Raw genomic sequence first — 100,576 nt, 5'->3', positions numbered from 1 at the left:
AGACGATGACGTTGATAGGCTGCAGGTGTAAAGTCAGTGATGGCATAGCTGAGCAGTACTAATTGCCCAAAAACTTACGCTACGTTTGTTACAGTTTCTACCAAATATGTTAAAGACATAAGACATTAGACGAAAAGAAGTTAGACAAGAGAAGAGAGATCTTGATACTTGATACGAGCTACTGAAGTCTTCCAATTTAGGCGGCCTAGCGCAGGGGTCCCACCTCTTCCCATCCCGAACAGAGAAGTTAAGCCCTGCAGCGCCGATGGTACTGGGGTTACACCCGGGAGAGTAGGTCGCCGCCACATTATTCAAAAGCCTTTGGAGAAATCCGGAGGCTTTTTTGCGTTTAAACCCTCCATGTTTTGAAGGGAAGAAGCAGGAGCGAAACAGAAATACAAGCCTGCCAGAATTTAGATCGCTCGCATCACGTCAAACTCATCCAAGCTTGATCCGGTCCACTTCTTGGTTTAGGGATGCTTAACGCGCTCTGCTTTAATCAATTTCCTTCATATTATTCAAAAGAATTTGGTGACAATTGATTGTATCTGGATTTAGTTTTTTTGGTTTACTTAATGCTAGCTTTTCTAGTGGAGACGGCAATAAACTATTTTCCGGAATCTTTGAAATTTAAAATCCTGATTTTTATCATAATTCTTAACCACATAAGTCAGGCAACGCTGAAGAATCAAAATTTAGCTTTGGGTATAAATACAACCCATGGAACTAAAATCACCACAAGCCCTGAGATTTGGTTTGCCTGAGGAAATTGTAAAGGAATTTTTCTATGAAAAATTACCTCCGTCTTTTGCCCCGTCAATTCCTGAACTCGGGATTTATAGGCAAGAAGGTGATCCAACGCTGTTTGCCTTAGACTTATTCAAAACGCTTGAATGGTTGCATGATAAAGATTATCCTCGGCCCTTGGGGAATGAAGTATGTGCAATTCCTGTTATGCTTTCCGTTCCTGATTTTTCAACAGAGCATTTATTGTTTCATTTTGATGGATCACCAAACTCTGTGGAATTGATTCGGAAATTCATCGATCTCTTTGGGGATTTGATCAAGGAAAGTAAAGCTACTATCATATCACCCAATTTTATTCCCAAATCCAAAATTCGGGAAGAACGCGAAATTATTCAATTAGTCACTTCCAATACTAAGGAAACCAGTTTTATAAAATTCAACTTTTCCAGGATTGGAGATTTTTGGTCTTATGGAGTTAAGAATGATTGTACACTCCTTGTGACGACCAAAAATTACCAGGCAGAATTAGCCAAAGTACTTTTTCATTTCTACCAAGGAAAAATTTGGAGTAATAAGCTATCCTTTTATCTTTCGGTGTAAGTCATGGCTTTCAATGATTTTAGTCATGTTTTTTCAATCAGGGTCAGGGTAATTTTATAAAAATATTTCAGAATGCATCCAGTATTACCTTCAGAAATCCAATTCAAATGCTACCATTGTGGAGAGAGCTGTGAGCAGGAATTCATTTCAGTTGAAGATAAAAAATTCTGCTGTCAGGGATGTAAACTGGTGTATGAAGTTTTGTCTCAAAACGATCTCTGCGAATATTATGAACTTGAAGCAAATCCTGGAAAGAGTCAAAAAGATAATTCCAGTTTAAAAAATAGATTTGACTACTTAGATGATTTAGACGTTGGACAGAAATTATTGGATTTCAAAAACGACTTAGAAAGTCATATTACTTTTTATATCCCTTTAATTCACTGTGCATCTTGTATATGGCTTTTGGAAAATTTATTCCAAATCAATAAATCTATATTTAGTAGCCGAGTTGATTTTATTAAAAAGAAAGTTCAGGTCAAGTTTCTTCATGATCAAATCAGTTTAAAAGAGGTAGTAAGTCTCCTTTCTACTCTGGGATATGAACCTAAAATTAATCTTTCGGACTTAGATCATAAGTCCAAAAATCCTGTGGATCGCAAGACTCTGACCAAACTGGGAGTGGCAGGTTTTTGCTTTGGAAATATGATGCTATTCAGTATGCCTGAGTATTTTTCTGAAGCAGAACTGCTTGGCGAAGGGTTTAAAAGACTATTTGATTACCTCAATGTAGTCCTTTCGCTTCCGATTGTATTTTATTCAGCAAGTGATTACTACACGTCTGCTTGGAACGCTGTCCGTCAGCGTAAAATCAACATGGATGTCCCCATAGTATTGGGAATTATTGCCTTTTTTCTTTATTCCCTTTGGGAGATTTTTGTTCAGGGAAATGCCGGATACATGGACAGCCTTGGGGGTTTGCTTTTCTTTCTATTGTTAGGTAAAGTTTACCAGCAAAAGACTTTTGCTACGCTTGAATTTGACCGTGATTATAAATCCTATTTTCCAATCGCTGTAACTCGCCTTATACAAGATCGAGAAGAAGTGATTCCACTTTTTAAGCTTCAGGTAGGGGATGTCGTTTTGGTCCGGGATGAAGAATTGATCCCTGCGGATGCTCTGTTATTGAGTGGTCAAGCTGATATCGATTACAGCTTTGTGACAGGGGAAGAAGTACCGATTCCTAAGGGGAAAGGGCAGTTGATTTACGCAGGTGGAAGACAAAAAGGTGAACCCATTTTGTTGACTATTCAGAAATTGCCCTCTCAGGGCTACCTTACGGATTTGTGGAATAATGAATCTTTTGGGAAGTCCAACAAACGTCTTTTGGAGCCTTTGGCAAATCGAATCAGCGGAGTCTTTACCTGGACAGTGCTCAGTATTGCGCTTGTTGCATTTGTTTTCTGGATGGGCAAGGATCTTTCTATTGCGGTGAAAGCCTTTACCACCGTCCTAATTATAGCCTGCCCCTGCGCACTTTCCATGTCGACTCCATTTACCTTGGGCAATACCCTGAGAATATTCGGTAAAGGGAAATTTTACCTTAAAAATGCAGCCGTAGTCGAAAGACTTGCCCTTTTGGATACTGTTGTCTTTGACAAAACGGGAACCTTGACTGATCCTGCAAATGCTTCTATTGAATATTTTGGGGAGCCACTCTCATCTGAAACCAAGTCAATTATCAAAGCAATGGTAGCTCGATCTACACATCCGCTTAGTAATAGAATTAATCTTTTTTTAGGCAAAATTCATCCGGTTCATTTGGAAAAAGTTCAGGAATTGAAAGGGGCCGGATTTTTAGCTGTTTACAAAAACCAAGAATTCCGTCTGGGATCGAAAATCTTCACCGGTGTGAAGGGCGATCATTTTTCAGAAGGCGGAAATCATGTTTTCCTTAATGTGGAAGGAGTCAACTTGGGCTATTTTCATATTCAGTCCGGGTTGAGAAATGGCGCATCTAAGGTGGTAAAAGGACTGGCAGAGATCTATGAACTCCATGTGCTTTCGGGGGATCATGCACATGAAAGGGAGTCTTTGGCCCATCAACTTTCACATGAGCTTAAGTTCAACTTTGAGCAAAGTCCTACAGACAAACTTAACTATCTAAAAGCACTCAATATCAAGGGGAAGAACACATTGATGATAGGAGATGGGCTCAATGATGCGGGGGCACTTCAAGAAAGTCAGGTAGGGATAGCAATTACAGACCGCGTCAGTCATTTTTCTCCTGCAAGCGATGCAATACTCGATGCAGAATCTTTTGACAGAATTCCAAATTTCCTTGCCTTTGCCCGAAATAGCCGATTGATAATCAAAGCCAGTTTTGGACTGAGCTTTTTATATAATATTCTGGGGATCAGTCTTGCCGTTCAGGGACTACTCAGCCCTGTTCTCTGCGCTATTCTAATGCCTCTGAGCAGTATTTCAGTGGTGGTCTTTACGACATTGGCTACCAATTTCATGGGGGTTCGCAAGGGTCTCCTTCACCTAAACTATCGCTAATATGGAAGTCATTTTTATCCTAATTGCAATAAGCCTCATCCTCGCTGTCACGTTTTTATTCCTCTTTTTCAGAGCAATGAAAGACGGGCAGTTTGACGATAGTTACACTCCTTCTATCCGAATTTTATTTGAAAATCAGCCTAAAAAATCAAAAAAAGATCAACCAAAAAAAACCAAGTCCTATGAATGATTCTACTTTGGAACGGTTCCACTATGACAATAAAATTGTCAAGTACTTCAGTGCCGCTACGATTATCTGGGGTCTAGTTGGTATGTTAGTGGGGCTACTCGCCGCCACCCAGCTTTTCCTTCCTGAGGCCAATTTGGGTAATCCCTACACTACATTTGGAAGGATTCGCCCGCTGCATACCAATGCAGTCATCTTCGCTTTTGTGGGAAACGCAATTTTCGCGGGGATTTATTATTCCATGCCAAGGCTGCTCAAAACACCAATGTGGAACTCAATGCTAAGTTGGTTCCATTTTTGGGGCTGGCAATTGATTATTGTCGCCGCTGCCATTACACTGCCTTTGGGTTTGACTACTTCCAAAGAATATGCGGAGTTGGAGTGGCCTATTGATATCGCAATTGCCATTGTTTGGGTAGCATTCGGAGCGAATATGATCGGTACGCTGATCAAGCGTCGTGAGCGACACATGTATGTTGCGATTTGGTTTTACCTAGCTTCTTTTATTACAGTCGCAGTATTGCACATTTTCAACTCCTTCGAGCTGCCAGTTTCATTTATGAAGAGTTACTCCGGCTATGCTGGTGTGCAGGATGCTCTGGTACAGTGGTGGTATGGACACAATGCTGTCGCATTCTTTCTTACGACTCCATTTTTGGGATTGATGTATTACTTCTTGCCAAAAGCTGCGAATCGACCGGTTTATTCATATAAGTTATCAATTGTCCACTTTTGGTCGCTGATCTTCCTCTACATGTGGGCGGGTCCTCACCATTTGCTTTACACAGCGTTGCCAGAGTGGGCCCAGGTATTGGGTACAGTATTTTCAGTGATGCTTATTGCTCCTTCTTGGGGTGGTATGGTCAATGGACTTTTGACATTAAGAGGAGCTTGGGACAAAGTTAGAACCGAACCCGTTTTGAAATTTTTGGTGGTAGCTATTACAGCTTATGGTATGGCCACTTTTGAAGGGCCGATGTTGTCACTTAAAAATGTGAATGCTATAGCCCACTACACAGATTGGATAGTAGGGCACGTGCACATTGGTGGACTTGGCTGGAATGGCTTCCTGACTTTTGGAATGCTGTATTGGATGTGGCCAAGACTTTTCAAAACGACTTTGTACTCTACAAAACTTGCGAATACGCACTTTTGGCTCGGTACACTGGGGATTATTTTCTACGCACTTCCGCTTTATGTTTCAGGCTTGACTCAATTTTTGATGCTGAAAGAATTCAATGAAGCTGGACGATTGGCCTACCCTAACTTCTTGGAAACTGTGATCCAAATTGTGCCGATGTATATACTTCGTGCTTTTGGTGGAGTACTTTACTTAATTGGTGCCATTGTGATGATGTACAATATGTGGAAGACCGCGAAGCAGGGAGTTTTCCAAGAAACAGAAGAAGATCAAGCACCCGCCTTGGCTAAAGCTTATAATCCAAGTGGAGAGTTCTGGCACAGAGCATGGGAAAGAAAGCCAGTATTCTTTACCATTTTGGCTACAATCGCAATTGCCATTGGTGGTGCCATTGAAATCATTCCAACGATTTTGATTAAATCCAATGTGCCGACAATCAGTGCAGTAAAACCTTACACACCACTCGAATTGGAGGGAAGGGACCTTTATATAGCCAACGGTTGCGTGGGCTGCCACTCTCAGATGATCCGACCTTTCAGATCAGAGACCGAACGATACGGAGAATACTCCAAAGCCGGTGAATTCGTCTACGACCGTCCTTTCCTGTGGGGATCCAAGCGGACCGGCCCGGACCTTCATCGAATTGGCGGAAAGTATCCTGACAGCTGGCATTATTACCACATGATTGATCCGAGATCAATGTCCCCTGGTTCTTTGATGCCTCCTTATCCTTGGATGGCTACCAATGAACTGGATAATTCGGATTTACCTGCAAAAATCAGAACCCTTCAAAAACTGGGCGTTCCTTATCCCGAAGGATTTGATCAGGATGCGACTGCTGATTACGATGCCCAAGCAGCCAAAGTGGTGGCCAACCTTAAAGAGGCAGGTGTCGAGGTAGGGCCGAATACTGAAATTGTCGCCTTGATAGCTTATCTACAGCGAATGGGTACAGATATCAAACAATCCTCCGCATCCAACCAATAACCATTGAAGCCATGTATAAAGAAATTCTTAGATCAATCGACAACATAGCGATCTATCCGATCATTTCATTGATCATCTTCTTGCTGTTTTTTGTGGGGATGTTTATCTGGGTGGTGAGAACACCCAAAGACCATATTAAACACATGGAATCTCTCCCTTTTGAAGACCAAGAATCAACCATCAATCAGCCATGAAGAAGCTATTTTCATTACTCGCAATTTTGGGGCTTACGACTTTTCCAGTCTGGGCACAAGCTGAAGAATCAAATTGGTATACCAAATTACAAGCCATGGATTCTGGTCAACTGACGCTTTTGGTGATTTTAGGGATTGTACTAGGCGTTATCGTTCTCTTGTTGATTTTGATGGTTTATCTCATGTCTTTCATAGCGGCAGTGCTTCGCAAGGAAGATCCAAGTTTGGCAAATCAGCCTTCTTGGTGGGATTCCTTCAAGGAACGTTTTGTGACAGGACAAGTGGATGAAGTCGGAGGCAAAGAAGAAAAAGCCAAAATAATGGACGATCACTCCTACGATGGAATTACTGAATTGGATAATTTCATGCCTCCCTGGCTTCAGGGCGTATTTGTGGGGACGGTTATTTTCGCGGTTGTTTATTTCGTCAACTATTCAGTGTTGGGAATTGGACCTACAGGAGTAGAGGAATATGAGGAAGAGTTGCGTATCGAAGCAGTTGCTGCTGAAGTCCGAAAAGCCAATATGGTAGCAGGGATTGATGAGAATACGGTAGTATTTGATGAATCAGCGACAGCCTTGGCCTCAGGAAAGACCATTTTTGACACCAATTGTGCAGCATGTCATGCATCTGACGGTGGTGGTGGTGTTGGGCCAAACCTCACGGATGAGTATTGGATTCATGGTGGATCTATTGCTGATGTTTTCAAAATTATCAAATATGGTGTCGTAGAAAAAGGGATGATTCCTTGGCAAGATCAGCTGAGTCCTGAGCAAATGCAGCAAGTATCTTCTTATATTCTTGCAATGAAAGGCACCTCACCCGCTGTTCCTAAAGAACCTCAGGGCGAGCGATATGTCCCAACTTTTGAAGAGAAAGCACCTTTGACTGACAGCACAGTTGTCGCATCGATAGAGTAAATTTATTACTGCCGGGAGATTTTCTCTCGGCAGTATTTTGCCTAAACTATGGCTAAGAAGAACCAAAACCCACATTTGAACCCGGAAAGGTTCAGGGACGCACTCGCCACTGTCAAAGAAGACGGAAAGCGTTATTGGGTGTATCCCAAAAAGGTTTCCGGCTATTTTTATAGGTATCGGGCCTATCTGTCATGGGTTTTATTGGCGATTTTGTTTGCGGGTCCCTTTATTCAAGTTAACGGCAGGCCATACATGCTTTTCAATATTTTCGAACGAAAGTTCATCATCTTTGGAGCAGCGTTTTGGCCGCAGGATACGCATCTCTTGATCTTCCTACTGTTAATATTCTTTGTGTTCGTGATTTTGTTCACCGTGGTCTTTGGAAGGGTTTGGTGCGGTTGGGCATGCCCCCAAACACTTTTTATGGAGATGGTTTTTCGTAAAATCGAATACCTGATTGAAGGGGATGCCAATCAGCAGCGAACCTTAAATGAGTCACCTTGGAATGGAGAAAAAATAATAAAAAAGGGGCTGAAAATCAGTGTTTTCGCCTTGATATCCTTAATGATAGGGCATTTGGTAATGGCATATTTGATTGGAATTGATCAGGTGAAAGCAATTGTTTCCAAACCTCCCACTGAAAACATGGCCGGGTTTATCGGACTTGTTGCATTTTCAGGAATTTTCATGTTGGTATTTTCCTGGTTTAGGGAACAGGCTTGCTTGGTGGTGTGTCCTTATGGCCGTCTTCAGGGTGTTCTTTTAGATGACAACAGTATTAATGTCTTGTATGATTATGTGCGAGGAGAACCACGGACTCCAATCCGGAAAAATGAAGTGGCACCAGTGCCTAAGGGTGACTGTATCGATTGTGGTCTTTGTGTTCAAGTCTGTCCTACCGGTATTGATATCCGAAATGGAACCCAGATGGAATGTGTCAGTTGTACGGCATGCATCGATGCATGTGATGAGGTGATGATCAAAGTAGATAGACCGGTTGGACTGATTCGTTATGCTTCCGAAAACAGTATTAAACATGGCTTTCAAAAATTGCTAACCGGTAGAGTCAAAGGATATACCGTGGTTCTTTTTGCATTAGTGGCTGCATTTATTGCCCTCATTGCTACCAGAGAGGATTTGGAGGGGACGATAACACGTTTTCCCGGAATGACTTATCAGCAACGGGAAGCTGGTATGGTTTCCAATCTTTATAATATCACTTTGATCAACAAAACCTTTGAACCGAAGCGTGTGGAAATTAAGGCAATGGCTGAGGGGATGAAGGTTGAAATCGTCGGGGCTACGGAATGGGTTTTGGAGCCTCAAACAAAGTTTGAGGGCAGGCTCTTCTTGGTAAGGGATCAATCTTCGGTAAAAATACATCAGGAGAAGGTGATGCTTCAGCTCTTTAATGAAGGTCGGGAATTTGATGAGATTCAAACAAACTTTATGGCACCGGTAGGAGTCAAAAAATAACAGGAACTATGGATTGGGGAAAAGGAATTCTATTGACGATTATTGCCTTCGTTGGCTTCATTTTGACTTTGGTAGTCATTTCAGTAAGGCAGGATGATATCCATCTTGTCACTGAGAATTACTACGAAAAGGAGATCAAATATCAGGATCAGATAGATCGAGAGACTTCAGCTGCAGGATTGGATCGGGAAGTTTTGCATTTTGATTCCCAATCAAAAAGTATGGTTTTGGACCTTCCTGTGGGAGCGAAGGGAAATTTGCAGCTTTTCCGACCATCCGATGCCAGATTGGATCAGGAAATTTCTCTGGACATTCAGGAAGAAGGAAAGACTACTGTGTCTCTTGATAAATTAAAATCGGGATACTGGAAAGTTCAATTGACGTGGACTGAAAATGGCACAGACTTTTATCAGGAAAAGAAAATAAGTCTCTGATGCTTTGGACGGCTATGGTTTTGGGGTTTTTAGGATCATTTCATTGCATTGGAATGTGTGGCCCTATTGCCTTGGCTGTCGGGGGAAACAAGGCACAGACTTTCCTTTGGAACAAAATCATTTACAATTTGGGTCGAAGTTTGACCTACGCTTTTCTGGGTTTGATTATTGGGAGTTTAGGGTTTTCCCTGTCTTTGGCAGGAGTGCAGCAAGGAGTCTCAATCACAATGGGGGTTTTGGTTGTTTTGCTCTCTGTTAGTTATAAAAAAGCAGATCGATTTCTGACAATTCCGGCACTTTCGGGTGTAGTCACTTGGATCAAAAGTCACCTTGCCCGTAACCTCAAATCAGGAAGCAGGCTTGCTTTTTTTGCCACAGGAATAGTTAATGGGCTTTTGCCATGCGGGATGGTTTACATGGCTTTGGTGGTAGCGATGGGGATGCAAAGTCCGCTTTTAGGAGTCACTTACATGTTCTTTTTTGGTATTGGGACTATTCCCATGTTGCTTGGGTTGATGGTGTCCGGAAGTCTTTTACCTGCGATCCGTAGACAGCAAGTCCAAAAGGCTATCCCATATTTAGGGATTTTGATTGGAGTATTAATGGTCTTTCGCGGACTTGGACTCGGGATTCCAGGTTTCAGTCCTGAACTGGCCACTTTTGATTATGGGACACAGCAGGTTGAGATTACCATGTGTCACTAATTAGATAGACTTACTGAAGGAGGCTTTTTGAGCTTTAGAAGCGATCATTCTCATATCAAACTGCATACAAATATTCCTTACCACTGCCATCCCTTCAGCTGTAACCGAAATAGTGCCTTCATTTATCTTGACCAAGCCCTCCTCCTCCATTTCAAAGAGGGATTGCATGTTTTCGATCGGTAACTTCTCCCAAATTGAAAAAGGAACATTAGCCTTTCCTTGGCAGATCAAATCCAGTATCAATTTCCGGGTAACCTTATCTTCTTCTGTTTGAATGTGCCCCTTGATGATAGGGAGTTTGTTTTCCTTCAGAATTTGCTCATAGGATGAGCTGTTTTTTTCATTTTGGGCAAAGCCCAATCCAATATCACTGATACTACTTGATCCCAATCCAATCAGCATTTCTGAAGGAGAGGTGGTGTAGCCCATAAAATTACGGTGCAGGTTACCTGTTCTTTTTGCTATGCAAAGTGGATCATCCGGCAAAGCGAAGTGATCCATTCCCACCTCTTCATAGCCCATTTCGATCAGCATTTCTTTTCCAGCATCATATAGTGCTCTTTTTTCCCGCTCATTTGGAAGGAAGTCTTCAAAGCTTTTTTGGGCTGGAAATGCGGATGGCAAATGTGCATAGCTGTAAAAGGCGATTCGATCAGGCTTTAATTCATACACCCGATCAAAGGTTTCTTTTAGGGTTTCCAAAGTTTGGTGCGGTAATCCATAAATTAAATCGAAATTCACCGAGGTATAGCCGATTTTTCGGGCATTTTCAGTTGCTTCCCTGACTTTTTCAAAAGGTTGAATTCTGTGAATTGCTTTTTGAACAGTCAGATCAAAATCCTGAATCCCATAACTCACTCGTTTAAATCCTAATCGAGCTAATTCCTGCAGATGACCAAAAGTTGTGTTGTTTGGATGTCCTTCAAAGCTGAATTCGTGATCCGGTAAAACTTCGGCTGATTTTAAAATCTTTGAGATCAGAAAATTGAGATTTTGTGCCGAAAAAAAAGTTGGAGTACCTCCGCCCAAGTGAATTCCCGCGATCTTTGGCAAGCCTTCAAAGAGGCCCAAATAATGCGACCATTCTCTGAATACAGCCTTGAGGTATGGGTCTTCGACGTCATGATTCTTTGTGATTCGCTTAGTACATCCACAATAAGTACAAAGGCTTTCGCAAAATGGCAAATGGATATAGAGCGAAAGCCCCTCCTTGCTCCCTGTCATCTTGAAGGCTTTCCTCACCAGATTTTCCCACCCCGATGAACTTAGCTCCTCCTCCCAAAGCGGTACTGTGGGGTAGGAAGTATATCTTGGGACAGGCCGATTATATTTTTGGACAAGTATAGGAGACAATGCCATCGATCAGTATTTTAAGCAAAGGTGTACATAAGCTCTTGGCTTTAAAGTGACCTAAATAATATCTAAACCTGACTTTTATCAGGCTTTTTGAGCCGCCACTTCAGCTAAAATTTATTATCAAAATCCAGAAGATTCTTTTTAAATTTTGACCAAATCATTCGCTCTATGTACAGCGGTTTAAAAAAAATTGGCTTCTTCAGCGCATTGATCCTGCCGGCTTTACTAGTCTCAGGATATTATCTGGGAGGGTTCAATCTTTGGCTGATTCATGGGTTTGTTTTTGTGTTAGTCCCCTTGATGGATTATGTGATTAGTACCGATACTTCAAATGTTCCCAAGGAAGCGATAAGCCGCATGACTAAGGCCTATTTTTACAAACTTGTCACCTTTATTTGGGTCTATGTACAACTTTCAGTTTTGATTTGGGGGTTTTATGTGGTGAGCACAGCCGATTTTGTAGGGTGGGAGTGGTTGGCTTTTACTTCCGGTATGGCCTTGGTCACTGGTGGGATCGGGATTACGGTTGCCCATGAATTGGGGCATAAAGCTGAAAAAAGCGAGCAGATTTACGCACAAATTTTGCTGATGACGGTTTCTTATATGCACTTTTTTATAGAACATAATCGTGGACACCATGTCCGGGTGGCAACCGCAGAGGACCCTGCGACGAGCCGTTTTGGAGAGAATTTCTATTCGTTTTGGCTCAGGTCGGTGAAAGATGGATACCTCAGTGCGTGGGAATTAGAACGAGAGCGACTGTCAAAAAAGGGCTGTCCATTCTTTTCCTGGAGCAATCAAATGATCTGGTTTCAGGTTTTGCCAATTGCATTTGCAGGTTTGGGATTTCTTGTTTTTTCAATGTTACAGAACAGATGGGTATGGGAAGTTCCCGTATTCTTCTTTGCCCAAAGTCTCCTTGCCTTTTCCTTGTTGGAGGCGGTGAATTATCTGGAACATTATGGAATGGAAAGGAAAAAACTGGAAACTGGATTTTACGAAAAAGTGACTCCGCTTCATTCTTGGAATGCCAGCCAAAGAGTCAGTAATTTTCTTTTATTTCAGCTTCAGAGGCATTCTGACCACCATGCTTTTGCATTCAAGCGGTATCAGATCTTGAATCACTACGACGAAAGCCCACAGCTTCCGGCTGGATACTCGGCAATGATCTTGGTGGCTTTTTTTCCCCCACTTTGGTTTTCGTTAATGAATCCCCGCTTAGAAAAATGGAAAGAAATGCGGATTTCCTGATTAATCCAAAAGGAAATTATTGATGAATGTGCTCTTCAAAGCCAGCCAAATAAGGAAAAACAGCATTGCCCAAAAGAGATACACCCGATAATAATCTACAGTCTCTTTGTATCGATTTTCCTGAATCTCTGCTTTTTCCAAAACGTCAATTCGATCAAAAATCTGCTGAAGGGTGTTTCCGTCAGCCGCCCTATAGAATTCTCCGTTTCCGATTCTGGCGATTTCCCGAAGGGTGGTCTCGTCAAGATAACTCTCAACCATCTGAGGCCTTCCAAAAAAATCGGTTCCATAAGGGACCATTCCGTCTTTGCCTACTGCAATAGTGTAGATCTTGATATTGAAAGCGGAGGCGAGTTGGGCCGCAAACAGGGGGTCGACATTGCCCGCATTACTTTCCCCGTCAGAAAGGAGAATCATCACCTTTGAAGGTGTTTCGCTATCCTTCAGGCGATTGGTCCCTGCTGCGATGGCAGAACCAATGGCAGTACCCTTGGGCTCGATCATGTCAAAGGAAATATCCGCAATTAAGGCTGTCAACAGTTCGTAATCATTGGTCAATGGGGCCAAAGAATAGGCTTCTCCTGCGAATATCACCATGCCAATTCGATCTCCGAATCGACCATTTATAAAATCCACAGCTGTGCTTTTGGCTGCTTCAAGCCGATTGGGCCTAAAATCCTGCAAATCCATTGATTCAGAAATATCCAGTACCAAAAGAATATCTATTCCTTCGGTAAACTGCTCTACCCGCTCATTGCTTCGCTGCGGGCGTGCCAATGCGATGACTATGCCCAACAGTGCCAAAAAGAAAAATCCGGTAGGGACGAGTCGCAAATAGGTCCAAGGATTACCTCTGGCCACTCGTTTGGGGAGGGAAAGTTCCAAAACCGGATTTTTCAAAAACTTGATGCCTTTTCGCAAGAGAATCAGGAGTGGAATCATCCAAAGCAAATTCAACAGGATGGGGTTATCCCATTCATAGGTTTTGAAGGTCTCCGGAAGAAACCATGACCAATCAAAAAACTCAGCGACTTGCTTTCTCATTTCTGATTCGGTTTAATTTTTCCTGATACTTAGCTTTGGCCACCTCCAATAAATAATTTGTTGCTTCCCCTGTTTTCGCCTCCTTACCGGCATAAATGATCATATCGATTGACCGAAGTGCCTGGAATATTTCCTTATCGTCGAGGGCCTCTGCTATTTCACTTGAGGTCCATTCTTGAAAAGGGAGATCAGTAATGCTTTCAAGATATCCTTTCCAAAGTCCAACGACCTCATCAGCCAATTCCAAAGCTGGATTTTGAGCCAGTAATCCGGTTAGTTTTTTCCATTTACGCTCAAACTGAATCCACCTGAGTTTTTCGCGGTTTTTCTGGAATAAGGCTTTGATTCGCTTCGCAAAAAGTAAAGCAAGTCCACCAAGTAGGAGAAGTATTCCCGCTGTAATTACTGAAGCAAGTAGCCAGTTGAAAGTGGTTTCAATAGGTTGATAGACATTGTTTTCCTGAAAAACAGGCTGTTCAGGGATTGAGTCGAGCACTAATTTTAGCTTCAGTTCGGCTTCTGTGGAGAAATACGTGACGCTATCGTATCTGCTCAATTCATAGACAGGCAAGGAAAGAAAAATACTGGGATCCAGAGAAAAATTGGAAACATAGTAAATCGCGCTATCCAAGGTTTCACCTTCTCGAGTTTGAGACATGAAAGTTTTCTTTTCCAGTAATACTAAAGGAGAGAAATCAAAGGTGGAATCCGGGAAGATCAACTGAGCGGATTCGGGGTGACGGACTTTTAATACAAAACCTACACGCTCGCCAAGCCTGGCTGAATCCTGAGTGAAATAGCCATCCACTTGCACAGATTGTGCAAAGGATGATACACTTAAGCCCAGAAATAGAAGAAAAACACCGATTCTACCCACGTTTCATTCGTTTGTTTCGGTACTTAAAAAGGTCGATAAGTGGCCCTACGATATCCTGAGTGGTATCCATCGCAAGATAATTGATCTGATTTTTTTTACAGATATCCTTCAGATATTCTCGCTCGGTGGTAAAGGTTTCGGATATTCTTTTTGAAAAACTGCCGAACGCCGTATTTACCCATGTAGTTTTTCCTTTCTCTTTATCATAGATTGGAATTATACCAAGTGAAGGTAAGGCAGATTCTCTAGGGTCGGTAAGTTGAATTGCCACGACGTCATGACGTTCTGCCAAAGCTCGAAAAGGCCGCTCGTAGTCTTGATCTATGAAATCTGAAATGATGATGATGATGCTTCGTTTCTTTATAAGATTCAGGGCAAAGGTAAACATCCCGTGGAGGTTTGTCCTTAAACTATTATTTTGATGGTCAAATATTCCACGGATGATCTTGACCCCTTGCTTACTGCCTTTGGCCGGGAGAATTAGCTTTTCCTGCTCATCTGAATAGGAAATCAGTCCGATTTGGCTTCCTTCATAAACAGCTGCGAGTGTCAATACCCCTGCAATTAATTTTCCCTGATCAATTTTTTTATTTCCTTGCTGCCCGATGTCCTGACTGCCTGAGATATCCAAAAGAAAATAGACGGACTGTTCTTTTTCTTCACGGAAGGTCTTCACAAAGGTCCCGTGACCTTTTGCAGACACTTTCCATTCGATGGTCCTGATATCATCTCCGTACTGATATGGCCGCAAATCGTCAAATTCAAGACCAGATCCTTTGAAAAGAGATTGGTATTCCCCTTGGAGATGGTTGTTGGCCACCTTCCTGATCATTATTTCGTATTTTCTAAGCTTGTTGAACAGCTGATCCATGCCAGAGATTTGAACTGGCTAAGTTAAAGTCTTGAACTGAATTATAAAATTTGAGTTAGGTAATCGGTCAGGTCATTATCAGTTAAAAAAACCTAATTTTAAGCCGTGAAACGAATTCTTACCCTTTTGCTTTTTCTGACGCTCTTGAGTAGTTGTGATCGCTACACTACGCCCGTGGGCATTTTGTCTGAGAATGAGTTGGTCAATGTGCTGATAGATATCCAGTTGACCGAAGGAATTGTAAGTGCACTCCCCATCCCCTATGATTCTTCCCAGATCCTTTATTCGCTGATGGAGAAAGATGTTTTTATTAAACATGGCGTTGAGGATTCGGTTTTCACCAGAAGTCTGCTGTACTACCTGGAGGATGCCAAAAAAATGGACCGAATCTATGCCCGAGTGATCGATTCGCTTGTGGTAAGAGAATCTGTTCCGGAAAAAAAGGAGGATTTATTCTAATGCTTTACCCATCCAATCTCGATCAAAAGATCAATTTTGTCAAAATCAAAGACTTGCTCAAGGCGGAATGCACTTCTTCTTTGGGTCAGGACTATGTTGAAAAGGTTGCTTTTTCCTCAGATTATAACCTCGTCCAGCGGCTTTTAGACCAAACCGAAGAGTTTAGACAGATTCTCATAGCAGGTGAGGTTTTTCCAAACTCCAATTTCACCAATCTTCAGCCTTTTCTTGAAAAAGCCAAGCTGGAAGGAGCTTTTTTGGATCAGGAGGAATTCTACGAAGTAAAGCTTGCGCTTCAAACCCTAAAAGGCTGTGTTACTTTTTTCCAAAATCATGGAGAAAAATATCCAACCCTTAGCGCGCTTTTGGGACTTCTGCTCGATCTGGACATGAATCTCCTCAAAGCTATTGATCTGATCATCGATGAGAAAGGGAAGATTCGTAGCAATGCCAGCAAAGAATTGCAACTGATCAGAACTCAGCTTTTGTATGAGGAAGGAAGGCTGCGAAAAGTAATGGAGCGGATTTTCAAAGAAGCGCGTGCCAAAGGATTAACCCCTGATGATGCCTCCATGACCATACGAAGTGGCCGGATGGTGATTCCTGTGTCTGCTGAAAACAAGCGAAAGCTCAGAGGATTTATCCATGACGAATCGGCCACGGGTCAGACCGTATTCATGGAGCCTGAGGAAGCGCTCGACATCAATAATGAAATCCGTGACCTGGAATACATGGAGCGTCGGGAGATCATCCGGATTTTGACTCGACTCACAGATCAGCTTAGGCCTGCAATTCCAGCTTTGCGCAAGGCAACCAACTTCCTTGGGTTAATGGATTTTATCCGTGCCAAAGCAAAATTTGCCCAAAAGACAGACAGCTGCAGACCTGAATTGGTCAAAGAGCGAATATTGAGTTGGAATCGGGCAAGGCATCCAATCTTGGAGATGGTGCTCAAATCTCAGGGGAAAAAGATCGTTCCCATAGATATCAGGCTGGGTGGTCACGAGCGGCTATTGGTGATATCCGGGCCAAATGCAGGTGGGAAATCCGTCACCTTAAAGACTGTGGCACTGCTTCAATACATGCTGCAGTGTGGACTGTTGATACCGGTTCATCCGGATTCCAAGAGTTCGCTTTTCGATAATTTCTTTATTGATATCGGTGACGAGCAAAATCTGGAAAATGACCTGAGTACATACAGCTCGCACCTGATGAGCATGAAGCATTTTACCCAATTTGCCAATAAGAAAACCTTCCTTTTTATTGACGAATTTGGTACAGGCACAGAGCCCCAATTTGGAGGGGCGATTGCGGAATCAATTTTACTTTCCTTAAATAAACTTGGCGCCTTCGGTGTATTAACCACACACTATGGCAATCTGAAGCAGATTGCCAATAAAAATCAAGGATTAGTCAACGGTGCTATGCGCTACGATGTGGATCGCCTGGAGCCACTTTATCAATTGGAAATCGGAAAGCCAGGCTCTTCATTTGCATTGGAGATTGCTTCTAAAATCGGTCTATCCAAGGAGATTTTAGCCTATGCCAAAGCGAATATTGGAGAAGAGCGGGTGCGTTATGATCGGCTTTTGACCCAATTGGAAAATGAAAAGAACCAATATTCAGGTTTGGTGAAGGAGGTAAAGGAGAAAGATAAGTTGCTTCAGGTTAGGCTGAAAGAATACAATCAGCTGAAGGAAACCCTGGAATTGACTAAGAAGAAATACATCCAGGAGGCCAAGCAGGAGGCGAAATCTTTGTTGGATCAGACTAACAAAAAGATTGAAGCGACTATTAGGGAAATCCGTGAAGGAAATGCCGAAAAAGAAATAACCAAGCAGGTTCGTCAGGAATTGGAAGAATTCAAGCAGGAGGTTAAGCCTGAAAAATTGCTTGTCAAAGATCCTGAAATCGTGGTAATCGGTGGGAAAATCGAGTCAGGAGATTGGGTTAGATTGAAAGACAATGGCGCAGTAGCTCAGGTAGTTGGGATTCGAAACAAGGACGTTGATATCACTATCGGAGATTTGAAGTCCAATGTCAAGCTTTCCAGATTGGAGAAAATCTCAAAAACGGAGGTCAAAAAAGAGCAGAAGGCATTGGCACAGCGGGGGAATTACAATACCAATGCTAAGATGATGGACTACTCCCCAAATCTTGACCTGAGAGGCAAGCGGGGAGAGGAGATCCTATCCTTGATTCAGACATTCATCGATGAGGGGCATATGCTTGGTGTGAAACACTTACGGATCGTTCATGGAAAAGGAGACGGAATTCTGCGTGAAATCACCAGAAATCTACTCAGAGCCATGCCGCCGGTAGGTAAAATGGAAGACGAACACGCCGATCGTGGTGGTGCTGGAGTTACATTGGTGACCTTGAAATAAAAAAGGGAGCTTAGTGGACTCCCTTTCGATTTTTTAGAGTTTATTTTTATTTTTTCTGTATATCCGCTCTCTTACCAGTTGCCATAGGAAATAAGGCTAGAAGTCCGATGAGACGAGCTGTGGACTGTGGACGGTCGTCTGTCGACGATTATCCGCTCTTTTCAAGTTCAATTTTAGCATACTGGTAGAATTGCGGATAATCACATTATTTTTTAATCAAATCAAACACATAATCTCCCGCAATAGCAAACTGTCCGTTAATTCTTGCGCCGGGTGCCGGGATGGAAAATACCAGTTTTAGGTTAGTGCCGGTCTGGGTAAACGACATTTCTCTTGCAGCTGCAGGTTTGGTTCCAGTCAGAGTGATTTTATCAAAGTTGGTTCCTGCAAACGCCCAATTTCCATTGGCATCAAATAGATCATTACTATTTCTTGTGGTGTAGGTTTTGGAAGAACCAGAGTTGAGAATCAGCTCAAAAGTCGAATAGAGGTCTGTAACATTATTTCCTCTTCGGGTAACTCTACCTCCACCGGCAATTCCCCAAGTTTGGGCTCCAGTTCCCGTCAAAGCTTCAGTAGCGATTTGTTCAGGTGTTTTTGGGGGAGTTGGAGTAGGATCATCGCCGCCACAAGACTGTAAACTCACAAACAGTAAAGCCGCAAAGGCCACTTTCCACACGTTTAATTTCATCTGTTTATAATTTGTTTTTGAAAGGCCAAATGGAATCTCGCATGGAGAATAATCATCCCAGTGTGTGATCCCGTAAATACGGGATCATGCTCGATTTCATAAAAACTAAATTTTAATGCTGTAAAATTAAAGATATCAAGCAGAGTTCAAAGGTTAATTTTTTACTTAAAATCTTCCAAAGCAAGTTTTTGTAAACAAAACTCATATTCTCGGGGCTCATTGGAGCATATAACGAGAATTCTGTCATTTTGGAAATTTTTAATCAAGTCAGTGTACCAGGAAATCCCCTTTTTATCAAGATTGGAGGTCGGTTCATCCAACAAAACAAGCGGCACGTCTGAAAATAAAGCAATTCCCAATTTAAGTCGTTGCTTCATGCCTGAAGAAAATTGGGAAACAGGCTTTGTTGCATGCTGATCGAGGTAAAGTATCTCAATCAATTCTTTGGGTTGGACCTGTTTGAAAGGACGCTTGAATTTAAAATGAAAGTCAATTAGTTCGATGAGCCTGAACTCCTCAGGTAACTCCAGGTAAGGTGCTGAAATTGAGAGATAGTTATACCATTCTGATTCGGGAATAAGATTTCCCTCAGATTCAAAAGTGATATTTCCGGATGAAAAAGGGATTGCTCCGGAAAGGCATTTAAGCAAAGTTGACTTTCCCGATCCATTACCCCCGGTTATTGCAAGAGAATCTCCCTTCTTGAGTTGAAGGCTTAAATTTTTAAAAATCCATTCGTATTCAAAGCGCTTAGAAGCCTCATGCAACTGGATTTTCATAGGATTAACATTTGTTTTTTAAAGGCCAAACCTGCCTTAGGCAGGCAGGCTCGATTTCACCATATCAATTGATATAGCCTTTCATTACTCCTCGTTCTGAGGATCGGATAAAGTTTAGGATTTCATCTCGTTCCTTGGTTGCAGGCAGGTTGACTTCGATCTCTTCAAGAGCCCGGCTGTTGTTGAGACTATTGAGGAAAAGGTAGCGGTAGACTTCCTGGATGTGTGAGATGGTTTCGCTGGAAAACCCACGTCGTCTCATTCCCAAAGAATTGACCCCTGCATAAGAAAGAGGTTCCCGAGCAGCTTTGGTGAATGGCGGAACATCTTTTCTGACCAATGAACCTCCCGAGATCATGGCATGCATTCCAACTTTTACAAATTGGTGTACCGCGCTGGATCCTCCAATGATTGCCCAGTCGTCTATCGATACGTGCCCGGCGATTTGAACGGAGTTTGCAATGATCACATTACTTCCGATGACACAGTCGTGGGCTATGTGTACATAGGCCATCAAAAGACAATTATTCCCGATGATGGTGGTTTGTTTGTCCACAGTGCCACGACTGATGGTGACACACTCTCTAATGGTGGTGTTGTCTCCGATGACGACTGTAGAATCTTCCCCCTGAAACTTCAGATCCTGTGGGACACCTGCAATCACTGCTCCTGGGAAAACACGACAGTTTTTACCGATTCTAGCTCCCGGATAAATAGTTACATTAGAACCAATCCATGAATTTTCACCGATGATCACATCCTCATGGATCATAGTAAAGGGATCTACTTGAACATTCCCCCCAAGTGTTGCGCCGGGATGAATAGAAGACATGCTGCTGATCATGATTCTTTTCGAGTTATACTGGCAGTCATCACAGCTTCACAGACGAGTGTATTTCCAACGTAGGCTTCGCCTTTCATCTTTGCTATTCCTCTGCGGATTGGTGCCAAAAGTTCACATTTAAAAACTAAGGTATCGCCTGGCAATACCATTTTTCTGAATTTGCAATTTTCTATTCCAAGAAAGTAAGTCCAGTAATTTTCCGGATCATCGACTGTACTCAAGACCAAAATACCTCCGGTTTGAGCCATTGCCTCAACTTGGAGTACTCCCGGCATTACAGGATTGCCGGGAAAGTGTCCCATGAAAAATGGTTCGTTCATTGTTACATTTTTCACTCCGGCCACCACATTTTCATCCAGATAGATAATTTTATCAATTAATTGAAATGGGTACCGGTGTGGTAGGATATTGCTGATCTGATTGATATCCATTACCGGAGGGAGCTTTGGATCGTAATGTGGAATATGGGAGGCTCCGGCTTTTTCCATAGCTCTTTTTAGCTTTTTGGCAAAGGCCACATTCGCGGCATGCCCTGGGCGGGCAGCCAGAATTTGTGCTTTAAGCGGCCTTCCAACCAAGGCTAGATCCCCAACGACATCAAGTAATTTGTGACGGGCAGGCTCATTTCTGTATCTCAAGTCTACATTATTTAGAATCCCTTCCTTCTTGACCTCTACGGATTGCTTATTGAACATTTTGGCCAGATTGGCCAATTCATCCTTTTCTACGACCCGATCGACTACCACTATTGCGTTATTCAGATCTCCGCCTTTGATCAAGTTGGAGTTATACAGCATTTCAAGTTCATGAAGAAAGCAGAAGGTTCGGCAGGAGGCGATTTCGGATCTAAACTGGCTGATGTCTGTGATGGAGGCATGCTGACTTCCCAGTACGGGGGAATTGTAATCCACCATCACAGTCACGCGATAATTATCAGTGGGGAGAGCTACCATTTCCACTTCGCGAGCGACATCTTTATATTGGATACTTTCTTGAACTTCAAAAAATCTTCTGAGGGCATTCTGTTCTTCAAAACCGGCATCTTCCAAAACCTCAATAAACTGGATCGAGGATCCATCCATAATCGGAGGCTCTGGACCATCCAACTGGATCATCACGTTATCAATCTCAAGTCCTACCAATGCTGCCAAGACATGCTCCACGGTATAAACTCTTGCACCGTTTTGTTCTAAAGTAGTACCACGGGAAACATCCACAACCAAATCGCAATCTGCGTCCACTGTTGGTCTCCCTTCGAGGTCGATCCGCTGAAATTTGATGCCATGATTTGGGGGGGCGGGTTGGAAAGTCATGTTGGAAACTACCCCGGTGTGAAGTCCAACCCCGGAAAGTTCCACCTGTCTCTTAATGGTATGTTGTTTTACTTTCATATGATTATAATTTGCCCTTCAGAGGGCATATGGAATCTCGCACGGTTGACAATCATCCTAGTTAGTGACTTATTAGCGATGCTCGATTTCATGATTTTTTTTCCTTTCGGAATTTCAAAGCTTCAAAATTAGCCCTTTTTTTCCAGTTCTTTGATTCGCTTCTCCAGGCCGTCCAGATTTTTGAAAAGTGCATAGGATCTCAAAAAATCTTTTAGGTCCATGGACATATATCCAAAGAGTGTCTGACCAGATTTTTTAATGGACTTACTGATGCCTGTGTTGGCTCCTATAGTAGTATGATCTGCAATTTTAATGTGTCCTACAATTCCTGCTTTTCCTGCGATAACACAGTTTTTTCCGATTTCAGTTGAGCCGGAAATACCCGTTTGAGCTGCAATGACCGTATTTTCGCCGATGATCACGTTATGTGCTATATGTACTTGATTGTCTATTTTAACCCCTTTGCGGATAATAGTCGAGCCCATAGTGGCGCAATCGATGGTGGTGTTTGAGCCAATCCTTACATCGTCTTCCAATATTACGTTACCGATTTGAGGGATTGCTTTGAATGTGCCGTCTGGCTGTGGTGCAAAGCCGAATCCATCGGCTCCGATTACAGCTCCGGGTAGGATTTCACAATTGTTACCGATTTGCGTATCGGTATTGATTTTGACTCCGGAATGAATGATGCAATTATCACCCATTTTTACATTGTTACCGATGAATGCTTGGGGATGGATTTTTACGTTTTGGCCCAGTTGGCAATTTTTCCCGATGTAAGAAAATGCCCCCCGGTAACAATTTTCTCCGATTACACTGGAAGGATGGATGAAGCTGGGTTCTTCTACGCCCACTACCATGGCTTTGGTGAATTGTGTGTATGCTTCCAACAGCTTAGTAAATCCCGCATAGGCATCTTTTACCCGTATGAGTGTAGTTTTATATGATTTTGTGGGAATAAAATCCTCTGAGACAATGACTGCGGTTGAATCGGTCTCGTACAGAAAGTACTCGTATTTCTCATTGGCTAGAAAACTGATCCCTCCCGATTTGCCATCTTGGATTTTGTCAAGCCGGTTTACCGTTTGATTTTCATCTCCTTCTGCTTTTCCTTCTAAAAGTGCGGCAAGTTGGCCTACTGTGAATTCCATAACTAGCTAACGAGTTTATTTGGTTAAAATTAGGTTTTTAGCCTTACATATGTAGTGTTTCTCCACGATCTTACTCATTACTTTGATATTCGGTAAATCTGCTGCCAAAGCCACGTCCATTACCTTTCCTTTTTTGGTCAAAATATTAATTCGATCGGTAGCCAAATAGCCATAGTTGCTCACTTTTCCCGAACAAAAAAAGTAATCGATGTCGATCGCAGGTATCTGAAGCTTTTTGAGCGTTTTAACTTTCATTTCTTCAAGTTCAGCACTTGAAAATGGCTCGTTGACCAAATTAATCTTGAAAAGATTTCGAGTCAAAAACATCTGAGAAATATTGCGAAGCACGTAGTCTTCGTGGCTTTTCCAAAGTTTGATTGCACCCCAGATATCAAAATCATCCAAACTCAAAAAGCTTTCTAGGATTCTTCGGTCATTTCTGAAGTCTTGGAGTTCGAAGTTATTTTTGAGGAAAAATTCAAACTCCTCAGTCACAGTAAATTTTATTCCGGCTTGAGCGAGATTCTTTGCTCTTTGAATGAGATTGATAAGCATTTTTTCTGCACTGACAGTCGTTTTGTGAAGGTAGACCTGCCAATACATTAATCTACGGGCACTCAGGAAATTTTCAATGGAGTAAATCCCTTTTTCCTCGATTACCAACTGTCCGTCCTTGACAGCCATCATTTTGATGATTCGATCTGCCCCGATTGTACCTTCCGAAACTCCCGTAAAGAAACAATCGCGTTGAAGGTAGTCCAATCGATCAATATCCAATTGGCTGGACACCAATTGATTCAGGAATTTCCGATCATATTGATTCTTAAAAATTCGTAAAGCGAGCGCTAATTGACCTCCTAATTGTTCATTTAGGAGTTCAATAGTCATAAGCGATAGCGCTTCATGGGGAATTCCTTTGAGGAGACTGGATTCGAGCGCATGAGAAAACGGCCCGTGTCCGATATCATGAAGTAAAATTGCAATCAAGGCAGCTTCATATTCCTGATCGGATATTTCCGTGCCTTTAATTCGTAGATTGTCCAGCGTAATGCTCATCAGATGCATCGCGCCTATGGCATGGTGGAATCGTGTATGGAGCGCACCGGGATAGACAAAGTCTGTCAAACCCAACTGTCTGATCCGGCGTAATCTCTGGAAGTAAGGATGGTCAATGATTGTGAAAATTAACTCACTCGGGATGGTAATGAATCCATAAACTGGATCATTAATTATTTTCTGGCTTTTCAATCAGCACTCATTTGATTGACTCAAAAGTAATTATAATTTTAAAAGAAAGGGAAATACACATGTCTCAAAAATTCAATATCCTCTGGGCCGATGATGAAATCGATCTGCTTAAACCCCACATTCTTTTTTTGGAGCAAAAAGGCTATGCGATCACTACAGTGAATTCGGGTGTAGATGCGATAGAACAGGTTGAAGAGCGGAACTTTGATGTGATTTTTTTGGATGAAATGATGCCGGGAATGACGGGATTGGAAACCCTTCAGCAGATCAAGCAGATTAAGCCGCAGATTCCGGTGGTGATGATCACCAAAAGTGAAGAAGAGCACATCATGGACGACGCGATAGGCGGCAAAATTGCTGACTATCTGATCAAACCGCTCAATCCAAGTCAGATTTGGCTTTCGGTAAAGAAAATCCTTCAGAACAAACAACTGATCGACACCAAGACAACTCAGAATTATCAGCAGGAATTCATGCAAATCAGTATGGCTTTAGGAGATGCACAGGATCACAGAGACTGGGCTGACCTATACCGGAAGCTGATTTTTTGGGAATTACAGATTGATTCTACAGAAAACAAGAACATGCTGGAGGTCCTGGATAATCAAAAATCCGAGGCCAATACCTCTTTTGCCAGATTTGTCAAAGACAATTATTTGGATTGGATGGAGGAAAAAAACACCGATAAACCCCTGCTTTCCCACCGGGTTTTGAAGGAGAAAGTATTTCCGGTTTTGAAAGACAAAAAACCTTTGTTCCTCATCGTGATAGATAACCTCCGCTTGGATCAGTGGGAAGTTTTGGAGCATCTGCTGAATCCATATTTCAATGTCCAGGAAAAGGAGACTTATTACAGTATTTTACCCACCACCACTGCCTTTGCCAGAAATGCATTATTCAGTGGTATGATGCCATTGGATATGGCGCGATTTTATCCGTCGCTTTGGGAAGATGAAGATTCTGATGAAGGGAAAAATAAATTCGAAGAAGATTGGATTCGGATCAATCTGGACAAAAACCGTCTTCCGATAAAGTTTACCTACAACAAAATCATTCAGACCCAGCAGGGGAAGGCAGTTTTGGATCAATTCCACACCTTCCTACAGAATGATCTGAATATTCTGGTTTACAACTTTGTAGACATGGTGTCTCATGCCCGAACTGACATGAAAATGATCCGTGAACTGGCTCCGGATGAGTCGGCCTATCGCTCACTTACCCGAAGTTGGTTTGAGCATTCCTCACTATTCGATTTATTCAAAAAAATCCAAAGTGCGGGAGCGGATGTCATTGTCACTACTGACCACGGTACCAAAAAAGTAAACAAACCCTATCGAATCATCGGAGACAAAAATGTGACGACCAATCTCCGTTACAAGCAGGGGAAAAACCTGAATTTTGAGCACGGAAAGGTATTTGAAATTAAAAAACCTGAGGATGCAAAGTTGCCGCGATTGAATGTTTCTTCCTCGTATGTTTTTGCAGTGGAGGATTATTTTTTCGCCTATCCAAACAACTATAATTATTATGTCAATTATTATAAGGACACTTTTCAGCATGGTGGTATATCTTTGGAGGAAATGATTGTGCCAATTGTGCACCTGACAGCCAAACGATAAAATACCATTGATTACCGTCCAATACCGACTCGATCAGATTCAAGATGCTGCACGTCAAATTATTGCATTTGCGGGTAGTGAAAAGATCTGGGTTTTTCAGGGCCAAATGGGTGCTGGAAAGACGACCATGATCAAGGCGCTTTCAAAAGAAATGGGCGTGCACGATCAGGTAAGCAGCCCGACCTTTGGGATCGTCAACGAATATGATGCCTCCTCAGGAATCAAAATTTATCATTTTGATTTTTATAGATTGGATGATCCTACCGAGGCATTGGATATCGGAATAGAAGAGTATTTTTATAGTGGCGATTATTGCTGGATTGAATGGGCTGAAAAAATCGCCCAATTTCTCCCCAATGAATTTTTGCTCATTAGGATAATCTCGGATTCTGTACTAGACAGAACCATCACCCTTCAACATGCCCAAGATGTCAACTGAATTAAGCGAACTCACTTCTGTTAGTCTGATTGCTAAAGAATCACCTTTGCAGGTGAAAAAAGGTGCCAAGCCACTTCATGTAGGAATTCCCAAGGAAATTTCTTCACAGGAAAAGCGGGTTGTACTAACTCCGGAAGCTGTTGGATTGCTGAGTAATAATGATATTCAGGTAATAGTGGAGACCGGGGCAGGCCTAAGTGCCAAGTTTAAGGACCAGGATTATTCAGATGCAGGGGCAAAAATCGCTTATTCCCGTAAGGAAGTTCTGTCGGCAGATGTAGTCCTGAAAGTTGACCCTTTGAGTGTGGCGGAGATTGCTGAAATGTCTCCTGGCTGCTGTTTGATTTCTGCGTTACAATTGGAAAAGCATGATGCCGAGTTTATTAAAGCACTCAATGAAAAAAAGATTACTGCAGTAGCTTTTGAATATCTCGAAGACAAAGTTGGGGGAATGCCAGTAGTCAGAGCCATGGCAGAAATTGCCGGAAGTACCGTTATGCTCATTGCTTCAGAATACCTGTCCAGCGTTAATGAAGGTAAGGGAATGATTCTGGGAGGTGTGACGGGTGTTCCACCTACTCAGGTTGTCATTATTGGTGCGGGTACTGTAGCCGAATATGCTGCCCGAACTGCCATTGGTTTGGGAGCAAACATCAAAGTATTTGACAACCATATTTACAAGCTTAGACGAATCAAGCAGCTTTTGGGTCAGCAGATTTATACCTCTACTATTGATAATTTCAGTTTAGGTCAGGCACTCTCAGAAGCCGATGTAGTGATTGGTGCCTTACGCGCGGAAAAAGGAAGAAATAAGATTGTGGTTACCGAGGAAATGGTTGCCAATATGATTCATGGAAGTATAATCATCGATGTAGGAATTGACCAAGGGGGATGTATAGAGACAGCCCGAATGACCACTCATGATGATCCGGTTTACAAAATGCATGACGTTATCCACTACTGCGTACCCAACATCGCTTCCCGGGTGGCAAGAACGGCCTCTTATTCGCTGAGTAATATTTTCACTCCACTTATTCTACAAATGGCCGATTTGGGTGGGGCAGAAGAAATGATTTTCAACTACAAGTGGTTCCTGCGTGGAGTCTATACCTATCGAGGCAGTCTTACAAATGCGTTTTTAGCACGAAAGTTTGGATTAAATCACAAGGAACTACAGCTGCTGCTGGCTGCCAGATATTGATATCAGGAAAGTAAATTCTGGCGAAGAAGAAATTCCAGTTGCTCATTTGCCTTCAGCAATGCATTGGTTAGTCTTTGGTTTTCCCTTCTGAGCGAGTAGACTTCGAATGCGTTTTTGATCACGGTCCTAAGGTAATCTTCTTCCCAAGGTTTGGTAAGGTAGTGGTAGACTTGGCCTTTGTTGATAGCGTCGATTACGGCTTGAACGTCTGTGTATCCGGTAAGGAGAACACGGATTGGTTGTGGATAAAAAGGAATAATGCTTTCCAAAAATTCAACACCCGTTTTTTCGGGCATTCTTTGATCAGTGATTATGATGTCAATCTCCTCTTTTTCAAGTATTTCGGTGCCTTCCTTGGCGGAGATTGCAAGAAATATTTTGTAATCCCTTCTGAAAGTAGCCTTAAACGCCTGAAGATTATTTTCCTCATCGTCGACGTACAGAATTCTAATTTTTTCTTCTTGCTGCGTGCTCATCAAATCCAATATTGCGATAAATCAGGTTAAAATTACTCTTTTTTCCAACTAATGAAACAAACCGACTTTATGGCTTTCTCATTTTGGGGAAAAGTTGGAAACAATCCGGTAAATAAATTGACTACTAAAAAGTTTTACATATGCCTTAATAAATTATATTTACCGAGGTTCATCACCCCGAGTCAATATGCTTACTTATTCCAAATTTGATCTGGGAGATCAGGTTTACCCCGTATTATATAATCCTTCTGATCAATCAGATTTGGAGAAAATCCAAAATCTAAAGGCCAATTCGTTTATTTACGTGGTAGATGAAATTGACAGCCAAGTTTCAGATTTAATAAAATCTCAATCTCCCGAATACCAATTCAGTAAAGAAGAGCTTCGAGAGCGGGTTAGAGATTTTTTCAGGGATAAGGATAAAGAGCGATTTGGAAATTGGGTTTATTATCCTTGGAAATACACCCTTGTACACCTATTACCGGAAAAAGATTTTATTAGGGTTAGGACTGTACGTAATAATTTCAAAATTACTCCTTCTGAGCAACAGGAATTAGGCGATAAAAAAGTCGGAATAGTCGGTTTATCAGTAGGCCAAAGTATTGCTCTCGCAATGGCCTTAGAGCGTAGCTGTGGAGAAATGCGTTTAGCTGATTTTGATATACTGGAGTTGAGTAATCTTAATCGTTTAAAAGCTGGAGTTACTAGCCTAGGAATAGAAAAAGTAGTGATTGCTGCACGGGAAATTTCGGAAATAGATCCCTATTTGAAAGTTACGCTGTTTCGGGAGGGTATTAATGAAGATAATATTGGGGATTTTTTAACCGCAAATGGGAAGCTTGATTTGCTTGTGGATGAGTGTGATAGCCTAGATATTAAAGTATTAATTAGGGAAAGGGCCAAGTTAGAGCAAATTCCTGTGATGATGGATACCTCGGATCGTGGAATGCTGGATATTGAGCGATTTGATGTAGAACCAAAAAGGAAGATTTTCCATGGAATGTTGGAAGGGATTACAAAAGACGAATTGGCTAACCTTTCTAATAAAGAAAGAGTCGCCATAGTTTTAAAGATAACAGGTTTAGAAACGCTCTCCCTACGAATGAAAGCCTCGCTCCTAGAAATAGGTTCTTCAATTACTTCTTGGCCTCAATTGGCTTCAGGTGTTTTTTTAGGAGGTGCTTCCGTTGCCCATGTCGGCAGGAGGTTACTTTTGGGAGACAATGTGCCGTCCGGGAGATTTTATGTTGATTTTGATGAGATCATCAAAATTGATCAAGTTGAAGAAATTGAGGTCCAGCCAAAAAAATTAAGTGTTTCGACATTTTCAAAAAAGTTTTTGAAAATGCTCCCTGATAATATCCTGCAGTCTGGCTATATTCTTTCTTTAGAGGAACTCAAATTGATTCTTTCATTTGCGAACATGGCTCCTTCTGGTGGCAATATTCAACCATGGATTTGGGTATTTGATTCCAAAGGAATTCTTCATCTTTTTCATGACAAAGAAAGAAGTCATTCGATGCTTGATTTCAAGGGTTCCGGATCCTTGATAGCCTTTGGAGCAGCGTTGGAAAATTTGAGATTGATAACTGCAAAAGAAGGAATTGAAGTAGAATTTATTGATCAAATTCAGGAATTTGAGCAAGACTTGATTTGCTCTATTCGCTTTATTGCTAAATTCAAGTTCCCAATTTCAGTCCCATATTTGGAATTAGCAGACGGGATTTCCTTGCGATGTACCAATAGAAAAAATAACAGCAGACAACTACTTCCCTTGGAACAATTGGTGGAATTAGCGGCTTTCGCAGAAAATGAAGGGCTTTCAATTAAGTTTACAGAGGATAAAAATGATATAGAAAGTCTTTCTGAAATAGTTGGCGGAATGGATAGGATGCGGTTTTTCCATGAAGAGGGTTTGATGGATTTTATCAAAGAAGTCAGGTGGACTGAAAAAGATGCCATTCAAACAAAAGATGGAATTGATATTGAAACTTTGGAGCTATCCGGAACGGAAAAAGCAGCAATGGGTTTGCTTAAAGATCCCAGAACAGTTAAATTCTTTCGAAAATTTCTAATGGGATACGGACTCACCAAAATCTCTAAAGATACCATGTGTTCTTCTTCTTGTATAATGGTGCTACAGGGGGATGACTTTTCCTCTAAATCGTACTTAGAAGGGGGAAGGGTATTACAAAGAATTTGGATCAAAGCCAATATGTTAGGCATTAGCTTTCAGCCAGTCACGGCTATGTTGTTTATCTTTCATAGGGTTTCTCAAGAAGCTAACCATGGGTTTTCGAAGGAAGAAGAGAAAGAAATTATAAAATTGAAAACTAAATTCGATAACATATTTAAAAAAAATGCTGAAAAGCAGGATTTATTTATGTTTAGGTTAAATGTAGCAGGTGAACCAAGTGTTAGAGCTTACCGTCGAGATGTTGAAGACACCTTAATTCTAATTTAATAATGTTTAAGTTCAAGGCGTTTCGAGCGATAGATGAACCAGGGCGATGTGAGAAATTTGTTAAAGGACATGCGGATGTATTGAAGCAGTATGGTGTTACAAAAGTTACATCCTCTAATAATGATTGGATTTTAAATCCCTTTGTCTATGTCGTTACTGTTGAATTGGAAGATACAGGTGAAGTAGTGAGTGGTCTAAGGATTCATATTGCCCACCCAGATTACCCTCTGCCAATGGAAATGGCGGTATCACAGGTTGATCACAAAATTTTCGATCTTGTAAAAGGGTATTCTATTAAAGGGACGGGAGAAGTTTCTGGATTGTGGAATTCCAAATCGATATCAGGGTATGGTGTCGGCGCTGTCTTGTTGATCCGTGCAGGAATTGCTATAGTCACACAACTAAAATTAGGCTCTTTATTGGCCTTGGTAGCGGAATATACTTTAAAGCCTTCGCTTCAAAAAGGATTTGAGATAGAAGAGGGTATTGGTAATTCAGGAACATTTTTTTATCCAAAACTGGATTTGGTTGCTACTTCCATAGTTATGAAGGATCCAGATAGACTTCCGAATGCTGATCCAAATGAGCGTAAAATAATTCAAGATTTAAGAAATAATTTGCAATGTGTTAAAACAGAAGTAGGACCAAAGGGAGAGTTTTTAGTGGAGTATGATTTATTACTTTTAAATCCTGATTGGAGAAAAGATGTATAAAATTATAATTTTATTATTTGGGTTAATACTGTCCTTTTCAAAGGAATCCTTTGCTCAAGAGAATTTGTCTAAGCTTGATTGTTTCACCTACTTAATGGAGGAAAAAGAAATTGGGGTGGATAGAATTATTGATAGAGTAAACTTTTTTTCGAGTAATAATTGCTACAACTTTAATTTTGGTATAAACAACAAGGTGGTTTGGATTAAAATCGAGTCAAAGAAATTTGATTCTTATTCCAATCCTTTACTTGTATTGAACTCTTCCTCATTGGATTATGTCTATTTGTATCCTGTACAAAATGGTGAAGTAGGTAATTACCAAGTGAGTGGTAGGTTGACAGGGATTGAAAAAAGGCACTTTCAGTCTCATAAAATTGTGTTTCAATTAACTCCCCAAGAATTGGCGTCAGATTTTTTGCTTTTAAAAATTGATAATACAGATAAAAAGATTTTTCTAGCATATATAGTTGAAGATGAGGAATTTAAATCAATCATAGATTTTGAGAATATTTTCTTTGGGTTATTGACTGGGATTTTTATTGGTTTATTCTTCTATAACTTATTTTTATATTTTTCTGTTAGAGATAAGATTTATTTGGTCTATGTACTTCATACTGTTTTGGTTTGGTTTGCCCAAGCCTCCATTCTAGGCTTTACTCAAGTCTTAATTTGGCCTGAGTGGGATTGGATGAACATAAGATCAGTTGTTATATTTTCTTCCCTAGTAAGTATTGTTGGGATTTGGTTTTTACGAATTTTCTTACTTACCAAGCATTATGTGCCAAAATTGGATTTTGGTTTTAACATCATATATTTTGTTTACTTTTTCATTTTGGTTAATGCTTTTATTTTTTCCACCACGCTGAGTTATCAGGTTATTTTGGTCACGCAGTCAATTGTAGTATTATATGTGTTGTTTGTAGCATGGGCTACGCTTAGGTTAGGCTACCGCCCTGCCCGCTATTACCTTTTGGCTTGGTCTGTTTTTATGATTGGGATCTTCCTTTTTGTGTTTAGCGAAATGGGTATTATTCCTACCAATAATCTGACGGCTTACATTATGCCTTTTGGGTCTGCCCTTGAAGTAGTATTGCTTTCTTTTGCATTGGCTGATAAAATCAATATTCTTAAAAAAGAAAAAGAAGACGAGCAAGCTGAAAAACTTCAGATTCTCAATCAAAATGAACAGCTGATCCGGGAGCAAAATAATATGCTTGAACAAAAGGTGAGAATCAGGACAGATGAGTTAGAGCATGCGCTCCGTACGCTTCAAAATACCCAAAGCCAACTTGTAAACCAGGAAAAAATGGCATCTTTAGGCCAATTAACCGCAGGTATAGCTCACGAGATCAACAATCCGATAAATTTCGTCAGCTCTAACATTACTCCGCTTAGACGTGACATTAAAGATATCATGGAAATCGTCGAGTTTTATAGGAGCTCCGGTCAGCGGGAATTTACCGAAAACACCAAAAAAGAAGCCAAACAACTAGAAGAAGATCTTGAACTTGACTACGTCTTGGAAGAAGTGGAACAACTGCTCAAAGGCATGGATGACGGGGCCAAGCGGACTGTTGAAATTGTCAAGGGACTTCGGATTTTCTCACGAGTAGATGAGCAAGATGTGAAAAAAGTTGATCTTCATGACGGAATAAACAGTACAATAATTCTTTTGAATAGTACAATCCCAAGTAAAATCAGAATAATCAGAGAATTTGGCGAACTTCCACTGGTTGAATGCCTTGCCGGTAAGATCAATCAGGTGTTTATGAATATCCTCAACAATGCCGTCCATGCTTTGTCAGATAATTTGGATAATATTAGCGATCCAAAGATAACTGTTCGTACTAAGCCCTTCGCGGATCATGTAATTGTTGAAATTGAGGATAATGGTCCAGGGATGCCTGAAAAAGTGAAGCAACGAATTTTCGAACCTTTTTTTACAACAAAGGCTGTCGGGAAAGGTACAGGTTTGGGTCTTTCCATAGTTTATTCTATTATTGAAAATCACAAAGGAACTCTGGAGGTAGTGACCGAGGAAGGCCAGGGGACAACTTTTATTATTTCTCTTCCGATTTACCAAAATGTCCCAAAGAATGAATGATAAAATTCATGTGCTCTATATTGACGATGAGGATAATAATCTAAAGTCGTTCCGGGCTACCCTGCGTAAGGACTTCAAGATTTTTACAGCAATAGATGCTGAAGAGGGTCTTCGAATCGTCAAAGATGAAGAAATTCATGTAGTCATTGCTGATCAACGGATGCCTGGCTTGACTGGTACCGAGTTTTTTGAGCAGATGATCAAAATCAATCCTGATCCTATTCGGATACTCTTAACAGGCTATTCTGATATAGCGAGTGTCATCGATGCGATCAATAAAGGTGAGGTCTATCGATTTATTGACAAGCCTTGGAATATTGAGCAGATTAAAAATTCCATCAAAAATGCGGCTGATATTTTCTTCATGAGGCGTGAATTGAAGGAAAAAAGCATTAAACTCCAGAAGCTTCATTCTGAGATGAATCAATTCGTTTACAGTTTGTCACATGAGCTTCGGGGGCCCCTGATGAGTATTTCGGGTATTTCCAAGTTGGCAAAATTAGAAATTAGTGATCCCAACGCCTTGGAATATTTTGAAATGATCGATACAGCTACGGTCAAACTCGATGATTTTATTTATAAAATGTTGGACTTTTATCGGTCTACCAAGATTGATCATAAGATCACTGAAATCCACTTTCAGGATATAGTCAATCAGCAGATGGAAGCCTATCGCGAAAAATTCGACCTTAGACATTTTAAAATTGAGATTCAGGTTAATCAGCAATCACCTTTTTTCTCCGATGAGGCTAAAATTCGTGTAATCCTAAATAACCTTTTTAGCAATGCAGTTCAATTTCAAAAAGATCAAGGTGGTCAAAAGTGGATTAGCCTCACCATTGATGTGATGGAGGAAGAGGCCATCATCGTTTTGGAGGATAATGGAATTGGTATCGAAGAACGCTTCCGAGAGGAAGTTTTTAACCTATTTACCAGAGCTACTCAAAAGAACGTAGGTACCGGTCTAGGATTGTACATGGTCAAGGAATCTGTAGAGCAAATGGGAGGGAAAATTCATTTGAATTCGGAAATTAACGAAGGCACAACTATTACAGTCACACTTCCTACCTTGAATAAAGGGAAATTTTAAAAGTAAAAAATTGCTTCGGGCTTGTATCTTTGCCTCGGCAATTGGCCATTTTTTATTAAAATCCAAAAAAATATGATTAACCCTTGGCATGATGTCAACATCGGGAAAGATGCCCCTGAATATGTAATGGGCGTAATTGAAATCCCAAAAGGATCAAAAGGAAAGTATGAACTCGACAAGAAAACAGGCATGTTGATGCTTGATCGGGTGTTGTTTTCTGCTGTCCATTATCCTGCTAATTATGGTTTTATTCCACAAACCTTTTGTGAAGACCATGACCCCTTGGACATCTTGATTATTTCGCAGATAGACATACCTTCCATGACTCTCGTTCCGGCCAAAGTCATCGGAGTCATGCGAATGGTAGACGGTGGAGAAGCAGATGATAAAATTATTGCAGTTGCAGCTGGGGATCAGTCTGTCAATTACATCAATGATATTGACGAATTGCCGCCTCATTTGATGAAAGAAGTTCACAGATTCTTTGAAGATTACAAAAAGCTGGAAAACAAAGAAGTAAAAGTAGAGGATTTCTTGGGTAAGGAGGATGCCATGCGAATCATCCGTGAAGGTATTGAACTCTACGACAAGAATTTTAGAACCAGAAAATAATCCAAAGCCTGAGCGATCAGGCTTTTTTGTTTTTGATCATCTGCTTTATTGCTTTTTTCTTCAGATAGTTGATCAATTCGGTATACGATTCATGCTCATGATTGGAGACTGAGATTGAATTTTTATCTGTAAATGAAATGGTCACCTGTTTGAATTCTTTTTTGTTTGCTACGACTACTTCTTCCTCCCAAAGCAGAATCTCATTAATTGGATAAACTTTGGTCATTCCTTTAAGCGGCAACTTGATGATAATGTGGTCCTTTCCGGCTGTAATAAATCTCCATCCTGCCATCATTTTGACCAAAAGCATCAATAATACTAAGGTGATCAGGGAGCAGGCTACCAAATAAAACCAAAGCGCGAAGCTGCCTGTGTAGGCAAAATCTCTCAATAACAAGATCAAGCCGATCAAAAGCACCAACAAAATGAGCGTGAGCGAAATGTATGTGGATATTTTTGGCTTAATGGCTACCATGAATTCGTTGTAGTTCGAGGAGTTTGTGTCGGGCAAAAGTCTCTAATTCCTTGAAGAAAGCGAAAAAAATTACCTCAAATTCTGCTTCTTTTTCCAGCAAGACTTCCGGGGCTTCATTCATCTTCGAATCAAAAGTTGTTCTTCGGCTGAGTCCATTGAGCGCTTTTTGAATCCCCTCAATTTCACAATAGTGATACAACCAATTCTGGCTTTTCATCCAGAAAAACATATTTTTAAACGAGTCAGGAAGAAGATTCAAATGTTGATCGATTGTTTGATAGGTTTGATTTGCAAAGCTTTCCAGCGGAATTCCCGAATACCTTTCCCAGTTTTTTCCCAAGAAATAGTCAAAGAAAATATCGGTAATCACTGTCGAATAATGCCTAAATCTTGGCCTGAGATAGCTTTGCCCTGCCTTGACCAATGGGTGAGAATCTGTAAAAGTATCGATCTCCCGATGGAGCAATATTCCAATCAGAATTTCTTTATCATACCGTTGTATTTCTTTTCCCTTAATAAAATCAGCTGCCAAATTGCCCACCAGGATTCCAACATGGCCGAAAGACAGGTAAGCGTGTGCAAGAAAGTTCATATTAATTCTACAAAAGGTAAACCGGCTGACTTTTGCTTAGTTTGTATTCTAAATTACCAATAGATGCCGAATATCCTCGAAGAACTCAAGCATGGTCTCCAACTTCTCAAACTTGAGTGGTCCGAAGACCTTGCCAATTACAAAAAGAAATTTCTGAATACCTCTATCGCGGATAAGAAAAAAGAAGGAATTACATGGCACCCAATCCTGCTCAAAAAGCATAAAATAGGGATGGGTGAGCGGCTTCTAGTCGAAGTGGAGCGGATGGATTCCAATTATCCCTCGTCATTCTCGTCCGGTAAATCAGTCACCTTTTTTTCAACACACGAAGGCTGTCAAGGCTCGGAAAATAGAGTTAATGGTGTCGTCAATCAAGTAAAAAAAGATTCCATGGTGGTAACACTTCAGGCGGATGAGATCCCCGATTGGATGCAGGATTCCAGATTGGGTGTGGATTTGCTTTTTGATGAGGCGAGCTATCGGGAAATGGAATCCGCGCTGAAAAAGGTGATCAAGGGAGAAAATATCCGTCTCGTTGAACTTCGGGATATCGCACTTGGGGAAATGAAACCAAGGGTCAAAGAAATGTCGGAGTTTGATCTGCCCGGTTTGAATTTTTCTCAAAATCTAGCCTGTCACAAAATCGCTGCCGCTCAGGATTTCGCCATTGTTCATGGTCCTCCCGGTACGGGTAAAACCACCACATTAATAGCTGCCATTCGACAGGCAGTGGAGATGAGACTGAGTATACTAGTCACTGCACCAAGCAATGCAGCAGTGGATCTGCTGGTTGAAAAACTGGTGGATTCAGGGGTTTCCACCCTTCGGCTTGGGCATCCGGCGCGGGTTGAGGAAAAGATCCTGAATCAGACTCTGGATGCAAAAATAGCTTTTCATGAAAGTTTTCGCGATCTGAAAAAACTCCGGAAAGAAACCGAGTCCTGCCTCAAAATAGCCAAGCAATACCGACGAAACTTTGGGCCTGAGGAACGAGCCCAGCGCAAATTGATGTATCGGGAGATCTCACGTATCCGTGAGGCTGCCAGTCACCTGGAGGATTACATTCGATCGGATATTTTTCAGCGAACACAGGTTTTTGCCTGTACCCTGGTTGGAGCATCTTCTTCCAATCTGAGAGGAATGCTTTTTGACGTGGTATTTATTGATGAGGCTGCGCAAGGATTGGAAGCTGCGACTTGGATACCGATTTTGAAAGCAAAAAAGGTGGTTTTTGCCGGTGATCATTGCCAACTGCCCCCGACTATCAAGTCCTATGAAGCCGCAAAAGCAGGACTTTCAGTTACCCTTTTCGAAAAAATCATTCATCGACAGCCGATAACTGCCACCATGCTGGAAGTCCAATACCGAATGCCAGCTGCCATCATGGGGTTTTCAAATGAATGGTTTTACAAAGGAAAGCTTCAGGCTGCCGAAAACACGTTGTCACATGCACTTGGAGAGGATGAGCCAGTTTTGGAATGGATCGATACGGCAGGTTCAGGGTACACAGATCAGCAAGAGGCGGAGAGTCTCAGTACCTTCAATCCGGACGAAGCGAGGTTTGCATGTACTTACCTGAATGATACCATGAAACGAATCGGTTTTGCCAAGTTTCGTCAGGAAAACTGGACCATTGGCTTGATCGCGCCTTATTCTGCACAAGTGAGGATGATCAGGCACTTGATCTTTGAGACTTTCGAGTATCCGAATCTAAAAGCCTTTGCGGACTGGATTACCATTGATACCGTAGATGGTTTTCAGGGGCAAGAGAGGGATTTGATGCTGATCTCACTCACACGATCCAATGAAAAAGGAGAGATTGGGTTTCTTTCTGATGAGCGAAGAATGAACGTTGCTCTGACCCGAGCAAAGCGGAAATTAATCTTGATCGGTGACAGCAGCACCTTGGCTAATCATCCCTTTTTCGATTCGCTCTTGGGCTATTTTGAGGAAAAAGGGGCGTATCGGAGCGTGTATGAGTTTTTGTGAGGTAAGGAAGTATGGATGTTTGGAAGTAAGGAGGAATGGGAGCAGGTGGTTGGAAAGTGGTTCTGTCGTTAGAAGTTCAATTGGACGCTACTCCCCCTTTATTCCGGGATTTTGGTTTGCAATATTACGCTTTGTCAAAGGGGGTAAGGGGGATTTTAGCAGTTAGTTTTAGGGATTGTTGTTAAGATTCCTCCTCATTTTTCCCAAAATTCTCCGACTCCAACAACAACACCCGCTTTCCCATTTTCTTTTGTATCACTTTGAAGTGATGCAATTCCTCAGGAGTGATGAGCGAAATAGCTTCTCCGGTCGCTCCGGCACGACCAGTTCGGCCGATGCGATGGATGTAATCTTTGGGTGAGCGGGGCAATTCGTAATTGATCACCAAGGGCAGAAACTGAATGTCAATACCCCGAGCAGCTAGATCTGTTGCCACCAATACTCGGGACTTGCCGGATTTGAATCGTGCCAATGCCTCGGTTCGTGCTCCCTGACTTTTGTCTCCATGGAAAGCCACTGCTTCAATCCCGTTTTTACTGAGCTTCGTTGCCACATTATCAGCCGTTCGAATAGATGAAGCAAACACCAAAATCTGACTCCAGTGGCCGGAATTGATTAATTGGCGGAGAAAAGGACCCTTGTTTTCAGGACTGACCCGATAGGCTTTTTGATCAATCAAATCAGGGGTGAAATTGTCCCCTTCCACCTGAATTCTGACAGGATCCTTGAGTAGTTTTTGGATCAATACATCGACTTCATTATCTGTGGTGGCCGAAAAAAGGATGTTTTGTCTCCGACTTGGCAAAAGCTCCAGAATATGCTCCACTTCTTCGCGAAAACCCATATTCAGCACTTTGTCAGCTTCGTCCAGCACCAGCGTGTGTATTCTGGAAATACCCAAAGCATTCCTGCCAAGCAAGTCAATCAAGCGTCCGGGAGTGGCAATCAGGATCTCCACACCATGAAGATTCATCATTTGAGGATTGATCGAGACACCGCCAAACACTGCCATGGATTTGATTTTTCGCGGCAAAAAGCGGCTGAAATTTTCAGTCACCTCTGCGACCTGTACCGCAAGTTCACGGGTCGGAACAATCACCAAAACCGGAATAAAACGCTCCCTTGGGGCTTCTTTTGGAAGCAATCGCTGAAGAATCGGTAGAATGTAAGCTGCTGTTTTTCCCGAGCCTGTGGGAGCTAGTCCAAGGATGTCTTTTTGCTGAAGTATTGCAGGAATGGCATCAATCTGTATGGGATAGGGGCTTTCATATTTTGCACGTTCGATTGAGCTAAGCAGATCTTTTGACAGTCCTAAGTCGGAAAAATTCATAGGTGTTATTTTGTGGTTATCCGTAATTATGTCAGTTGGTCCTATTGCCTTGATCATCGTTTGTCCGATTTTGGATGACCCCCGCCTGTCGGCAGGGCAGGGATGACCGAAGTAGGCCAAATTTCAGAGTTTGAGGATTTTTTATTAGTTATTAAAATTACTGGTAAAAAGCGGAAATGCTGGTACTATGTTTCTGCAAAGTTAGGAGAAGTCCGCAAATGGCTTCCTTTTTCCTGTCTAGTGAACCAAACTTTGCCCTTGCAAATTTGAATGCTTCCATTTGATGATTTGATCTTGTAAATCAGAAGAATAAAAACCAAATTGAAAATGCTCCTGAATGCGTTGGATTCTTTCTTCCTCATTTGCTCAAACCCAAAATACCTGATTGACTATGTTTCGAAGTGCCCTGTTGACTTGTGCGGTTGGTGTGTTGCTTTGTTTTTCCTGTAAAGAGTCCGGACCTCTTCCGGAAACAACCGATAGTCCTGCCCGGACTGCAGAGGAGGAATTGAAAACTTTTCAAATTGAATCCGGATTTGAAGTTCAGTTAGTGGCTTCAGAACCGTTAGTCGAATCTCCTGTAATCATTCAGTTTGACGAAGACGGACGGCTTTGGGTGGTAGAAATGCGCGGCTACATGAGTGATATTGAAGGTTCGGAGGAGAAGCAACCTGTTGGTTCTGTCGCAATCCTGGAGGATACCGACGGCGATGGGCTGATGGACAAGCGGACGGTGTATCTGGATTCTCTGATTATGCCGAGAGCCTTGGGTCTGTTCAAAAACGGAGCCTTGATAGCAGAGAATAATAAGCTATGGATCACCCAAGACCTCGATGGAGACTGGAAAGCGGATTCCAAAATTTTACTGGATTCGACCTATTCGGCTAATGGAATTCCCGAGCATTCCGACAATGGTTTTGTGCGGAATTCCGACAATTGGTATTATAGTGCCAAGTCACGTCTTCGGTATCGATTTCAAGACGGGACTTGGATTCGCGACACTACCGAGTTTCGTGGACAATGGGGAATTTCTCAGGATGATCAGGGTCGTTTGATTTACAATTACAACTGGTCCCAACTTCACGGCGATCTTGTGCCAGCCAATTATTTATCCCGAAATAAAAACCACAAGCCTTCCACCGGCATAGACCATGGCCTGACAATCGATCGAAAGGTATTTCCCATCCGATCCAATCCCGCCGTAAACAGAGGGTATATTCCCGGTACGCTGGATTCTGCCGGTCGTCTTATTGAATTTACTTCAGCCTGTGCACCGACGGTCTATCGCAGTCAGCTTTTCCCCAAGGAATATTATGGGAATATCTTCGTGCTAGAAAATGCCGGAAATCTTGTCAAGCGGAATGTGGTGACCGAAAAAGGAGTTTTTCTGGAGGCACATGACCCCAATCCAGGCATTGAATTTTTTGCTTCCACCGATGAGCGATTCCGTCCGGTGCATGCTGCGGTTGGGCCGGATGGCGGTTTTTACCTTGCCGATATGTACCAGGGAATCGTGCAGCATGGCTCTTATATGACTCCCTATCTGAAGGAGCAAACCTTAAAGCGCGGTTTGGATTCGCCTGGCCATATGGGGCGAATTTGGAGAGTTGTACCGAAAGGGTTTGCTTCCAAACAGATTCCAAAGCTTTCTCAAGCAAGCATTCAGGACTTAGTCCGATACCTTTCCCACCAAGACGGCTGGTTTAGGGATATGGCACAGCGGCTTTTGGTAGAAAAAAATGATCCCAATGCTGTAGGGCCTCTAGAAGATCTGGTGAAAAACGGAAAATCTGAGTTAGGGCGATTTCATGCACTTTGGACATTGGAAGGAATGGGGAAAGTTAATCCTGCGCTTTTGCTCGAAGTATCGAAAAATGGGGATGACCTGCTCAAAACTACAGCGCTTAGACAATTAGAAAATTCAGCTGTGAATGATCCCGGGATTTTGCGCCGACTGGAAGCTGTCGCAGTTGATCTGGCAGGCAAAGCTTCCGATAAAGTTGCGCTACAATTGGCGCTGAGTTCGGAGATTTTTTCACACGAAGCCAAAACCGATTTATTAAGCCAAATCATCGAGAACTATGGTCATTTAGCCTTGATACGGGATGCCGCTATGAGTAGTCTGGAGGATGAAGAGTATCATTTTTTACAAAAACTGATGGCTAATAAAACCTGGACAGAGGCCAATCCTGATCGGGAAGTTTTCCTGGAAATGCTCACCTCAGCCATCATAACTAACAGCGAGCCGTCAGAGATTAGTGGACTTTTGGCTATTTCGGATTCAAAGGAAATGGGATGGAAGGAATCTGTCATCCTTGCAGGTATGGCTATTCAGGCAGGGGATATTGATAAACCCGGCCTGGTGGTATTACAAAGCGAACCTTCCATATTCAAACGGAATGATTTGCCCATTGATCAGAATAGAACGGCAATGCTGAAGCGACTTTTCTCCTGGCCTGGCTATCAGCCTTCCGCAAAAGTAATTTCCACCGGGAATCTGGATGAAAAAGCCATGAAGCAATTTGCCGACGGACGCCAGAAGTATTTGGTCTCCTGTGCAGGATGCCATGGAAACAACGGAAAAGGTGCCGCTCGAATGGGGCCGCCCTTGGCAGGTTCTGAGTGGGTGGTTGGAGACGAGGTTCGGCTTTCGCTGATTATGCTTCATGGATTGGAAGGCCCAATCGAAGTGGCCGGGAAAAAATACGATGCACCGGAGATTTTGCCGGTAATGCCTTCCCATTCGACGATGGATGATGCGGTAATTGCCTCTATTCTTACCTACATTCGAAATGAATGGGGCAATGAAGCTCCACCTGTCACCGGTAGGACTGTAGGTTCCACCCGGCACCTGAATCAGGGCAGGGTGTATCCTTGGTCTGCTGCAGAACTCAATAAGCACATGGAAGCGCTCATAGCAAATTCCAAACCCTAACCAAAAATGTCCCAGTCAATGAAGTCCATTGTTAGCAATAAAGAATTTTCCTCCGGTAGGAGGGAGTTTTTGAGAAAATCAGGACTAGCCGCGGCTGCCATGGCTTTTCCATTTTCGGCTTTGCCAGAAAGCTTAAAAGGCGTGCCGATGGGAGTTGTGGTCCATTCCTATGGGATTCGCTATGGTTCCAAAGTGGAAAGCACCAAGTATCCCGGATTCCAAGATGCACTGGATTTCATGCGGCATTGTCATTCCATAGGTGCTGGAGGGATTCAGACGACAGTAAGTGGTTGGGCGGAAGACTTCGCCAGAAAAGTCCGGGATGAGCGTGAGAATTTAGGAATGTATTTGGAGGGTAGCATCGGTCTTCCTAAAAATGCAGCTGATATTTCGAGGTTTGAAAAAGAGGTGCTTTTGGCCAAAGAGGCAGGGGTAAGTATTTTGAGGACCGTTTGTCTAAGCGGTCGACGCTATGAAAATTTCAAGTTGAAACAGGAGTGGAATGAATTCAAAATAAACTCAACGAAGGCACTTCAGCTGGCGGAACCGATTGCCCGAAAACACCAAGTGAAGCTAGCTGTGGAGAATCATAAGGATTGGACAGCTGCCGAACTCGCTCATCTCATTCAAAGCTTTGGCAGCGAATGGGTGGGAGTGACCTTGGACTTTGGGAATAATGTGTCCCTGCTCGAAGAACCGATGCAAGTGATCCGGACCTTGGCTCCTTTTGCGTTTTCCACCCATGTGAAAGATATGGGAGTAAAAGCATACTCGGATGGATTTCTGCTATCTGAGGTGCCACTGGGGACTGGAATTGTAGATTTAAAAGAAGCTGTAACCTTGTGCCAAAAGTATAATCCTGCCGTGACTTTCAGTCTGGAAATGATTACCCGAGATCCTTTGCAAATCCCCTGTTTGGAAGAAAGCTATTGGACAACCTTTGAAAATCCATCCGCACAGGATCTGGCAAAAATCCTGAGGTTGGTACGTGACGAACCTTATCCCGGGGCACTTCCTGAAGTCAAAAACCTGAACCCCGAAGAAAAACTTGCTTTCGAAGAGGAGAATGTGGTCAAATGCCTTGCCTTTTCGAAAAGTGAACTCCTGTAGAAATTCAATGTAAGTTGTGAGAAGTAAGTGGTGAGTAGGAGCCATGGACTTTACTAACTACTTACGACTTACTCTTTACCATATATGTATGTCCGCTTTCTTGCCAGTAGCAAAATAAAATAAGGTTTGAAGTTCCAAAAAACGAGCTGTGGACTGTTGACAGTCGTCTGTGGACGATTATCCGCAACTTTATATAGCCTAATCTTTCTTACTGGCAGGATTGCGGATAATCAAAATACCATATTTACAAATTCAAAAAACAAAACCATGTCCCAATTCGACCTCTCCCAACTTCCCGGAATCGCTCTTTTTTCACTCAAAGGTAAATCTGCCATTATCACCGGAGGCACCAAAGGCCTAGGGTTAGCTATGGCTGCCGGACTGGCCTCAGCTGGTGCCAATGTAATGCTGGTCAGCCGCAAAGCTTCTGATGGTGATGCTGCTGCCGCTGAGATTGCCGAGAAATATGGTGTCAAAGCGATGACTTTTGCAGGTGATGTCGTGGATAAACTCGCTATGGAAGCAATGGCAAAAACTGCGTTCGAGGCTTTTGGATCAATCGACATCCTGATTAATTCAGCAGGAATCAATATCCGTGGTGCAATCGATGAGTTGAGCTATGAAGACTTCACCAAAGTAATGGACGTAAATGTCACCGGAACCTGGTTGGCCAATCGTGCAGTGACTCCCTATATGAAGGAGAATAACAAAGGCGCAATCATCAATCTTGCGAGTACATTAGGCTTGGTGGGGCTTTCTAACCGAACCCCTTATGCTTCGAGCAAGGGAGCGGTGGTGCAGATGACCCGGGCTTTGGCTTTGGAATTGGCACCATGGAATATAACCGTAAATGCGATTTGCCCGGGGCCATTTTTGACTGAGATGAATCTTCCGATAGCGGATACAGAGGAAGGGAAAAAGTTCGTAGTTGGTGCGACTGCCTTGGGTCGTTGGGGCGAACTGAAAGAAATTCAGGGCGCTGCGATTTTCTTGGCTTCGGATGCGGGGACTTACCTCGTTGGATCGATGCTGACTGTGGATGGGGGCTGGACGGCGAGATAAAGTAAGAAGTATGAGGTGAGAAATCTCAAATGATTACTGGAAAATCTCTGCAGATTAGAAGTTCACCTTCTAATCTGCAAGTCTAAGTTTTTAAGAGTTCTTAGTGGTTTTGGATTATTCAAAACAAGAAATATCGAATATCGAACGCTTAACCTTCCGCCGGAAGTCAGGCATTGAATAATGAATTTAAGACTCCACATTGTCATCGGTCATCGGTCAACAATAAAAATCGAATGATAAAGCGGGGTCCACACATCAGTCATCCGACACCCGACATTTATCCTACCACCAAACTCAGCACATAAACCAGCGTAATGGATGTCACTCCAGCGATCAGAGTACCTAGACTGTGCGATAGATTTCCCTGCTTAGTTGTCATACCAGAGAGTTGTGTCACTACCCAAAAGCCGCTGTCATTTGCATGAGAAATTGCCAATGCACCTGCACCGATGGCCACTGTCGAGAAGACTTTCATGATCTCCGAATCTAATCCCAGCGGCCCCAAAATCGGAGCAATGATCGATGCAGTGGTAATCATAGCTACAGTGGTAGAACCTTGTGCGGTTTTCAGTCCAAAAGCAATGAGGAAAGGCAGGAAAATACCCCAATTCGCATCGCTCATGGTGGAGGTGACCAGATCCCCCACGCCGGAGTTTTGGAGCATTTTTCCAAAAACCGCTCCAGCACCGGTGATTAAAATGACAGGAGCGGCAAGTAAGATCGCTTCTCCAATCCAACCTGAAGACGAGAGGAGTTTTCTGTCAAATTTTTTGGGAAGAGTAAAGGATAAAATTGCTCCGATCAGCAAAGCAATTACCGGAGTTCCCAAAAATTGAATAGCCTTAATAAAATTGCCTTCACCAAGAGGTTTGGAAGGATAATTGGCTATTGAGGCCAGTATGATTAAGGTCAATGGAATCAATACAGGTAGTAATGAAGAAAAAAAGCTGGGTCTGTCCTTTCTGTCTAGTTCTTTTTCATTGGCAACTAATACGGGCCTTAAAGGGATTTTGGTAACCCAATTTTGGACAAAAAAGTATAGCGGAATGAGGGTCACTAGCGAAACCAATCCCCCATAAAAGATCACTTGACCTAGGTCCGCACCTAAAATTCCGGCTGTAGCAATTGGTCCTGGAGTCGGGGGTACCAAAGAATGACTTGCCATCGCGCCTAAGGAAACTGCCACGATGGTTGCGGCATAAGAAATAGTGCTTTTAGCGGAAAGTGATTTGGCAATCGGATTCAACATGATGATGGTGCTGTCCCCAAATACTGGGATAGACAAAATCCAGCCGCTGAGGATTAAAGAAAGGTTGACCGACTTTTCTCCTACCCATTTCAACACCTTTTCGGCTATTACCATAGCGCCACCTGTTTTTTCAAGAAATGTCCCTAAAATCACGCCCAACAAGATCAAAAGCCCCACGCTGCCCATGACTCCTCCAAACCCTTCTGAAATTGACTTGACAATCAAATCTGTTGGCATGCCCATCATCAAGCCATAGATGATAGCACCTACAAAAAGTGCCAAGAAGGGGTGTATGTCAAACTTGATGATCGCAATCAAAATCAAGGCAAGAGCTACCAGTATAATTAGAAGTGTAAACATTTTGAGGGTTTTGTTACTTGAAAAAGAGAAATTAGGTATAATCCTTATACTCTGACATAAAAATTAAAGAAAAATGCAGAAAACCCAACCGTTTTAGAGATTTATAGGATAAATGGTTCTTTCACTCCATTCCTATTGGTTTCAGACCTGCCAGGTTTTTGAAAACCTGGCAGGTCTTCGTCCCTAAATGTCACCTCTCTATTGGCGCTCAATGTACATCACAGCAGAATCCTCAATGTATTTAGCTGGATTATAAGAGGCGTAAAACTTATTTTTCAGAGTTTTCAGGGAATTGTTTAGCCCGTTGATTTGGGTGGTGAATTCTGCGGGGAATCGGGTACTGTCTGAATATACCGAGATGATGTTTTCATATTGATCCATGTTGACCAGCATTCGGGAAGTAAGCTGTCCAAACCGGAGTCGGAGTGACTGAACCTTGAACATGTAGGTTTCCACCTGACCCAGCCATTTCCCTTTGGTACTTTGAGAGCTTTCGAGTAGGGTGATTTTATCGGAAATCGCCCTTCTGCATTCATTTTTGAAGGTTTCCCGGTCTATATCCAAAGTGGCATTCATGTATTTTCTTTTATACTCCAGCATACTGATGCCATAGTAGTTCATTTGGTCTTCGAGCAGGGCGGCATTCTCTTTTTGAAGCTGTTCAAGTTCCTTGTTGATTTGTGCCCATTCGTGATCGATGATTGCTTTTTGATTTTCAAACTGACTGGTGACATTCAGGAGTTTGAGCATGGCAGGAGTTTTTTCGCTCAGGTCTTTTTCCTTCTTGCCGATCGATGTTATCAAAGCAGTAATTCCGGAAGAGGCAGTAGCTACCATAGTTCCGTAGAGGGGTACATTGCTTCCAACCGCGCTTATCAAATTCAATGAACTGTTGATCACTTCCATCATTTGATCGTCTTTTCCCTGTCGGTTGTACCAGTTGTCGTAGTCTTTTTTCCAGGCGTTGAAGGTGTTGTAATTCTGGATTTTACCAATGTTTCCCAGTTGGGTGTAAAAGGTCTGTGAGGAAACAAACAGGTCAAGCGGTTGAATGTCCCGTTGTATGCTGAGTAACTCTGTGAATGCAAGTTGCCCGTTGAGATTGATTTTCGTTTTGGGACCTTCTTCGAGGAATTTCAGTCTGTTGTCCAAGGCTATTTGAAGTTTTTCGAGGTCATTGATTTTTTCCTTGTCAGTTTGAGTGCGATTATCTGCTGCGGCAAGCTTATCCGTCAGGCGATTGACTTCTTCTTCGTTTCGCTTCAGCTTCTCATTAAGTTCTTTTAACTGGTTGTCACGCTCGGTTTTGATCTGCTCGGATATGGAGGTAGTATCTACTCCCTGTCCGAAAACTGGAAAAGAGCCGGCGATAATGCCTATGACAAGTATGGAAAATGCCTTTTTATACATTGTAAGTGAGGAAATTTTGGCTTCAGGTTTAAAATCTAATTGTGATGGTTACCCAATACAATATCTATGCGAATTTTTAATACTTGGGTAAAAGTCCGATTTCCATTAATTTCATTTGTCAGAACAAAATATTGTTCAGAAAAGCCTTTAAATCACCTTTTCAACAAGCCCAAACGATGCGATCTCCAATCTTGCTTTCATTCTTTTCCATTTTGGTATTATTGGCTTGTCAGCCAAAGACAAATTCAAAGGCGCAATTTGTGATTTTACCAAGTCCAACAACTTTCACCATCAGCGGAGAGTCAAAATTGAAGGGGCCAGATTTGGAATCCGGTTTCCAAAGTGCCAAAAATCATTTTACAACAGGTAAACTCCTGTCTGAATTTCAGGATAAAATTTTTGCATTTACGCTCGATTCTGGAATGCAGCTACCAACGGAAGGCTATTCTCTTTCGATTACTGAGCAAAAAATAGAAATTAATGCATCAACAAATGCCGGACTTTGGTATGGACTGATGACTTTGGGTCAGTTGCTTGAAGATGCAAAAGACCAAAATGCTTTCCTTCCCCTATGTAGTATTGCTGATGAACCCGCATTAGCTTACCGTGCCGTTCATCTGGATGTGAAGCACCATTTGGAGAAAAAAGAATTCTACTTCGAACTGATGGATCGCTTTGCTGCGCAAAAGATCAATGCGGTGATTGTGGAAATCGAAGATAAGCTGAAATATGAACTTCAGCCAAAAGTCGGGGCCTCGGATGCTTTTTCAATTGAAGACTGGAAAGCGATCAGTGACTATGCCATGGCGAGAAATATCCGGATCAGTCCATTGGTTCAGGGCTTGGGACATGCTTCATTTATCCTGAAACACAAGGGGTACGAACCATTGCGTGATGATCCGAAAAGCGATTGGGCTTTTAACCCCCTGAATGAGGAAACTTACAAAGTACAGTTTGACCTCTATGAAGATGCACTGAGGGCATTTCCTTATGCCAATTACCTCCATGTCGGAGGTGATGAAGTACATACTACGGGAAGAAGCAGTGGAAAATCTCCCTTGGAACTCCAATTGATCTGGCTTAATAGGGTAAGCGAATATGCTGCGAAAAAAGGTCTGACTCCAATCTTCTGGGATGATATGCCTTTACAAAATGCCGGCGTATATCGTTCCATTTATGATAGTAAACTTTCGGCTGTGCAAGTAGACAGCATTTGGGATGTTAATGAACCCAATTTGAATAAATACATTGACATGTTTCCCAAAAACTGTGTGTACATGCGCTGGAACTATGACATGCCGGAATCTCCGGGAAATATAAGGGCGATCAAATGGTTTTCGGATAATGGGTTTAATGTCATGGGTGCCACTGCAGGACAAACGCGCTGGAATCTCATGCCACTGGACCAAAGTAACACCAACAACATTCGGGATTTTGCTTTGATCTCTATTCGGAACAAGGCTGATGGCTTGTTACTGACGCTATGGGATGATGATTCTCCACATTTCGAGTTGTATCAGCGAGGGATTTCCATTTTTGCTGAATACACCTGGGCAGGGGAAAAAAGATCTAGCGATGAACTCCATCAGGCTTATCGTCACAGAGCGTATGGGCCTGCATTGGCATCTGCAGAATATGAATTTATCAATTCACTGGAAGGATCTGTGGCGGATTGGAAAAATCTGCTGTTGGATATCAAAAAAGATCGAAATCGACTCCGAAAACTGGAAAATCCAATTGATCAGGCAGTAATTCCCTTTCCCAATTTGGATTCTGCGGGGGCTTGGAGCCAAAAATACCAAGACAAAATTGCCAAAGCTGAGGCAAGCAGGCTTCAGGTCGATGAAGTTTTACGGCAAATCCAATCGGCAAAAAAATCCGCTCTTCGCAATACGTATCAACTTGAAGTATATGAGCAGGTGGCTCAGGTGGTTCAGTTTTCCAATCGGGCTATTTTGACGCTGGCAGAATTGGACGAGCCAAGTGGAGAGAAGCGAACTCAGGCTCAGGCCAAACTGGCTGGAATGGAAGAGGAGTGGGCTTCTATCCAATCCAAAGTGGAAGAAGTTTATGGCAAAACTCGACAATTGAATAAACCTGCCGACTACATTTTGGATCAGGACCACCATGTACACTTAGCCAATCAGGCCCTGAAGTTTTCTGATTGGCAGTTTTATGTGGAGGGCTTGTTTTTGGAGAAAGTGAAGGGATTGGAGTAGATGTCAATTTTACTTTAAAGACCTGCTAGGTTTTGAAACCTGGCAGGTCTACGGGTTCCTCGGGATTTGCAATCCCGAGGTAGTGTTATAGGATTTTCAATCCGACTTATCAATATGGGAATTACAAATTCCCCAACAGGGCTTCAGGATTGCAAATCCTGAAGAACACAGGATTTCTAATCCGATTTTTTTCTTTAACTTAAATTGATTTTAACTTAATCTTTTTCATTATGGCTTTTGAGTATTCTATCAAAGATCAAGGAGCTGTTCACTTTGTAACATTTACCGTAAGAAGATGGGTTGATGTTTTTACAAGATCGACTTATTGTGATCTATTTATCGACAGTCTGAGATATTGTCAAGAAAAGAAGGGATTGGAAATTTTTGCTTGGGTTATTATGAGTAACCATTCCCATTTAATTCTAAGGGCTAAAAATGAAAACTTAAGTGACATCATCAGGGACTTTAAAAAGTATACTGCCAAAATAATATTCAAGGCAATCTGTGATAATCCTCTTGAAAGCAGAAAGCATTGGTTAAAGATGTTACTGACTTTTGAAGAAAAAATTTGGTTTTGGGAAGAAGGATATCATGGAGAGGAAATTTATACTCTTAAATTTTTCGAGCAGAAATTAAATTACATTCATTTGAATCCTGTCAGGGCTAATATTGTGGAGAAAGAGGAAGAATATCTCCATAGCAGTGCGGGTGACTTATTTGGGACACGAAAAGGTAGATTAGAATTAAGCCAATTTGGATAATTCCTTATAATTTCATTTGTGTTACTCGGGACGTTCCTCGGGATTTGCAATTCCGAGGTAGTGTTATAGGATTTCAAATCCGTCTACTAACAATGGGATTACAAATCCCCAAACAGTGCTTCAGGTTTGCAAATCCTGAAGAACGGCGAACCTCGGGATTCCAAATCCCGAGGATTTGTTATAGGATTTTCAATCCGACTTAATCATAAGGAATATTGGATTTTAAATCCCTAAGGTGTTTGCCTAGTTTATGAGCATCAAAAAAGACCGGAAATATTCCCTTCCGAATCGATGTCGACATTTTCGGATGAGGGAGTTCCGGGCAGTCCAGGCATGCGCAACATATCTCCAGCGATCGGAATGATGAATCCAGCACCGGCTGCAATTTCAAACTCCCGAATTTTGATATCAAAATTTTCCGGCCGCCCGATTTTCTTCTCATCATCGCTCAGACTTTTCTGAGTTTTAGCGATGCAAATCGGAAGATTTCCAAAGCCTAATTCCTCAAAACGGTTGAGTTGTGCTTTGGCAGGATTGGTCAAAATAACATTCCTAGTGCCATAAATGGTCCGGCATACTTTTTCGATTTTGGTAAGAATCGGATCAGACAATTCATAAGTTGGATTAAATTCTGCCAGAGTTTCTTCAGCAGCTTCCGCGACCAAGTGGGCTAAGTCTATACAGCCTTCACCACCTTTGGCCCAACCGAAGCTCAAGGCTGCCCGCACCCCCAAGTGTTTGCAGTGATTGAGCAAGCTATCCAGCTCAGCTTCCGTATCGGTGGTGAATGCATTGATGGAGACGACAACAGGCAAGCCAAAACTCTTCAAACTTTCGATATGTCTTTCAAGGTTTGCAAAGCCTTTTTCCAAAGTCGCAACATCCTCCTGGGTCAATTCCGCCAAGGGTTTTCCCCCATGGTACTTGAGCGCGCGGATCGTGGCTACCAATACCACTGCCTTCGGAGAGATTCCTGCTTCCCGGCACTTGATGTTGAAAAATTTCTCTGCTCCGAGGTCTGAGCCAAATCCTGCTTCTGTTACCACAAAATCACTTAAACTCATCCCGGTTTTGGTCGCGAGAATCGAATTGGTACCCTGAGCGATATTTGCAAATGGTCCACCGTGTAGGATGGCAGGATTATTCTCCAGTGTTTGAACGAGGTTGGGTTTGATTGCTTCTTTCATCAAAGTTGCCATCGCCCCTTCTGCATGCAAGTCATGTGCAAAAACCGGACTGCCATCGAATTTATCGCCCAGATAGATCCTCCCGAATCTGGCTTTGAGATCATCGAGACTTTTGCTCATGCAGAGGATTGCCATCACTTCACTTGCAGCTGTGATATTGAAACCGGTTTCTCGTAGTATTCCCCCCGAATTACCGCCCAAGCCAGTGATAATATTGCGCAGCGCCCGGTCATTCATATCCATCGCACGCTTCCAGAGGACCTTACGTGGATCGATATTCAGACTTCTCTTTTTACTTTGAATGTTATTGTCAATTAGTGCCGAAAGCAGGTTGTTTGCCTTTTCGATTGCATGGAAATCCCCGGTAAAATGGAGGTTGATGTCCTCCATCGGTATGACCTGACTCCAACCCCCGCCCGCTGCTCCTCCTTTCATTCCAAACACCGGTCCGAGACTTGGTTCACGCAATACAGCTGTGGTCTTTTTTCCGATTTTATTCATCGCATCTACCAAGCCAATCGTGGTAGTGGTTTTTCCTTCCCCTGCGGGAGTCGGTGAAATGGCGGTGACCAATATCAGACTACCTTGGGCAATCCTGGATTCATCAATTAAATGGGAAGGGAGTTTAGCTTTGTACTTTCCATAATACTCAAGGTCATCTTCGGCAATATTCAGTTTGGAGCCTATTTCTTTAATATGGAGTGGTTTTACGCAAGTGGCGATTTGAAGGTCAGTCATTGGGTTTAAATCGGAAATTTGGGGTGATTGTTTTGTGGAACGAAAATAGCATTGTTAGGCAGGTTCCTTAGGTTATTTTTCCTTACAATCGAATGTGGGGCAAGTTCATTTTTGAATTCATGCTGGGACACTACAGGACCTCTGGATCATAAATCTTTAAGAAATGCTACTCATTAAAAAAAGGGCGCATTTCTTCATGGATTTCCCCACGGAGCTTTTTCAGCTTTTCTGCGTATTCCTCGAGTTTCTTTTCCTGTTCGGTCTTGGGCACCCAAGGCTTCACTTTTTTGGGTTCGCCATTTTCATCCACAGCCACAAAAATGATGATGCAATGCGTCTTTTTCTCAAACTTCTTCTGGGAAAAAGCCCTCGAATATACTTCCACCATGATGTGTACGCTGGAGCTTCCGGTCAAAATCACCTGACAGTCGATTTTGATCAATTCGCCAATGCTGATGGGCTTGTAAAAACGAATGCCACCCACATAGACCGTCACGCAGTAACTTTCTGCCCAGGTTCTTGCGCAGGTATAGGCCGCCTGATCGATCCATTTCATCACGGAGCCTCCATGAACTTTCCCCCCGAAATTGACATCTCCGGGTTCGCTGATAAACTGAAATGTGGTTTTGTGTAATGGCATGGCTAAGAAGATTGGAATAGGTCGAAAATAAAGGTTTTAATTCGAATTGGATTCTTTTACGACGATTTCCATTCCTTCCGCTCCCGCGTAGAAGACTACAATCTCTGCTGGGATGTCTCCGTTATTTTTTCCATAATGAATCGTATTCACCACTTCAATGATGGGATCTCCGGCCTTCATTTCAAGTACATTTCCTTTGACATCCACTACAGTCAACTCGCCGGTTAGCAGGATTCCGGCATTGATAACAGGATGATAATGGTGAGGCAATTCTGAGTGTGGAGGTATTGTCACTTTGACAATGGAAATTTTTGGCTTTCCGCTTGGATAGGCAGGCAAAGAGTCTCCATTCCAGGCAAGATAAGATTCGGTGAGAAGCTCTGAACTTGGTTGGTCAGGTATGGGCTCTTTACTTTGACAAGAAAAGGCCACCAAAGAAAGAATGGACAAAAGCAACGTTCTGTAGTTGATCATAAAGCATTAAGGATGTACCTGACAGGCCTCAAGCACATTGCCGTCAGGATCAAAAAACTGGAAATAGGTAACAAAGGAATCGGTGATCAGCTCGGTGGTTTTTACTCCCTTTTGAATAAGTTCAGTTCTGGATTGCCCGGCATTCTCAGTCCTAAATATTGGGTAGGAGGCGGTTTTTGAATTGATGATAATGGGCTCGTCAGTTTGCCAAAGCGTGACACTGGTGACACTCCCTGTATCAAGTACGATCAACCGCATTTCCGGATTTTCATAGACTGGATTTAAGCCAAGTTTTTCTTTGAACCACGCCCCGGATTTTTGAAAATCACTCACCCGCAAAATGATGGTATCGATTCCATGAAACATAATTTTTAGATTTTATTAGCTGATCAAAATTAATAAAACCAAAGTGGTGATAATCATTGTCCCGTACCCAAGCAGGAGATTTTTTCGAAGAGCTCTACTTCCCGCATAGATTCCAATGCCCATTTTCACCAGGGTGTTTGAAATTGCCGCAAGCAAAATAGCATTGAATCCTATTCCCAAATCCAGTTTGATTCCGGTCAGTTTGGAAATGGAAATTGTAATCGCGTCGATGTCTGAGAAACCTGCCACAGCACTGGAAATCAAAGTTCCGCTGTCGCCCAGATTCTCATTTGCGTAGCTTACCACGAGCAAAATCAAACTGTAAATCAATCCAAACACAATGGCTCCTTTCAAGTCAAGAGGCTTAGAGGGAGGCATTTCGTTTGCTTCTATTTTTTTGGACTGATGCCTTAGATAAATGTATAGCGTAATCCCGATGGCGGATAAAAGGATGAGGCCTATGGCTGGGAGCAGTCGATTAAACAGTACTTGGTTGAAGATAAATGTCCAAATCAATACTCGCACAAACATGATCGACGAAGCTGCTAAGATGGCAGTAGCACAACTAGAGGACAGATTTTCATTTTCCCTGCTTTTATTGGCATAGATCCAGGTCACTGCGGTACTCGAAACAAGCCCTCCGACAATTCCCCCCAATAAGATGCCTTTATTTGCACCAAGAAATTTGGTTAAAATATACCCGACCAAGCCGAGTCCTGAGGTAAGAAGTATAACCCATCCAATCTCCCGTGGATTTAATACCTCGTATGGACCGTAAGTCTCATCGGGCAAAAACGGGAAAATCAACAAGGCAATGACAACAAAGCGGATGAAATCGTACATCTCCTCCGCTGTGATCATTCCCACGATCGCATTAATCCGAAACTTTGAGGAAAGTACCACCACAATCACAACGGTGATCATCAGACTGATTTCGATCAGACCGATGAATGTCATCGAACCCAATACAAATGCCAACAAAGAACTGAATTCGGTGGTGGAACCACGGTCGCCTTGGTTTGCCGAAATCCAATAAGTAGCCGAAACAAGCAAACTGACCCCGATAAAAAGTGCTACATAGATCCATGGAGAAAAGAGGTAATAAAACAGAGCTGCGATGAATCCCAATAAAACCAAAAAGATAAAGGTTCGAATGCCCGCGAATCCATGGGAATTCTCCTTTATGGCTCTGAATTGACGCTCCAGACCAATCACCGATCCGATTCCGATGGCAATTACCAAGCGGATGAGAAATTCTTCCTTTGAAATAGAAAAGCCTTGTTGGTCAATCAGCAGTTGGTCCAAGTTGAGATTGTTTTTGAAAAAGATCGGAATCTAGTCTTCTTCCATATAAAATTGAGCTTCTAAAAAAACCTTTTGGGCTTGATCACCTTCTCCGAAATGATTTAGGGAAGTTAGCATACCTCCGATTCTCAATTTGCGCTCGGGGAGCGATTCTTTTTCGTTGTCATGCGCCACCATCACTACCGCGCCACTTTCCTCGGAGCACATTTCATAGACTTCGTAGGAATTCTCAATCGGAACTATCGAAAAACCCGTCACTGCCCCAACTACCACGGGAACCATGATAGTGGCCCCAAGTGAGATGGATGAACTGACTTTCTTTGGTGTACCCACCAAGGTGCAGCTGATACCGGGTTTGCCCAGTTCGAGCAGTTGATCCAAGCTCAAATGTACAGGGCGATATTTTTCGTAAAATTCAAAAAGCTCCGAATTCAATCGTGCCAAGATCCGCTCCCGCGACTTATTGTCCAAGCGGGAAATTGACATCATCAAATAAAGAATTATGGCTTGTTTGTCATGGGTTACTCCTGCCACTTTTCCCAGCTCGGCAGGTGAGACGACACCATCATGTGCATGACTGAACAGGTTAAAAAATTTCCCTCCGTTGTCAAAAGACTCAATTGCCTCGTGATAGGATGTGTATGGGATGATCTGTTTCATAATATGCGGAATTTAGAATAAAGGCTTATCAAATATTCGGAAATAATGGAAAAGAAGCAAATAATATGATGCTGATGAAGAAAACTGATTCAGGGTTATTCTTGGGATTAAAAATACCACACTTTTACCTGAAAGTTGGAAACAAAAAGGAGGCCGTGGCCCCCTTTTGTCAGTTTAGATTTTTTCTGAAAAATGCAATGGTCTTTTCCCATGCCTGTTTGGCGGCGGCCTCATCGAACCGCGGCGTGGTGTTGTTGTGAAATCCGTGATTGACACCTGGGTAGTTGATCATTTCATATTTTTTATTGTTTGCTTTGAGTGCTTCCTCATATGCTGCCCAGCCTGCATTGACCCGTTCATCAAGTTCAGCATAGATAACCAAAAGCGGTGCATTGATCTTTGGCACATCTTCAAGGGCAGGCTGACCTCCGTAGAAAGGAACAGCCGCTCCTAAATCAGGGATTTTCACAGCCATCATATTGGCAATCCATCCTCCAAAGCAGAAACCTACCACGCCGACGTTTCCATCGCAATCAGGATGATTTTTGAGGTATTCGTAAGCCGCAATAAAATCCTCCAACATCGAGTTTCGGTCCAGTTTGGACTGCATGGCACGACCTTCGTCGTCATTTCCGGGGTAGCCACCCAATGGTGTCAAAGCATCCGGAGCGATGGAGATAAATCCGTCCACAGCGCAGCGTCTTCCTACGTCTTCGATGTAGGGGTTAAGTCCACGGTTTTCATGTGCCACCACGATGCCAGGGAATTTTCCTTTTCCGGCGGGCTTGGAAAGTAAACCTTTCATTTGCCCTCCGCCTTTGGGTGAGTCATACATGACATAGTCGGAGCTTTGCAAGCGTTCATCTGTAGGCTCCACAGTACGGGTATTAATGTAATCCGGCATCATTGCGCTCATCAGAGCCGCGAGCGTGATCCCGCCTACGGCATAGACTGAAAGCTTTTCCATAAAAGTCCTTCGGTCAAGTTTGTTGTGGCAATAATAGTCGTAGAGGTCAAAAGCTTCCTGAGGGATGTCCTCTTTACGGAGTTGTTCCATGGTTTTCTGGTTTTATAAGTGAGTATAAGTTATTCAATATCAAGGTGGAAAAAATGATTTTTTTCTTGGTCCTTGGAATTATGGGTTGAGCGGATATTTTTTGATAAAAAGGAGGCGGTCCTGTTTAATTCAGCCAATGAAGCCCACTTTACCGGACTGAGTACTTTGACTAGTGAAAAGACTGAAAGTTCAAAATTTGGGAAAAATTTCTCAATCCTGATCGAAAGCATACTATAAGGATAAAGCTGTCGAAGCCTAAAAATCGAGTCCAACCCTTCATGGCAAGTTGGGAAGATTGCAAACAAACACGCAGTCGACATCCTCAAATGAGGCTACCGGCAATGGCAAAATTGGAATCGGTGGGATAAGTGAATTGAATTAAGACTCCCGCAGAATTTTCTCCATTTTTCTCCCTTTTGCCAGTTCATCCACCAACTTATCCAGATACCGCACTTGTTTGGTCAGGGGAGTTTCAATTTCTTCTATGCGATAACCGCAGATCGCTCCGGTAATCAGATGCGCGTTTGGGTTCAAATTTGCAGCACCAAAGAAGGTTTCAAAAGTTGCTTTTTGGCTAATCAGTTCCTGCAGTTTCTGGTCATCAAAACCCGTGAGCCAAGTTATGACCTGATGTAATTCCGCCTTTGTCCGACCTTTTCTTTCCACTTTGTTGACATAGTGCGGGTAGACCGAGGCAAAAGTCATTTTTGCCATTCGCGCATCGTGTTCGGGTGAAGTATTCATGAATAAGTAGTAGGCGTGGAGACTGATTCAGATCGAGTTGAATTTAGGCCGAAAAAAGGAATTTCTATGCTGTTGGCCTAAACTTCAACTGCAAGCCCTGCAGGAAATTGCGAAGAATTTGATCCTTGCATTCCCGGTATTGGGCTTGGCTTGGTTTTCGGAAAAAAGCACTCAATTCATGCTTGCTGAGTTTGAATCCCCTCAAACCGAAAACTTCCAGCATATCCTCATCCTTCATGTCGAGGGCGATTTTCAGCTTTCTCAGGATAGCATTGTTGTCCAGCGTTTTCTCTGCAACCGGGGTGGAGTCATCTTTTGGACCGCGTTTCAGGATGATCAGCCCATTGAGAAAAGCAGCCAAGTCCTTGTCTTGGAGCTTGGCAAATTCGGGCTCGTCCTCTTTTTTGAGCCAATGGTTGACCTCCTCCGCAAAAACAGATTTTCCCCCCAAATTGAAAATTTCGGCCATTTTGTGATCATGGTAGTGAAAGGTATAGCGAAGGGTTCGGAGGACGTCGTTGTTGCTCATAGGTACAAATATCTTTTATTTTCACCGCTGAGGAGCAAATCATGCGAGGATTTTTTAACCGCTAAGAACACGAAGGTTCGCAAAGAATAGATTTTTTACAAGAGTTGAACTACTCAGAAATGCCTTTCTTGAAAACCACATAGTCACATAGAAATCATAGCGAAAGACCTTGAGTAATGATAAACTATGCGCCTCCTATGTTACTATGTGGTGATTTTTTTAATAGCTAAGACCGCTAATCAACCCTGATTTTCTAAAAACCATTAGCGCTTTTTTTAAAATTATCTTTGCGTTCCTTGCGCCCCTGCGGTGAATAAATACGACCTTTGAACCAGTTAAATTTCTGCGCGCTTGTCAACCAAAGTCCTTTTCATCACCCCGCCTTTTACCCAACTCAATACGCCTTATCCGGCGACTGCTTACATCAAGGGTTTTCTGAATACCATCCAGGTACCTTCCCGTCAAGCGGATCTTGGAATAGAAGTGATTCTGAGACTTTTTTCCAAAAAGGGGCTGAATCAAGTTTTTGAAATTGCAGGTGAAAAAGTCGAGGAGCTATCAGAGAATTCCGCTCGAATTCTGAGGATGAAAGCTTCCTACTTGCAGACAATCGGGACGGTGATTGATTTTCTTCAGGACAAAAATCCGACGCTTGCCTATCACATTTCTGAAGGCAATTTTCTGCCCGAAGCCAGCCGTTTTGAACAGTTGGACGATCTGGAGTGGGCATTTGGGACACTGGGAGTGCGGGACAAAGCACGGTACTTGGCGACGCTTTACCTCGAAGATATCGGCGATTTGATCACTGAGGCGGTTGATCCACATTTTGGATTCAGTCGCTATGCCGAGCGACTAGGCATGTCGGCCAAGACTTTTGACGAAATGGATGAGGCATTGAACCAACCTCTGAGTTTGATCGATTCGATGTTGCTTGAGCTTTTGGAAGAGAAAATTCAGACCTTCCAACCCGAGTCGGTGGCCTTTTCTGTCCCATTTCCGGGCAATCTCTATGGAGCACTTAAATGCGGACAATACCTCCAACAAAACCATCCCATCATCAACATCTGGATGGGTGGAGGCTACCCTAATACAGAACTTCGTTCTCTGAAAGAACCCAGGGTTTTCGATTACATCGACTTCATCACTTTGGATGATGGCGAGGCTCCGATTCAGCTTTTGCTGGATTATTTGGATGGGAAAAGATTGCTGAATGAGCTGAAACGAACCTTTGTCCGAATAGATGGCGAAGTTAAATTCCTCAACAATTCAGCAGTAAAAGACCTCCCCCAGCGGGAAGTGGGTACGCCGGATTACAGCGACTTGAAGCTGCGGGAGTACCTCTCGGTAATCGAAGTGGCCAATCCCATGCACCGCCTGTGGAGCGACGGGCGTTGGAATAAGTTGACCCTGGCGCATGGTTGCTACTGGGGCAAATGCACCTTTTGTGATATTTCGCTCGATTACATCGGCCGCTATGAACCGATTAATGCGTCCATTCTATGCGATCGGATAGAAGAAATCATGGCTCAAACCGGTACAAATGGATTTCATTTCGTGGATGAGGCAGCACCTCCTGCGTTGATGCGGGATTTGGCGATTGAGATTTTGAGACGGGGTTTGGTCGTCGTATGGTGGACGAATATCCGCTTTGAGAGTAGTTTTACCGCTGATCTTTGCCGTTTGCTTCGTGCCTCAGGCTGCATTGCAGTTTCCGGTGGCTTGGAGGTCGCTTCTGATCGGCTTTTGGCACTGATCAAAAAAGGGGTAACAGTGGCCCAAGTCGCTCAGGTGACGAATCATTTTACCCAATCGGGTATTATGGTACATGCTTATCTGATGTACGGCTATCCAACACAGACTGCGCAGGAGACGATCGACTCCATGGAAATGGTGCGGCAGCTGTTTGAGGCTGGCGTGTTGCAATCGGGTTTTTGGCATCGTTTTGCTATGACTGCACACAGTCCTGTGGGATTGGATCCCAAGGCTTTTGGGGTGAAGCGCACCGATTTGGGGGAAGGTGCTTTTGCCAACAACGAGCTGGATTTTGAAGATCCGGTTGGAGTGGATCATGCACTTTTTTCTGAGGGACTGCGAAAATCCCTGTTCAATTACATGCATGGAGTTGGCTTTGATATTCCGCTTAAAGAATGGTTTGATATCAAAATCCCGCAAACCACCATCCCCAAAAACTACATCGAAAAGCAGGTTCAGGGAGAAGATTTCCCGGCCTTCAAAGACCAAAACCGCATCATCTGGATCGGCGCTCAACCGGAACTGATGGAGGCAGAGGAAGGGTTTTGTGAACTGATTTTCTCCGGAAAAAAAGAGGACTTCGCTGTCGAGCTCCCGATTGAGTTGGGAGAGTGGGTGTGTTGGCTTTTGGCCAAAGTCAGCTACGAACAGCCGCTGAATACTTTGAAACCTATCCGTGAACACTACGAGACCGAATTGGGAGATTTTGAGCAAATGCTCGAATCCGAGGTTTGGGAGATCCTCCGAGAGCATGGGTTGTTGGTTTTTTAGAATAAAAATACCTTTCATTTATTCATGATTCTTTTCGGGTTAATCCAATAGCAGTTTTTGTTTCGTTTCTTTTAAACTTATCTGCTATTCTTGGATTTAGTAAATACATCTAATTCTTTTATGCAATTCATTATCCGTTTGGTTATTCTTGGCCTTTGCTTTTCCACTCCTGGATGCGCATTCAAATCCGTGAATCGAAGCAAAAACATTTCCTACTTGCAGTCGAATTCAGAAATAAATCTGCCGGAAAAGCAGCTTAATATTTTTGCCCCCAGAAAAGCTGAAAATCTTCCTGTTCTGATCTTCTATTATGGTGGAAGTTGGAAAAGCGGTAAAAAGGAGATGTATAGCTTTTTAGGAAATAGATTGGCGAGAAGGGGAGTGGTAGCTGTAATTGTGGATTATCCTTTGAATCCCACGTTTAAAGTTCCGGCTATGGAAACAGCAGCAACTCAGGCAGTAATTTGGACATCAGAAAACATCCAAAAATATGGTGGGAATCCCAAACAGCTTTTTGTTTCCGGACATTCTGCCGGAGGGCATTTGGCCGCCTTGGTAGCAGTGAAGAATTCCGATTTTGAAAGTTTGGGGAAAGAAAACCCACTAAAAGGTGCTGTTTTAATCGACCCGGCGGGTTTGGATATGTACACCTATCTCGTGGAAACCAAAGACGGGGAAGGGCGCAAATATCTGAATGCGTTTACCGAAGATCCTGAGATTTGGAAGCAGTCTTCACCGATATTCCATTTGGGGCCTGGGCAGATTTCGATGTTGATTTTGGAGGGAGAAGAAACCTATCCTAGTATTCAGGCGGGAAGAGGGAGATTTATGAAAGTGGTGGAGGAAAAAAATCTGGACGTCAAGTTGGAAATCTATCCCCAAAAAAAGCACATCCCTATGATTACGCAGTTCTTTTGGACTTGGAGTCGGGGATATGATGATCTTCTGGGGTTTATTAAGAAGTGGAAATAATAAAGAAGTAGTGGCAACACATTACATATTTGAATTACTAAAAGTTGGTCAAACACCAACTTTTTTTTATTTTTGTTAACGGCTATTCCAATATGGTAATTCTTTACTTAAACCGTCTGATAAAATTTTCCAAAAAGCATTCTGATTCAGGAAAAAGCTTGTCTACATGGAAGGCGGTTGTAGAAAATGCCAATTGGAAAAAAAACCAAGATATATTGGAGAGTTTTCCTACAGCTAAAATCATAAAAGGGAATAGAGCGAGGTTTAAAATTGTTGGAAATAAATATCGAATAATTATTGAAGTAGATTTCGAAGATGAGTTGGTAGAAATTCGTTTTATAGGTACTCATTCAGAGTATGATCAAATTGATGCAACTACAATCTAATTGCCTTTTAAAAATGGAAATCAAAAATAACTGGTATCTCCTTGAGAATGAAGCTGATTTTGAATTGGCTAAAGACCGATATGAAGACATAAAGACCTCAGTTAAAGGCTCAAAAGAGCATAAGGAAAAAATGCTTTTGGTGCATTTGATGTCAGAATATGAAAATAAGTTGTGGGATTTGCCTGAGGTTGATCCCATTGAAATTATTAAAATCAGAATGCAGGATTTCGGTTATAATGCAGCGACTTTGGCCAAAGAATATGGAGATAAGGGGACAGTAAGTAAGGTTTTGAATTACAAGCAATCTCTTTCGCTTTCCATGATTAGAAAATTCAGCCAACTTCTTAAAATACCTGCTGAATGGTTGATTAAAGAATATCCTTTAAAAAAGGCTGTTTGAATGCTCGATTTAAAGTTGATTCTATGTTGTAATGCGAACAGGTATTGTAGATCCATAGAATTCCTTCCTGCAAACTGGGACTTCAAACTGATCACTTAAAATTAACCACCCTACCATCTTCCATCTCTATCGTTCGGTCCGTGCCGGCGGCAAATTCCGCGTCATGTGTGACAATAAGCATAGTTTGTCCAAAGTCCTTTGCCAACTCCCGGAATTTATTGTACACAATATCCGAATTCTTCTTGTCCAGATTCCCGGTCGGTTCGTCGCCCATGATCAGTAGCGGATCGTTGATCAAAGCTCTTGCAATGGCCACCCGTTGTTTTTGACCACCGGAAAGTTGATTGGCCTTTTTTCGTGCATGATCCTGCATATCAAAGATTCGCAACTTTTCCATCGCCTGGTGTTCGAGTTGGTCCCTGGAGTATTTTCCTAGTTTCAGTCCCGGGATCATCACATTTTCCAAAACTGAAAACTCATTCAGCAAATAATGAAACTGAAATACGAAACCGATTTTTTCATTTCTAAGCTGAGAAAGGTAATTGGATGATTTTCCTGATATCCGCTCACCATCCATGAATAATTCGCCCTTGTAATCGGTATCCATCGTGGATAAAATATACAAGAGCGTGGATTTGCCACAACCGGATTTTCCTACTACTGATACAAATTCCCCACGATTGATCTGGAAACTCACATTTCGCAAGACCTGCGTTTCAGTGGGATTGTAGAAAAACTTATCAACGTTTTTCGTCTCAAGAACGACTTTGGATTGATCTTTCATTTTCCTCTGATAATTTCTACCGGGTCTACGCTGCTTGCTTTTCTGGCAGGAAAAAATCCTGCGAAATAGGTGGTGATCAAACTAAAGATCCCGCCGATTAGGTAATATTTTAAATTGTAATCCACGGGGAATGTTTTGATAGTGGGTAGGGCCGCCGTTTCAAAAGGAATCTGATCGATGACTAGGCAGGCCAAAAAGCCAAAAATCAAGCCAAACACCCCTCCGATGATGCCAATGGTAAGGGCGATGGTGATAAAAATCCGGTTGACATCTTGACTGCTAAACCCTATAGCCTTGAGGATGGCAATGGTGTCGAGTTTTTCGAAGATCATCATATTCAGGATATTGTAAATCCCAAAACCAGAAACGACTAGCAAAGTAATGCCCACGGCATAGCTGATTAATGTTCGGATGTTTGTCCCTGTTTCAAATTGGGCATTGACTGTCTGGATATCGTCTGCATCTATCCCGAACACATTCCCAAACTCCTTAGCCAAAGGAGGGGCAAGACTTAGGTCCTTCAGCTTCACCTGAATATCAGTGATGTAGGCAGGGGGTTCGCCGAGCATTTTTTGCACTGTCGCGATTGATGCAAAGCTGTTGACATTGTCAAAATCCCCAAGTCCGGACTGATAATATCCGGCTACTTTCAGTTGAACCCTGTTACCCTGCGCAGTGGTGATTTGAATTACATCGCCGATGTCCGCAAGCATGCGATCAGCAGCGCCTTTGCCTAGGATAATGGAATTTGTTTGATTGAGATCGGCAAAATTTCCGCTGGTCACATAGTCGGTGAAAGCGAAAAGTTCGGCCTCTTTATCCACATCTATCCCGCTGACAATCCCGGTGAGATCGATAGTACCGACATTGAAAAAAACCTGTGCCGAGATTTTGGGGCTCACACCCAACACCCTGGAGTCCTCTTCCAAGGTCCTGATAATTGCCTCGCTATTGTGAATAGCCAAGCGGCTGGTGCTGGGCTTGATTGATCGGATGATGTTTAGCGAATTTTCAAAAGTGGAACCTTGGTCGATGGGTTGATTGGGATTGGGCCGGATTTCGTTGTAAAATCGAATATGGGGGGTGCGATTCAGCACCAATCCATCGAGCATCGCATTCAGTCCATTCATAAATCCAAGCAAAGCCACAAACATGGTGATGCTGAACATCACCCCCGTGGCGGCAATCAGTGTTTGCTTCATTCGCGCAAACATCAAGGCTCGGGCGATCTCAAAGATCAAGGACCATTTCATTATTTTCTAGGAAGTATTAGTGGAGTTTTTTCATCAACGCCTTCCAAGATTTCGGCAAATTGATACGTCTTGATTCCAACTTTTACCGGAATCGTATCGCCGTTTTCAGTGATCACCTGATTATCCAGCCAAAGGTAGCTTCTAGGGATAACCAGCGTTTCGGCTTTTATCTGAGTCACAATATTTGCTTCCAGCGTCAGATTAGGGTAGAGCCGGGGAGGTGCTTTGGTGAAAACGGCCTCAATCGTGAAACTCTTACTTAGCGAATTCATGATCGGATAGATTCGGGTGACTTTGGCTTCGAAAACCTGATCCTTAAAACTGTCCATGGTGACCATCACAATTTGGCCTAGTTCAACTTTGGAAATATCATATTCATCGACCTGCAATTCCAAAAGAAATTCTCCCGCACTTCCAATCACCGCTAATGGAGTTTGTGGACTGACCATTTCTCCTTTTTCCTTCAAAACAGAATACACTACACCATCGATTTTGCTGGTAAGTAAGTATTCGCCAAGCAGGACGTCGCTGATGGCGAGATTTTTTGAGGCACTCCTTGAGTTGAATTCGATTTCCCGCTTCAAATCCAGGTAACGTAGCAAAGCCGATTCGTAGGAGGTTTTTGAGTTTTGAAAATTAAGGGCACGTTGCTCTAATTCTACTGCTGTACCAATTCCCTTTGCCCAAAGGCTCGTTTGCCGAACGAGCAGAAGGGAGTCGTTTTGTTTTTTGCTTTTTGCCAGATTGATGGTCAACTCCAGATCTTGAATGCGACTTTGGTTGGATTGCAGGTCTGCAAAATTTCGGGAAAGTTGCGCATTATCCCTGCCAAGTTTTTCTCGTTCGCTGAAAACTTTCAATATGGGGGTGCCGGCTTTTACGGTGTCGCCTTCCCGAACAAAGATTTCTTCAATCGGCCCGGTAGCTAAGGTAAAAGCTTCGTATTGACCTTTTGCTTTGACCAGGCCTGAAGCATAGACCGATTCAGTCAGTGATTTTTTTTCCGGCAGGATAGTTTTTTCATCCGACTTTCCGCAAGAAATGATACTCATTGATAGTAAAATCAGTATTTGAAAATCACCAAATCCCGAAAATGAAAAACAAATTTTTCGCATACGAATTGAAGCATGAGGAAATTCAAAGTAAACAATTTCTTCTCCCGAAAGAACTGAGAAAAATCAGTCCACGGTGGTTTTTTATCGGCTACCTGATTTAGCTGCGGTGAAGTTAGACTCATGCGAGCGCTGATGTTACAGAATAGGTGTCTCGTGGTGGGAAATGAAAGGATCTATTGCCTGTGTCAGAAAACTGACTGTCGGGACTACTTACCGAAACCTTCATCTTTTCTCTCATTACTCGATCGCCTGATAAACCATTTGCCGGAACTTGTTTTCGTAATACGAACTGAAAGGTGCGACCTGTGTCATAAATATCGCGACCATGTCTTCCTTTGGATCTATAAAGAAGTAGGTGCAATAGGCACCACTCCAATAGAATGTGCCCTCCGATCCCAAAGCCTTGGTATCTGCCAAATTATCCACCACAGCAAAGCCAAATCCAAAACCCTTTCCCGGATCCTGAAAAAGATCCTTACTCTGGTTTATTGACATCAATTCCACAGTTTTCGAACTTAGATATCTTTTTCCATCCAATTCTCCGCCATTGAGCATCATACGGGCAAAAAGTGAATAATCGTGTGCAGTGGAAAATAGTGCATTAGCACCGGCAAAGACTGTATTTCCCGAGGTGGGAGTTTGCCTTGGAGCTTTGATCAGCTTACCGTCTTCATCAAAGGCATGCAGTACAGTCATTCGCTTAGTTTGCGCTTCTGTGAGATTGTAGCCTGTATCCTTCATTCCCAAGGGATTAAAAAGTCGTTGCTGTAGGAATTCAGCAGTTGTCTGACCGGAAAAGACTTCAATCAGTCGCGCAAGGATGTCCGGTGAAGCCGAATAGTACCATTGCTCACCCGGCTGACCGTAGAGTGGGAGTTTAGCGTAAGCAGCTACACGAGATGCGATATCTTTGTATTGGGTTTGATAAAGACCACGAATCACTTCTTCGTCCACTTTGGAGCTTCCCAATCCATGTGAAAATCCAGCCGTGTGACTCATCAGTTGGGCGATGGTAATGGGCGACTTGACAGGCTCCAAACCTCCTTCAGAACCCAATTTTACGTCTTTTGCAACCATGGCATCCTTGAATTCCGGAAGATACTTGTGAAGCGGATCGTTGAGGAAGAAGTGCCCTTCCTCATACAGCATCATGAAAGCCGCGGTAATGATGGGCTTGGTCATCGACTGGATGTAGTAGATTTGATCTGTCTTCGCTGGAGTTTTTCCGGAAAAATCATTGTAGCCCAAAGCCGATTCGTGGACTTTTTCGCCATTTTTATATACTAGCGTGACGACTCCCGGTAATCTGCCCTCTTCGATTTCTTTTTGAAAATAGGCATCGTATCGATCGAGACGGTCTTTGGAAAGGCCGGTTTGTGCCAGTCCTGAACAAACCAAGACTAGTGACAGAAGGATGGTGGAAAAGGTTTTTTGGATCATTTTGATTGAATATGGTCGGCATACTTCTAAATTTAATCAAAAACTAGCTGATCCATGTCACACCTCGAAACCTCCTTTACCACTTACGACGGACTGAAACTTTACCTCCAAGCTTGGATGCCTGAAAAACCAAAGGCTGGAATGCTGCTCGTTCATGGTTTGGGAGAGCATAGCGGCCGGTATGGGCATATCGTTGAAAAGCTGAATGAATTGGGTGTGGCAGTTTTTACTTTTGATGGAAGAGGACATGGAAAATCAGTAGAAGGAAAGCCAACAGCCTACTTTGATTCTTATGAAGATTACCTGAAGGACATCGATGCACTTTTTGGTAAAGTCAAAGCCTATTTGCCCGGCCTTCCTGCTTTTCTTTATGGGCACAGTATGGGTGGAGGATTGGTGGCGGCTTATATACTGAAATTTAAGCCTGAAGCCAAAGGTGTGATTCTAAGTTCGCCGGCAATAAAAGAGGCGGAAGGGACATCCTACTTCTTGATCACAATTTCCGGTCTAATCAATCGCCTTTTACCCAAGCTTAAAGTCCTCAAATTGGACATTTTGGGAATTTCCCGGATTCCCGAGGAAGTGGAAAAATATAAAAAAGATCCCTTGATCTATCAGGAAAATATCCCGGCTAGGACAGGCTATGAGCTCTACCAAATGATGCAGTTTATTCAGCAGAAAGCAGGTGAATTAGGTCTTCCTTTTCTATTGATTCACGGAGAAGCAGATCGACTCACCAATCCAAAAGGATCGGAATTATTATTTGAAAAGGCTAAGTCAGCCGATAAAACCCTCAAGATTTTTCCCGGAGGCTATCATGAATTGGTCAATGATTCTGATCGGGAGGAAGTGATGCAGGTGATTGTGGATTGGGTGGGGGAAAGGATTTGAATCGAGAAGTTTTTACCACAAAGGCCGCAAAGGAAAATAAGAGAACACTAAGATTTTTCACCCTGAGGATGCTATGTAGCGCGAAAATTCTTAGCCAAATGCCTACCTGCCCAAAGGTTGTCAGAGAAAAAGGATTTAGAATTTTAGCTTGGATACAAAGTGATTAATATTAAAAAAGTGGCTCCAACTCAATTGTCGTGACAGTGTAACGACAATTTGAAAATCCGGAAACTCTTCGGCAAATTGAATCATTCTGCGGACATTTTTTTCCGTGAAATTACGGCCATAGTTTGCTTCTAGTTGGGCAGATATAGTGGCTACGATTTGCTTTCCATATGCGGCTCGTTCATTGTTTAGGATTTCATTACTGATCCGATTGCCAACATTCCAAAACAAAAGCGTCAACGCACTATTAGCTACTTTTGCTATTTGTTTCTGACTCTGTTCGATCATTTCCGACAAATCCTGGAATAGATCAACGTTATGCAAGTTTTGGGTTTTCTTGGTCATAGTTCAGGTCATTTCTATTGTCTTCATTTAGGTTTTCTCGCCCAAGTGAGTCTCCGCACTCACTTGAATTTTATTTAGTAAGCAAATCGAATAGTAATTAAAGCTCTCCCAAAAGTCCCTTCACATCCAACTGCCTCGTGTACATAGTGAGGTCTCCATTTTCATCCAAAGGCCAGTCTACTTTTGGTCGATCCCAATACAGTTCCACCCCGTTTTCATCGGGATCATCCAAATATAGCGCTTCCGAAACGCCATGGTCAGCAGCACCGGTGAGTGGATAATTGGCTTCAGTGATCCGTTTAAAGATCACAGCTAGATCTTTTCGTGTTGGGAAAAGAATGGCAGTATGAAAGAGTCCAGGGGCATTTTTCGGTGCCGGTTTCCCCCCTTTGCTTTGCCAGGTATTCAATCCGATGTGGTGATGATAGCCTCCCGCAGAGATGAAGGCGGCATCTTTGCCATACATCAATACGAGCTCAAATCCCAGCAATCCACAATAGAAATCCAGCGATCGCTGGATGTCTGTGACTTTTAGGTGTACATGCCCGATTCGGGTAGCGGCGGGGATAGTGTATATTTCCATGTTCTTATTTCTTCATCATTCAACATTCATCATTCGATATTCATTATTACTTCATTTTCTCGCCCAAGTGAGTGTCCCCACTCACTTGAATTCAAATTATTTTTAAGTAAACCGTGAGTGGGGACACTCACGGTGGCTGAACAACCAAACTCTTCCAAAAGCCTCGTAAATCGTATTTCGAAAACCGTAAATCCAAATCACCATCTCGGCCTAATCCCCGGTGCGGTTGGGAATCTTAAGCTTTTGTAATATTCCAGATCACCTTCGGGCTGTTCGATTTCCTCCGGAAAAGGGCGCTTCGCAAAAGTCTGGAAATAAAGTAAGCAGGAATTTCTCCACCATTCGGCCTCTGAGACCTGAACGGCCAACAATTGCCTCACATGATCAAATCGCTCAGGATCGATCTCAGATTCCAAAGAAGACCAAGATTCCTTCATTTTTCTCGCGGTTTTTACACCCTGATCGTAATGAAGGCCGATTTCCTCCCAAAGTGTTTTTCCTGATTTCATCTCAAAATCCCAAGGAAGATGATGAAACCAAAGCAAATATTTCTCCGGTATTTGATTCGGATCAGCATACGCGTTCACCAGTTCGGGAGCATATTGGCCCAAGGCATCACTGCCACTTGCTGTGCGGTCAAAACCGATTCCCATACTATCCGCCTGATGATAATAGAGCGCTGTCCAGTCCGGTCTTCCGCCCGTCACCCAAGGTCCCGGACCGTAATGATGATCCCAGCCCATGATATGGTGAAGCCCTAAGGGCATCATGTAATTGACGGCTGCTTCATGCGATCCGAGTAGAATTTCATTGATTTTTGATAAAACTTCCGGTTTTTGACCAAAGGTCATTTTTATCCATTCATCTGCAATTTGGGCTGAGGTCAAGGAGTGATCCCATGCCTGTCGTCCAAATGCATACCAGTTGGCCTGTCCGAAAAGATGCCCGGTCCAATTGCGGTCGGTTCCGATATTGGATACGCCCGCCATCAGTGTCAGCTTTTGTCCGGAGTCGCTTCCATCGATGATACCAGCCACAGTGGAGGCAGAGGTAGGGCGGTAGGTTCTGCTGCGCAAAACTTCTTCCCACATCGGAGCAAGGAAGACCAATTGGGTAGCTTGTCCGAGGTATTCCTGAGTGATTTGAAACTCAATCCCGAGATTGGTACTCTTGACAGCTCCAAAGAGCGGATGAAAAGGTTCACGTGGCATGAAATCTATCGCTCCATTTTTCACTTGTATGATCACGTTCTCCCGGAATTTACCATCCAAAGGTTCGAATTCGAGATTGGCATGTTTGTGCCGGTCCTCATCCAACTCATGTGAATAGACGAAAGCTCTCCAAATCAAGATGCCATCATGTGGAGCCAAAGCGTCGGCCAGGACATTTGCACCTTCGGCATGATTTCGTTGGTATTCATGTGGGCCGGGTTGACCCTCAGAATTAGCTTTGACGAGGTAACCCCCAAAGTCGGGGATAAAGGAGTACATCTCGTCTGTTTTATTTTTCCAAAAAGCGATTACCTCCGGATCGAGTGGATCGGCGGTTTTTAATCCTCCGATTTCGATCGGAGCAGAAAAGCGCGCGGTAAGGAAAACCTTAATGCCATAAGGTCTGAAAATGTCTGCCAAAACTTTCGCCTTTTTCATGAAATCAGTGGTGAGAATCCTGGCATTTGCATTGACATTGGTGAGCGACACGGCGTTGATTCCGATGCTTGCATTTGCCCGTGCATAGTCGATGTAGCGGGGATCGATATAGCCTGGAAGCTTGTGCCAATCCCAAATCGAGAAACCTGCATACCCTCTCTCCACTGTCCGATCCAGATTGTCCCAATGGTTGAGCATACGAAGCCTAACTTTTGGACTGTCTGATTTTTGGAGGCGGGGATCAAAAGCTCCGGTTTGAATGGTTTTCAACCAATCAAAGACACCATAGAGGACACCGATAGGTCGGTTTCCCACGATGGTGAAATAGGTTTTTCCCTGAAAATCGATTGGCCCCATCCAAAATCCATCTTCGCCCAAATCCCGGATGTCAACCTGTTGCTGCAATCCGAGTACTTGCGAAAGCTGTTCCCGTGTTCCCAACCAAACCTTGGATTGAGCCAATCTTTCCTTTGAATAAATCGGCGTTTTTCCCAGCATCTTTTGACCTGCTATATCCAGTTCCTTTCGGATGACATCGTAAGTTGGGCTTTCGCCAAAGAAAAAAAATCCGGAGAAAAGCGGATCGATCTGAGTCTTTAGTTGTGGATTTTCCACCGGACTGTAATCCAGCCAAAGTCCATAGCCATCTTTGGCACTGGTGTCAAAGAATAGCAGACAACAAATGAAACTACTCAGCAAGGTTTTCATGGGCTTAAATATTTGAGAATTTGAAAATGACCAAAAATGCAAGAAATTCCAATTTGAGCTCCGCAATGGATTTCTGACAACTGCCGTCACTTCAGCCCAAACTTGTGTCGAAATCCCCTTGGCTTTCCTATCTTCGAAGCCTAACTTTTTCCCATGGATCATAAACCCTTCATCATCTACAAATCCTCGGCCGGCTCGGGTAAGACCTACACGCTGACCTTGGAATACCTCAAACTTGCATTGGCAAATCCCGGAGCATTTCGGCAGATTCTCGCGGTGACTTTTACCAATAAAGCTACCGCGGAAATGAAGGAGCGGATTCTCAAAGAGCTGAATCGTCTCCGAACGACAGTCATTCCGGGTGATAAGATGGATGACGAACTGATGAAAGTGCTTCGAGTAGATGAAGTTGGATTGATGGCGAGCGCTTCACAGACCTTGACAGCGATTCTGCATGATTATGGGCATTTTTCGGTCAGCACGATTGACAGTTTCTTTCAGAAAGTGGTGCGGGCATTTGCCAGGGAAATGGATCTCAACGCCAAGTTTGAGGTTGAGTTGGATCAGCAAGCGGTGCTCGATCGCGTAGTGGATCGCGTGGTGATGCTGGTGATGGAGGATGAATTTCTCCACAAGTGGCTGGTAGACTACGCCTCTGATCAGATCCAAAACGGCAAATCCTGGGATATTCGACGGAATATTCGCGAGTTGGGAGGGCAGATTTTTCAGGAGGACTTCAAGCGGTATTCCGCTGATATTCGAAGTTTTTTAAAGGAAAAAGAAAACATTTCGCGACTTCAGGTTTTTGCACGGGAACGGAGGGCCGAACTGATCAAAATCGCCGAGGCGATCAATCTGAAAGCCAATGAAATCCGAGCTGGTTTAGGTTTGGAATGGAGCGACTACAACCGTGGATTTCTTAGCAGATTTGATAAACTGGGTAAAAAAGAAACTCCGATTTCTGATTTTTCAGATGCCCTTCTGGCCAAAGCAGCAAGTCCGGAAGCTTGGGCTACAAAGACAAGTCCTAAAAGGGACTTGATTGAGCAATCATACTACGCCGGATTGGGAGAACTTTTGGGAAAAGTAGAGCAGCTGACTTACCAGTGGAACACCTTGTTGACGATCTCCAAAAACATCTACGTGTATGGTATTTTCAGAAATCTCCTGGAGGAACTGACCCTCATCAAGGATGAAGAAAGCATTTTACTGATTTCCGATGCCAATGAGTTTCTCAAGGAAATCACCAAAGAAAATGACGCTCCTTTCATCTATGAAAAAGTCGGAAATCAGTACCGAAACTATCTGATTGACGAATTTCAGGACACTTCCGGATTCCAATGGGCAAGCTTCAAGCCGCTGCTAGAAAACTCCCTTTCGCAGGGTAACACCAATCTTTTGGTAGGGGATGTGAAGCAGTCGATCTATCGCTGGAGAGGCGGAGAGATGAAGTTACTTTTGGAGCAAGTGGAGCAAGAGATGGGTGTTTTTGGGATTCAACATGAAAATCTGGAAACCAATTTTCGAAGTCTGCCAACTATCATTGACTTTAATAATGCGCTTTTTAAACGGCTTCCGGCCTCCTTTGAAGCGACACTTCAGGATCAGTACGGAGTGGCTGATCCATCGATTCTTTCGCGCGCATATTCGGACGTAAATCAGAAGATTTCGCCAAAAAAGGCAAGTTCTGAATTTCGGGGTAAGGTGAAAATTGAGTTTTTGGCCTCGGGTAAGGAAGAAGAGGAGGAGGGAAATTTTTCCGAGCGGGTGCTGGATAAGCTTCCGGCCATGGTGTGCGAACTTCAGGACCACGGCTACAGCTTACGCGATATTGCATTTTTGGTACGCACCAAAGCGGAAGGGGAAGCCATCGCAGATATTCTGATGCGGGAAGGGGCGAGGAATATTGATTCTGCCTATCGCTTCGATGTGCTTTCTGATGAATCGATGTACCTGAGCAAATCTGCGGCTGTCAAAGCCCTGGTGGCGGGATTGAAATACCTCCAATATCCCGACGATGTGGTACAGTTTAAGACCATGTGGTACTATAGGGCAGTGTTGCAGGGAGAACCTGTCAACCACGAGCTTTTGGCCTTGGATCAAATTCCGGATTACTTGAGGGAAAAGATGGAGTCTTTTCGGCAGCGCGAGACGCTTTTGCTCCAGCTTCCATTGATGGAAGCCTTGGAGGAGTTGATATCCGCCTTGGATTTGATGGAAAATGGACTGGAAAAAGCCTATATCTCAGGTTTCAAGGAGGCCGTCTATGACTTCACAGCATCCAATCGCTCTGATCTCGCGGGGTTTCTGGATTGGTGGGAGGATAATCAATCCAAACGCACCGTTAAGATTCCGGAAGGTCATGATGCCATGCGGATTTTGACCATTCACAAGTCTAAGGGATTGCAGTTTAAAGTGGTGCTGATGCCGTTTTTGAAATGGACAATCTTTGATGTGACCAAGGGAAATGTGGTTTGGTCGCCTTTTGAGGACAAAGACCATAATCTCGCAGCCATCATTCCGCTCACGCTCAATAGCAACCTATCCAAATCTGACTTCCATGAGACCTATTCCGAAGAAGCGATTTTGGCATATTTGGACAGCTTGAATATGATTTATGTGGCGCTGACGCGGGCTGAGGATGTTTTTTGGGGATTTGTTCCCTACAAGGAAAAGATCGGCTCACTCAATATATTGGAGGTTCATTTGCAGCAGATTCTTCAAAATGGAATAGAAACCGGGGAAGGATTGAGCCTTTCGGAGTATTTTGATTCCGAAACCAAAATCTTTGAATTGGGTGATTGGCCAAAAGTGAAGCCGGAGAAACCCCCAGTGCTTACTGTACCGGAGTTGCGCTGGGCCTATCAAAACTGGACTGAGCTTTTGAAAGTGAAGAAGTATGCAGTGGACTTTTCCCAGGAAGGAATGGAACAGCGCAAAAAACGCAACTTCGGCTTGCTTGTCCACGAAATTTTGGAAAAATCCATCGATTTGGAAGCTGCAAAGTCCATTTTGCAGTCCTTTTACTTCGAAGGAAGACTCAGCGAATCTGAAAAATCAGAGGTTGAAACACAGTTGATTGGACTTTTCAAAAATTCACTTTTTTCATCTTGGTTTGTCGGTGAAGGCATTCTGCTCGCAGAACAGGGAATATTACTTCCCAGAGGAAAGCAAAAACGTCCCGATCGAATTATCCTGAGGGAAAGTGAATCTGTCATTGTCGATTTCAAAACGGGTGAGGAAATGGAGCACTATAGAAACCAAGTGCGGGAATATATGGAATTGGTGAAAAAACTAACCCAAAAGCCTGCCAAAGGCTTTTTATGCTATTTGGAAACTGGAAAAATCGAAGAAGTCCATGCATAGTTTTCTAAAAAATACTGCAAAGGAGATTCTTGAAAAACACGAAAATCTTCAAAACCTCAGTATCGTCCTTCCCAACCGAAGAGCCGGTTTATTCTTTACACAGCATTTGGGAACTTTGATCTCCGAACCGACTTGGATGCCGGAGGTGAAGACGATTGAGGATATATTTTATCAGTATGCGGGTCAGCGTCCTGCCGATGACTTGACCCTGATCTTTGAGGTGTATCGGGTTTATCGGGATTTACATCCGAATCCGGAAGATTTTGACCGTTTTTTCTTTTGGGGAGAAATGATCCTCAAAGATTTCAACGACGTGGATCAATTTATGGCAGATGCCAAACGATTGTATCATCAGTTGGCTGAATTCAAGGAATTTGAGTCCGATCAGAGTTTTTTGACTGAAGGTCAGGTGGAGTTGATTCAGCAGTTTTGGAATTCCTTCATTCGGCAGGATCGCATGCATCAGGAGAAGTTTTTGAAGTTCTGGGAATTGCTCAATCCACTTTATCAGTCATTTCAGGCTTCCTTGGATGTATCGGGTTTGGCCTATTCGGGAAAGCTTTACCGCAAAGTAGTCGAGGCGCTCGATCAACTCGAAAAGCCGGAAAAACATACGATTTTCATCGGTTTCAATGCATTTACCGGCACTGAAGAGAAACTGATCAAGCATTTTATCTCCAGGTTTGGGGCTGAAATTTTCTGGGATTTGGATGGCTATTACCTTAATGACAAAAATCAGGAAGCCGGACTTTTCTTCCGTGAATACCAAAGAGACAAGGTTTTGGGGCCTACATTTCCCGAAATAATTCCGACGCAGATTCAAAGCCGAAACGCTAAAATCCATACGTATGCCACGCCGCTCAAAACAAATCAAGCAAATCTGGTCGGGACGATTTTGGAGCAGGTGAAAGGCGAAGAAAACTGGGAAGAGACCGTGGTGATTCTGCCGGATGAGCAGATGCTATTTCCGATACTTCATTCCCTTCCTGATCAGATTGATAAAGTCAACGTCACGATGGGCTATCCTGTCAAAAATGCACCTGTGTATGCCTTCTTGGAGGCCGTCCTGGAGATGCAGCGATTTATTAAAATAGAAGACGGAAAGGTGCTTTTCTATCATCAGGCAGTCAGAAATCTGCTTTCATCCATTTACTTGAAAACTGCCAATCCGAAGTTTTGTGAAGATTTGCTGTTGGACATTCAGGCGAAAAATCAGATTCATATTTCGCAGGAAAATCTCCAAAAGGGTGGTGAATTTTTCGCGCTGATATTTCAAAAGCTCGAAAGCGATCAGTTGTTTGCCTATCTGTCCAAGTTGATGGAGGATTTGGCCGAACGACTGAAAGAAGAACCTTTGCAGCGGAGTTACCTGTATCAATGCTTTAAGCAACTGACCCGATTGCGGGAGGTTTTTGCGAAGCAGGATTCATTGCGTGTCAATCGGGAGTTTTTCATCCGGCTTTTCCGTCAGGTTTTCAGAGAGGTGAAGTTGCCATTTGAAGGGGAACCGCTACAGGGGCTGCAGGTGATGGGGGTGTTGGAGACTAGAAACCTAGATTTCCGGCGGGTAATCATCTGCAATATGAATGAGAGCAGTTTTCCGCCTTCAGCCGGATTGAATTCTATGATTCCGTTCAATATTCGCCGGGCGTTTGGATTGCCTGTACAGGAGCAAAACGACGCGATCTATGCCTACACTTTTTACCGACTGCTTCACTCTGCAGAGGAGGTGCATATGATTTACACTACGGCAGCCGATCAGGGGAAAGCCGGAGAAAGGAGCCGCTACATCCAACAGATGATGGTGGAAATGGGCTTGGAGATCAGGGAGGAGGTGATTTTTGTTCCAATCGACCAAAAGTCTCCGGAAGAAATCATCATTCCAAAAGTGCCAGAGGTTTTGGGACTTTTGGATAGGTATCTAATCCGACCCGACGGCACATCCGAAACTGCCTTTTCGCCCTCAGCACTGAGTGTTTACCTCGATTGTCGTCTCAAGTTTTACCTCCAATACCTTGCAGAACTAAAAGAAAAAGATGAGGTCAGCGAAGACATCGATGCAGGGGTTTTTGGGAATTTGGCGCATTATAGCATGGAAAATCTCTATCAAGGCTTTATGGAGCGAAAGAAAAGGGATGTGCTGGAACCGGGAGATTTTAAGGATTTGCGGCATCTTTGGGTGTTTCCTGCCATTGAACAGGCAGTTCGTACGCATTATCACCTAGAAGATGCGGCTGAAACCAAGCTAAACGGGCAAATGGCTATCGCGCGTGATGTACTCCAAAAATACATCAACCGGATTTTGGAAATTGATGCCGCTTCTGCTCCTTTCCGTTTGGTTTCTTTGGAAAAGGCTAAAAAATATCAGGCTAAACTACTGATTCAGACTTCGAAGGGCAGCGGTGAGATTGCCTTACGGGGAATTATTGACCGAGTTGATGAATTGAATGGAGCGATTCGACTGATAGATTACAAATCGGGAGGCGATAAAAAGGAGTTTCCGGATATTCCATCGCTTTTCGACCGAGAAAACAAAAAGCGAAACAAAGCAGCGATGCAGACCATGTTTTACGGACTGCTTTATCAAGCGACTTATCCTGAGAATACGGCGGTACTCAAACCGGCTATTTTCAATTTACGGGAGCTATTTTCGGATGATTTCAATCCGTATTTGCAGTTGAAGCAAGCCTATAAAACCGGAATTGAGCTAAATGATTACCGTGATTATCAGGAAGCGTATGAGGAAGGATTGAAGGGGCTATTGGAAGAGATGTACGATCCGGAAGTTCCATTTTCTCAAACGGATGACGTGGAGAAGTGTAAGTATTGTCCTTACAAGGAGATGTGTGGAAGGTAGGGGGCAGTAGGCAGTCTCAGTAGGCGGAGAGGAAAGGTAGTAGGGTCACCCTGAGTCTTAAATATTCTGCGAACATACAAAATGGAAATGACAGGGTTTTGCACACCAAGTAAGTCAATAAATGTAAAACCACGTTTGATTTAACCTGCGTAAACAAAACATCGATCGGAAGGGCGCGGTAGGAGGATTTGCCCCTGCCTGCAGCAGGCAGGAGCGAGCCAGCGTTCGGCCTAGTGCGGTGGGAGCTTTGGCAAATCTTGACCTTTTGGTTCTTTTGGGTTAAGCCAAAAGAACGAAGAAAACGAATAACCTAACCTAAACTTAAAACCAGAATTAACTGGTTCATCGCGAGAAATCACACTTCATGATCTCGGAATATAATTTTGAATAATTAGAAAAAAAAATTTAACACAATCTGTCATCGGTAGCGGAGTCGAAGGGTTTTGTAAGTGGTAAAAGTGAGAACTAAGCAGTGATAGTAGGCAGGTGCTCCGCCTGTCAAATTCTGACCACTGCGATTGAAAGCTGATCACTGCAAACTGCCCCTGCCTACTGAAAACCTTTTTTAGTCACCTTGGGATAAACCTCAGGCAAGGTCATCAATGCCGCTGAACCGTACCATTCCTTCAAATCCATTTTCAAAACTCCGGCAATGATTGCAGGGTCGGTTTCAGTCAGTGCTTTGGCTTCTTCTAAGGTTTGAACGTCAAAGATGTAGATTCCTCGCAAGTCATCATTTCCCATAAATGGTCCTGCAACGATCAATTTTCCCATTTCAGCCATTTTGCCAATGTTGGCCATATGTCCGGCTTGGATTTCGGATCGCTGTTGAGCAGTGAAATCATTGACCTTATCACCTCTGAACAAGAAGGCCATCACATATTTTCGCATGCCATACTCATCGGCACCGAGTTTTTGCGCCAGAGCTTCATCGTAAGCATCTTGAGCGAAAGCTGATCCGCAAAAGGTCAGGATCAGCAGAATAGGGAAGATTAGTGTTTTCATGGATTTTTGGTCTAGTCTATGATAAGTGCTACGGTATCTGATTTTGTTCTGATTTTCAGCCAATCCTGTAGCTTTTTAATTTCGGCACCTTGGGGTTTTGGCTGAAAGGATGCATAGGCCGAAATCAGCGTGTCGGTTTTGTTTTTTTCCAAATCCGTAAAAATCGACCTTCCCAGACTGAATTTTTTCAAATTGGGATGATGGATTACAGCCTCATTGGCTACCTCTCTACTGAGGGGCCGGATCTGGGCATCTTCCGAAAGCTCACGTTCTAACAGGGCGATTTTTCGGTCTTTGTCAATAATTAGCCCCTCATTTCGCTCATAAAGATCCTTGAGAATATCGTTCCTCAGGACATTGATGTCAGTGTCCTTGCTGCCGCTTTGATTGATGACAAGCTCAGTTTCGTTGAGCCCCATTGCCGTGATTTTATTTTTTAAAACTTCAATTTCTTCCTCGGAAACCAAATCTCCGATCAGACTGATCTTAATCATCCGACTGGTGTTGGTGTATTCATAGGAGGTATTCAAAACTTGAATTCGGGGAAATTGCATTTCAATCGCGACAAACTGCCTCGCTTGCTCGTTCCAAATAGTTTTTTTGACAATACCGTAGGCCAAATAAACACTGGGTATCAAGTTCAGAGTCGTAAAAATTGTGATGTAGGTTTGCACTCGCTTTTCCTGGGTAGCGTCCAAAAAATGCTTTTTGGGATAGCCCATAAAACGCACAATCAGGTAGGTCGATAAGCTGATGAAAACAGAGTTTATGAAAATCAAATAGAAGGCCCCAAAGAAGTAAAGTAGGTTGCCCGAGGCTAGTCCATAACCAGCCGTGCAGAGTGGCGGCATCAAAGCAGTGGCGATAGCCACACCCGGAATTGAATTGCTTTTCTCCTTTTTATTCTGTTTTTTTTCGGCTCTTGAGTTAGTTCAGGCATGCACTAAAATTAGCTTTTTTTCCATAAGTGGATCTTCTTTTAGGTGAGATCCGGAAAAATATTTACAAGAATAAGTGGGGGAGGAGGGGCCTGAGGTAATGTTAAATCCGGAATTATTCTGAAATAATTACTTCTTTAAAAAGTTTAATTAAATAAATTCAAGCAGGTGATTTACAGGCAATATAAGTGTGATTTTGATCCATCATAATTTGCTGAACCTAAAAAATTTAGACTAGGCTAAAAAACATGAATCCATTTAGTCTTGTACAAGATTGGGCAATCAAAAAGACTGATTCAAATTTTAAACCTCCATCCAACCATTTATTTTTTTCGTTTCTTTGATTATGAATAAAATGATTCTCCTTACAACTAATCACATATTTTTCTAGTCATGAATGAATTTCCAAGAAGGAAAATTTTAGTATTGGACGATGATAAAATCCAGCATCTCCTGTTTCGAAAAAGAGTAGGGCTTCTTAAAAGTGAAGTGGATTTGTTTTTTTTTGAAGATGCTGTTTCGGCCTTAAATTTTATCCAAAGTACTCCGCCGGATGTCGTTATTTCAGATATCAATTTGAATAAGATGGATGGCTGGCAATTTTTGGAAGAGATCTATAGGGGTGATTTCAAGGGAAAATTTTACCTGCTTTCCGGATCCATTTATCCAAATGACCGTCATCGTGCAAATGACGATTCTCGGATATCAGGGTTTTTTGAAAAGCCAATTCAAGAATCTGATTTAATTTTCATCCTTGGCATGTAGCTTGTTTCATTTATTGCTTTTAAGAAAAATACGTAATTTCGGAAATCAGATAATTAAATATGGCTGAAGAACCAGATGATCGCAAGCCTTTGCTTTCAAAGAAAATTGATAAGTTTTTTACAGGACTTGCAGATGCTTGGAATTTTGTAAAGCGATTCTTTCAGGAGGTCTTATTTCCACCCTATGAGTTTAAGGAAGTAATCCATCAGTGCTATAGAATTGGGGTAGAATCCCTTCCGCTGATTTCACTCACTGGGTTCATTGTAGGGGTAGTATTTACGAATCAATCGCGTCCATCACTTTCTGAATTTGGGGCAGCATCCTGGCTTCCCTCCTTGATCTCGATTGCTGTAGTCCGTGCCATGGGTCCATTGGTCACAGCGCTGATTGCCGCGGGTAAAGTAGGTTCAAGTATTGGTGCCGAAATCGGTTCCATGAAGGTAACCGAGCAAATCGACGCAATGGAAGTTTCCGCCACTAATCCTTTCAAATTTCTGGTCGTAACACGCGTCCTAGCCACCACATTCATGATTCCCTTGTTGGTGATGTACACTGATTTTGTGGCCCTGATGGGATCATTTCTAAGTGTCAATAAGAATGAACTGGTAAGTATGTCTACCTTTTTTGTTCAGGTCTTTGAATCCCTCACATTTTTGGATATCACCTCCTCCATTTTCAAATCCATTCTGTTTGGATTTACGATTGGAATAGTGGGATGCTACAAGGGATATAACTCATCCAAAGGAACAGAAGGAGTGGGTCGAGCAGCAAATGCTGCCGTGGTAATGGCGATGTTTTTGATCTTCATTGAGGAATTGCTAGTACTTCAAATTGTCAATGCCATCAGAGGATCTTAAGCTATGAACCAGCAAGAAAAAGTAGTAGAAATTAAAGACCTAAGAAAATCTTTCGGAGATCTGAAGGTGTTACAAGGTGTTGATTTGGATTTATTCAATGAAGAAATATTAGTGGTTTTGGGAAAATCAGGATCTGGAAAATCGGTTTTGATCAAAATCATGGTTGGATTATTGACCCAAGATTCAGGAAGCATGAAAGTGTTTGGGCAAGAAATTGCCCAATTGAAAAAGAAACCTCTCAATGCTATGCGGCTGAGGATTGGTTTTTCATTTCAAAGTTCTGCCCTGTATGATAGTATGACAGTCCGGGAAAACATGGAATTCCCTTTGGTGAGAAATGAGAAAAACCTGAGTCGAAAGGAAATTGATCGACGAATAGAAGAACTTCTCGATAGTGTGGGGCTTCCGCAGACCATTAACCAATTACCATCCGAACTTTCAGGAGGTCAAAAGAAACGGATCGGGGTAGCGCGAACGCTGATTCTCAATCCCGAGATCATGCTGTATGATGAACCCACGGCAGGTCTTGATCCGATTACGTGTGGAGATATTAATAATCTCATACTTGACGTAAGAGAACAATACAAGACTTCTTCCATTGTCATTACCCACGATTTAACCTGTGCCAAGCAGACGGGCGACCGAATGGCAGTATTATTGGACGGTCAGTTCAAATCGGTTGGAACCTTTGACGAAGTATTCCCAAATGCGGATGATGCACGTGTCAAATCATTTTACGATTATAATTTTATAAACTCATGAGAGGCGAAAATAAACGAACAGTAATAGTAGGAATTTTTGTATTTCTAGGAATAGCAATCTTAGTAGCAGGGGTCTTGACACTAGGTAGTCAGCAGAAGAAATTTGTAAAGGCCATACACCTCAAAACAGTATTTGACGACATCGGGGGTCTGCAGACCGGAAATAATATCTGGTTTTCCGGTGTGAAAATCGGTACTGTCAGGAAAATCAACTTCTACGGAGACTCTCAGGTTGAAGTGGAAATGAATGTGGAAAAATCTGTCTCTGATTTTATCCGAAAAAATGCAAAAGCTACGATCAGTTCAGATGGTTTGATCGGCAATAAGATTATCGTCATCTATGGAGGAAGCACAGACTCTCCCGCAGTGGAAGATGGAGACAGGCTTCAGTCTGTTATGCCATTAGACACAGATAAAATGATGGAAACACTCCAAGAAAATAACAAAAATCTGGTAGCAATCACCACAGATCTAAAAGTGTTGACAGGGAAAATTGCAAATGGAGAAGGAATCGTCGGTTCAGTGATGACTGACTCTACATTGGCCAAAAACTTCAAATCAATTGTGGTAAATCTTGATAGAGCTTCTTCAAACAGCTTAAAGGTGATCAGTGAATTGAACAGCTTCACTGCCAAACTCAATACTAAAGGGAATTTATTCAACGATCTGGCTACGGATACTTCAATCGCTCCGGATCTCAAAGCAAGCATGGAAAGTCTCAAAGCCACCACAGCAAACTCTGCAGAATTGACCCAAAAGCTTTCAGAGATCACGGATAAATTAAATTCCTCGGACAATTCCATGGGAATGCTGCTGAATGATCGTGCATTTGCCGAGTCTTTGCGCAGTACGATGGAAAACACCGACTCTGCCACTTACAAACTGAGCAAAGGATTGGAGGCGCTGGAATATACCTGGCCTTTCAACAGAGGATTTAAGCGTAAAGCCAAGGCAGAAGAAAAAGCTGCTTCAGATAACTAAGGTTCAAAACCGATCAGAAATGATCGGTTTTTTTTTTGTGGTAAATTCTGATCCTAAGAGGGGAACTTCATCTGTTTAGATTTTAACTGTTTTCATTTTTGCCATTGCTGATTTTTTCATTGGCTTCCTTTTTTTCCTCCGGAGAAGCTTTTCTCGGTCCGTCGATTTTTGCTTTGCCAAAGTGGCTTTCAATTCAATCGGAAAATGATCTGATCCAATCGACTTGAGCACATGGATCTTGGATAATCCAACTCCCTGTTGTATTGATAGACATTTCCTGCGATTAGGTGAATACCTTTTTCAGTATCATAGGGTTCTTTTTGAACCATTTTTTTTCCAAGAATTGAATAGGTCCAAACTAAAAAAACCAGATAGCTCATACTGACAAAAATACCGGCAGCCCAATACCAAAATCCAGCATCCTCACGACCCAAAAGTATCCAAAAGATTATCAGCGTAGCAAAAACAGATAGTTTTTTGAAACGTGGGTAATCAAACACCCGAACCCACCAATAATCAAGTTTGATCAATGGAATCCAGGTGAAAGCAAAAAAGAGCGAAATGAAAATTTTCAGGATAAGCAGTACCACAAAAATGAGTCAGGTTGTAGGGTAAAGAAATAGGAATTCGAATGAAAATCAATGGAATAAATCGTAATCCCTTCAATTGGTTGTTTTGGTCAAATTGTTCCTAGGACTTTAATACTTATTGCTTTGTTGTAATTAGACTTAATTTCCGAAGCAACTTGCGTATTAGTAACTCATTTTTTTGGATCCCGTGATTTAACTTTTACTCATATTCTGAGAGCGAAAAAAAAATCCCTCGAAAGGATTTCACCTTCATTCCCCGATATAAATCTTATTTTTGTCCTTCATTCCTATTATTCAAAATTTCATGAATGCAATTAATCCAACGACTACGCCTGCCTGGTCAAGACTACTTGAATTAGTAGAAAAACATAAAAATCACTCCATCGCTTCACATTTTGATTATCCTGGACGATTTGAAGAGTTCAGCATTCACTTTGAGGATATCCTTGTGGATTTTTCAAAAAACAGGATCTCTGATGGAATTCTCCATGCCTTAATGGATTTAGCCCGGGAAACAAATATTCGGAAGGCAATAGAGGATATGTTTACAGGTGTACCAATCAACCAAACCGAAAACAGAGCTGTGCTTCATACTGCCTTGAGAAACCGAAATGGTCATTCGGTGTATGTGGATGGAAAGGACGTGATGCCGGATATTAAGGCTGTTTTGGAGCAAATGAAAACTTTCGCCAATCTGGTCCACGGAGGCAGATGGCTTGGCTACACCGGAAGACCGATCACATCTCTGGTCAATATCGGTATCGGTGGATCTGACTTGGGGCCGGTGATGGTGACTGAGGCATTGAAGCCATTCCAAAACCCGAAATTTGACATCTATTTTGTGTCCAATGTCGACGGTACCCATATCGCTGAAACTTTAAAGAAGGTTGACCCCGAAACCACCCTTTTCTTCATCGCCTCCAAAACCTTTACCACTCAGGAAACGATGACTAACGCCCATACAGCAAGGGAATGGTTTATTGGGAAAGCAAAAGATGAAGCTGCTGTTGCAAAGCATTTCGTAGCACTCTCCACAAATGCCAAATCAGTGGAAGCTTTCGGTATTGATCCTGCCAATATGTTTGCTTTTTGGGATTGGGTAGGAGGCAGGTACTCCCTTTGGTCAGCTATCGGTTTACCGATTGCCTGCGTGATCGGATTTGATAATTTTGAAAAACTTTTGGACGGGGCTCATTCCATGGATGAGCATTTCCGTCATTCGGCCTTTGAGCGGAATATCCCTGTGGTACTGGCGATGATCGGTATTTGGAATACCAATTTCCTTGGCGCAAATTCAGAGGCGATTTTGCCCTATGACCAATACATGCATCGCTTTGCGGCCTATTTCCAGCAGGGAAATATGGAAAGCAACGGGAAATATGTGACTCGTGAAGGTAAAAAAGTAAACTATAGTACCGGCCCGATTATTTGGGGAGAGCCAGGTACTAACGGTCAGCATGCCTTCTATCAGTTGATCCATCAGGGGACACACCTGATTCCTTGTGATTTCATCGCGCCGGCGATTTCTCATAACCCAATCGGAGATCATCACATGAAATTGCTTTCCAACTTCTTTGCGCAGACAGAAGCCTTGATGAATGGGAAGTCCTTGGAAGAGGTAACTGCCGAAATGAGAAAGTCTGGAAAATCAGAGGAAGAAATTGAAAAAATCGCTCCTCACCGCGTTTTTGAAGGAAATCGGCCGACCAACTCCATTTTGTTGAAAGAAATCAATCCCTATACCCTGGGGCAGTTGATTGCGATGTATGAGCACAAAATCTTTGTCCAGGGTGTTGTTTGGAATATTTTCAGCTTTGATCAGTGGGGAGTGGAACTGGGAAAAGTGCTGGCAAATGGAATTCTTCCCGAACTCGCAGGTGAGAATGAAATCACCTCCCACGACAGCTCGACCAATGGGCTGATCAATGCCTACAAACAAATGCGAAAAGGCTAAGGGGTAAAAATCCCTGCCAAATCTACTTTAAATAACCTCGGGGGAACAGTCAGTCCACTAAAACTGATTCGTTCCCCCGAAATCGTTAATTCCATTTGTGAGTCAATCACAACTCCTTCTGCTTGACTTAGACCTGCCGGACTTCCCAAAAAGAATTGATTTCCCTGTCCTGAAAGTGTAGCTCCGGAGATAGCAGCAAAAGACCAAAGAAATACCCTTGAGCTGATTCCCAGGTTTTCGTAGCCGAGAAGCACTACATTTTTCCCGTCCGGACTTATATCAGCCCCCGAGATCAGTCCCTTGGAATCAAAGCTGCCTTGCAGGCTTGCGACCTGTTTGCCCGGATTTGGTGCGAGTGTATAATGTTTTGTTCTTCCATCTCCCCTGTTTTTGGAGAAAAGGTGAAGTTGATTTTCTCTGAAAATCATGGCTTCGCAGTCAAAGTTGTGATTGGCGTTGCTTCCCGAAAAATCACTCTGATCCGGATAGCTGAATTCGATCACTTCCGCGATTACTTCGGTCTGATTCAGAAGGGAGACGATGGGGATTTTCAGGACTTTCAGGTCGGTTCGGTTTCCTATATTATTTCCAAAATCTCCGATAAAAAAATGACTTGTACTGGCTGCCAAATCCTCCCAATCCACATTGGAAGCGTTGTTGACTTTGATGGTTCGGATCAAGGCTCCGGTTTGCGGATTCAATTCCTGGATCTCGGCCGAATTTCCTCCGTCATTGATCGAAAACAGCCTGCCATTGACCCATTGTAGCCCAGAAGTCTCATTGAATGGCGCGGCGAGATCCATAATCCGATACGGAAATAGCACCGACGGATATCCGTTGGGCTCAAGTATCAGACGCTCCGCTGAAATGATAAAATTGGAAGGCTGGAAAACATCCTGCGCTTCGGAAGCTTGATTTGCGATTTGGAATTGTTGCTGAGAAAAGCTTTTGGAAGGCTTGACTATTCGGAATGATTTCCCGTTGGTAAGCGCAAGCTCTGTTTTTAGCAATAAATCCCCCTTTACATAAGTATAGTAAAAGTCATTCGTGCTAGAAAGTGTCCCGGCTTGGGGGTTTATTATTTTTGGTGCAGCCGCAAGATTTGATTTTGAAAAGGTAAAAAGGCCAAATTCTGATTTACCATTCAATAATAAAGACTCAGTAGAAGCGTCAACACTGATCTGTCCGGAAACGGTGACTGGTAGTGTTGATGAAACACTCTCGGAAGTGGAGGTGCCAAGGTATTGATAGCTGCCATAGGGCAACTCGATGGTATAAGGCTTACTGAAATCATTTGGATTCAGAGAAATTTCGAAAGATTGTCCGCTGCCTGCTTCGGTAAAAGTCAGTTGGACTTGGTTGCTGAATACATGCTTCCAGGTGAAGTTGGCCTGAGTTCTTCCTGAGGGCTTAGAGCCGTCCTGCAGTTCCATTCCTGTAATGCTTACTTTGCCTATGGCCTTAGCGGGTTTTTCTTTTTCCCCGCAGGAAAACATTACTATCAATACAATCGAAAAAATGGAGGTTATAATTTTCATTTCGGAAGTTGAATAAGTTAAAACTGCGCAATGGCCTGAATTTAGGAGATTATGAGTCGTTTTGAGCCGAATAATTTTTCGCGACAGCTGAAATTCAAGGGATTATTAAAATCAAAACTACTGCCTAAAAAACAAATTCCTTATACATCCTGTTGCAATCGCAAAAGTTTTAGAAATGAAATCCTGCAAGATGTAAACGTTGCGTATCGGGATGTTAATCATTCCACGTGCCGACGGTCAAGATTGACCTTTAAAAAACAACTTACAATCCTATGAAAGAACTATTAGAAGTGGTCCGTACGAATGAAAATGGAATCAGGAATGTAGAAATAGAAGTTCAGAAGGATGGAAAAATCCTGATCCCAGATGCCATTTTTGTAAGATTTGAAGGAAATTGGGTTAAAGTGAAATACGATGATATCCTATGGCTCAAAGGTGATGGGAATTACACAACATTGGTTGCCAGTCACTCCGTGTTTTCAGTTCGAAATATTCTGAAAGATTTCGAAATAGCACTTCCCTCTGATCGATTTATGCGGATTCACAAAAGCTATATTGTCCAGATATCTGAGATAAATGCAATCAATACCAAGGAAATAAAAGTTGCCAAGGACCTCGTGCCAGTGGGTAGAACGTATTACCACGATTTGGTAAATGGAATTCAAAAACTAGGAAGTCACCCGTATGAAATCCAAAGTAAACTGCTATCCCCGTAGCTGAGGAAGCGGTAATCAGATTCCATTGCCTCCTTGTACACCCTTTTCCAATCTTCTCCAAGAATAGTGGCAATCAACAAAATCAGGGTTGATCCCGGTTGATGAAAATTGGTGATCAATCCTTCAATCATCCGGTAGCGATAGCCGGGGAATATGAAAATCTCTGTACTTCCCAAAATACTTTCCAGCCCATTTTTTTCCATGAACTCCACTATCGCATGCAAGGATTCAGATTTTGTCGGAACTGCTGTCCGAGGTTGATAGGCAAATAGTTTTTCAATCAATAAGTCCTCGCCTTTTCCTTCCAAAAGCTTCACCCCATACCAAAACAGGCTTTCTAAAGTTCTCACTGAGGTCGTTCCTACAGCTACAGTATTTCCTTTTTGGGCAAGCAGCAGCTCAATAGTTTCCCGACTTACCTGTATCTGTTCGCTGTGCATGGGGTGTTCCACTACATTTTCAGCTTTGATTGGCTGGAAAGTCCCCGCACTCACGTGGAGCGTGACTTGCGCCTCCCGGATTCCTTTTGCCCTTAATTTCTGAAAAACTTCTTCTGTGAAATGCAGTCCCGCGGTCGGTGCTGCCACAGCGCCTTCCTTTTTTGAATAGACCGTCTGATAGCGGGATTTGTCGGCTTCGTTGGGTTTTCGGTTGAGGTAGGGGGGCAATGGAACTTCACCGCTGGCCTCGACCAGATCGACAAAAGCGATCTCAGGATCATCCCATGAGAATTCAACGGCTTTGGTTTCACGGTTAATCAACTTCGCCGAAAGGACGACTTTCCGATCATTAACCTGCACTTGTCCCTGGAGGATTTCTCCGTCTTTCCACTTCTTTGCATTCCCGATCATGGTTTCCCATGTGACAGGATAGTTGGCGAGCATGATTTCAGGGATTACCGTGGTAGGCGAAATGGGCTGAAGTAGGAAAATTTCAATTTTTGCACCTGTTTCCCGCAGGAAAATCAACCTTGCCGGAATTACTTTGGTGTCATTATACACCAAAAGTGTATCGGAAGTAAGTAACTCAGGAAGATCATAGAAATGAAGATGCTTGATATTTCCTTTCAGAAAATGTAAAAGCTTCGAAGCATCCCGCTTTTCAAGCGGAAATTTAGCGATGCGTTCATCAGGCAGTGTATATTCGTACTCACTCAGGTCGATCTTGGGAATCTCCATTTCTTGCTAGTTTTCGGGCGTAAATATAGGTTTCAATCAGCCATTATTTCGGATTTTCGCATAGTAATCCATGGTAAATACAGTTCAGCTTCAGTTTTCATACATCAAGCGCACCCTAGTTTTTAGATTTGATGCCGGGACTTCACGGGGAGTCTTGAATACTCGGGATGTGTATTGGGTCAAAACCTTTGATCCCAAAAACCCCGAAATCTCAGGTTGGGGGGAGGCGGCACCCTTGGTCGAGTTGAGTCCGGATTTTAGAGAGGATTTTGAACCCGTTTTGGGAAAAATCCTTCAGGAGATGAATCAGGAAATTTGGGAATCAGACCCCCAGGCGGTGCTTTTGAAGCTGAAAGCCCTGATTCCATTTGAGCTTCCGTCGATCCGATTTGGCTTGGAAACAGCAATTTTGGACTGGTTGAATGGCGGCGAGAAACGAATTTTCCTCAATGATTTTTTTGATGCGCTAAAACCAATTCCGATCAATGGCTTGATCTGGATGGGTGATCGGGAGTTTATGCTGGAGCAGATTGACCAGAAGTTAAGCGAGGGATTTATCTGCATTAAGATGAAAATCGGAGCAATTGATTTCGGTCAGGAAATAGCACTTCTGGATTATATACGTTCCCGATTTTCACCTGAAAAAATCACCTTGCGCCTCGATGCAAACGGCGCTTTTTCACCAAATGATGCCCTGGAAAAGCTGAAAAAACTAGCTGAATTCCATGTTCAAAGCATCGAGCAACCCATTCCAGCCGGAAATTGGGCTGAAATGAAAAAACTCTGTGAGCTCACACCATTGGCGATTGCTCTGGATGAGGAACTGATCGGAATAAAAGATAAAGAACAGCTCCTTGAGCAGATTCAACCCCAACATATTATTTTGAAGCCTACCCTGATCGGGGGAATTTTGGAAACTCAAGCCTGGATTCAGCTTGCGCAAGAACGAAATATCGGTTGGTGGATGACTTCGGCGTTGGAAAGCAATATTGGGCTAAATGCCATTTCGCAGTTGGCCTCAATTTATGATTCAAGCATTCCGCAGGGATTAGGCACTGGTAAACTGTACCACAACAATCTCGAATCTCCGCTGGAGGTGCGCTCAGGATTTATCCGATACAATCCTGAAATAGTCTGGGAAAGTCCAGAATAATCGCCTTGGTCTGTGTCTCCACAGACCAAAAGAATAATCGCCTTGGTCTGTGTCTCCACAGACCAAAACCAAGAACAAAAACTTTAGCTTTTTCTCTGTGCCCTCAAAAAGTATTGAAAATAAGGCAGGGATTGAAGATCTTTTCAATCGTAAGCCCTGAATTATTAACTCTCTTTTCCTTTGCGGTAAAAAAAAGACATCTATTTCAAAGGCAGTCTGAAGACCTTGAACCATTAGTTTGAAAGATTAATCATCCAGTCTAAAAAGATAAACCGGTTTATTAACTGCTGCTTTCCAGAGCGTTTGGGTGAGCTTTCCGGTAAATGAATCCCGTTCAAAAATCACAATGTCATTGCTCGCCTGATGAGCAACCAGGAGGAATTTTCCATCGGCAGTCAAATTGAAATTGCGGGGCATCAGCCCTCCGGATGAGATATTTTGAACAGGCACATATTCTCCCGAAGGTCTTTTTCCAAAAACAGAAATCGTATTCGCGTCACCTCGATTGGAGACGTATACTTGTTTTCCGTCAGGAGAAAGTCGGATTTCAGCAGCACCTACTTTGCCTTCAAATCCCTCAGCAAGTAAGGATAGCCGTTGTTTTGGAGTCAGTATTCCATTTTCGTAAGCAAATACGTCCAAAGAAGCAGTCATTTCTTCGACAACCAACACCTCTTTTCCATCTGCCGAAAAGGTCAAATGCCTTGGTCCATCACCCGGAGTGACAGGGAATTCACCCGAAAGTCTTAAAGGCTCTGCCAGTGAATCGTCGAAGTCATACACATAGATTTTGTCGGTACCCAAGTCAGCCACCAAGACCTGCTTTCCGGCCGGATCGAAAGTCGTACTATGGACGTGGGGTTTTTCCTGTCGCTGAGGGTTCACACTTTTTCCTTTATGTTGAATTGTCTGCGCATGTTCCAGCATTCCGTCCGATGACACTTTGAATACGCTCAAGCTTCCTCCCGTGTAATTTCCTAAGATCACATAATCCTCATTGGGAGAAATCGAAATATGGCAAGGGTGATCCCCTCCTGATTTTTTTTGATCGATCAAAGTCAGTGAATTGTCTTCGGGATTTCTTGCAAAACTCAGCACCTGCCCACCCGGCGTGCCTGATTCTTCCTCTAGGGAAAAGACCCGTTTTCCATCCTTTGAAGCGATGACAAATGATGGATTGGCGATACCACCGGCGATGGTCTCTACCCTCAGGATATTTTCTGAAGGAGAAAAATAGAGGTGATTGATTCCTTGAATCGGAGAGTCAGTGTAGGTTCCGATCAGGAATTCATAACTTAAGGGTGTAGGGGTGGAGGCAATCACTTCAGTTTCTTGTTTTGGGGAGGAGCAGGCCGCTAAAAGTAAAGCGGCACATAGCGTCTTGATGGAGTTCATGCCTTGAAATTAGAAATAATTTTGGCTTTTGTTTTTTTCTTTTTTAGCGATAAATCAGAATAAAAACTGTCAAAAAGTAAAAGATTATGCTAAATATTTGTTGAAATTTTAAATTTTTCTCCAAAAAATAGAAAATTCACTAATTTGCAATACCTATAAACCCCCTACCCTGGATGTTTCAAGTTTATGATACCCAAGTCGCCAAGCGATTTACGATTTACAACAGCCTTTTTTTAGATCTTCCTTTTGACGATATCTACGTCACGGGCACATTGCTTCCATTTCTGGGCAAGGCCTGCGAAAAAGGTTTTGCCGAAGGCAAATCACCCCGAGAGATTATCGATCGATTTTTTGAGGAGATGATGCCTGAGGAAAAAGGAAAAGCCCAGACCGATTTTCTTTTTCAAATGATTCAATATGTGGAGCGACAGGTGGTTTTATTTGACTCCATCGAGGATGCTGCCTACGAAAAAATCAATGATATCTCCGGTAAGGGCTCAGTCAAAGCACTGATCAGCAGAGTAGAAAGCGATCGGAAAAAAGAAGAATTGATCGAGAAGTTGAAAACCTTTTCAATCAGACTTACGCTTACTGCTCATCCCACACAATTTTACCCCGGAAATGTCCTTGGAATTATCACAGACCTCGAGAAGGCAATCCGTACAGATGATTTGGAAAGCATCAATTTACTCCTTCAGCAATTAGGCAAGACCGGCTTTATCAACCGCGAAAAGCCGACTCCATTTGATGAGGCGATCAGTTTGATCTGGTATCTGGAAAATGTGTTTTACCATAGCATTCCTGACATCATCATCCGCCTGCTCAACGGACTGGGTCAGCCGCTTCATACTTGGGAAAATCCCGCTATCCTTAAAGTTGGGTTTTGGCCGGGCGGTGATCGGGATGGAAATCCATTTGTGACCCATGAGACTACGATTCAAGTAGCTGACCGATTGAAAAAATGGCTCATGCGCTGTTATTATCGGGATTTACGCAAGCTCAGAAAGCGATTGACTTTCAAGCATGTGGAAGAGCATATTGTGAAAGCTGAGCGGGGAATTTACTTCACATTGTTTGAAAATAAGGAGGTTTACGCTTCCAAAGAGGATCTTTTGGCGGTTCTTTTTGATGCAAGAGAAGCCTTGGTCAAGTATCACGACGGATTGTTTTTGGATCTTTTGGATCAATTTATCCTCAAGGTTAGAATTTTTGGATTTCACTTCGCCTACATGGATTTGAGACAAGACAGTCGAAAGCATGATGGGCTTTGGGAAGAAGTTTTCAGCCTTCAAGGAAAAGAGTTTATTGGTTCTGAATCCGAGCTGATTGAAAAAGTGATGAAGACAAAATCTCTCCCTTCCCTTGATCAATACCAAGAGCCATTTCATAAGGAAATGCTGCAGTCTATAGGAACAGTCAACGCAGTACAGAAAACAAACGGTGAGGATGGCCTTCATCGCTATATTATTTCCAATTGCCAATCCGTGCTTCACATTTTGGAGGTATACCAGTTGGCCAAGCTAACCTTGAGGAAGAAAGTTGGGGAATTGCCTCTGGATATTGTCCCACTATTTGAAACCATCGATGACCTGAAAATGGCTCCGGAGATTATGTCCAAGCTCTATCAAATGCCGGAATACAAGACCCATTTGACTAGCCGAAATTCCAAGCAAAATATCATGCTGGGCTTCTCTGACGGAACCAAAGACGGGGGGTATTTAAAAGCAAATTGGTCTATACTCGTTGCCAAGGAGGAACTCACCCGAGTGTCCAGAGAAAATGGCATCGAAGTCGTGTTCTTTGACGGCCGGGGCGGTCCTGTGGCACGAGGGGGTGGGAATCTGCATAATTTCTATGCTTCGCTTGGGGAAAAGGTCGAAAATTCCGAGATCCAAGTGACGATTCAAGGCCAAACGATTTCATCCAACTACGGAAAGCAAGCCTCCTGTATTTACAATTTTGAGCAGTTGCTAAGCGCAGGAGTGGAAAGTCACCTGTATCCTAATTTTGAAAAATCCCTAAATGAGGAGCAACGTGCTTTAATTGATAAGCTGGCCAATATCGGCTACGGTAAGTATAAGGACCTGAAAAGTCACCCGAAGTTTGTGCCTTATTTGGAGCATGTAGCGCCGTTGAAATTTTTCGGTATGACCAATATTGGCTCAAGACCCTTGAAAAGAGGGAAAGACTCAGGACTTAGATTCGAAGACCTGAGAGCGATTCCTTTTGTAGGTTCCTGGGCACAGATGAAGCAGAATATTCCGGGATTTTATGGAGTGGGGACAGCCATCTCGGCTTTGGAAAAAGAAGGTGGAATGGATGAATTGAAGAAACTTTACCAGGATAGTCTTTTTTTCAGAACCCTATTGAGTAACTCCATGCAGTCCCTCAAAAAGTGCTTTTACCCTGCGACTGCCTATTTGAAAGACAATCCGGAGTACAGTGAGTTTTGGCAGTTGCTTTTCCAGGAATTTGAATGTTCGGTAGAGAAACTGAAGGAAATCGCAGAAATGGAGGAGTTGATGGATGATAACCTGGTATCGAAGACTTCCATCGAAATCCGTGAGCGCATCGTTTTACCTTTGATCACCATTCAGCAATATGCGATTCAAACGATCCTTGAAAATGGAGGCTCGACAGAGATTCTGGATAAACTTATCCTGCGAACCATGTTTGGGATCATCAACGCCACTCGGAACGCAGCGTAATCTATTCTTAACATCAATAAGAGGCTGTCTCATAAGTACCGAATGTCACATTGAGCGAAGTCGAAATGTAGTCCACCTTCCTAGGAATGGCCTTCGACTCCGCTCAGGCTGACACCGGAACTCTTTATGAGACGGCCTCTTTCTTTTTTCTCTACCGTCTGTTGTTTCTTGTTTCTAGTCTTCGCTCTTGATATTAACATCTTGATAAATAATACTTAACACCGGTCTTCAGTCTCCAATCTTGATACTTATGTCTTGATACTTGATACTTTAAAATGTCTCATTAATGTTCAGATAAAAGCCGGAATTTCCCTTTTGGCCAAAGCCATAATCGGCAGCGATGGTAGTTCGGTTTTTCTTGTTGATCATCACCCGAAGTCCCATGCCGTAGCCGGGATTGATTTTGTTGAAGAGGGATTCATTGCTGGTTTTGCTGCTGAAGCTCGCTGCATTGACAAAGACAGTTCCTCCAAACGTCTCCTTGTTCTGCTGAAGCGGAAAGCGCCACTCAGCTTCGGAATACACCATATTTTCTCCGCGGAATCTACCCTGTGCATAGCCTCGACCTGACCTACCAAACATGTCCCAGGTGATCGAGGGCAGAATCATGTAGGGCACATTTCCCGAAACCACAAAATTCCCAAATCCCCAAAGCGCAATCAGATTCCGTTTGCGCCGCTCACTCAGATTGATGTAGTGCCGATAATCCAGCATCAACAATGAGGAAGGTTGGTCTGAACCTAAAAACGAGGGGTTGATTTTGTATTGAACCCATGCAAAGTTCTTTTCATAAGGCGAAACTGCGATGTCCCGATTTTCCATGACCATGTTTAGGCCGATTCCCGACAACGTGTAGCGGTCAATGTCAAAGCCTTTCGAAATGTTGTAGGCATCATGTGTGAAAAATGGGCTGTTTATCGGCCCATCCTCATTGAAGCTTTGAATCTTGGAATGAACATCAAGATGATAGCCTGCCCCAATATAAAATTTAGAATCCCCGATTCGTTTTAGGACAGTTTCATAAAACCGAACCAGGCTAAAATCCATTCCTTGTTTTCCCCATAAAACATTGCCTTGTGAAGGGTCAAAATCCGTTCCGTTCGGCGCACTGCTGCCCAGACCGTATGTAAATTGAGAAGTGACAAAATACCTCCAGTCACCTATAAATATCAGTTTGTTTTCATCGGAGAAAATATTGCTTCTGGAGCTGAAAATCCATTGTTTTTTGGTGGTGTATAGAAAATTACCTACCAGGTTGGACATCTTGGTCGTCTTGGGATCGCCCATGTACCAGGTTGCGGAGGGGGCAAGGCCAAAAAGCCAACCGTTTGCCGGATTGGAACCGATGGCCGGAAGCGGGACTATCTTGAATTGGTTGATCTTATTCGGTTGATAAACGATCGAGTCTGACTGGGCAGAAACCTTTAGGGTGATTGTTAAAAAGAGTCCAAGGAGTAGGCCTGATTTCATAGACTGAGATAAGTTTTGGGAGAGTCTCAATAAAAATAATCCAAGCTAAGGTTAAGAGAGGATTTTCTTTTGTAATTATTGCAAAAGCTGAAAAAATATTATGTGTATCCGCACTGATGCACGTGGACTAGATTTGGGGTATTTTGTATGCGGATACACGTCCACAGACGACTGTCAACAGTCCACAGCACATTCAATTGGAACTTAATTCTACCTTTATTTGGGTACGTGCAGCTAACCGAATACACATAAAAAATATATTGCAAATAGGCGCAATTCAAAATTGGTATAAAAAAACAGTAGGTGATTTAAGTAATGGGTAAGTTCTTCGGCAATCTCGTTACTTGTCGTGTTTAATAAATTTTCAAAATCTTTAAACATATCCAGGGGTACTTGGTTCTACCTCAAACATCTTCAACAAACAGAAAAATGAGAAAATTGAGAATCTTGTCTTTGGCAGTAGCTTCATTCGCTACAGTTTTCGCAGTAAGCTGCAGCAGCGAGCCAAAAGCGGAAGTAACGGAAGAAACCATGGAGGTAGTAGAGACTGCTCCGGTTGAAGCACCAAAAACAGTAGTGGACATCGCAGTTGGATCTCCTGATCACACTACGCTTGTAGCTGCTGTAACTGCAGCAGGCCTTGTTGAGACTTTGAGCGGTCCAGGACCATTTACCATTTTTGCACCCACCAATGCAGCTTTCGCCGCACTGCCTGCCGGAACTGTAGAAAACCTAGTGAAGCCAGAAAATAAAGATCAATTGACTTCCATCTTGACTTACCATGTAGTAGCAGGTAATGTGATGGCAGCTGATCTTACAGATGGACAGAAAGTAACGACATTGAATGGTCAGGAACTTACTGTATCTATTGCAAACGGTGTAGTAAAAATCAATGGCGCAACAGTAGTTGCGGCTGATTTGGCAGGCAGCAATGGTGTGATCCACGTTGTTGACGGAGTGATCTTGCCCAAGTAAATTTTTGGATTAGGTTGAATGTAAAAAGGTCGGCTCCGAGAGTCGACTTTTTTTTTATAATATTCCAAAAAGTATAATTCTTCTTTAGTTGTCCAGCTTTTCCCGATGCAGGAAATCAATACAACCCCTTGTGAGGTGATAGTTGTCCTTCATTTTTTGAAATTTGTAATTCCCCTTTTTTAAGAATAGGAAATTGGCAGTTCCCAATTCCTAAGGGATATCCCAAGACCTTTAGCCCAAATTAGAATCTTGGAAGATTGGGTTTCATCCTATACTTGAAAAATCCCCGACATTTTCCGTCCATATCCAGAAAATCGCTTTTCGTTTTCAGGTAAACTAATATCTTTAGGGAATGAGATTACTCGATGCTTCAATTGGTTCAAGTTTTCAAACTTGGACCTCTTTCGCCGAAGTGAGTGTCCTCACTCACTTCAAATAAATAACACCACCCTTTTTTCATGGCCCTTTTCCAAAGTTCAGTCCTTAAGAAATATCTCGCCGCTCAGGAACATGCACCGATGCATGCCGCTTTTGTAGCGTACCTGACCTACTTCCACGATCCCATGCGTCGGGCAAATATCCGCGCTTCCAAGGAAGAACAGTTTCAGGAGGGATTTCTTAGAGAGCTGTTTGTCAATATCCTCGGCTACACGATCAATCCAGACCCGGATTACAACCTGACCACCGAACTCAAAAACATCAAGGACAGCAAGAAAACCGACGGCGCCATCCTCAAAGACGGCAAAGCACTCGCCGTGATCGAACTTAAGGGCACCGATACCAAGGATCTGGAAAAGATCCGGGATCAGGCCTTCAATTACAAAAACAATCAGCCCGACTGCGTCTATGTAATCACGAGCAACTTCGAAAAGCTGCGCTTCTACATTCACAATGCGGTCGATTTCATTGAGTTTTCGATTCTGCACATGCAGCAGGACGAGTTTCGGCTGATGTGGCTACTTCTGCAAAAGGACAACCTCCTTAAGGGAATCCCCGCGCAGATCAAAGCCGAATCCCTGCTCGTCGAAGAGCAAGTCACCAAAAAACTCTATTCCGACTACTCCGCCTTCAAGCAACAACTCTGGCAGGACATGGTCGCCCAAAATACCGGCCTCGACGAACTCCTGCTCTATAAGAAAAGCCAAAAGCTCCTCGACCGCTTTCTCTTTATTTTCTTTGCCGAGGATAAAGGACTGCTTCCTCCCAATTCCATCTCTGAGATCATCAAGCAGTGGGAGACTTTGGAGCAACTGGATTCGTATGTGCCGCTCTACGATCGATTCAAGCTCTATTTTGGCTTTATGAACACGGGTCGGCCTGCAAAAAAGGACAAGGCCGAGATCCACGCTTACAACGGCGGACTCTTCGCGCCCGATCCCTTGCTGGACAGTCTCAAGATCTCCGATGCGCTGCTTAAGACTCACGTCTCCAAACTCACCGAGTACGACTTCGAGTCTGAGGTGGACACCAATATCCTCGGGCATATCTTCGAGCACAGTCTCAACGACATCGAGAATGTCCGCGCCTCGCTGGAAGGCACGGCGGTGGACAAAAGCAAAACCAAGCGAAAGAAAGACGGGGTATTCTACACGCCCAAATACATCACCAAGTACATCGTGGACAATACGGTCGGCAAACTCTGCACCGAGAAAAAGGCCGAACTGTCACTCGTGGATGAGGAATTCAATAAATACAACAGCTACAAAACCAAAGAAGCGGAAAAAAAACGAAAGACAGAACTCAAGCAAAAGCTGGACACCTACCGAAACTGGCTCCTACAGCTTACCGTCTGCGATCCAGCCTGTGGATCTGGAGCTTTCCTCAACCAAGTGCTGGAATTTCTGATCGCCGAGCATCGCTACGTGGACGAACTCGAAGCCCAACTCTTCGACTCGCCGCTGATCCTACCCAACGTGGAAAACCACATTCTCGAAAACAACATCTTCGGAGTCGATATCAACGAAGAATCCGTGGAGATCGCCCGACTCAGTTTATGGCTACGTACGGCGCAAAAAGGAAGAAAACTCAGCACCCTCAGCTCCAATATCAAAGTAGGCAACTCCCTGATCGATGACCCCGAAGTAGCCGGAGACTTAGCCTTCAACTGGCAAGCCCAATTTCCAAAAGTCTTTGCCAAAGGAGGGTTTGATGTGGTGGTGGGAAATCCGCCTTATGTAAATGTAGAATTGATGCCATCAAATGAAAAGGAGTTTTATAAGAAGAGTTTTAAGACCTTCTTTAAAAGAACTGATTTATTTAGTCTATTCATAGAAATGGCAACACTTAAACTTACTAAAAATGGGAGAATTTCATTTATTATCCCTTCAATTGTTTTAAATAATCTTTCGTATAGGTTAATAAGAAATTTAATTTTAGAGAATAAATATTTAGAAGAGGTTTGCTATACAGGAAATAAAGTGTTCCATGATGCTATTGTTGATACAACTATTCTAATTCTTAATAAGGAATCTAAAATTGATTCCATTATATTAAAAAATTCTTTGGATTTTTTTAATCCAAAAATTCAAAAAGTTGAACTTGATTTTTTTCTTAAATATGATAACAATATTAGTGTGGGAAATTCAGAATCGAATGACTTAACTGATAAACTATTTGATGAATCCTTTTTGATTTCAGAAGATTATTTTATGATTTTTCAAGGAGTGGTTACAGGAAACAATGAAGCCTATATTTTTGAAACCAAAGAAGACGCCATAAATAAAGGAATAGATTCTAGTCTTCTTTATCCAATGTGTCATGGTAGAGACATCAGTAAGTGGATTGTTGAAAATAAAAGGTTTTTGGCTTATTTAAATCCTGATATTGATTTAAAGGACTATCCTAATACATTAACTTGGATAATAAATTTCAAAGAAGAACTAAGCAAAAGAAGAGAAGTGGAGAATGGAGTAATACCTTGGTATTCATTGCAATGGCCAAGAGATAAAGCTTCTTTTCTTAAGGTGCCAAAAATAATGATTCAAAATACAAGAAATGAAAGGCTGCAGCCAAGGATTGTTGCAACTATAGATGAAGAAGGTCTCTTCGGGACTCAAGGTTTAAATTTTATAATTCAGAAAAAAGATATAGATGTGTATTTTTTATTAGGATTATTAAACTCAAAACTTCTTAATTATCTATTTTCAACTCGATTTCTAAATCTTGCAATTAAGGCTGATTATTTAAAGAAAATAAAGTTTCCTAAAGAAATAATAGATTCTGGTATAAATATTAAAGCAAAGGATTTGTCTAAGAAATCAGCCGATATATTTCAAATAGAGTCCAACTTTGTTTTTCATTTATCCTCAAAATATTCACTGGATAAGGTAACCAACAGACTCCGAAACTGGCCATCCTTAGATTTCAAGGGATTCTTGGGAGAGTTGACCAAGGCCAAGGTCAAGTTTAGTCTCGGAGAAGAAGCCGAGTGGATGGCCTATTTCATTGAACAAAAGACCAAAGCCCTCGCCCTCCAATCCGACATCACCCGCCTCGACCGCCAAATCGACGCCTTGGTGTATGAGTTGTATGGATTGACCGAAGAGGAGATTAGGATAGTGGAGGGGGGTGAGGGATGAAAAAGAAAAACCTTATCCCCCTCTCGGCGTAGTCTATGTCATTCTGCTTTGAGGTTCCGTTGCCGCTAAGCGTAGATTGCATCTACGCTTTCATATCCTTCGGAATTTGTAATTCCTTTTCCTTCCAAGTTCAACACCTTCGGGGTTGTTCAACTCCTTTCTTATGTTCTTTTTTTCCTAGGTTTCACCTAGGGCTATTCAAAAGTTTGACCACTCGGTGGTCATTGGTTTGGACCATCCGTATTGTTCAATTTTCCGACCCCTGACAAGGGGTCAAACTTCTAAATAGCCACGGGTGAAACCCGTGGATAATCAAATGACGTCACAATTCCGACGACCCCGAAGTTGGTCGAACTAATCCTGAAACAGATTGTCAAAATCATCCAAATTCCCATGTTAGGAGTAGAATGTTTGAATAAGCGTAGA

Annotated in this window: 82 protein-coding genes, 1 rRNA gene and 1 pseudogene; 45 read left to right on the top strand and 39 right to left on the bottom strand. The window is 42.8% G+C overall.

The window, feature by feature from the left end:
• Nucleotides 1-196: 196 nt before the first annotated feature.
• From rrf to BLQ81_RS12825, 10 genes are all read left to right on the top strand, one after another.
• Nucleotides 197-308 (top strand): 5S ribosomal RNA (gene rrf, locus BLQ81_RS12870).
• A 412-nt stretch (nucleotides 309-720) separates the two neighbouring features.
• Nucleotides 721-1,347 carry a hypothetical protein gene (locus BLQ81_RS12865; protein WP_092730629.1) on the top strand — a complete coding sequence of 209 codons (627 nt, stop codon included), beginning with the start codon at nucleotides 721-723 and terminating at the stop codon, nucleotides 1,345-1,347.
• Between the two features lie 72 nt (nucleotides 1,348-1,419).
• Nucleotides 1,420-3,849, top strand: coding sequence for a heavy metal translocating P-type ATPase (locus BLQ81_RS12860; RefSeq protein ID WP_092730627.1), 2,430 nt, complete (start codon nucleotides 1,420-1,422; stop codon nucleotides 3,847-3,849).
• A 1-nt stretch (nucleotide 3,850) separates the two neighbouring features.
• On the top strand, nucleotides 3,851-4,039 hold the full coding sequence (ccoS, locus tag BLQ81_RS12855; RefSeq protein ID WP_092730625.1) for a cbb3-type cytochrome oxidase assembly protein CcoS: 189 nt from the start codon (nucleotides 3,851-3,853) through the stop codon (nucleotides 4,037-4,039).
• Complete coding sequence (ccoN, locus tag BLQ81_RS12850) at nucleotides 4,032-6,164, top strand: cytochrome-c oxidase, cbb3-type subunit I (protein WP_092730623.1); 2,133 nt, start codon at nucleotides 4,032-4,034, stop codon at nucleotides 6,162-6,164. Before ccoS ends, ccoN begins: the two co-directional genes overlap by 8 nt.
• 11 nt (nucleotides 6,165-6,175) lie before the next feature.
• Nucleotides 6,176-6,358, top strand: a complete 183-nt coding sequence (locus BLQ81_RS12845; protein WP_092730621.1) for a CcoQ/FixQ family Cbb3-type cytochrome c oxidase assembly chaperone — start codon at nucleotides 6,176-6,178, stop codon at nucleotides 6,356-6,358.
• On the top strand, nucleotides 6,355-7,278 hold the full coding sequence (locus BLQ81_RS12840) for a cbb3-type cytochrome c oxidase N-terminal domain-containing protein (RefSeq protein WP_092730619.1): 924 nt from the start codon (nucleotides 6,355-6,357) through the stop codon (nucleotides 7,276-7,278). The genes BLQ81_RS12845 and BLQ81_RS12840 overlap by 4 nt, the downstream gene beginning before the upstream one ends.
• Nucleotides 7,279-7,326: 48 nt before the next feature.
• The gene (gene ccoG / locus BLQ81_RS12835) at nucleotides 7,327-8,754 is read left to right on the top strand and encodes a cytochrome c oxidase accessory protein CcoG (protein ID WP_092730617.1); all 1,428 of its coding nucleotides are present in this window, start codon (nucleotides 7,327-7,329) and stop codon (nucleotides 8,752-8,754) included.
• A gap of 8 nt (nucleotides 8,755-8,762) precedes the next feature.
• Nucleotides 8,763-9,188: a FixH family protein gene (locus BLQ81_RS12830; RefSeq protein ID WP_092730615.1), complete on the top strand. Its 426-nt coding sequence runs from the start codon at nucleotides 8,763-8,765 to the stop codon at nucleotides 9,186-9,188.
• Entirely contained in the window at nucleotides 9,188-9,892 is a 705-nt protein-coding gene (locus tag BLQ81_RS12825) for a sulfite exporter TauE/SafE family protein (RefSeq protein WP_092730613.1), read from the top strand. The genes BLQ81_RS12830 and BLQ81_RS12825 overlap by 1 nt, the downstream gene beginning before the upstream one ends.
• On the opposite strand, the gene hemN is transcribed toward BLQ81_RS12825, so the two are convergent.
• Entirely contained in the window at nucleotides 9,893-11,251 is a 1,359-nt protein-coding gene (hemN, locus tag BLQ81_RS12820) for an oxygen-independent coproporphyrinogen III oxidase (RefSeq protein ID WP_092730611.1), read from the bottom strand.
• A 165-nt stretch (nucleotides 11,252-11,416) separates the two neighbouring features.
• Between hemN and BLQ81_RS12815 the strand changes: the two genes are divergently transcribed.
• Entirely contained in the window at nucleotides 11,417-12,499 is a 1,083-nt protein-coding gene (locus tag BLQ81_RS12815) for an alkane 1-monooxygenase (RefSeq protein WP_092730609.1), read from the top strand.
• Here the strand turns inward: BLQ81_RS12815 and BLQ81_RS12810 are convergent, their stop codons facing one another.
• Genes BLQ81_RS12810 through BLQ81_RS12800 form a run of 3 tightly spaced genes read right to left on the bottom strand, consistent with a single transcriptional unit; the run spans nucleotide 12,500 to nucleotide 15,291 of the window.
• A complete protein-coding gene (locus BLQ81_RS12810) occupies nucleotides 12,500-13,543 on the bottom strand; it encodes a vWA domain-containing protein (RefSeq protein ID WP_092730607.1) in 1,044 nt (347 codons plus the stop codon). It lies immediately after the preceding gene.
• Nucleotides 13,524-14,420 carry a hypothetical protein gene (locus BLQ81_RS12805; RefSeq protein ID WP_092730605.1) on the bottom strand — a complete coding sequence of 299 codons (897 nt, stop codon included), beginning with the start codon at nucleotides 14,418-14,420 and terminating at the stop codon, nucleotides 13,524-13,526. The genes BLQ81_RS12810 and BLQ81_RS12805 overlap by 20 nt, the downstream gene beginning before the upstream one ends.
• A complete protein-coding gene (locus BLQ81_RS12800) occupies nucleotides 14,413-15,291 on the bottom strand; it encodes a DUF58 domain-containing protein (protein WP_092730603.1) in 879 nt (292 codons plus the stop codon). Before BLQ81_RS12800 ends, BLQ81_RS12805 begins: the two co-directional genes overlap by 8 nt.
• A gap of 105 nt (nucleotides 15,292-15,396) precedes the next feature.
• Between BLQ81_RS12800 and BLQ81_RS12795 the strand changes: the two genes are divergently transcribed.
• Both BLQ81_RS12795 and BLQ81_RS12790 read left to right on the top strand, forming a co-directional pair.
• Nucleotides 15,397-15,750, top strand: coding sequence for a DUF4296 domain-containing protein (locus tag BLQ81_RS12795; RefSeq protein ID WP_092730601.1), 354 nt, complete (start codon nucleotides 15,397-15,399; stop codon nucleotides 15,748-15,750).
• The gene (locus BLQ81_RS12790) at nucleotides 15,750-18,137 is read left to right on the top strand and encodes an endonuclease MutS2 (RefSeq protein ID WP_092730599.1); all 2,388 of its coding nucleotides are present in this window, start codon (nucleotides 15,750-15,752) and stop codon (nucleotides 18,135-18,137) included. The genes BLQ81_RS12795 and BLQ81_RS12790 overlap by 1 nt, the downstream gene beginning before the upstream one ends.
• Nucleotides 18,138-18,342: 205 nt before the next feature.
• On the opposite strand, the gene BLQ81_RS12785 is transcribed toward BLQ81_RS12790, so the two are convergent.
• The 6 genes from BLQ81_RS12785 to BLQ81_RS12760 all read right to left on the bottom strand — a co-directional run bounded on the left by BLQ81_RS12785 (nucleotide 18,343) and on the right by BLQ81_RS12760 (nucleotide 24,241).
• The gene (locus tag BLQ81_RS12785) at nucleotides 18,343-18,828 is read right to left on the bottom strand and encodes a hypothetical protein (protein WP_092730597.1); all 486 of its coding nucleotides are present in this window, start codon (nucleotides 18,826-18,828) and stop codon (nucleotides 18,343-18,345) included.
• Nucleotides 18,829-18,989: 161 nt separating this feature from the next.
• Nucleotides 18,990-19,607, bottom strand: coding sequence for an ABC transporter ATP-binding protein (locus BLQ81_RS12780; protein WP_092730595.1), 618 nt, complete (start codon nucleotides 19,605-19,607; stop codon nucleotides 18,990-18,992).
• A gap of 64 nt (nucleotides 19,608-19,671) precedes the next feature.
• On the bottom strand, nucleotides 19,672-20,451 hold the full coding sequence (gene lpxA / locus BLQ81_RS12775) for an acyl-ACP--UDP-N-acetylglucosamine O-acyltransferase (RefSeq protein ID WP_092730593.1): 780 nt from the start codon (nucleotides 20,449-20,451) through the stop codon (nucleotides 19,672-19,674).
• Entirely contained in the window at nucleotides 20,448-21,842 is a 1,395-nt protein-coding gene (locus BLQ81_RS12770; RefSeq protein WP_092730592.1) for a bifunctional UDP-3-O-[3-hydroxymyristoyl] N-acetylglucosamine deacetylase/3-hydroxyacyl-ACP dehydratase, read from the bottom strand. The genes lpxA and BLQ81_RS12770 overlap by 4 nt, the downstream gene beginning before the upstream one ends.
• 128 nt (nucleotides 21,843-21,970) lie before the next feature.
• Entirely contained in the window at nucleotides 21,971-22,993 is a 1,023-nt protein-coding gene (gene lpxD / locus BLQ81_RS12765) for a UDP-3-O-(3-hydroxymyristoyl)glucosamine N-acyltransferase (RefSeq protein ID WP_092730590.1), read from the bottom strand.
• A gap of 15 nt (nucleotides 22,994-23,008) precedes the next feature.
• Nucleotides 23,009-24,241 (bottom strand): HD domain-containing protein, encoded by a 1,233-nt coding sequence (locus BLQ81_RS12760; protein ID WP_092730588.1) that lies wholly within the window; start codon nucleotides 24,239-24,241, stop codon nucleotides 23,009-23,011.
• A gap of 59 nt (nucleotides 24,242-24,300) precedes the next feature.
• On the opposite strand from BLQ81_RS12760, the gene porX reads away from it, so the two are divergent.
• Genes porX through BLQ81_RS12745 form a run of 3 tightly spaced genes read left to right on the top strand, consistent with a single transcriptional unit; the run spans nucleotide 24,301 to nucleotide 27,500 of the window.
• A complete protein-coding gene (gene porX / locus BLQ81_RS12755) occupies nucleotides 24,301-25,860 on the top strand; it encodes a T9SS response regulator signal transducer PorX (RefSeq protein WP_092730586.1) in 1,560 nt (519 codons plus the stop codon).
• A 7-nt stretch (nucleotides 25,861-25,867) separates the two neighbouring features.
• Nucleotides 25,868-26,299 (top strand): tRNA (adenosine(37)-N6)-threonylcarbamoyltransferase complex ATPase subunit type 1 TsaE, encoded by a 432-nt coding sequence (tsaE, locus tag BLQ81_RS12750; RefSeq protein WP_092730584.1) that lies wholly within the window; start codon nucleotides 25,868-25,870, stop codon nucleotides 26,297-26,299.
• Nucleotides 26,289-27,500 carry an alanine dehydrogenase gene (locus BLQ81_RS12745; protein ID WP_092730582.1) on the top strand — a complete coding sequence of 404 codons (1,212 nt, stop codon included), beginning with the start codon at nucleotides 26,289-26,291 and terminating at the stop codon, nucleotides 27,498-27,500. Before tsaE ends, BLQ81_RS12745 begins: the two co-directional genes overlap by 11 nt.
• A 2-nt stretch (nucleotides 27,501-27,502) precedes the next feature.
• Here BLQ81_RS12745 and BLQ81_RS12740 read toward each other — a convergent pair whose 3' ends face one another.
• The gene (locus BLQ81_RS12740) at nucleotides 27,503-27,976 is read right to left on the bottom strand and encodes a response regulator (RefSeq protein WP_092730580.1); all 474 of its coding nucleotides are present in this window, start codon (nucleotides 27,974-27,976) and stop codon (nucleotides 27,503-27,505) included.
• 187 nt (nucleotides 27,977-28,163) lie between these two features.
• Here BLQ81_RS12740 and BLQ81_RS12735 point away from each other — a divergent pair, with 187 nt between their 5' ends.
• From BLQ81_RS12735 to BLQ81_RS12715, 5 genes are all read left to right on the top strand, one after another.
• Nucleotides 28,164-30,440, top strand: a complete 2,277-nt coding sequence (locus BLQ81_RS12735; protein WP_092730578.1) for an Rv1355c family protein — start codon at nucleotides 28,164-28,166, stop codon at nucleotides 30,438-30,440.
• A 2-nt stretch (nucleotides 30,441-30,442) separates the two neighbouring features.
• Nucleotides 30,443-31,153: a hypothetical protein gene (locus BLQ81_RS12730; protein ID WP_092730576.1), complete on the top strand. Its 711-nt coding sequence runs from the start codon at nucleotides 30,443-30,445 to the stop codon at nucleotides 31,151-31,153.
• Nucleotides 31,146-33,257: a sensor histidine kinase gene (locus tag BLQ81_RS12725; RefSeq protein ID WP_092730574.1), complete on the top strand. Its 2,112-nt coding sequence runs from the start codon at nucleotides 31,146-31,148 to the stop codon at nucleotides 33,255-33,257. Before BLQ81_RS12730 ends, BLQ81_RS12725 begins: the two co-directional genes overlap by 8 nt.
• On the top strand, nucleotides 33,250-34,347 hold the full coding sequence (locus BLQ81_RS12720) for a hybrid sensor histidine kinase/response regulator (protein WP_092730639.1): 1,098 nt from the start codon (nucleotides 33,250-33,252) through the stop codon (nucleotides 34,345-34,347). The genes BLQ81_RS12725 and BLQ81_RS12720 overlap by 8 nt, the downstream gene beginning before the upstream one ends.
• A gap of 72 nt (nucleotides 34,348-34,419) precedes the next feature.
• On the top strand, nucleotides 34,420-34,959 hold the full coding sequence (locus BLQ81_RS12715) for an inorganic diphosphatase (RefSeq protein WP_092730637.1): 540 nt from the start codon (nucleotides 34,420-34,422) through the stop codon (nucleotides 34,957-34,959).
• A 16-nt stretch (nucleotides 34,960-34,975) separates the two neighbouring features.
• Here the strand turns inward: BLQ81_RS12715 and BLQ81_RS12710 are convergent, their stop codons facing one another.
• Both BLQ81_RS12710 and BLQ81_RS12705 read right to left on the bottom strand, forming a co-directional pair.
• Nucleotides 34,976-35,434, bottom strand: coding sequence for a hypothetical protein (locus tag BLQ81_RS12710; RefSeq protein WP_092730572.1), 459 nt, complete (start codon nucleotides 35,432-35,434; stop codon nucleotides 34,976-34,978).
• The gene (locus BLQ81_RS12705) at nucleotides 35,421-36,026 is read right to left on the bottom strand and encodes an acyl carrier protein phosphodiesterase (protein ID WP_092730570.1); all 606 of its coding nucleotides are present in this window, start codon (nucleotides 36,024-36,026) and stop codon (nucleotides 35,421-35,423) included. Before BLQ81_RS12705 ends, BLQ81_RS12710 begins: the two co-directional genes overlap by 14 nt.
• 63 nt (nucleotides 36,027-36,089) lie before the next feature.
• On the opposite strand from BLQ81_RS12705, the gene BLQ81_RS12700 reads away from it, so the two are divergent.
• On the top strand, nucleotides 36,090-38,015 hold the full coding sequence (locus BLQ81_RS12700; RefSeq protein ID WP_092730568.1) for an AAA domain-containing protein: 1,926 nt from the start codon (nucleotides 36,090-36,092) through the stop codon (nucleotides 38,013-38,015).
• Nucleotides 38,016-38,196: 181 nt separating this feature from the next.
• Here BLQ81_RS12700 and BLQ81_RS12695 read toward each other — a convergent pair whose 3' ends face one another.
• Entirely contained in the window at nucleotides 38,197-39,345 is a 1,149-nt protein-coding gene (locus BLQ81_RS12695) for a DEAD/DEAH box helicase (RefSeq protein WP_092730635.1), read from the bottom strand.
• A 391-nt stretch (nucleotides 39,346-39,736) separates the two neighbouring features.
• Here BLQ81_RS12695 and BLQ81_RS12690 point away from each other — a divergent pair, with 391 nt between their 5' ends.
• The 3 genes from BLQ81_RS12690 to BLQ81_RS12680 all read left to right on the top strand — a co-directional run bounded on the left by BLQ81_RS12690 (nucleotide 39,737) and on the right by BLQ81_RS12680 (nucleotide 44,452).
• A complete protein-coding gene (locus tag BLQ81_RS12690; protein ID WP_092730566.1) occupies nucleotides 39,737-42,280 on the top strand; it encodes a DUF7133 domain-containing protein in 2,544 nt (847 codons plus the stop codon).
• Between the two features lie 6 nt (nucleotides 42,281-42,286).
• Nucleotides 42,287-43,390 carry a sugar phosphate isomerase/epimerase family protein gene (locus BLQ81_RS12685; RefSeq protein WP_245693259.1) on the top strand — a complete coding sequence of 368 codons (1,104 nt, stop codon included), beginning with the start codon at nucleotides 42,287-42,289 and terminating at the stop codon, nucleotides 43,388-43,390.
• A 267-nt stretch (nucleotides 43,391-43,657) separates the two neighbouring features.
• Nucleotides 43,658-44,452, top strand: a complete 795-nt coding sequence (locus tag BLQ81_RS12680) for an SDR family NAD(P)-dependent oxidoreductase (protein WP_092730562.1) — start codon at nucleotides 43,658-43,660, stop codon at nucleotides 44,450-44,452.
• Between the two features lie 277 nt (nucleotides 44,453-44,729).
• On the opposite strand, the gene BLQ81_RS12675 is transcribed toward BLQ81_RS12680, so the two are convergent.
• Both BLQ81_RS12675 and BLQ81_RS12670 read right to left on the bottom strand, forming a co-directional pair.
• Nucleotides 44,730-46,061, bottom strand: a complete 1,332-nt coding sequence (locus BLQ81_RS12675) for a GntP family permease (protein ID WP_092730560.1) — start codon at nucleotides 46,059-46,061, stop codon at nucleotides 44,730-44,732.
• Between the two features lie 198 nt (nucleotides 46,062-46,259).
• Nucleotides 46,260-47,471: a hypothetical protein gene (locus BLQ81_RS12670; protein WP_092730558.1), complete on the bottom strand. Its 1,212-nt coding sequence runs from the start codon at nucleotides 47,469-47,471 to the stop codon at nucleotides 46,260-46,262.
• Nucleotides 47,472-47,647: 176 nt separating this feature from the next.
• Between BLQ81_RS12670 and BLQ81_RS12665 the strand changes: the two genes are divergently transcribed.
• On the top strand, nucleotides 47,648-49,690 hold the full coding sequence (locus BLQ81_RS12665) for a family 20 glycosylhydrolase (RefSeq protein ID WP_092730633.1): 2,043 nt from the start codon (nucleotides 47,648-47,650) through the stop codon (nucleotides 49,688-49,690).
• Between the two features lie 230 nt (nucleotides 49,691-49,920).
• Nucleotides 49,921-50,451 (top strand): REP-associated tyrosine transposase, encoded by a 531-nt coding sequence (locus BLQ81_RS12660; RefSeq protein WP_092730556.1) that lies wholly within the window; start codon nucleotides 49,921-49,923, stop codon nucleotides 50,449-50,451.
• A 257-nt stretch (nucleotides 50,452-50,708) separates the two neighbouring features.
• Here the strand turns inward: BLQ81_RS12660 and BLQ81_RS12655 are convergent, their stop codons facing one another.
• The 9 genes from BLQ81_RS12655 to BLQ81_RS12610 all read right to left on the bottom strand — a co-directional run bounded on the left by BLQ81_RS12655 (nucleotide 50,709) and on the right by BLQ81_RS12610 (nucleotide 58,151).
• On the bottom strand, nucleotides 50,709-52,376 hold the full coding sequence (locus BLQ81_RS12655; RefSeq protein WP_092730554.1) for a formate--tetrahydrofolate ligase: 1,668 nt from the start codon (nucleotides 52,374-52,376) through the stop codon (nucleotides 50,709-50,711).
• Nucleotides 52,377-52,542: 166 nt separating this feature from the next.
• The gene (locus tag BLQ81_RS12650) at nucleotides 52,543-53,016 is read right to left on the bottom strand and encodes an acyl-CoA thioesterase (protein WP_092730552.1); all 474 of its coding nucleotides are present in this window, start codon (nucleotides 53,014-53,016) and stop codon (nucleotides 52,543-52,545) included.
• Between the two features lie 36 nt (nucleotides 53,017-53,052).
• Nucleotides 53,053-53,490, bottom strand: a complete 438-nt coding sequence (locus BLQ81_RS12645; protein ID WP_092730550.1) for a cupin domain-containing protein — start codon at nucleotides 53,488-53,490, stop codon at nucleotides 53,053-53,055.
• Between the two features lie 6 nt (nucleotides 53,491-53,496).
• Nucleotides 53,497-53,856: a VOC family protein gene (locus tag BLQ81_RS12640; protein ID WP_092730548.1), complete on the bottom strand. Its 360-nt coding sequence runs from the start codon at nucleotides 53,854-53,856 to the stop codon at nucleotides 53,497-53,499.
• 15 nt (nucleotides 53,857-53,871) lie between these two features.
• Entirely contained in the window at nucleotides 53,872-55,161 is a 1,290-nt protein-coding gene (locus BLQ81_RS12635; RefSeq protein WP_092730546.1) for an MgtC/SapB family protein, read from the bottom strand.
• Nucleotides 55,162-55,191: 30 nt separating this feature from the next.
• A complete protein-coding gene (locus BLQ81_RS22300; RefSeq protein ID WP_175454230.1) occupies nucleotides 55,192-55,821 on the bottom strand; it encodes a hypothetical protein in 630 nt (209 codons plus the stop codon).
• A gap of 169 nt (nucleotides 55,822-55,990) precedes the next feature.
• Nucleotides 55,991-56,878: a dienelactone hydrolase family protein gene (locus BLQ81_RS12625; protein ID WP_092730544.1), complete on the bottom strand. Its 888-nt coding sequence runs from the start codon at nucleotides 56,876-56,878 to the stop codon at nucleotides 55,991-55,993.
• Between the two features lie 378 nt (nucleotides 56,879-57,256).
• On the bottom strand, nucleotides 57,257-57,622 hold the full coding sequence (locus tag BLQ81_RS12615; protein ID WP_092730540.1) for a DUF2200 domain-containing protein: 366 nt from the start codon (nucleotides 57,620-57,622) through the stop codon (nucleotides 57,257-57,259).
• 64 nt (nucleotides 57,623-57,686) lie between these two features.
• Nucleotides 57,687-58,151 (bottom strand): YehS family protein, encoded by a 465-nt coding sequence (locus BLQ81_RS12610; RefSeq protein WP_092730538.1) that lies wholly within the window; start codon nucleotides 58,149-58,151, stop codon nucleotides 57,687-57,689.
• Between the two features lie 351 nt (nucleotides 58,152-58,502).
• Between BLQ81_RS12610 and BLQ81_RS12605 the strand changes: the two genes are divergently transcribed.
• From BLQ81_RS12605 to BLQ81_RS12590, 4 genes are all read left to right on the top strand, one after another.
• Complete coding sequence (locus BLQ81_RS12605; RefSeq protein WP_092730536.1) at nucleotides 58,503-60,674, top strand: B12-binding domain-containing radical SAM protein; 2,172 nt, start codon at nucleotides 58,503-58,505, stop codon at nucleotides 60,672-60,674.
• A 189-nt stretch (nucleotides 60,675-60,863) separates the two neighbouring features.
• A complete protein-coding gene (locus BLQ81_RS12600; RefSeq protein WP_245693258.1) occupies nucleotides 60,864-61,646 on the top strand; it encodes an alpha/beta hydrolase in 783 nt (260 codons plus the stop codon).
• Between the two features lie 92 nt (nucleotides 61,647-61,738).
• Nucleotides 61,739-62,032 (top strand): type II toxin-antitoxin system HigB family toxin, encoded by a 294-nt coding sequence (locus BLQ81_RS12595; protein ID WP_092730532.1) that lies wholly within the window; start codon nucleotides 61,739-61,741, stop codon nucleotides 62,030-62,032.
• Between the two features lie 13 nt (nucleotides 62,033-62,045).
• A complete protein-coding gene (locus BLQ81_RS12590; RefSeq protein ID WP_092730530.1) occupies nucleotides 62,046-62,432 on the top strand; it encodes a helix-turn-helix domain-containing protein in 387 nt (128 codons plus the stop codon).
• A 91-nt stretch (nucleotides 62,433-62,523) separates the two neighbouring features.
• Here BLQ81_RS12590 and BLQ81_RS12585 read toward each other — a convergent pair whose 3' ends face one another.
• The 3 genes from BLQ81_RS12585 to BLQ81_RS12575 are packed head-to-tail and all read right to left on the bottom strand — an operon-like array spanning nucleotide 62,524 to nucleotide 65,521.
• The gene (locus tag BLQ81_RS12585) at nucleotides 62,524-63,216 is read right to left on the bottom strand and encodes an ABC transporter ATP-binding protein (protein WP_092730528.1); all 693 of its coding nucleotides are present in this window, start codon (nucleotides 63,214-63,216) and stop codon (nucleotides 62,524-62,526) included.
• On the bottom strand, nucleotides 63,213-64,469 hold the full coding sequence (locus BLQ81_RS12580) for an ABC transporter permease (RefSeq protein ID WP_092730526.1): 1,257 nt from the start codon (nucleotides 64,467-64,469) through the stop codon (nucleotides 63,213-63,215). The genes BLQ81_RS12585 and BLQ81_RS12580 overlap by 4 nt, the downstream gene beginning before the upstream one ends.
• Complete coding sequence (locus tag BLQ81_RS12575; RefSeq protein WP_245693257.1) at nucleotides 64,469-65,521, bottom strand: efflux RND transporter periplasmic adaptor subunit; 1,053 nt, start codon at nucleotides 65,519-65,521, stop codon at nucleotides 64,469-64,471. Before BLQ81_RS12575 ends, BLQ81_RS12580 begins: the two co-directional genes overlap by 1 nt.
• 41 nt (nucleotides 65,522-65,562) lie before the next feature.
• On the opposite strand from BLQ81_RS12575, the gene BLQ81_RS22950 reads away from it, so the two are divergent.
• The gene (locus BLQ81_RS22950) at nucleotides 65,563-65,685 is read left to right on the top strand and encodes a hypothetical protein (protein ID WP_262481056.1); all 123 of its coding nucleotides are present in this window, start codon (nucleotides 65,563-65,565) and stop codon (nucleotides 65,683-65,685) included.
• A 136-nt stretch (nucleotides 65,686-65,821) separates the two neighbouring features.
• On the opposite strand, the gene BLQ81_RS12570 is transcribed toward BLQ81_RS22950, so the two are convergent.
• A complete protein-coding gene (locus BLQ81_RS12570) occupies nucleotides 65,822-67,024 on the bottom strand; it encodes a serine hydrolase domain-containing protein (RefSeq protein WP_092730522.1) in 1,203 nt (400 codons plus the stop codon).
• A 54-nt stretch (nucleotides 67,025-67,078) separates the two neighbouring features.
• On the opposite strand from BLQ81_RS12570, the gene BLQ81_RS12565 reads away from it, so the two are divergent.
• Complete coding sequence (locus BLQ81_RS12565) at nucleotides 67,079-67,915, top strand: alpha/beta hydrolase (RefSeq protein WP_092730520.1); 837 nt, start codon at nucleotides 67,079-67,081, stop codon at nucleotides 67,913-67,915.
• Between the two features lie 135 nt (nucleotides 67,916-68,050).
• Here BLQ81_RS12565 and BLQ81_RS12560 read toward each other — a convergent pair whose 3' ends face one another.
• The 3 genes from BLQ81_RS12560 to BLQ81_RS12550 all read right to left on the bottom strand — a co-directional run bounded on the left by BLQ81_RS12560 (nucleotide 68,051) and on the right by BLQ81_RS12550 (nucleotide 71,365).
• Nucleotides 68,051-68,425 (bottom strand): DUF1016 N-terminal domain-containing protein, encoded by a 375-nt coding sequence (locus BLQ81_RS12560; RefSeq protein ID WP_092730518.1) that lies wholly within the window; start codon nucleotides 68,423-68,425, stop codon nucleotides 68,051-68,053.
• A gap of 97 nt (nucleotides 68,426-68,522) precedes the next feature.
• Complete coding sequence (locus tag BLQ81_RS12555) at nucleotides 68,523-69,008, bottom strand: VOC family protein (protein WP_092730516.1); 486 nt, start codon at nucleotides 69,006-69,008, stop codon at nucleotides 68,523-68,525.
• A 197-nt stretch (nucleotides 69,009-69,205) separates the two neighbouring features.
• Nucleotides 69,206-71,365, bottom strand: a complete 2,160-nt coding sequence (locus BLQ81_RS12550; protein WP_092730631.1) for an alpha-glucuronidase family glycosyl hydrolase — start codon at nucleotides 71,363-71,365, stop codon at nucleotides 69,206-69,208.
• Nucleotides 71,366-71,518: 153 nt separating this feature from the next.
• Here BLQ81_RS12550 and BLQ81_RS12545 point away from each other — a divergent pair, with 153 nt between their 5' ends.
• Both BLQ81_RS12545 and BLQ81_RS12540 read left to right on the top strand, forming a co-directional pair.
• Nucleotides 71,519-74,731: a UvrD-helicase domain-containing protein gene (locus BLQ81_RS12545; protein WP_092730514.1), complete on the top strand. Its 3,213-nt coding sequence runs from the start codon at nucleotides 71,519-71,521 to the stop codon at nucleotides 74,729-74,731.
• Entirely contained in the window at nucleotides 74,724-77,588 is a 2,865-nt protein-coding gene (locus tag BLQ81_RS12540) for a PD-(D/E)XK nuclease family protein (RefSeq protein WP_092730512.1), read from the top strand. Before BLQ81_RS12545 ends, BLQ81_RS12540 begins: the two co-directional genes overlap by 8 nt.
• Before the next feature lie 549 nt (nucleotides 77,589-78,137).
• On the opposite strand, the gene BLQ81_RS12535 is transcribed toward BLQ81_RS12540, so the two are convergent.
• Nucleotides 78,138-78,593: a YciI family protein gene (locus BLQ81_RS12535; protein ID WP_092730510.1), complete on the bottom strand. Its 456-nt coding sequence runs from the start codon at nucleotides 78,591-78,593 to the stop codon at nucleotides 78,138-78,140.
• Between the two features lie 11 nt (nucleotides 78,594-78,604).
• A pseudogene (locus BLQ81_RS12530) lies at nucleotides 78,605-79,480 on the bottom strand (DUF389 domain-containing protein); the annotation flags it as partial.
• 444 nt (nucleotides 79,481-79,924) lie between these two features.
• Here BLQ81_RS12530 and BLQ81_RS12525 point away from each other — a divergent pair.
• Genes BLQ81_RS12525 through BLQ81_RS12510 form a run of 4 tightly spaced genes read left to right on the top strand, consistent with a single transcriptional unit; the run spans nucleotide 79,925 to nucleotide 82,895 of the window.
• On the top strand, nucleotides 79,925-80,296 hold the full coding sequence (locus BLQ81_RS12525; RefSeq protein WP_092730506.1) for a response regulator: 372 nt from the start codon (nucleotides 79,925-79,927) through the stop codon (nucleotides 80,294-80,296).
• 59 nt (nucleotides 80,297-80,355) lie between these two features.
• Nucleotides 80,356-81,153, top strand: coding sequence for an MlaE family ABC transporter permease (locus BLQ81_RS12520; RefSeq protein ID WP_092730504.1), 798 nt, complete (start codon nucleotides 80,356-80,358; stop codon nucleotides 81,151-81,153).
• Between the two features lie 3 nt (nucleotides 81,154-81,156).
• Entirely contained in the window at nucleotides 81,157-81,915 is a 759-nt protein-coding gene (locus tag BLQ81_RS12515; RefSeq protein ID WP_092730502.1) for an ABC transporter ATP-binding protein, read from the top strand.
• Nucleotides 81,912-82,895: an MlaD family protein gene (locus BLQ81_RS12510; RefSeq protein ID WP_092730500.1), complete on the top strand. Its 984-nt coding sequence runs from the start codon at nucleotides 81,912-81,914 to the stop codon at nucleotides 82,893-82,895. Before BLQ81_RS12515 ends, BLQ81_RS12510 begins: the two co-directional genes overlap by 4 nt.
• Nucleotides 82,896-83,083: 188 nt before the next feature.
• On the opposite strand, the gene BLQ81_RS12505 is transcribed toward BLQ81_RS12510, so the two are convergent.
• Nucleotides 83,084-83,485 carry a hypothetical protein gene (locus BLQ81_RS12505; protein WP_092730498.1) on the bottom strand — a complete coding sequence of 134 codons (402 nt, stop codon included), beginning with the start codon at nucleotides 83,483-83,485 and terminating at the stop codon, nucleotides 83,084-83,086.
• Nucleotides 83,486-83,789: 304 nt separating this feature from the next.
• Between BLQ81_RS12505 and pgi the strand changes: the two genes are divergently transcribed.
• The gene (gene pgi / locus BLQ81_RS12500; protein WP_092730496.1) at nucleotides 83,790-85,439 is read left to right on the top strand and encodes a glucose-6-phosphate isomerase; all 1,650 of its coding nucleotides are present in this window, start codon (nucleotides 83,790-83,792) and stop codon (nucleotides 85,437-85,439) included.
• Here the strand turns inward: pgi and BLQ81_RS12495 are convergent.
• Nucleotides 85,436-86,977 (bottom strand): hypothetical protein, encoded by a 1,542-nt coding sequence (locus BLQ81_RS12495; RefSeq protein ID WP_139183632.1) that lies wholly within the window; start codon nucleotides 86,975-86,977, stop codon nucleotides 85,436-85,438. The two genes, pgi and BLQ81_RS12495, sit on opposite strands and share 4 nt — an antisense overlap.
• Before the next feature lie 272 nt (nucleotides 86,978-87,249).
• Between BLQ81_RS12495 and BLQ81_RS12490 the strand changes: the two genes are divergently transcribed.
• Entirely contained in the window at nucleotides 87,250-87,693 is a 444-nt protein-coding gene (locus BLQ81_RS12490; RefSeq protein ID WP_092730492.1) for a LytR/AlgR family response regulator transcription factor, read from the top strand.
• Here the strand turns inward: BLQ81_RS12490 and BLQ81_RS12485 are convergent.
• A complete protein-coding gene (locus BLQ81_RS12485) occupies nucleotides 87,654-88,871 on the bottom strand; it encodes an S-adenosylmethionine:tRNA ribosyltransferase-isomerase (protein ID WP_092730490.1) in 1,218 nt (405 codons plus the stop codon). The genes BLQ81_RS12490 and BLQ81_RS12485 overlap by 40 nt on opposite strands.
• Nucleotides 88,872-88,941: 70 nt before the next feature.
• On the opposite strand from BLQ81_RS12485, the gene BLQ81_RS12480 reads away from it, so the two are divergent.
• On the top strand, nucleotides 88,942-90,024 hold the full coding sequence (locus BLQ81_RS12480) for an o-succinylbenzoate synthase (protein ID WP_092730488.1): 1,083 nt from the start codon (nucleotides 88,942-88,944) through the stop codon (nucleotides 90,022-90,024).
• A 246-nt stretch (nucleotides 90,025-90,270) separates the two neighbouring features.
• Here BLQ81_RS12480 and BLQ81_RS12475 read toward each other — a convergent pair whose 3' ends face one another.
• Nucleotides 90,271-91,419, bottom strand: a complete 1,149-nt coding sequence (locus tag BLQ81_RS12475) for a lactonase family protein (RefSeq protein WP_092730486.1) — start codon at nucleotides 91,417-91,419, stop codon at nucleotides 90,271-90,273.
• A gap of 173 nt (nucleotides 91,420-91,592) precedes the next feature.
• On the opposite strand from BLQ81_RS12475, the gene BLQ81_RS12470 reads away from it, so the two are divergent.
• The gene (locus BLQ81_RS12470; RefSeq protein ID WP_092730484.1) at nucleotides 91,593-94,127 is read left to right on the top strand and encodes a phosphoenolpyruvate carboxylase; all 2,535 of its coding nucleotides are present in this window, start codon (nucleotides 91,593-91,595) and stop codon (nucleotides 94,125-94,127) included.
• A 270-nt stretch (nucleotides 94,128-94,397) separates the two neighbouring features.
• On the opposite strand, the gene BLQ81_RS12465 is transcribed toward BLQ81_RS12470, so the two are convergent.
• Entirely contained in the window at nucleotides 94,398-95,597 is a 1,200-nt protein-coding gene (locus tag BLQ81_RS12465) for a BamA/TamA family outer membrane protein (protein WP_092730482.1), read from the bottom strand.
• Between the two features lie 429 nt (nucleotides 95,598-96,026).
• Between BLQ81_RS12465 and BLQ81_RS12460 the strand changes: the two genes are divergently transcribed.
• A complete protein-coding gene (locus tag BLQ81_RS12460) occupies nucleotides 96,027-96,572 on the top strand; it encodes a fasciclin domain-containing protein (protein ID WP_092730480.1) in 546 nt (181 codons plus the stop codon).
• Between the two features lie 458 nt (nucleotides 96,573-97,030).
• The gene (locus tag BLQ81_RS12455; RefSeq protein ID WP_092730478.1) at nucleotides 97,031-100,150 is read left to right on the top strand and encodes an Eco57I restriction-modification methylase domain-containing protein; all 3,120 of its coding nucleotides are present in this window, start codon (nucleotides 97,031-97,033) and stop codon (nucleotides 100,148-100,150) included.
• Nucleotides 100,151-100,576 lie beyond the last annotated feature (426 nt).

Origin of the sequence: Algoriphagus alkaliphilus, assembly GCF_900103735.1 — a bacterium.
Classification (GTDB): Bacteria; Bacteroidota; Bacteroidia; order Cytophagales; family Cyclobacteriaceae; genus Algoriphagus; species Algoriphagus alkaliphilus.
Note: the sequence above shows the minus strand (reverse complement) of the source record. Positions and strands in the feature narration are given on the sequence as shown.

Excerpts from the sequence above, each read along its gene's own strand:
- BLQ81_RS12865 (WP_092730629.1), top strand. The coding sequence starts at position 721 with ATGGAACTAAAATCACCACAAGCCCTGAGATTTGGTTTGCCTGAGGAA.
- BLQ81_RS12860 (WP_092730627.1), top strand. The coding sequence starts at position 1,420 with ATGCATCCAGTATTACCTTCAGAAATCCAATTCAAATGCTACCATTGT.
- ccoS (WP_092730625.1), top strand. The coding sequence starts at position 3,851 with ATGGAAGTCATTTTTATCCTAATTGCAATAAGCCTCATCCTCGCTGTC.
- ccoN (WP_092730623.1), top strand. The coding sequence starts at position 4,032 with ATGAATGATTCTACTTTGGAACGGTTCCACTATGACAATAAAATTGTC.
- BLQ81_RS12845 (WP_092730621.1), top strand. The coding sequence starts at position 6,176 with ATGTATAAAGAAATTCTTAGATCAATCGACAACATAGCGATCTATCCG.
- BLQ81_RS12840 (WP_092730619.1), top strand. The coding sequence starts at position 6,355 with ATGAAGAAGCTATTTTCATTACTCGCAATTTTGGGGCTTACGACTTTT.
- ccoG (WP_092730617.1), top strand. The coding sequence starts at position 7,327 with ATGGCTAAGAAGAACCAAAACCCACATTTGAACCCGGAAAGGTTCAGG.
- BLQ81_RS12830 (WP_092730615.1), top strand. The coding sequence starts at position 8,763 with ATGGATTGGGGAAAAGGAATTCTATTGACGATTATTGCCTTCGTTGGC.
- BLQ81_RS12825 (WP_092730613.1), top strand. The coding sequence starts at position 9,188 with ATGCTTTGGACGGCTATGGTTTTGGGGTTTTTAGGATCATTTCATTGC.
- hemN (WP_092730611.1), bottom strand. The coding sequence starts at position 11,251 with ATGGCATTGTCTCCTATACTTGTCCAAAAATATAATCGGCCTGTCCCA.
- BLQ81_RS12815 (WP_092730609.1), top strand. The coding sequence starts at position 11,417 with ATGTACAGCGGTTTAAAAAAAATTGGCTTCTTCAGCGCATTGATCCTG.
- BLQ81_RS12810 (WP_092730607.1), bottom strand. The coding sequence starts at position 13,543 with ATGAGAAAGCAAGTCGCTGAGTTTTTTGATTGGTCATGGTTTCTTCCG.
- BLQ81_RS12800 (WP_092730603.1), bottom strand. The coding sequence starts at position 15,291 with ATGGATCAGCTGTTCAACAAGCTTAGAAAATACGAAATAATGATCAGG.
- BLQ81_RS12790 (WP_092730599.1), top strand. The coding sequence starts at position 15,750 with ATGCTTTACCCATCCAATCTCGATCAAAAGATCAATTTTGTCAAAATC.
- BLQ81_RS12785 (WP_092730597.1), bottom strand. The coding sequence starts at position 18,828 with ATGAAATTAAACGTGTGGAAAGTGGCCTTTGCGGCTTTACTGTTTGTG.
- BLQ81_RS12780 (WP_092730595.1), bottom strand. The coding sequence starts at position 19,607 with ATGAAAATCCAGTTGCATGAGGCTTCTAAGCGCTTTGAATACGAATGG.
- lpxA (WP_092730593.1), bottom strand. The coding sequence starts at position 20,451 with ATGATCAGCAGCATGTCTTCTATTCATCCCGGCGCAACACTTGGGGGG.
- BLQ81_RS12770 (WP_092730592.1), bottom strand. The coding sequence starts at position 21,842 with ATGAAAGTAAAACAACATACCATTAAGAGACAGGTGGAACTTTCCGGG.
- lpxD (WP_092730590.1), bottom strand. The coding sequence starts at position 22,993 with ATGGAATTCACAGTAGGCCAACTTGCCGCACTTTTAGAAGGAAAAGCA.
- porX (WP_092730586.1), top strand. The coding sequence starts at position 24,301 with ATGTCTCAAAAATTCAATATCCTCTGGGCCGATGATGAAATCGATCTG.
- BLQ81_RS12745 (WP_092730582.1), top strand. The coding sequence starts at position 26,289 with ATGTCAACTGAATTAAGCGAACTCACTTCTGTTAGTCTGATTGCTAAA.
- BLQ81_RS12740 (WP_092730580.1), bottom strand. The coding sequence starts at position 27,976 with ATGAGCACGCAGCAAGAAGAAAAAATTAGAATTCTGTACGTCGACGAT.
- BLQ81_RS12735 (WP_092730578.1), top strand. The coding sequence starts at position 28,164 with ATGCTTACTTATTCCAAATTTGATCTGGGAGATCAGGTTTACCCCGTA.
- BLQ81_RS12730 (WP_092730576.1), top strand. The coding sequence starts at position 30,443 with ATGTTTAAGTTCAAGGCGTTTCGAGCGATAGATGAACCAGGGCGATGT.
- BLQ81_RS12725 (WP_092730574.1), top strand. The coding sequence starts at position 31,146 with ATGTATAAAATTATAATTTTATTATTTGGGTTAATACTGTCCTTTTCA.
- BLQ81_RS12720 (WP_092730639.1), top strand. The coding sequence starts at position 33,250 with ATGAATGATAAAATTCATGTGCTCTATATTGACGATGAGGATAATAAT.
- BLQ81_RS12715 (WP_092730637.1), top strand. The coding sequence starts at position 34,420 with ATGATTAACCCTTGGCATGATGTCAACATCGGGAAAGATGCCCCTGAA.
- BLQ81_RS12710 (WP_092730572.1), bottom strand. The coding sequence starts at position 35,434 with ATGGTAGCCATTAAGCCAAAAATATCCACATACATTTCGCTCACGCTC.
- BLQ81_RS12705 (WP_092730570.1), bottom strand. The coding sequence starts at position 36,026 with ATGAACTTTCTTGCACACGCTTACCTGTCTTTCGGCCATGTTGGAATC.
- BLQ81_RS12700 (WP_092730568.1), top strand. The coding sequence starts at position 36,090 with ATGCCGAATATCCTCGAAGAACTCAAGCATGGTCTCCAACTTCTCAAA.
- BLQ81_RS12695 (WP_092730635.1), bottom strand. The coding sequence starts at position 39,345 with ATGAATTTTTCCGACTTAGGACTGTCAAAAGATCTGCTTAGCTCAATC.
- BLQ81_RS12690 (WP_092730566.1), top strand. The coding sequence starts at position 39,737 with ATGTTTCGAAGTGCCCTGTTGACTTGTGCGGTTGGTGTGTTGCTTTGT.
- BLQ81_RS12685 (WP_245693259.1), top strand. The coding sequence starts at position 42,287 with ATGTCCCAGTCAATGAAGTCCATTGTTAGCAATAAAGAATTTTCCTCC.
- BLQ81_RS12680 (WP_092730562.1), top strand. The coding sequence starts at position 43,658 with ATGTCCCAATTCGACCTCTCCCAACTTCCCGGAATCGCTCTTTTTTCA.
- BLQ81_RS12675 (WP_092730560.1), bottom strand. The coding sequence starts at position 46,061 with ATGTTTACACTTCTAATTATACTGGTAGCTCTTGCCTTGATTTTGATT.
- BLQ81_RS12670 (WP_092730558.1), bottom strand. The coding sequence starts at position 47,471 with ATGTATAAAAAGGCATTTTCCATACTTGTCATAGGCATTATCGCCGGC.
- BLQ81_RS12665 (WP_092730633.1), top strand. The coding sequence starts at position 47,648 with ATGCGATCTCCAATCTTGCTTTCATTCTTTTCCATTTTGGTATTATTG.
- BLQ81_RS12660 (WP_092730556.1), top strand. The coding sequence starts at position 49,921 with ATGGCTTTTGAGTATTCTATCAAAGATCAAGGAGCTGTTCACTTTGTA.
- BLQ81_RS12655 (WP_092730554.1), bottom strand. The coding sequence starts at position 52,376 with ATGACTGACCTTCAAATCGCCACTTGCGTAAAACCACTCCATATTAAA.
- BLQ81_RS12650 (WP_092730552.1), bottom strand. The coding sequence starts at position 53,016 with ATGCCATTACACAAAACCACATTTCAGTTTATCAGCGAACCCGGAGAT.
- BLQ81_RS12645 (WP_092730550.1), bottom strand. The coding sequence starts at position 53,490 with ATGATCAACTACAGAACGTTGCTTTTGTCCATTCTTTCTTTGGTGGCC.
- BLQ81_RS12640 (WP_092730548.1), bottom strand. The coding sequence starts at position 53,856 with ATGTTTCATGGAATCGATACCATCATTTTGCGGGTGAGTGATTTTCAA.
- BLQ81_RS22300 (WP_175454230.1), bottom strand. The coding sequence starts at position 55,821 with ATGAAACAGATCATCCCATACACATCCTATCACGAGGCAATTGAGTCT.
- BLQ81_RS12625 (WP_092730544.1), bottom strand. The coding sequence starts at position 56,878 with ATGGAACAACTCCGTAAAGAGGACATCCCTCAGGAAGCTTTTGACCTC.
- BLQ81_RS12615 (WP_092730540.1), bottom strand. The coding sequence starts at position 57,622 with ATGAATACTTCACCCGAACACGATGCGCGAATGGCAAAAATGACTTTT.
- BLQ81_RS12610 (WP_092730538.1), bottom strand. The coding sequence starts at position 58,151 with ATGAGCAACAACGACGTCCTCCGAACCCTTCGCTATACCTTTCACTAC.
- BLQ81_RS12595 (WP_092730532.1), top strand. The coding sequence starts at position 61,739 with ATGGTAATTCTTTACTTAAACCGTCTGATAAAATTTTCCAAAAAGCAT.
- BLQ81_RS12590 (WP_092730530.1), top strand. The coding sequence starts at position 62,046 with ATGGAAATCAAAAATAACTGGTATCTCCTTGAGAATGAAGCTGATTTT.
- BLQ81_RS12585 (WP_092730528.1), bottom strand. The coding sequence starts at position 63,216 with ATGAAAGATCAATCCAAAGTCGTTCTTGAGACGAAAAACGTTGATAAG.
- BLQ81_RS12580 (WP_092730526.1), bottom strand. The coding sequence starts at position 64,469 with ATGAAATGGTCCTTGATCTTTGAGATCGCCCGAGCCTTGATGTTTGCG.
- BLQ81_RS12575 (WP_245693257.1), bottom strand. The coding sequence starts at position 65,521 with ATGAGTATCATTTCTTGCGGAAAGTCGGATGAAAAAACTATCCTGCCG.
- BLQ81_RS22950 (WP_262481056.1), top strand. The coding sequence starts at position 65,563 with ATGAAAAACAAATTTTTCGCATACGAATTGAAGCATGAGGAAATTCAA.
- BLQ81_RS12570 (WP_092730522.1), bottom strand. The coding sequence starts at position 67,024 with ATGATCCAAAAAACCTTTTCCACCATCCTTCTGTCACTAGTCTTGGTT.
- BLQ81_RS12565 (WP_092730520.1), top strand. The coding sequence starts at position 67,079 with ATGTCACACCTCGAAACCTCCTTTACCACTTACGACGGACTGAAACTT.
- BLQ81_RS12560 (WP_092730518.1), bottom strand. The coding sequence starts at position 68,425 with ATGACCAAGAAAACCCAAAACTTGCATAACGTTGATCTATTCCAGGAT.
- BLQ81_RS12555 (WP_092730516.1), bottom strand. The coding sequence starts at position 69,008 with ATGGAAATATACACTATCCCCGCCGCTACCCGAATCGGGCATGTACAC.
- BLQ81_RS12550 (WP_092730631.1), bottom strand. The coding sequence starts at position 71,365 with ATGAAAACCTTGCTGAGTAGTTTCATTTGTTGTCTGCTATTCTTTGAC.
- BLQ81_RS12545 (WP_092730514.1), top strand. The coding sequence starts at position 71,519 with ATGGATCATAAACCCTTCATCATCTACAAATCCTCGGCCGGCTCGGGT.
- BLQ81_RS12540 (WP_092730512.1), top strand. The coding sequence starts at position 74,724 with ATGCATAGTTTTCTAAAAAATACTGCAAAGGAGATTCTTGAAAAACAC.
- BLQ81_RS12535 (WP_092730510.1), bottom strand. The coding sequence starts at position 78,593 with ATGAAAACACTAATCTTCCCTATTCTGCTGATCCTGACCTTTTGCGGA.
- BLQ81_RS12525 (WP_092730506.1), top strand. The coding sequence starts at position 79,925 with ATGAATGAATTTCCAAGAAGGAAAATTTTAGTATTGGACGATGATAAA.
- BLQ81_RS12520 (WP_092730504.1), top strand. The coding sequence starts at position 80,356 with ATGGCTGAAGAACCAGATGATCGCAAGCCTTTGCTTTCAAAGAAAATT.
- BLQ81_RS12515 (WP_092730502.1), top strand. The coding sequence starts at position 81,157 with ATGAACCAGCAAGAAAAAGTAGTAGAAATTAAAGACCTAAGAAAATCT.
- BLQ81_RS12510 (WP_092730500.1), top strand. The coding sequence starts at position 81,912 with ATGAGAGGCGAAAATAAACGAACAGTAATAGTAGGAATTTTTGTATTT.
- pgi (WP_092730496.1), top strand. The coding sequence starts at position 83,790 with ATGAATGCAATTAATCCAACGACTACGCCTGCCTGGTCAAGACTACTT.
- BLQ81_RS12495 (WP_139183632.1), bottom strand. The coding sequence starts at position 86,977 with ATGAAAATTATAACCTCCATTTTTTCGATTGTATTGATAGTAATGTTT.
- BLQ81_RS12490 (WP_092730492.1), top strand. The coding sequence starts at position 87,250 with ATGAAAGAACTATTAGAAGTGGTCCGTACGAATGAAAATGGAATCAGG.
- BLQ81_RS12485 (WP_092730490.1), bottom strand. The coding sequence starts at position 88,871 with ATGGAGATTCCCAAGATCGACCTGAGTGAGTACGAATATACACTGCCT.
- BLQ81_RS12480 (WP_092730488.1), top strand. The coding sequence starts at position 88,942 with ATGGTAAATACAGTTCAGCTTCAGTTTTCATACATCAAGCGCACCCTA.
- BLQ81_RS12475 (WP_092730486.1), bottom strand. The coding sequence starts at position 91,419 with ATGAACTCCATCAAGACGCTATGTGCCGCTTTACTTTTAGCGGCCTGC.
- BLQ81_RS12470 (WP_092730484.1), top strand. The coding sequence starts at position 91,593 with ATGTTTCAAGTTTATGATACCCAAGTCGCCAAGCGATTTACGATTTAC.
- BLQ81_RS12465 (WP_092730482.1), bottom strand. The coding sequence starts at position 95,597 with ATGAAATCAGGCCTACTCCTTGGACTCTTTTTAACAATCACCCTAAAG.
- BLQ81_RS12460 (WP_092730480.1), top strand. The coding sequence starts at position 96,027 with ATGAGAAAATTGAGAATCTTGTCTTTGGCAGTAGCTTCATTCGCTACA.
- BLQ81_RS12455 (WP_092730478.1), top strand. The coding sequence starts at position 97,031 with ATGGCCCTTTTCCAAAGTTCAGTCCTTAAGAAATATCTCGCCGCTCAG.